Below are 115,343 nucleotides of genomic sequence, written 5' to 3' on the forward strand. Positions count from 1 at the left end.
ACGCCAAAGCGCGTTGACCCTCGTGATGCTTTTATTTCTAAAAACGGAGAATCGTTTAAAGACTTAGCAGAAGGCGCGATCTTAGGAACGAGTAGTTTGAGACGTAGTGCACAACTACTAGCTGCGAGACCAGATTTACAAGTGAAATGGATTCGCGGGAATATCGATACACGCTTACGTAAGTTAAAAGATGAAGATTACGATGCAATTATTTTAGCGACAGCTGGATTACAGAGAATGGGCTGGGACGGAGAAGTTATTACAGAACATTTAGATGAAACGTTATGTGTACCAGCCGTAGGACAAGGTGCATTAGCGATTGAATGTCGTGAGGATGATACGGATTTACTTCAGTTGTTAGCGCATATTAATGATGCAGTAACAGAAAGAACAGTGGCTGCTGAACGAGTATTTCTTCATAAACTTGAAGGTGGATGCCAAGTTCCAATCGCTGGATATGCAACTCTTAAAGAAAATGATGCAATCGAATTAACAGCGCTTGTCGGTTCTATGGACGGTTCTGTTTTATTGAAAGAGATAGTAGTAGGTAATGATCCGAAGCAAGTTGGATTAGAGGCTGCGGACCGTTTAATTAAACAAGGAGCAAAAGAGCTCATCCTTGCTGCAAATAAGGAGCAACAATAAATATGAACGCTCTCGCTGGCAAAACAGTATTGATTACACGTGCCCAGCACCAAGCGAAACAAATGAGTGTAGCAGTGAAAGAAAGGAGCGGAATTCCATTGGAAATTCCGCTTTTGCGTATGGAAGGTACGTCTCATAGGCAAATTCAACATATAGCAGGGCAGCTACATTCGTATGACTGGGTTATTTTCACGAGTAAAAATGGTGTAGCTTTTTTTCTAGATGGTTTAGAAACAAAAATACCATTAACTATTAAAATCGCTGCGGTAGGCGTGAAAACAAAATTAGAGTTAGAAAAAAGGGGCTATCAAGTTCATTTTGTTCCGACCTCGTTTGTTGCAGAAACATTTGCCGAAGAGTTTCTAAAAGAGTTAAGTGGAAACGAGCGTATTTTATTTCCGAAAGGGAATTTAGCAAGAGATGTAATCCCGGTTAAACTTAGGGAGTTTGGTGTTTTTCTAGATGAGTTAATTGTATATGGTACGAAGGTGAATGTAGAGAAAAAACAAGAACTTATAACAGCATTGAAATTAGGGGAAGTAAATATTATTACATTTACGAGCCCTTCAACTGTTGATAGTTTTGTTCGTTTACTTGAGGGTACAAACTGGAGAGAATGGACGAAAAAATGTACAATTGCTTGTATAGGGCCTATTACGGAAAAAGAGGCGAACCTCTATTTTTCACATGTTATTGTGCCAAAAGAGTACACTGTAGAAGCATTACTGCAATGCATTTGTGAATCTATAAAATAAAAGAATGGGGATAGAAATCTATGAATTCTTTACAATTTAATCGTCATCGTCGTTTAAGACAAAGCGGGGGCATGCGTGCGCTTGTACGTGAAACATTTTTACATACAGAAGATTTTATTTACCCTATTTTTGTATTAGAAGGAGAAAATACTCGTAATGAAGTTCCTTCTATGCCAGGCGTATATCAAATGTCTTTAGATTTATTGCAAGCTGAAATGCAAGAGGTCGTTGATTTAGGTATTCGTTCTGTTATTGTATTTGGTTTACCTGCTGAAAAGGACGAAGTTGGATCATCGGCATATTGTGAGCATGGAATTGTACAGCGTGCAATTAAGCAAATTAAAGATGAGTTCCCAGAGCTAGTAGTAGTTGCAGATACATGTTTATGTCAATTTACAAGCCATGGTCATTGCGGTGTTATTGAAGATGGCGTTATTTTAAATGATGAGTCTCTTGCAGCTCTTGCAAAAACAGCTGTAAGTCAAGCGAAAGCAGGGGCAGACATTATTGCACCATCTAACATGATGGACGGATTCGTAACAGCAATTCGCCATGCATTAGATGAAAATGGTTTCGCGCACGTACCAGTTATGTCGTACGCTGTGAAATATTCATCAGCATTTTACGGACCGTTCCGTGATGCAGCACATGGCGCACCGCAGTTTGGTGACCGTAAAACATATCAAATGGACCCAGCGAACCGTATGGAAGCATTCCGTGAAGCAGAATCAGATGTAATGGAAGGGGCCGACTTCTTAATTGTAAAGCCAGCTCTTTCTTATCTAGATATCGTTCGTGATGTGAAAAATAACTTTAACTTACCAGTCGTTGCTTATAACGTAAGTGGTGAATATTCGATGATTAAAGCAGCAGCACAAAATGGTTGGATTAATGAAAAAGAAGTTGTACTTGAGAAATTAATTAGCATGAAACGCGCAGGAGCAGACTTAATTATTACGTATCATGCAAAAGATGCAGCAAGATGGTTACAAGAAGGAGGCGCTAAATAATGAAAAAATTTGATAAATCGATTGCGGCGTTTGAAGAGGCTCAAAATTTAATGCCTGGAGGCGTAAACAGCCCTGTCCGTGCTTTTAAGTCTGTTGGTATGAATCCGCTGTTTATGGAGCGCGGAAAAGGCTCTAAAGTATATGATATCGATGGGAATGAATACATCGATTACGTATTATCGTGGGGACCTTTAATTCATGGTCATGCGAATGATCGTGTTGTTGAGGCTTTAAAAGCTGTTGCTGAAAAAGGAACAAGCTTTGGTGCACCAACAGAAATTGAAAATAAATTAGCGCAGCTTGTTATCGAGCGTGTACCATCAATTGAGATTGTGCGTATGGTTAACTCTGGAACAGAGGCGACAATGAGCGCGCTACGTTTAGCTCGTGGTTACACTGGACGTAACAAAATTTTGAAATTCATTGGTTGTTATCACGGTCATGGTGATTCTTTATTGATTAAAGCAGGTTCGGGTGTAGCAACGCTAGGTTTACCAGATAGCCCTGGTGTACCAGAAGGTGTAGCGAAAAATACGATTACAGTAGCGTATAACGATTTAGAAAGTGTAAAATATGCTTTCGAACAATTCGGTGATGACATCGCTTGTATAATTGTAGAACCAGTGGCAGGGAATATGGGTGTTGTTCCCCCTCAACCAGGGTTTTTAGAAGGACTTCGTGAAGTGACAGAGCAAAACGGTGCACTACTTATTTTTGATGAAGTAATGACAGGATTCCGTGTTGCTTATAATTGTGGACAAGGTTACTACGGTGTAACTCCTGACTTAACTTGTTTAGGTAAAGTAATCGGTGGTGGCTTGCCGGTAGGAGCATACGGTGGGAAGGCAGAGATTATGCGTCAAGTTGCACCAAGCGGACCGATTTACCAAGCTGGAACATTATCGGGTAATCCACTTGCAATGACAGCAGGTTATGAAACGTTAGTGCAGTTAACGCCAGAATCATATGTGGAATTTGAGCGTAAAGCAGAAATGTTAGAGGCTGGACTACGTAAGGCAGCTGAAAAGCATAATATCCCGCATCACATTAATCGTGCAGGTTCTATGATTGGTATTTTCTTTACAGATGAGCAAGTTATTAATTATGATGCAGCAAAATCTTCAAACTTAGAATTCTTTGCAGCTTACTATCGTGAAATGGTAGAACAAGGTGTATTTTTACCACCTTCTCAATTTGAAGGTTTATTCTTATCGACAGCACATAGTGATGCAGATATTGAGGCGACAATTGCGGCGGCCGAAATTGCAATGTCAAAATTAAAAGCATAATTTCTTAGAGAAAATCGCTTTCCATTAGGGGAGCGATTTTTTTTATTCATAAAGTAGCCTTAGGGAACATAAATCTGTAATGACATATAGTTTGGGAGGGGGAAAAGAAGTGGCAACAGATCATTCATTACGATTTTCATTAAAAGAATCTGTTTGGTTCCAGAAGGGACAGGAAGTCGAAGAACTTTTGTCAATTTCGTTAGATCCAGACGTTGAGATAGAGGAGCTCGATCATGAAGTTATCGTGAGGGGGCAATTAGATTTAACGGGAGAGTATGTTGCAAGGCAAGATGATTCAGCTTATTCATTAAGAGAGCTATCACCAGCAAAGGCAATTGATTATGTAGAAACAAGGGCAGACGGGGTTAATGAGCTTGTCCATTCCTTTCCGCTCGAAATATCAATTCCAAGAAATCGAGTGAAAGTAATTGAAGAATTATATGTATCAATCGAGGAATTTGATTATGAATTAAAGGAAAATGGTTGCTTACAACTATTAGCGGATATATCTATTACAGGTTTATGTGACGAAGAAAGAACCGAGGATGAAGAGGAAGAGACGGTGTATGCCGAGTTGGAAGCTGATTCAGCTGAAGAAGATGAAAGTAGACCTGCGCCGCACGAAGAGGTACCAGCCTATAAAGAATCAGATGGATGGGAAGATTATGCATTTGAGCCGTTTCAGTTAGAAGAAAGAAAAGAGCAAGAAATAGAAGAAGAGGAATTAGAAGAACATGAACTTGTGGAGCGTGAAGAGGAGCAAGAAAAGACGCCACAATTTGAATTGTTCGGGCGGAAAAATTTCAAGAAAGAAAAAGCGAAAAAGCAGGAAGAGCCAGAGGAAGAAGCATATTCACAGCGAGATGAAAATGCACTTTATTTAACGAAATTATTTACGAAAGAACCAGAAGAAGAATTTACGAAGTTAAGAATGTACTTCGTACAAGAAGGAGATACAATTGAATCGGTTGCAGAACGTTATGAAACGACTGTACAAAGCTTATATCGTGTAAATCAATCAGAAGATATATATTTAACTACAGGGCAAATTATATATATTCCTGTTTCAAAAGCAACAGTGAAATAAGTGAGTGAGTTTTTTCACTCACCTCTTTTCTTTTCCTAGAAGCTATGTTTTGAATAAGAAAGGGTTATTCGTATGGATATTGAATTACGAAATCGCTATGAACCCATTGTGAGGCAATATAGATTGGACACTCAGCATATGGAAGAGCACGGAAGTGTAATGAAAATTTATACGAATCAAGGTCCGTATGCGTTAAAGAAAATACAAGATAGAAAATTAGAGCGGAATAATTTTTTACACCATATTCAATATTTGAAGGAGAAAGGTTTTTCGAATTATGTACCTATCTATCACACGACGGACGGGAATTATGTTTTAAGTGATGGGGCTTATAGCTATTATTTAATGCCTTGGTTAGAACGTGCGGAAGGAAATGGCGAAGATAATGATCAATACCATAAGATGTTTCAAACGCTCGGGACGTTGCATCAAAAAACGGTGAAAGAGGAGACTTATACAGAAGAAGATTTAGAAAAACATTATACAAATATATCCGACCGTTGGGAAAATGATGGTGAGATATTAGAAGAGTTTCTTGTAGAATCAGAAGCGAAGTGGTATATGTCTCCATTTGAATTACAATATTGTACGTATTATCACCACGTTATGAGAGCACGTGAGTTCGCAACGAAACAATTAAGTGAATGGCATGATGCAATGAAAGAAAAGGAAAAAACACGTACTACTTTCGTTCATGGAAATGTATCGCTTAATCACTTTTTATTTGATTATGAACGAAACGGTTATTTTATTAGTTTAGAAAAGTCTCAGTTTGCTACACCGGTACAGGATATCGTCAGCTTTTATTCAAGGTCTTTGAACACATATCCAATTGCGCGGAGCGACCGCTTTGAATGGTATCAAATGTATCAAAAAAATTTTCCATTTACGAAAGAGGAGCAGCTTCTTATGTTTGCGTATATGACGTACCCGTCGCATTTTATTCGGCAAATTCAGTCGTATACGAAAAGAAGAAAGAGTCGTAATGAAGAAAATGAGCTTCGCGGGGTAAAAATTCTGCAGCAATCGCATTGGCTCATTAGTAATACAGAATATTTCCTTTCGCAATTACAAGCTGCCCAGCAAGGGAACGGATAAAGAAGATAAGTAGGGAGAACCCTGCTTATCTTTTTTTATTAGTTCCATAAAGAGATAAAAGCCGTAGTTTCAAATTTATCTTGACGAATAAGGTTTCGTTTTTTACACTATTGTATATAATAATTAACAATCACATAAATGCATTGAAGGGGAAGAGTATAACATGAAACGTCTTCAGAGAGGGGAACCATTGGCTGGGAGGTTCTCTAGATAGTTATGTTAGAAGGTAGCCCTGGAGCATCTTTTCTGAACGGAATGATTCTTATTAGGAAAAGACGGATTTGTCCGTTATCAAATTAAGAGTATAAGCAAATTCTGAATTTGTTTGTAAATAAAGGTGGTACCGCGATGTCCCTCGTCCTTTTTTGGATGAGGGGCATTTTTTATTTTAAGGAGGGAAAATAATGTCAAACACGGAAAATAATTTACCAACTAAATATGATCATATGTCCGTTGAAGAAGGCCTTTACAAGTGGTGGCTTGAAGGCAAATATTTCGAAGCAACAGGAGATGAGAAGAAACAACCATATACAATTGTAATTCCACCTCCGAACGTAACTGGTAAGTTACACTTAGGTCACGCTTGGGATACGACGCTTCAAGATATTTTAACTCGTACAAAGCGTATGCAAGGTTACGATGTATTATGGCTTCCAGGAATGGACCATGCTGGTATCGCAACGCAAGCGAAGGTAGAAGGAAAACTTCGTGAAGAAGGTATTTCACGTTACGATCTTGGTCGTGAGAAATTCCTTGAAAAAGCTTGGGAATGGAAAGAAGAATACGCTTCTCACATTCGTCAACAATGGGGAAAAGTTGGTTTAGGACTAGACTATTCTCGTGAACGCTTCACATTAGACGAAGGTTTATCTAACGCTGTTAATAAAGTATTCGTTCAATTATATGAAAAAGACTTAATTTATCGCGGTGAGTATATCATCAACTGGGATCCAGCAACACGCACAGCTCTTTCTGATATTGAAGTAATTCATAAAGAAGTTCAAGGTGCATTCTACCATATGAACTATCCGTTAACAGACGGTTCTGGTCACATTCGCCTTGCAACTACTCGTCCAGAAACAATGCTTGGTGATACAGCGGTAGCAGTTCATCCAGAAGATGATCGCTACAAACATTTAATCGGAAAAACAGTTACACTTCCAATCGTAGGCCGAGAGATTCCGATTATTGCTGATGAATACGTAGAAAAAGACTTCGGAACAGGCGTTGTGAAAATTACACCAGCTCATGACCCGAATGACTTTGAAGTAGGTAACCGTCATGACTTACCACGTATTTTAGTAATGAACGAAGATGGAACGATGAACGAAAAAGCTGGTAAGTATAACGGTATGGATCGTTTCGAATGCCGTAAAGAGTTAGTGAAAGACTTACAAGAAGCTGGCGTATTAGTAGAAATCGAGCCTCATATGCACTCAGTAGGTCATAGTGAGCGTAGCGGTGCAGTTGTTGAGCCTTATTTATCAACACAATGGTTCGTAAAAATGGCTCCACTTGCAGAAAAAGCGGTAGAACTTCAACAAAAAGAAGAAGAAAAAGTAACGTTCGTACCAGAGCGTTTTGAAAACACATACTTACGCTGGATGGAAAACATTCATGACTGGTGTATTTCTCGTCAATTATGGTGGGGACACCGCATTCCAGCTTGGTATCATAAAGAAACTGGTGAAGTATACGTAGGTACAGAAGCGCCAGCAGATCTTGAAAACTGGAATCAAGATAATGACGTGCTTGATACATGGTTCAGTTCAGCATTATGGCCATTCTCAACACTTGGCTGGCCGAATGAAGATGCAGCAGACTTTAAAAAGTTCTATTCAACAGATGCTTTAGTAACTGGTTATGATATCATCTTCTTCTGGGTATCTCGTATGATTTTCCAAGGTTTAGAGTTTACAGGAGAGCGTCCATTTAAAGATGTATTAATTCACGGTTTAGTTCGTGATGAGCAAGGACGTAAAATGAGTAAATCTCTTGGTAACGGTATTGATCCGATGGATGTTATCGAGAAGTACGGTGCAGATGCGATGCGTTACTTCTTATCAACAGGAAGTGCACCAGGTCAAGATTTACGTTTCAGCATGGAAAAAGTAGAATCTACTTGGAACTTCATTAATAAAATTTGGAACGCATCACGTTTCGTATTAATGAACATGGATGACATGAAGTATGAAGAAATCGATTTAACTGGTGAAAAATCAGTTGCAGATAAGTGGATTTTAACTCGCTTAAACGAAACAATCGAAAGTGTAACACGTAACATGGATAAATATGAGTTCGGTGAAGCTGGTCGTTCATTATACAACTTCATTTGGGATGATTTCTGTGACTGGTACATTGAGATGGCGAAACTTCCACTATACGGTGAAGATGAAGCAGCTAAGAAAACAACTCGTTCGATTTTAGCTTACGTATTAGACCAAACAATGCGTCTATTACATCCATTCATGCCATTTGTAACAGAGAAAATTTGGCAGCATTTACCGCATGAAGGCGAGTCTATTACAGTAGCAGCATGGCCAACAGTTCGCGAAGATTTACAAGATAAAGAAGCGGCAGCAGAAATGCACCTTCTAGTTGATATCATTCGCTCTGTTCGTAACATCCGTGCGGAAGTAAATACACCAATGAGCAAAAAAGTTCAAATGCAAATTAAAGCAAAAGACGAGGTAGTACTAGCTCAGCTTACGAAAAACAGTTCTTACATTGAGCGTTTCTGTAACCCAAGTGAACTAACAATTAAGATTGATTTACAAGCGCCAGAAAAAGCGATGACTGCAATCGTATCAGGTGCAGAGTTATTCTTACCGTTAGCTGATCTTATCAATCTTGATGAAGAGAAAGCGCGTCTTGAAAAAGAACTTGAGAAGTTCGATAAAGAAGTAGAACGTGTACAGAAGAAACTTTCAAACCAAGGATTCGTAGCGAAAGCTCCTGCAGAAGTTATTGACGGAGAGCGTGCGAAAGAGCAAGATTACCTAGAAAAACGCGAAGCGGTTCGTCAACGTCTAGCGGATCTTGAGAAATAAAAATGTTTTTCAGAGACTCACTATATTGGTGAGTCTCTTTTCTTTGCGTATAATAGAATTAAGAAGTTTGTCTTTTGAAAGGGGAATAGCAAACGTGATACATACATACGAAGAAGCGATAAACTGGATTCATAGCCGATTGAAATTTGGGATAAAACCAGGGCTAGAAAGAATGCAATGGATGTTAGAAGAACTCGGAAATCCAGAGCGTCATATAAAATGTGTTCATCTTGCCGGCACAAATGGAAAAGGTTCAACTTTAACATATATGCGCTACATGTTAGAAGGCGCGAAATATAAAGTAGGAACGTTTACATCGCCTTACATAGAAACATTCAATGAACGTATTAGTGTAAACGGAATACCGATTGCAGATGAAGAGATTGCGGAACTTGTAAATATGGTAAAGCCAGTCGTTGAAAAATTAGATGAGACGGACTTAGGAGAAGCGACTGAGTTTGAAATCATTACAGTAATGGCAATTTATTATTTCGGTAAAGTTAATTTCTGTGATGTTGTTTTATTTGAAACGGGGCTTGGGGGAAGATTTGATTCTACAAATGTTATTCATCCGGTTCTCACGATTATTACGAATATCGGCCACGATCATATGCATATTTTAGGCAATACACTAGGAGAAATTGCATATGAAAAGGCAGGGATTATTAAGTCTGGTGTTCCAGTTATTACTGGTGTGAAAAATGAAGAAGCATTGCAAGTAATTCAAAAGGTTGCTAAGGAAAATCATGCAAGCTTATATGAACTTGGAAAACAGTTTACAACACTACATAAACATTCTAATAAAGATGGGGAACACTTTGATTTTGATTGTCCATTTGCCTCGTTTGAAAATGTTCGGATTTCAATGAAAGGCATTCACCAAGTAGGCAATGCAGCACTAGCGCTTATGGCAGTAATGTATTTAAAAACATATTTATCATTTTTAATTAATGAAGAGGAGATGAAAGTTGGCTTACAAGAAGCATACTGGATTGGTCGATTTGAAAAGTTACAAAGTAATCCAGATATTATAATAGATGGTGCTCATAATCCAGAAGGTATTGAAAGTCTTGTAAAAACAGTAGAGGCACATTATAAAAAGAAGAATGTAATAGTTTTATTTACTGCTCTTGGTGACAAACAGTTACATAACATGGTAGGGCAATTAGAAAAAGTTGCTGATGAAATAATATTTACGACGTTTGCCTTTGATCGTGCCATTTCTGCTGACAAGCTTGCATCGTATTCACAACAAGAGTCAAAATTAGTTTTTGAAGATTGGAAAGAGGCAATTGATACAAAGGTTGACAGGATAGGAGAACATGATGTTTTTATCATAACAGGTTCTTTGTATTTCATTTCCGAAGTTAGAAAATATATTCGCGAGAAAAACTAGATAGTCTTTGCTATCTAGTTTTTTGTTCTACAAATGAAGTCAAATGCATACATATAAGATAATAATATAGGGTTATTTGACGAATTCCTCTGACAAATATCTCGTTTTTTTGTGGAATGAATATGATATGATGCGGACAATGACAAGAGGTGAGGTGTGAGTGTATGGACAAGCAATCACGAACGATCTCGGTGAAAGTAAATGGAACAGAAGCGAAGTATGAGGAAAAAAAGAAGGATGAGTTTGACTGGATGATAGCAGAAAGTGAGAGACCGAAAAATGTAGTTCCGTTTCAAAAAGCGAAATCAGTATCTATGGAAAAATATCGAAAGAAGTGGAGCAATACAATAATCGCAATCGTTGCAACTGCAATAATTATCGGTACTGCATTTGGGATGGGTATGATTCATTTATTAACTGGACAAGGGACGACAGGAGAAGGTAAGGTAACGGCTTCGAAGCAGACAGGTAATGAGGAACAAAAGGTGGGTGGAACGGCAGAACAAACACCAACACCGAAAGAGGAAAAACCAAAGGCACAGGTAGGAACGTCATTAGAACCAATGAAACTATTTTTCGTTCAAGGAGGGCTTTATTCCTCTGAAGAAAAAGGACAGGCTGCTATTGAAGAGTGGAAAAGTAATGGGGGCGTGGCTACTTTGAAACCGAGTGGTGATAAGTATGCGTTAGTTGTTGCTATTACGAGCGATGAACAGGCTGTTAATCAATTAATAGATCAGTATAAGCAAGATGGTGTTTCAGTTTTGAAAAAAAATTGGGATATTACAGATAAAGCATTGCTCAAAAATGATAAAGAAGTAGGAATGTTTTTAGCGAAAGTGCAGCCATTATATACTCATTTAGCAAAATATGTGTCCAGCGTACAAACTAGTGGAAAAAGTAATCCAAAAGATATAGAAGCGATTCAAAAAGAGTGGAAAGCTATGGAAAAGGAAGGGAAGAGTATGAAGCGTGAAGATGCAAAGAAGCTTTATACGTATACGTCAATAGCGGTGCAAACGATTAAGGAAGGGAAGAGCGATAAGGAATCTGTAGCTAAATTAAATCAAGTTATTATTGATGGTATACTTTCGTATGAAAAAATGGTTTCACAAAAAGTGAAATAATAGGATAATGAAATGACGAAGAAAGAAGTACATATACTTCTTTCTTTTCTTTTGAATTTAGAACAAAGTGCTTTCTGTATGGGCAGCATATAATCGTATTTAAAAAGAACTATTATTTTGTTTAGAGAAAATGATATTTCTAGAATTTGTGGGGAAACTATTCCTTTGATACGATTGATTTGAATTATTCTGCTTCATGTGAGAAGGGAAGGAGAAAATATGAGGGAAATTATTTTAGCTTCAGGGTCACCTAGGAGGAAGGAACTGCTTGAATTAGCAGATGTGCCATTTGAAATCGTTGTTAGTGAAGTAGAAGAGACGATTGGTGCATATTCATCACCTTCTGATATTGTTATGTCGCTTGCTTTGCAAAAAGCATCTGCTGTGGCAGAAAACCATAGTAATCACGTTGTACTAGGTGCAGATACAATTGTTACATATGATTCGCGTATTCTTGGAAAGCCGTCTAATGAGGCTGAGGCGAAAGAAATGTTACGATTATTATCGGGGAAAACACACGAAGTATACACAGGTGTTGCAATTATATCGAAAGAAAAAACGGTAACTTTTTATGAACGTACAGAAGTAACATTTTGGGGATTAACAGAAGAGGAAATAGACGTATACGTTGCATCGAAGGAACCACTTGATAAAGCAGGGAGCTATGGAATTCAAGGTAAAGGGTCTATTTTTGTTCAACATATTCAAGGGGACTACTACAGTGTAGTTGGCTTGCCAATTGCGCGTCTTGTCCGTGAATTAAAACAGTTTGATAGCGATGTAACCCATGCGTAAAATTGCATGGGGTTTTCTTTAGGAGAAATCGTAAAAAAAAGGGGTGGAGAGATGAACGGTATTCGTGATGTTGTGAGAGAAGAACAGCCACGGGAGCGTTTATTGTTAGAAGGAGCAGGAAGTTTATCGAATCGAGAACTTCTTGCAGTTTTACTCAGAACGGGTTCTAAAGAAGAAACGGTGTTAACGTTATCAGATAATATTCTCCATCATTTTGACGGCTTACGAATGTTAAAGGATGCAACGTTAGAAGAGATGATGAGCATTCATGGTGTTGGGATTGCAAAGGCGTCGCAGCTTATGGCTGCTTTTGAATTAGGTAGAAGAATGGTACGTTTAGAATATCAAAATAGATATAGTATTCGAAGTCCAGAAGATTGTGCGAGTTATATGATGGAAGAGATGCGTTTTTTGCAACAGGAGCATTTTGTTTGTTTATATTTGAATACGAAAAATCAAGTTATACATAGGCAAACTATTTTTATTGGAAGTTTAAATACGTCGATTGTGCACCCAAGGGAAGTTTTTAAAGAAGCGTTCCGTCGGGCAGCAGCCTCTATTATATGTCTTCATAACCATCCCTCAGGAGATCCGGCGCCGAGCCGTGAAGATATTGAAGTTACAAAACGATTAGTAGAATGTGGTCGAATTATCGGAATTGAAGTACTTGATCATATCATAATAGGTGACCATAAATTCGTGAGTTTAAAGGAAAAAGGTCATATTTAAGACTATTCTTTTTACTTATTTTGTTTTATAATGTGATTTATGAGTTTTTTGTAGAAAATTATCTACAAAAAGGATGCAGATATAAAAAAACGTACTGTTTTTATAAATATAAAGTAAGAAAAATGAGTCCGTGAAAATAAGAAGGGAAGATAAATGATATGTTTGGATTTGGTGGATTTACTCGCGATCTTGGAATAGACTTAGGAACAGCGAATACGCTTGTATATGTGAAAGGGAAAGGTGTAGTTTTACGTGAACCTTCAGTAGTAGCATTACAAACTGATACGAAACAAATCGTTGCGGTAGGTAGCGATGCAAAACAAATGATTGGTCGTACACCAGGAAACGTAGTGGCACTTCGCCCTATGAAAGATGGTGTAATTGCTGATTACGAAACAACAGCAATAATGATGAAATACTACATTCAACAAGCTCAAAAATCAAATGGATTCTTCTCACGTAAACCATACGTAATGGTATGTGTACCATCTGGTATTACAGCTGTAGAAAGACGTGCAGTAATCGATGCGACTCGTCAAGCTGGTGCTCGTGATGCTTATCCAATCGAAGAGCCATTTGCAGCAGCAATTGGTGCAAACTTACCTGTTTGGGAGCCGACTGGTAGTATGGTTGTTGATATCGGTGGTGGTACAACAGAAGTTGCAATTATTTCTTTAGGTGGTATTGTAACAAGTCAATCAGTTCGTGTTGCTGGTGATGATATGGACGATTCAATCATTCAGTACATTAAGAAAAGCTACAACTTAATGATTGGTGAAAGAACAGCAGAAGCACTAAAATTAGAAATCGGTTCTGCAGGCGAGCCAGAAGGTATTGAGCCTATGGAAATTCGCGGTCGTGATTTAGTAAGTGGTTTACCGAAAACAGTACTAATTCAACCAGAAGAAATTGCAGATGCATTAAAAGATACAGTAGATGCAATTGTAGAATCAGTTAAAAATACGTTAGAAAAAACTCCACCTGAATTAGCAGCGGATATTATGGACCGCGGTATCGTATTAACGGGTGGCGGGGCATTACTACGTAACTTAGATAAAGTTATTAGTGAAGAAACAAATATGCCAGTTCTTGTTGCAGAGGATCCATTAGATTGCGTAGCAATTGGAACGGGTAAAGCATTAGACAATATCGACCTTTTCAAAACTGCTGCTCGATAATATTGCAAAATAAAAATCAATGAAATTAAGAGGGTGTGAACGTGCCACAGTTTTTCTTAAACAAAAGATTAATTGTTTTGTTAGTTAGTATTATTCTTCTCGTGGCATTGATTGGAATCTCATTGAAAGAACGGAACAGTTTATCATGGCCAGAGCAGTTTATAAAAGATACTGTCGGTGTTGTAGAACGTGTATTCCAAAAGCCAGCGAATTATGTTGCCGGATTCTTCGAGAATGTAGAAGATGTAAAGCGCACGTATGAAGAGAATAAAAAGCTGAAAGCAAAATTAGATTCTACCGCAGATTTATCTGCCGTAGTGAAAAATTTAGACGATGAGAATAAAAAACTACGAGAATTAACTGGTAAAGAAAAGTCCCGTGGTGATTATACGGAAGTACAAGCTAGTGTGGTTTCTCGTAATCCCGATAAATGGTACGATTTAGTTGGAATTGATAAAGGAGCACAGCAAGGGATCAAAAAAGATATGGCTGTTGTAACTCCGAAAGGTTTAGTTGGACGCGTAAAAAGTGTATCTCAGTTTACATCGTCAGTAGAGTTGTTAAGTTCGATGAGCCGAACAAACCGTGTTTCTGCTATTGTACAAGGACAAGAAAATATCTTTGGATTAATTGAAGGTTACGATAAAGAAAAACAACTACTTCTTTTCACAAAGATTAGCTCTGATGCAGAGGTACAAAAAGATCAACTAGTTGTAACATCTGGACTTGGTGATATCTTCCCTAAAGGTCTTGCGATTGGGAAAATTGTTGATGTTCAGCCAGATCCATACGGTTTAACAAAAACGGCTTATGTAAAACCATCCGCTGATTTGAATGATGTAGAGCATATTATAGTTGCAAAACGTGATATGCCTACAGCGCCGTTAGAATAGGAGGGAGAGAAGAGATGATGACGATTTTAAAAAGAGCAGCTCTTCCTCTTTTGCTCCTTTTTGTTTTTTTATTTGAAAATATGTTCTCTACTGTTGTTCCAACAGACGTCTTTTGGAAAGGCAGTATAGCAGCACCGCATTTCTTTATAATTGTGTTATGTTTTATTACAGTGTACTATAGTCCGGTTCAAGGGATTTACTACGGACTATTATTTGGTTTCTTATTTGATACCGTATACACGGAACTTGTCGGTATATATATATTTGCTTATCCGATTTTAGCTTATTTAGTTTATAGTGTGATGAAAGTATTACAATTGAATTTATTTATTGTCGCTTCTATCGTACTGGCTGGCATTGCAGCATTAGAGTATTATGTGTATGGGTTTTTAACTTTGTTAGGACGTACTCACATGTCAGCATCTGTCTTTTTCACAGATCGTCTCCTTGCTACTTTATTGCTAAATGGAATTTTCTTATTAATAGTTTGTTTCCCACTGAGACGATATTTAGTGCGTCTTTCAAAAGCGATAGAAGAAAAAGAAAAAAGGATTTTCTAATTTTATGTCGAATTGAATCGGTGGGGTGAACTTTAGTGGAAGAAAAAAAGCAACAAAATGTAACGATAAAAGGGACAAAAGATGGAATAACACTTCATTTAGATGATTGCTGTTCATTCTCTGAGCTACTAAAAGAATTGGATGAAAAGCTTTCTACACATTACTATGAGAGTGACGGACGTTCTTTAATTGAAGTGCGTGTTAAAGTAGGAAATCGCTATTTAACAGAAGTACAACAAGAAGAGATTCGTACGTTAATTCGCAATAAGAAGAACCTTGTTGTAGAATCAATCGAAAGTGATGTTATAACAAAAGCAGAAGCAATAGCTTGGAAAGAAGAAACAGAAATTGTCCCTATTTCCAAAATTGTTCGCTCTGGACAAGTGTTACATGTAAAAGGCAATTTATTATTAATTGGAGATGTTAATCCAGGCGGAACGGTTATCGCTGGGGGGAATATTTTTGTCTTGGGATCATTAAGAGGAATTGCACATGCGGGGTATGATGGAGATTCAGAAGCTGTTATTGCTGCATCTATTATGAACCCTATGCAACTCCGAATTAGTGATGTGACAATGCGGGCTCCGGAAGAGAAAGAAGACGGAGCAGAGGCGGCAGAATGTGCGTACATTAATGAGAATAATCACATTGTTGTCGATCGCCTGCAACTTCTCACTCATCTTAGACCTAATTTAACAAAGTTAGAAAGGGGAATTGTATAGCTGTGGGAGAGGCAATAGTAATTACATCTGGAAAAGGCGGAGTAGGTAAAACTACAACGTCTGCGAACATTGGTACAGCCCTTGCGTTATCTGGAAAAAAAGTGTGTTTAATTGATACAGATATCGGTTTACGCAATTTAGACGTAGTAATGGGGCTAGAAAATCGTATTGTATTTGATCTTGTTGATGTCGTTGAAGGGCGTTGTCGTTTACCTCAGGCTCTTATTAAAGATAAGCGTTTTGATGATCTTTATTTATTACCTGCAGCACAAACGAGCGATAAATCGGCGGTAACACCTGAACAAATGGATGAATTAATACAAGTATTACGTCAAGATTATGATTACATATTAATTGATTGTCCTGCGGGGATTGAGCAGGGGTTTAAAAATGCAGTAGCAGGTGCGGATAAAGCAATCGTTGTAACAACACCAGAAGTATCCTCAATGCGTGATGCGGATCGTATTATCGGGCTTTTAGAGAAAGAGGATATTGAACCACCGAAACTTGTAATTAACCGTGTGCGTAGTCATATGCTTCATGAACAGGATATGTTAGACGTTGATGAAATTGTACGTACACTGTCAATCGAGCTTCTTGGAGTTGTCGAGGATGATGATGAAGTTATTCGTGCTACGAATACAGGTGAACCTGTAGCGCTGCAACCTAGCGGGAAAGCAGCAATAGCTTATCGTAATATTGCAAGACGCTTGTTAGGTGAGAATGTACCATTACAAGCATTTGAACAAGAAAAAGTATCGGTATTTACAAAGATGAAAAATTTCTTTGGAATCCGTTAAAAGCACTTCGCATAAATGCGGAGTGCTTTCTTTTTTCTTCGCATGAATATCTTCCTTCTATAACTCATACATATGTACAAACTGTATATAACTGTTTCTATTTGAATAAGGCTAACGAAAGAAAGGAGACAGTATGAAGAATAGACGTGTGGAAGAAATTAAAAAGCGGATTGCGAAAAGGAAAGCAGAGCAAGAATTGCTAGAAGAAGAGCAGTATTTTGCGGGAGGAGATTTTGATAGCGAAACGGTCTTTATTGAAGAGGGGGAGAAGGAAATTCATCCTCTATTTCGAAAAGAAGTTTTTCTCTTCAAAGTTTTGCTATCAGCAATATTAGTTCTTTCGGTTGCTATTTTATTTAAGAACGCACCTTCTTCTTTTGATGGTACTAGAGCTGTTACAGAAAAAGTTATGCAAGAAGAATTTCAATTTGCTACTATATCGAAATGGTATGAAAATCAGTTTGGAAAACCTCTCGTGTTCTTTTCTCCAAATGAGAAAAAAGAAGAGGCTATTCAGCAAAAGGATTATGCGATTCCTGCCTCTGGAAAGGTGATGCAAGGATTTCAAAAAAACGGCCAGGGTGTATTTGTTCAAACGGCTACAAATGCAACGGTGGAGTCAGTAAATGAAGGTATAGTTGTTTTTGCGGGCAAGAAAGAGGAACTTGGAAATACAGTTCAAATTCAGCACGCTGATGGTACGGAGTCATGGTATGCAAATTTAAATGATATGTCAGTAAAATTATATGATTACGTTTCAAAGAAACAAAAAATTGGAATAGTGAGTAATGATGAAAATAATAAAAATGGCAAATTTTATTTTGCAATAAAAAAGAATGAAAAATTTATTGATCCAATTCAGGTGATTTCATTTGATTAAATATAGGGATGTTTTCACGAAAATTTCTGTGCATCCGTTGTTTTGGGTTATTATTGTCATTGGTATTTTTACAGCACGTTTTAAAGAGTTACTATTACTATTTTGTATCGTTTTAGTTCATGAACTTGGGCATGCTTTTGCCGCAGCGTATTATAATTGGCGTATTAAACAAATTCAGCTTTTGCCGTTTGGTGGCGTAGTTGAGATGGAAGAACATGGGAATAAATCTTTAAAAGAAGAATTAATTGTCGTTATGGCGGGGCCAATTCAGCATATATGGATGATTGCGGTCGCTTACATTTTGTATAAAGCGGGCTGGGTAACTGACGATTTGTACCATTTCTTTGTATGGAATAATGTCATTATTTTAGGGTTTAATTTATTGCCTATTTGGCCACTTGATGGTGGAAAAGTATTATTTAATGTATTATCATATCGTTTTCCCTATTTACAAGCACATGAAAAGATGATGAAATTGTCATGTGTTTTTTTTAGTGTAATATTAGGATGGCAGTTACTTTGGAATAGTAATAACATTATGATGTGGGTATTACTCGTTTTTCTAGCGATTTCTTTATATCAAGAATGGAAACAAAGACGGTACGCATTTATGCGTTTTTTATTAGAGCGTTATTATGGGAATAAAAGAGATATTGAAAAAATAGCACCTATTGAGGTGAAAACGGAAGATCATTTATATACGATTTTCACAAAATTTCGCAGAGGATATAAACACTCTATTATCGTCCATGGAAAATATAAAGAGCATTACACATTGGACGAAAATGAATTGTTGTATGCGTATTTTGCTGAAAAACGAACAACCTCATCTGTTGAAGAATTAATTGGTTAGTGTTGACGACGACACTAACCTTTTATATTGTAAGGAAAAGAAATGAAAAGTGAGGAAAGAATTTTGAAGACGTTATATATTAACTACACTGGTTCGGAAAAGCGTGTTGCGATAGAAGAGAAACAAAAAATTGTAGAGCTTTTATGGAAACGGAATGAAGAGCAGGAGATTGTCGGACATATTTATGTTGGGCGTATCGTAAGAACAATTGCTGGAATGAACGCAGCCTTTGTAAATATCGGATTAGAAAAACATGCATATCTTTCATTTGATGATGTACCATCTTCATATCGCATACATGAAGGACAGGCGATACTTGTACAAGTTGTGAAAGAGGCAATTGATACGAAGGGGCCAAAATTAACGGCGAAGATAGAAGTTACCGGAAAATATGTCGTTTACATGCCCTATGATGACATGCGCGCTGTTTCTCGGAAAATAAAAAATAATAAAAGAAGACAACAGTTACTGGGAATTGAAGTAGAAGGAACAGGTGGATACATTTTCCGTTCTGCTTCTGAAAAAGGAACGATCGATGAAATACAAGCTGAAATGCAAGGGTTGCAGCAGTTATATGAAGAGTTAAAAAGAAAAGAAGATCAAGGGAAGGCGCCCTTACTACTTCATCAACCAGCGACGTTTTTAGATCGTGTATTTCAGGAGAACCCAATTGAAACAATTGAAAAAATAGTTGTAGATACGAGAAGTATAGTAAAAGAATTAGAAGAAAAAGTAGGGAAAGAAAGAGTATCCTTTTATAATGAAAAATCTTCGATGTTTAACCACTTTGGAATAGATCGTGAAATCGAGAAAGCACTTCAAAAAATTGTGTGGCTACCAAATGGTGCCTATCTAATTGTAGAACAAATGGAGACGATGACTGTAATTGATGTGAATACAGGTAAATTTACTGGAAAACAAAATTTACAAGATACCGTATTTCGCACAAATGAAATGGCTGCTGAAGAGATTGCTCGTCAATTAAGACTTCGTGATATTGGCGGGATGATATTAATTGATTTTATTAATATGAAAAGACGGGAAGATAAAGAGAAGGTAAGAGAGCGTTTAATGATAGCTTTACAAGATGATCGCACATATACAAGAGTGCTTGGGTTTACAGAGTTAGGTATTTTAGAGATGACGCGTAAGCGCAAGAAACATTCGTTACGTGACGTATTATTAGAAGAGTGTGCGCCTTGTAAAGCGACAGGTTACGTTATATCTAATGAAACAATTGCGTATGAGCTAGAGAGAGAGCTTATTACTTATGGTAATATAGAGGATGAAGCTGTATTGATTGGTGCTTCAAAAAAAGTACAAAAACATTTTTCACAAAAAGAATTACAAAAAAATATTCCATTTGAAATTTATTTCAAAGATGATATTATCGAAAAGTACGCTATTATCCGTTTTGGAAGTAAGAAAGAAATTGTAGAACGGAAAAAATAGTTAGCAGAACATTCATTGACAATAGTCAATGAGTCATGGTAATATTTTTATGTTATAGTTTATAGCACCTAAACTGCTATATGCTACAACCGCACAAGACAGGTTCCCTAAAGACATTTTATGTCTACCTCGTTTTTGGCGAGTCTTAGTAATTAAGAGGAGGTGCAAGTATGTACGCAATTATCGAAACAGGTGGAAAACAAATTAAAGTTGAAGCTGGTCAAGCAATCTACATTGAAAAATTAGATGTTGAAGCTGGTGAAACTGTTACTTTTGACAAAGTTCTTTTCGTTGGTGGCGAAAACGTGAAAGTTGGTAGCCCAGTTGTAGAGGGTGCAACAGTTACTGCGAAAGTTGAAAAACAAGGTCGCGCTAAGAAAATCATCGTTTTCAAATACAAAGCGAAAAAGAACAATCGTAAGAAACAAGGTCATCGTCAACCTTACACTAAGCTAGTAGTTGAAGCTATCAACGCTTAATTCTGGTTAAGATGATTAAGATTACGATAAGTCGCACGAAACTAGGAAGTATCCGATCATTTAAAATGACTGGACATGCCAATTATGCGCCACATGGACAAGATCTTGTCTGTGCTGGAACTACAGCGGTTGTGTTTGGTTCTATAAATGCAGTGGAAGAACTTTGTAATGTGCAGGCAACTATTGAACTCGGAAGTGATGGCGGATTCTTGACGTATGAATTGCCTAATGATTTAGACGTTCATACAGCAGAAAAAGCACAAATACTTTTAGAAGGATTGGTTGTTTCACTTAAGACGATTGAACTTGATTACGGAAAGTATATCCGTTTAATAGAAAAAGTGCAGGAGGTGTAACGTATGTTAAGATTAGATCTTCAGTTTTTCGCATCTAAGAAAGGTGTAGGTAGTACAAAGAACGGTCGTGACTCTCAGTCAAAACGTCTTGGTGCTAAACGCGCAGATGGTCAAACGGTTTCAGGTGGTTCAATTCTTTACCGTCAACGCGGTACAAAAATTTATCCAGGTGTTAACGTTGGTCGTGGTGGCGATGACACTTTATACGCGAAAGTTGACGGCGTAGTACGCTTTGAGCGTCTTGGTCGTGACCGCAAACAAGTGAGCGTATATCCTGTTGCTCAAGAAGCATAAGAACTCACGGAAAACTCTAACCTGAGTGCAGGTTAGAGTTTTTCTATATTAAGGGGTATCTAAATGAATGAAAAATGGACAATTATAGATGCGTTGAGCCACTCGAGACATGATTGGCTCAATCGTTTGCAGATGGTTAAAGGAAATCTTTCCCTTGGAAAAGTGGAAGAGATTCATAGGCTCATCGATCGTTTTGTCCAAGAAGCGAGACAAGAATCCAATCTGATGGGGCTATCAATGCCTTTATTTTCAGAGTGGATTTTAACATATAATTGGAAACAGCAACCGTGCTTATTGGAGTACGAAGTATTAGGGAAATTACATAACTTATCTCATCTAGATGAGACTGTATGTACATGGACGAATCAGTTTTTCTTAATGCTTCAGCATAGTTTAGACGTATATGTTGAAAATTATGTTTGTATCACAATTGAAAGTGACGCGGAGAATGCTCGTTTCTTTTTTGATTTTCGTGGAAAGCTAACGAATGTAGAAGAACTACAAACGTGGCTTGCGAACGAAAACAATAAATGGTATTCCATTTCTTATACAGTACGAGACGAAGAAGTCTCAGTTATATTACAACTAATCGAAAAAAGTGTGGTGAAATAATGTTTGTAGATCAGGTCAAGATATATGTAAAAGGCGGCGACGGTGGTAACGGAATGGTTGCGTATCGTCGTGAGAAGTATGTACCTAAAGGTGGCCCAGCAGGTGGCGACGGTGGTAAAGGTGCAGATGTTGTTTTTGTTGTTGAGGAAGGCTTACGTACATTAATGGACTTCCGCTACCAACGTCATTTCAAAGCTGATCGCGGTCAGCACGGAATGAGTAAAGGTCAGCACGGTCGTAAATCTGAAGATTTAATCGTAAAGGTTCCACCAGGAACAATAGTGAAAGATGAAAAAACAGGTGAAATTCTTGCCGATTTAGTAACGCATGAACAAACAGCTGTAATCGCAAGAGGTGGCCGTGGTGGCCGTGGTAATTCACGTTTCGCAACAGCGACGAACCCAGCGCCAGAAATCGCTGAGAACGGGGAACCAGGTCAAGAACGTGATGTCACGCTAGAACTTAAAGTGCTAGCAGATGTTGGACTTGTTGGATTCCCAAGTGTAGGTAAATCTACATTATTATCTGTTGTATCATCAGCACGTCCGAAAATTGCAGAATATCACTTTACAACAATCGTTCCGAATCTTGGTGTTGTTGAAACTGGTGATAACCGCAGCTTCGTTATGGCTGACCTTCCTGGACTAATTGAAGGCGCACACTCCGGCGTTGGACTTGGACACCAATTCTTACGTCATATCGAACGTACACGTGTAATTGTACACGTTATCGATATGTCTGGTTTAGAAGGACGTGAGCCATATGAAGATTATGTCACAATCAATAATGAACTAAAAGAATACAATATGCGTTTAACTGAGCGTCCACAAGTTGTTGTTGCAAACAAAATGGATATGCCAGATGCAGAAGAAAACTTACAAGCATTTAAAGAGAAATTGGGAGACGAAGTGAAAATTTTCCCAATCTCAGCTGTAACGAAACAAGGTGTTCGTGACTTACTATTTGAAGTAGCGAACTTATTAGAAACAACACCAGAATTCCCAATGTACGATGATGTAGAAGAATCTGAAGCAAGTGTAATGTACAAATTTGAATCTGAATCTAATTTTGAAATTACACGCGAAAGTGATGGCACATTTGTTATTTCTGGTTATGACATTGAGAAAACATTCAAGATGACAGACTTCTCACGTGATGAATCTGTACGCCGATTTGCTCGTCAAATGCGTGGAATGGGTATTGATGAAGCCCTTCGTGCACGTGGTGCAACAGACGGAGATATTGTGAAAATTCTTGAATATCAATTTGAATTTATCGATTAAGACTGCCGAAATATGGCGGTCTTTTTTTTTTTCGTTATTTGAGTCCAGTAAAAACCCAATTCATATAGGTGAACCATAAGTCGATATAGGAAAAAATCCCCATTGATTAAAGTTTCAATTTATAATAGAAAAAGGAGTGATTTTAGAAGAATATTTTATGGGGAGAAAAGGAATATGTATAAAATATTAATTGTAGAAGATGATGAAAAAATTGCAGAGATATTAGAGGAGCATTTAGAAAGGTATGGATATCAATCTTTCAGAGTGAGCGATTTACGGCATATAAAAGATGAGTTTGTAAAAGTAAGTCCTCATCTTGTGTTACTTGATATTAATTTACCATACTTTGATGGCTTCTACTGGTGCCGCCAAATCCGCACTGTATCGAATGCGCCGATTATTTTTGTTTCTGCAAGAACAGGGGAAATGGATCAAGTAATGGCGATTGAAAATGGCGGAGATGATTACATTACAAAGCCATTCCATTTAGATATTGTAATGGCAAAGGTGAAAAGTGCACTCCGCCGCGGGTATGGTGAGTATGCTTTGGCCGCGGAAAGTGACTGCTTAGGTGTTAATGGATTGTTATTATTCCCATCACAGCACACAGTAGAGTGGAAAGGTCAACAAACGGAACTTACAAAAAATGAGTTTTATTTATTAGAATGTTTAATGAAACAAGCAAATCAATACGTGACACGTGAAGAGCTGTTAGAGGCTTTATGGGATGAAGTAGCTTTTGTTGATGATAATACATTAACCGTGAATGTAAAGCGTGTAAGGAAGAAACTTGAGGAGTTAGGCATTAAAAATGCAATTGTCACAAAGCGTGGGTACGGTTATGCTCTTCTTACTGAGTGGGGCGAAGGGCATGAAGGTTAAAAATTACCTCATAGAACGTTTTTCCTTAATCCTTTCTTACATTATAAGCCTTTGTTTATTTGGACTCGTATTGCAGTTGCAAAGCCTTTTAGAAAAGCGTGCGCTGGACTGGAGTACATGGTTATACGGACTTTTATTAGGGACAGTTGTGTTTAGTGTATACCTTATTTACGATTACCGAAAACGAAGTGTGTTTTTAAAGAGGATAGAACAGTATATTGCCGGTGGACATACATTACATGACTCTTTACTTATCGATACTTCTTATACGTCAGAGCAAGAAATGGTTGTTGAAGCGTTTACGCTATTAAGGCAGCAATATATGAATGAAGTTCATAAGCAGCATGCAAAAGAGCAACAGCAAATGATTTTTATGAACCAGTGGATCCATCAAATGAAAACACCAGTATCCGTTATTGAATTATTGTTACAGAAATATGGTAAGGAGCACCGTGAAGCAAGGGGAACGATTGAAAGTATTCGTGAAGAAAATAACCGTATTTTAAATGGGTTAGATTTAGCGTTACATATGGCAAGGTTAGATCAATTTTCGAAAGACTATAAAGTAGAAGTAGTAAATGTTATAGAGGTCATTCGAGATATTATTAATGAAAATCGGAAGTCGTTCATTCAATCTTCTGTATTTCCGAAAATGATGTTTGAAGAAGAGACTTGTATGATTGCGTCTGATAGAAAGTGGCTTAGTATCGCGATGAGCCAAATTGTTGTGAATGCAATTAAGTATACAAAAATTTCAGAAGCAGAGAAAAAAGAAATTCAATTTCAAATTGAAGAGAAAGATCAAAAGGTGTTATTACATATTAAGGACAATGGAATTGGTATTCCTGAGCAAGATGTAAAGCGTATATTTGATCCGTTCTTTACGGGAATAAACGGCCGTAAAACAAGGGAAGCGACAGGTATGGGTTTATATATTACGAAGGAAATCTGCGGTAATTTACATCATGGAGTGTATGTACAATCAACTGAAGGGGAAGGAACAACAGTTACGTTCCAATTTGCAAAAGATGAAGAATATCATACATTAATGAGAAAAATGACAAAACTGTAAGATAACAAAACGTTTTGTAAGGGAAATCACTCGTTTCTTTTTCTTATTTTTCTTATAGTAAATGTAAGAAGAAAACACGTAGGGGGATTAGAAATGAGTGTTCTTGAAGTAAAAGGATTAACAAAGGTGTACCAATCAAAAGGTTCAGTAGCGACGACTGCTTTAAATGATATAAATTTTAAAATTGCAGAAGGCGAGTTTGTAGGGATTATGGGGCCTTCAGGAAGCGGAAAAACAACGCTTTTAAATTTATTAGCAACAATTGATAAGCAAACTTCAGGTCATGTGCTTGTAAATGGTGAAGAAATTAATCAAATGCGTGCTGCAAAATTGGCGGAATTTCGCCGTACACATCTAGGATTCATTTTCCAAGATTTCAACTTACTTGATACATTATCGATTAAAGAAAATATTATTTTGCCGCTTGTAATGGCGAAGAAATCTGTAAAAGAAATTGATGCGAAAGTACTTGAAATTGCGAGGTTTTTAAACATTGAAGAAATTTTAAATAAAAAAGTATACGAAGTATCAGGTGGACAACAACAACGTGCAGCAGCTGCAAGGGCGATTATTCATGAACCAGCATTAATTTTAGCGGATGAGCCAACAGGAAACCTAGATTCTAAGTCAGCGAAATCATTAATGAGCGCGTTGCAAGATTTGCATGAACAAAAGAAAGTGACAATTGCAATGGTAACGCATGATCCAGTAGCGGCGAGTTATTGCGAACGTATTCTTTTCATTCGCGACGGAGAAATTTTCTCAGAAATACATAAGGGAAGAACGAAACAAGCCTTTTTCCAAGAAATTCTGGATGTACTTGCGATGCTAGGAGGAGAATATCATGAACTTTCGCCAGCTCGCGCTTAATAACGTAAAAGGAAATTGGCGTAATTATAAAGCGTTTCTTATTAGTAGCTGTTTATCGATTGTCGTATTTTTCATGTATGCTTCCTTCATTTATCATCCAGATGTCGTAAGCGGTAATATTAGTATGAGGGATATGATCTCAAAAGGGCTAGAATCGATGAATTATATTGTAGTCATCTTCTCAGCACTCTTTATTTTATATGCAAATTCAACATTTTTACGAGCAAGAAAAAAAGAGTTTGGTCTATTAACATTAATAGGCGGAACAAAATCTCAACTTGGCCGAATGATTATATTAGAACAGCTTATGTTAGGTAGTATTGCAATTGTAGTAGGTATTGGGCTTGGCATGCTTTGTTCAAAATTATTTTTCCAAGCATTAAGCGTAATATTGAAAATAGATAAAACACTTCCACTCGTATGGAATAGTAAAGCAATTCTTATTACAGCTGGTGTATACTTTATTCTATTTTTAATCCTATCATTGTTTAGTGTTTGGACAGTAGGGCGCTTGCAAATTATTGATTTATTAAGAGAAGCAAGAAAACAAAAAGTAGAACCTTTTGCATTTACATCGTTATGTGTAGTTGGTATAGGATGTATTATTGTTGCATATGTACTTAGCTTCCAAGTGACATTTATGAATTTTATCATACTGTTTTTACCGATTGTAGGGCTGACGATAGGCGGAACGTATTTACTGTTTACACAAGGTAGTACAGTCGTATTAAAGGCATTGCAAAAACGAAAACAATCTTTTTATACGTATCCCAATATGTTTGTACTTAGCAATCTTATTTATAAAATGAAAGATAATGCTCGTTTTCTATTTGTTATTTCTATTATTACGGCGGTTGTTTCTTCAGCGGTTGGTACGCTTTATGTATATTTTGAAAATATGAGTGCGAAAACGATAGAGCTTACACCGCATGCTATTTCATATGAGGAAAAGGGACTAAATACGCATAGCCTGATTAATGAAGAAAAAGAACAAGAGATTGTAAAAAAACATGGGTTTGAAGATGCACGAAAAGTAACTTACGTAAAACTACCTGCAACACAGAAAATAATGTTGTTTAACAGTGAACGTGAAGTACCAATGACGATTATTTCAGAAAAAGAATATAACGCGGAAGTACGTGAACAAAAGAAAGAGCAAATTACAGAGGTTCATAATGCACCAGGTAGTGCGACGATGGTTATGGTTGATGCAGCAAATGAACTTATGAAGATAGATCGTACGAAACCGTATGAATTTACAATCAACGGACAAAAGCAGTCTGCTCAATTAAATGAGCCAACGTCATATTCTGTTTTTAATGATAGCGAATATCTCATTGTGAATGATCAAGATTTTGAGAAATACGAAAAGCTCGTACCAGATGAAGAAAAGACGAAATATTATGGTTATTATATTGAAGACTGGAAAAGTACGGAAGACCTTGTGCTAGATTTGAAAAAGGAAATTGCACCAGAAAAGCAAGGGGAATTGAGAAACGCAGTGTTCGCTTATAAAGATATAAGAGAAGGTGGAGCAATTACAATGTTCATCGGCTTCTTCGTAGCAGTACTGTTCTTCTTCTTTGCTTGTAGCATGACATACTTTAAATGGTTTAATGATAAAGAACAAGATCGTATTCAATTTAAGTCATTAAAAAGAATTGGTATGACAGATAAAGAAATTCGTAAAATTGCAATTCGACAAATGGGTGTTATCTTCTTTATCCCAATTTTAATCGGTACAATTCATAGTGGATTTGCTCTTCATACGTTAGGAAAAATGCTTTATATTGATTTGTGGAAATCAGGTGCGATAGTAATTGGAGCATATATTTTAGCTTCTACAATTTACTTTATGATTGCGCAAAGAGGATATTTAAAACACGTAAAAAGCTAGGGGAACCTCTAGCTTTTTACGTGTGTAGTAAGTTACAGGAGGACGATAGATGAACATTCGGCAACTAGCGCTGCAAAATATAAAGGGAAATTGGCGTAATTATAAAGTGTTTTTCTTAAGTAGTTGTTTTGCCATATTAGCTTCTTATGCATACATGTCTGTCATTGTACATCCGTATATGCAAGAGACGATGTGGTATCAAAATGTACGCTGGGGGCTTATCATATGTAACGTTATAATTATTTCTTTTTTCGTCATATTTATTTTGTATTCTACTTCTATTTTCATAGAAGCACGTAAGAAAGAATTAGGGTTATATATGTTAATGGGAGCAACGAAATCTAACGTAATAGGAGTGATTATGACCGAGCAAATATTGATTGGAATTTTCGCTAATATTTTCGGTATTGGGCTTGGCATGATTTCTTTAAAACTTTTTTTTATGGTATTTAGTATGTTACTTCATCTTCCGAAAGAACTCCCTGTCATATTTGACATGAGAGCGATTGGTGTAACGTTTGTTACATATATGCTTGTCTTTGTTCTGTTATCTTTTATAAGTGCTTTACGTATATGGAATATAAAAATCATACGGTTATTAAAAGAATTTCGAACAGATAAACGAGAGAGGAAAACATCAAAGTGGCTTTGTTTATTCGGTTTTGCTTGTTTAGGGACGGGATATGCGTTAGCGCTACAAGTGACGATGACAACGATAGCATTATACTTTTTTCCGGTTGTTATACTCATTTCTTTTGGGACGTATTTTTCATTTACACATGGCGCTACACAAATATTAGAAGTGATAAAAAGAAATAAAAGGATTATGTATACATATCCGTATTTATTTATAGTGAATCAATTGTCACATCGAATGAAGGAAAATAGTCGCTTTTTCTTTCTGTTGTCTATGGCAACAACGTTTGTCGTTACGGCGACAGGTACGGTGTTCTTATATTTTTCTAGCATGCAAGATATGTGGCGTGGCGGAGGAGTACACTCATTTTCATACATAGAAAAAGGCACTTCTGCTCATGAAGTTTTCGAGAAAGACAAGGTTGAAAACTTATTACATCAATATGGATATGATGATTTTCAATATATGAGTTTTGTTGGAGTGTATGCATCTTTTCAGTCCAATAAGGGAGAAACAGAGGTAGCGCCGCTTATAAAGGAAAGTGAATACAATCAAGAGGCGAGAAAACAAAAACAGAAAACGTATCATCCTAAAAAAGGAACAGTTACACTTGTTTATTATAATAAACGCAATCATCCGAATGTATATAATCAAAAAGAGATTCAATTACAAGTAATAAATCAAACATATCAATTTGCATTTAACGGTCAGAAAGAAGGGGTACAATTTAACTATCACCCTTCGCACATTAATGGTCTGTTTTTCGTCATGAATGATGAAGATTTTGAGATTATATCAAATACAATTACGGATTCTGAAAAAATGATATATAGAGGTTACACATTACCAAATATCGAAAATACGAAAGATTTGAATGCAGATTTACGGAAACATATGAAACAAGATACAAATGATGCATTTCGAAGTAATATGGAGTTATATGTGAATATGAAAGAGTTCGGTAATATTACTCTATTTGTAGGCTCATTCATTAGTATATTATTCTTCCTTACTTCATGCAGTATCGTATATTTTAAATGGTTTCATAATATTGCATCGGATCGTAAACAGTATGGTGCACTCTCTAAACTTGGGATGACAAAGGAAGAGGTGTGGAAGATTTCTCGTTGGCAATTATGTATGCTATTTTTTGCGCCTATTATAGTAGGGAGTATGCATAGTGCAGTTGCGTTATATACGTTTCATAATACGATCTTTATGGACGGTTCATTAAGAAAAGTAGGCTTGTTTATTTTATTTTACATTGCTGCATGCATTATGTATTTCTTCTTCGCTCAAAGAGAATATAGGAAACATTTAGACTAGCGAATGCTAGTCTTTTTTAAATATTCGAAATTTACATAGAAGAATATTTAAAATTGTGGTATAACAGTAAGAAAACGAAAAAGAGAGGGAAAGACGATGATTCGAGTAGGATATTTAGGACCAGAGGCAACATTTACAAATATGGCGGTGAGTCGTTTTTTTCCGGAAGCAGAGCATGTACCGTATCGAACGATTCCAGATTGTATTGATGCAGCTGCAAATGAAAATGTAGATTATGCGGTTGTACCGTTAGAGAACGCCATAGAAGGTTCAGTTAATATAACGGTTGATTATCTCGTACATGAGCAGCCACTTTCCATTGTAGGAGAAATTACAGTGCCAATTCAGCAACATTTACTCGTACACCCGCAGTACGAAGGAGTGTGGAAAGAAGTATACGCTGTACATTCTCATCCGCATGCCATTGCACAGTGCCATAAATTTTTAAATGAGGAATTAAAAGGGGTAACCGTTCGCGATATGACATCAACAAGCGCTGCTGCACAATATGTGAAAGAACATCCTGAAGAAAAAATTGCAGCTATTGCAAATGAAGCAGCGGCAGAAAAATACGGATTAACAATTGTAAGGCGTGATATTCATACGCATAAAAACAATCATACACGTTTCCTTGTTCTCCATAAGAAAAAGAAAGCAGTACTCCCAAATAACGGAGAAAACCGAGGAGAGAAAACGACGCTTATGATAACGTTACCTGCTGATTACGCAGGGGCACTATATCAAGTGTTATCAGCTTTCGCATGGAGAAAATTAAACTTATCCAAAATTGAATCGCGCCCGATGAAAACAGGCCTTGGAAATTACTTTTTCTTAATCGACGTCGACAAAGCATACGATGATGTATTATTGCCAGGCGTAACAATGGAACTTGAAGCACTCGGGTTTTCTGTTACTGTGCTGGGGAGTTATTCTTCTTATTGGTTGTAAGGGGAGTGTTTGTCGTATTTTGTAGTTAAGTCGATATAATTTCGGTCGCTAGTATACCGTATGATAGATAAATAGAGTCCCACCTATAAAAGGTGGGATTTATTATTTTAACTTCGAAAGACGATCCTCTAACTGGCCACGCCAAATCTCGGCTAGTTCTTGTACAGCAAGAACCTTCTCAATGCCATCTTTATCTTTCCTATTATGAAAATAAATTTCGTTAGAGAACAAAACAGATACATTGTTTGATGGACGCTCTAGTAATGTAATTTTAGAATCTTTACGCACAGTACCTTCTTGAAGAACGCGGCATAAGTAGCCAGTATATCCAGTTGCTACAATGCGTGGTAAAATGCCAGGAATACCGACACGTTTTGAAATTGTGCTACAAGGTACGCGAGCTTGTGTTACTTGAATGATTGCTTCGCCTAGTTGATATGTATCTCCGATGCAAACATCACGCTCTAACATATTTGTTACGGTAATGTTTTCGCCAAATGTGGAAGCTGGAAGTGTAGTTTGAAATTCCTCTTCCCATAGTGCGTAATGCTCGTGTGGGTACACACAAACTGCGCGATCAGGTCCCCCGTGGTGTTTTAAATCCGCTACATCATCACCACGGAATCCGTCTTTTGAGAGGAAGGCCTCTTCTGTAGGATCTTTACATATACCTGTTATCATTTCTTTATCTTCGCCATATTTCATTTGTTTCGGTTTACCGGTGCTAAAGTGAACGAGTTCAATTCCCATATTTGACCTCCTTTACAATTGATTTCAATATTATATCACTAAAAAAGCACAGAGAATGATAAAAAACTCTGTGCTTTACATTAATAAACGAGAAATCCAGCGCGGTCTAGTGCCTCACAGGCAGCATCTAATTTCTCTTTAGAATCTGCTTCGATTGTATGTAAGTGAATACCATCTGTCAGTTGCGAAAGATAGGAAGCGTTTGTGTTTTCGATTTTTTGTAAATATTGCTCTACATCGAAGCGATTACTTACCATAATCGATGCTGTTAAGTCGCCGTATACAGGATGCTCAACTTTTACGTCTTTAATTGTAACGCCGTGGTCAACTAACATAGTAAGTTCTTGACGTACTTCTGCCGGTTTATGTTGGCATACGATTACGCGTTCAAAAGCTTGTTGTCTTGTTTGTGGCTTTAAATATAAATACCCTTGTGCAGTCGCAATAATTGGTTCATTTCGTGCTTTTAGTAAGGAAATGTCTTGAACGATAACTTGCCTACTTACGTTTGTCTTTTTAGATAGTTCATTCCCTGATAACGGTTCATTTGCAGCAAGAAGCCACTCAAGGATGAGTTGTCGTCTTTCTTCGCCTAAAATCTTTTTTTGATCATTTTGTTTCATTATGATTTAACACCTCTATAAAATTGATTTCCAATTGTGTGTAGTGCATGAATAGTTGTATCAATTTGTTCTTTCGTTGTGTGATGTCCGAAAGAAAAGCGGACATATTGTTTTGCCTCTTCATACGTTTTTCCAATTGCAAGCATTGTTTTTGAAGGGTCTTGTTTACCGACTTGGCAAGCACTTCCAGTTGAAATGGCTATACCATGACGGTTACATTCTAACATTGTATACTGACCTTCTATTCCTTTTATTGTAACCCCAATAATATGTGGTAAACAAGAAGTAGAATGTCCTTTCACTTCAATTTCTAGAGGAAGTGTTTGTAATTGCTCTAAAAAATAAGATCGTAATTGTTTAAAACGAAAGCTCTCTTCCTTTTGATTCTTTAATATATGCTCTGCGGCTGTTAAAAAAGCAGCGATTCCAGGAACGTTCACTGTACCAGGGCGAAAGCCTTTTTCATGAGAAGTTCCCGGAAATACTTGTTCCCAGCGAACTTGCGGATTTATATAGCAAGCTCCAACTCCTTTTGGTCCGTATATTTTATGGGCTGAAACAGAAAGACTATCAATCTCCATCGCTTTAACGTCTATTGGAAGTTTACCAAACGTTTGAACACAATCCGAATGAAATAAAACATTATATTTTTTTAAAAGTGCTCCGATCTCTGCAATGTTTTGAACGGTCCCGATTTCAGAGTTTCCGTGCTGTATACTTGCTAGAGCAGTATCTTCTGTAATAGCTGTTTCTAAATCTACTAAATGAATTATCCCACTTTTATCAACAGGAATCTCAGTAATAGTATAACCTTGCGATTGTAAGGATTGAAAATAACTTCGAATCGATGCGTGTTCCATAGGTGTCGTAATAATGTGCTTTCCATTTCTAGCATTTAGAAGGGATTGAATCGCAAGGTAGTTAGATTCTGAACCGCCGCTTGTAAAGAATACACCTTGTTCCTTACCCCCAATCATTTCTGCAAATGTTTCTCTACAAACTTGCAATAAAGATGATGCGCTTCCGCCGATATCGTGTAAACTTTGTTCATTTCCGAAATATGTTTTTGCCGCTGCTATATATGTTTCTAAAGCTTCTTCGCTCATAGGTGTTGTCGCTGCATAATCTAGATATATCATCATGTAATTTCCTCTCTTCAGTAAGAGTGACATTTGTTTTCGTTTTTAGAATGGTAGTGAAAATAAGAATTGTAAAAAAACTCTTGTCATTATTTTAAAACTATGTAAATATAGGTGTCAAGACAGTTGAAAAGTGTAAAGTAGGAGGCAACAATTATGCCAAGTGCAGATGTCTTGATTATCGGAAGCGGCGTTGCAGCGCTTCGTGTTGCGAAAGAGCTTTGTCACGAAAAGAATGTGATAATCATCACAAAAAAAACAGGATGTAATAACAATACACATTTAGCTCAAGGAGGAATTGCAGCAGCTGTTGCTACATATGACGATCCGAGTGGGCATTTTGAAGATACATTAGTGGCAGGTTGCCATTATAACAACGAAGAAGCAGTTCGTTATTTAGTTGAAGAGGGACCGAAAGAAATAAGTAAGCTTATTACGAATGGAATGAAATTTGATGGGGATGAAAAAGGGATCCACCTTGGTAAAGAAGGGGCGCATCGAAAACGGCGCATTTTACATGCCGGAGGAGATGCAACTGGTAAAAATCTATTAGAGCATTTAATACAAGAAGTAGTTCCGAACGTTACTGCCGTTGAGCATGAAATGGTGCTCGATTTTATTATAGAAAATAATAAATGCATAGGAGCTTTAACGCGAAATAGTGAAGGGAAGCTGAAGCGTTACTATGCTGATAATACGGTGTTAGCATCAGGAGGGATAGGTGGTTTGTACGCCTTTACATCGAATGATGAGACAATTACAGGCGATGGACTTGCGATGATATATCGAGCTGGGGGGGAACTTGTTGATTTAGAATTTGTACAATTTCATCCGACGATGTTATACGTGGACGGGCGATGTTGTGGTCTCGTTTCTGAAGCAGTCCGTGGTGAAGGAGCTGTCCTTATAAATGGAAAAGGACAGCGTTTTATGATGGATATACATCCCGGGAAAGATCTCGCACCGCGTGATGTAGTGGCAAGGGCTATTCATGAACAACTTCTTGCAGGTGAAAAAGTGTACTTAAACATCGAAACCATTCAAAACTTTGAACAACGTTTTCCGACCGTCTCATCATTATGTAAAAAGAATGGTATTGATTTAAAAGAAAATTCTATTCCGGTCGTACCGGGCGCTCATTTTCATATGGGCGGCGTGAAGACGAATTGTGACGGAGAGACGTCCATTTCAAACTTATATGCGGTCGGTGAAGTGGCTTGTAATGGAGTTCATGGTGCGAATAGATTGGCGAGTAATTCATTATTAGAAGGTCTTGTGTTTGGAAGACGAATAGGAAAACACATTTTAGCTAAGCCAGCAGAGGAAAGAAAAAATGTGCCGGAAGAGAGAGGGAAAAGTTTTATAGCTCTTAATGATTTACCGTTGAAAGAAGAAATACAAGAATGCATGATGAAATATGTTGGGATTGTGCGAACTGAGAAAAATTTATCATATGCTCAGAGATGGTTTAGTAGGTACGGTGTGCGAAATATGATCTTACAATATGATGCACTTACAAATGAAGAGATAACGCTTATTAATATGTTAACAGTTTGTGAGCTTATAACAGTATCAGCTTTGCAAAGAGAAGACAGTATTGGTGGTCATTATCGCATTGATTATCCAGAAAGAAATAGCGTGAAAAAAGAGATTATCCGAGTGAGAAGAAAACTACAACTTGTTTAATAAGGGGAAGAGGGGTTTTATGAATACGTTAAAAGTTAAGGAAGCATTAAATCGATTTTTTCTAGAAGATATAGGAGAAAGAGATGTAACATCTCAGCTTATCTTTCCCGATAATGCACTTGCGAAAGGAACGTTTCTTGTAAAGGATACAGGGGTATTTGCAGGGTGCTTAGTAATTGAAGAAGGATTTAAATTAATTGATCAGAGAATTGGAGTTGAACTTCATAAAAAAGATGGGGATCTTGTAGAAAAAGGAGAAATAATTGCAACCGTGCAAGGCCCAATCGCATCATTATTAACGGCAGAGCGCGTTATATTAAACGTTATTCAGCGTATGAGCGGGATAGCGACGATGACACGTAAGGCGGTTTTTGCTTTAGATAGCAGTCATACACGCATTTGTGATACGAGAAAAACGATGCCAGGACTACGTATGTTTGATAAATATGCTGTAGTATGCGGGGGCGGATTTAACCACAGATTCGGTTTATATGATGGTGTCATGATTAAAGACAATCATATTGCTTTTGCTGGCTCGATTACAAAAGCTGTTACATCGGTGAAAGAAAGATTGGGACATATGGTGAAAGTAGAAGTCGAAACAGAGACAGAGGCGCAAGTAAGAGAAGCGATAGAGGCCGGCGCAGATGTTATTATGTTCGATAATCGTACGCCAGAAGAGATTCGTGAGTTTTCAAAAATTGTACCAAGTGCCATCGTCACGGAGGCTTCAGGTGGTATTACAATTGAAGATTTATCAAAATACGGAAAAACAGGGGTAGATTATATTTCACTTGGAGCGTTAACACATTCAGTGAAAGCACTTGATATTAGTTTTAATATTGAGGCCTAATGAGAGTGGTTTAGAGGGGGAGAATCATAAATGGGTATTTTAGAGAAAGTTCAGCCAATCGAAGTAATGTTACCAGAGCGTTATCAAACGATTTCTATATTAGAGATGGAAGAGCGTGTCCGTGAAATTAAAGAAAAAATGGGGGCATTACTATTTATTCCAGGACATCATTATCAAAAAGATGAAGTGGTGCAATTTTCAGATGCAGCAGGGGACTCACTTCAACTCGCGCAAGTTGCAGCGAATAATAAAGAGGCAAAATATATTGTGTTTTGTGGTGTGCACTTTATGGCAGAAACGGCAGATATGTTAACGACAGATGATCAAATTGTCATCTTACCAGATATGCGCGCCGGCTGTTCTATGGCAGATATGGCAGATATTGAACAAACAGAAAGAGCGTGGAAAGAGCTCGCGAAATTATTTGGGGATACGATGATTCCATTAACGTATGTAAATTCAACAGCTGCGATCAAAGCGTTTTGTGGTCGTAATGGAGGGGCAACAGTAACCTCTTCTAATGCAAAACAAATGGTGTCTTGGGCGTTTACACAAAAAGAGCGTCTCGTCTTTTTACCAGACCAACATTTAGGAAGAAATACAGCGTATGATTTAGGTATTCCGTTAGAAAAAATGGCAGTGTGGAACCCGCATACAGATTCATTAGAGTACGATGGAGATATAGAAGAAATTCAAGTGATTTTATGGAAAGGCCATTGTTCTGTTCATCAAAACTTCACTGTGAAAAATATTGAAAATGTGCGAAAAAATCATCCGGATATGAATATTATTGTTCACCCTGAATGTTGTTATGAAGTGGTTGCTGCTTCTGATTATGCAGGATCAACGAAATATATTATTGATATGATTGAAGCAGCTCCGGCGGGAAGTAAGTGGGCGATTGGTACAGAGATGAATTTAGTGAACCGAATTATTCAGCAACATCCAGATAAAGAAATTATTTCGCTAAATCCGTTTATGTGTCCTTGCTTAACGATGAACCGAATTGACTTACCTCACCTGTTATGGGTACTTGAGAACATAGAAAGAGGAGAACAAATTAACGTTATTCGTGTAGAGAAACAAGTAACAGAAGAGGCAGTTCTTGCATTAAATCGTATGTTAGAGCGCGTTTAAAGCAGCGGGATTTCCGTTGCTTTTTTTCGTACATATAATCATAACAAGGATGAAATAGGCATACATTGTGTTGAGGAAATCATTGCGGTTTTTCTATGCTTATTCCACTTCGAATCATATTGAAAATAGAAGAAGTGATAAAAGTAAAAGAAGTTAATGTTGTTTAGAAAGTGTTACTTCAAAGTGTTTTTACTTATAGATAAGTTATACAGGAGGGGGAAAATTTGAAAATTCATATCGTGCAAAAAGGGGAGACCCTTTGGAAAATTGCAAAAAAGTACGGAGTGGATTTTGAAACGCTAAAAAAAACAAATACACAGCTTAGCAATCCAGACCTAATTATGCCAGGGATGAAAATTAAAGTGCCATCGCATAGCGTTCATGTGAAACAACAAACTGGATCGGGTTCAGCGCCCCCGAAACAATATGTAAAAGAGGTGCAGCAAAAAGAGTTTGCATCAACACCAACGCCACTTGCAATAGAAGATGAAGATGAGATCACGTATCAATCAACACCTATTACACAACAACCAGCTATGCAACAAACGCAAAAAGAAATGCAGATAAAACCGCAAAAAGAAATACAGGTGAAGCCGCAAAAGGAAGTGCAAGTGAAGCCACAAAAAGAAGTGCAAAAAGAAATTCCGATTCAAAAAGAGAAGCCAGTTGAAAAGCCGCCTGTCATTCAAAAACCACCTGTTGTAGAGAAAGTAGAAAAACTAAAACCTACTACGAAAGAAAACACTAAATTTTCTATCAATGTATTACCGCAGCCGCCGCAACCACCAATTAAAGCGAAAAAAGAATATAAAATTTCAGACGTAATAAAAAAGGGAAGCGAGTTAATTGCTCCTCAAATTAATAAAATGAAACCTAACAATGTCATTTCTCCGCAAACGAAAAAAGACAATATAGGAAACATAGTGTCACCGCAAGTGAAAAAAGACAATATAGGGAATATAGTGTCACCGCAAGTGAAGAAAGAAAATATAGGGAATATAGTGTCGCCGCAAGTGAAGAAAGAGAATGTAGGGAATATAGTGTCGCCGCAAGTGAAGAAAGAAAATGTAGGGAATATAGTGTCGCCGCAAGTGAAAAAAGAAAATGTAGGGAATATAGTGTCGCCGCAAGTGAAAAAAGAAAATGTAGGAAGCATAGTCTCGCCACAAGTGAAGAAAGAAAATATAGGAAGCATAGTCTCACCAAACGTATCAAAAGAAAGTGTTATTATCCCGCAAGTAATACCGCCTAATATTCAAGTGCCGAATATAATGCCAATAATGGATAACAATCAACCACCAAATATAATGCCAATAATGGATAACAATCAACCACCAAATATAATGCCAATAATGGATAACAATCAACCACCAAATATAATGCCAATAATGGATAACAATCAACCACCAAATATAATGCCAATAATGGATAACAATCAACCACCAAATATGATGCCGATAATGGATAACAACCAAATGCCAAATATGATGCCGATAATGGATAACAACCAAATGCCAAATATGATGCCGATAATGGATAACAACCAAATGCCAAATATGATGCCGATAATGGATAACAACCAAATGCCAAATATGATGCCGATAATGGATAACAACCAAATGCCAAATATGATGCCGATAATGGATAACAACCAAATGCCAAATATGATGCCGATAATGGATAACAACCAAATGCCAAATATGATGCCGATAATGGATAACAACCAAATGCCAAATATGATGCCGATAATGGATAACAACCAAATGCCAAACATGATGCCAATAATGGATAACAATCAAATGCCGAACATGATGCCGATAATGGATAACAATCAAATGCCGAACATGATGCCAATAATGGATAACAATCAAATGCCAAACATGATGCCGATAATGGATAACAATCAAATGCCGAACATGATGCCATATCAACAGCCAATGATGCCGCCATATCCGCAGTATCAGCAACAAAATCCATACAATCAAATGCCGTATCAACAAATGGCACCGCAATATACTTCTATGCCAAATCCAAATATGATGCCAATGGATAATAATATGCCACCACTCGTACAAGGGGAAGAAGATTGTGGATGCGGAGGAGAGAGTAGGTTATATAGTCCGCAACCGGGTGGACCACAATACGCCAATCCTTTATATTATCAACCAACTCAGCCAGCATATGCACCACAGCCAGGAACGATGTATTATCAGCCGGACCCACCAAACGTATTTGGAGAACCAGTTTCAGAAGAAGAGGACGAAGAGGAAGTTTAAAAAAAGGTGGGGTTATTCCCACCTTTTTTGTATTCGTGATAGTCAGGAATATGGTGAATTTACATTAAGTGCTAGAAAATTCCTAGTGAAATATTAACAGTGTAAAAACCCTCTCTGTTACTCATCATAAGGGGGAGCTTTTCGAAAGAGAAGTTCATTCTAACAGAGGGGGTTTTTGTATTGAATACGAAAGTAAAAGTTATTGCTGCTTCTTTGTTAGTTACCAGTGCATTAGCTGCATGTGGTACACCAAAAGATAATAATGCGATGGATGGACGTAACTACAATTACGAGCGTACATCTTATAATGATACACACCAGTATCGTGATAATGTAGCGCGTAACGATCGTTCTACAGATTATGTAACATATAGAAACGGTCGTAACGATACAGGATATAATAATTATTACCGTGATGTAAATTACAATGGGCAAATTGCTAATCCACATCCAACTCGTAATATTACAATGAACAATTCATACATTAACAATGATGGTAAAACTGCGGAGAAAATTACGAATCGTGTGAAACGTATGAATAACGTAGACCGAGTTTCTACAGTTGTATATGGAAACGATGTAGCGATTGCGGTAAAACCACGTAATACAGCGACGAATGAAACAGCGATGGCGAACGAAATTCGTCAAGCTGTTGTGAATGAAGTTGGAAATAGAAACGTATATGTTTCTGTAAGAAATGACATGTTTACTCGTGTCGATGCAATGAGTACGCGTTTACGTAACGGCACAGCTACAAACGATTTTAATCGTGACATAACAAATATGTTCCGAGACATTCGTTACGGTCTGACTGGTACTATGCGATAACAAATCAAAGAGGAAGGGATAGCCCTTCCTCTTTATTCATCGTCGTCTTGTAAACGTCGTTTTTTTATAAAATAACTAACGGAGTAAGACGCTAAAAAGCATATGAAGAGAATACCACCTGTTAAAATAGCTTCAAATAGAGGTCTTTCTGGACTGAAAATGATATAAATAATAGCCATGATAATTCCTACAATAAGAGAGCGTAAAATAATTTTGTAATAAGGAGTTAACTTTATTTCATTTTCGCTTTCTTCTACATCGATAGAAACGCTTAACTGTAAATAACTAAGTACAATACTTGTAAGAATAAATAATAACCACAATGGAGATTTCGTAATTTGATTCATTCCTTCTGTGAATCCGATATAGCCTAAAATTCCGATTATACCAATTGATTGAAAAAGAAAGGCAATACGTATGTTTTTTAACATTTGAAGTATGAGGCGTTCATCTTTAATTTTTTTCAAGGCATTCATCCCCTGTTTATATTTATAGTATTAATTGTAACATATATATTACATTAATCAATTTATAATTTACATAAATTTCAATTGGTTGAAAGAGGAAGAAAAATATATTTAGAAATATATTGCGCTTCTACCTTGTTAATGTTATATTAGCAAAGCGATGAGCTAATTTACGTAAGTCGAGAGATATGCTTAAGTGCTAAACACGCGAATGTGGTCGCCTGGTCTTTCGCCGTAAACGCATCAGACGCCTGCTTTGCAGGCGTCTTTCATTTTATATAAAAGTAAATGATACATGCAGATGAGGATTAACCCTTATCTGCATTTTTTGTCCCGCATTAACGGGCAGTAAGACTCCCACCTCAAAATTCGGCGAATGCGAGGGAGTTAGGTGGGAGTCTTACTGCCCGTAAAAGCCCGATTGGTTCAACTAATAATCAGTGGGGGGATGAACAAAACCCCCCACTGATTAAAGTTTCACTTTATTTTCCTTAGAAATTTAATGCTATTGTTTATATGGATAAAACCCCCATTTCCGGAAAAGCTACAAATGAAAGTATGATTTTGCCTAGAAGAGGTGAACGGAAATGAAATGGATGCTAATTGCAGTGCAAGCTTTCGTTGTGATGTTTTGCTTAGCTTATGGATCCGATGTGAGGGCAGAAATAACAGAAAAAGTACCTGAAGTTACAATTTTATTAGAGCGTATGTATGTTGATGGAGAAGTAAGCGAGGAAATACTGACAGAAAAAGTAGCGGATTTAGAAAAGTTTTTGCAGCAATATAAAGAATGGCAACTTGTTGATCGTGATGATGTGCAAATCGTATTACAAAGGAAAGTTGATGATATTTCTCCTTTACTGAAAACGAGCGGTTATTTTGGTGTTTCAGAGGAAGGGATATTGCAAATTTTTAAAGGGGTACCGAAAAGTGATAACGCGATCCATTCCTTCTTTCAAATTGATATGAAAAAGCTTGAGAGTTATGAGCGAGCAAAACTAAAGCGTGGTATTCGTATTAAGTCAAAAGAAGGATTCGTGAAGACAATCGAAAAAATGAAGCAATACGCAGTGCAACATAATAAAAAAAGCAGCTCAGGGTGAGCTGCTTTTTTTATTTATTCTTAGCTAAAATCTCTTTTGCGATTTCATCAATTAGCATATCTTTTCCGATTGGATTGAATGCTTTCGTATTGAAGGCTTCATTCGATACTTCATATACGTGATTGTTTTTTACTGCTTTATTATCTTTCCAAACCGCACTGTTTTTATAGTCTTCGTACACTTTATCAGCTTCTCCGCCGAAGTTTACAATAAACATTTGATCAGGCTGGAATGCAACAAGACCTTCTAGTGATACTTGTGCCATCGTTTGTTTTAAATCTGTACCTTTTGTTGCTGGAAGCTTTAAGTCGTTAAAGATGATGTCACCGTATCCGAAGCTACCGTATACACGGAAGTTTTGTGGTGTAACTGCAACGAACATAAAGTTCTCATCTTTTGTTTTCTCTTTAATTTTTTTAGATAAAGAGTCTGCTTTTTTATCGTAATCTGCAATCCATTTGTCTGCTTTCTTTTCTTCGTCAAATAGTTTACCTACTTCTTTAAACTTACCGCGCCAGTCTTCTAGATTTGTTTCCAGAACAACTGTCGGTGCCACTTTTTCTAGTTGATCATAAATTTTCAATTGACGATTGTTTAAAATAATTAAGTCTGGTTTTAAAGCAGTAACAGCCTCTAAATCAACTTTAGGTGCCCAATACCAGCCAACTGCTTTTACTCCGTCTAACTTTTCAGTTAAATGATTTTGGATTTTATCTTTATATGTGTTTGCTGTGCCAACAGGTTTATGTCCAAGGATTAATAATTCCTCTGTTGATCCAGATAAATCAACAATTCTCTTTGGATTAGCTGGAATTGTTGCTTCCCCTTTAGCATGTTTTACAACTTTTGTTTTCGGTTGTTCTTTTGTTTTTTCTTCTTCTTTTTGAGAAGAACAGCCAACGATAGAAAGAACAACTAGCATGATAGTAAATAAAATAAATAGCTTTTGTTTCATCCTGATGTAACCCCTTTAATTAATATTGATAATCATTATTGACTCCTGTATAGTAATGTTCTTTTTGTATTTATGTCAATAGAAAAAAACGGAAATTGTAAACGGGGAACATTTGTTGGGGCAGTCTCGCTTTTCTATTGTTAAATATGTTAAAATGGAATACATGATTTGAGAGGGAGAGATCGTATTTTGTTTGAATATGTTACAGGTTACGTGGAGTATGTAGGACCGGAATATGTCGTAATTGACCATAATGGAATTGGTTATCAAATTTTCACACCAAATCCGTATGTATTTCAAAGAAGTAAGCAAGAAATCCGTGTCTATACATATCATTATGTGAGAGAAGATATTATGGCACTTTACGGTTTTAAAACACGTGAAGAGCGTTTATTATTTACAAAATTGTTAGGTGTATCGGGGATTGGACCAAAAGGTGCTCTTGCAATTTTAGCTTCTGGTCAAACCGGACAGGTCGTTCAAGCGATTGAACATGAAGATGAGAAGTTCTTAGTGAAGTTCCCAGGCGTCGGAAAGAAAACAGCGCGCCAAATGATTTTAGATTTAAAAGGAAAACTAGCAGATGTTGTACCAGATGCGTTTGTTGATTTGTTCTCAGATACTGAAAGTTTTGATACGAAGAAAGGTTCATCAGTTGAACTTGATGAAGCACTGGAAGCACTGCGTGCACTTGGCTATGCAGAACGAGAAGTCTCTCGCGTTGTACCAGAGTTATTAAAAGAATCACTAACGACGGATCAATATATTAAAAAGGCACTTAGTCTTTTACTAAATGGTAAGAGGTGAGTATAATGGACGAACGTCTCCTTTCAGGGGAATCTGGATACGAAGATGCGGATTTAGAGTATTCATTACGGCCACAGACGCTCCGTCAGTACATTGGCCAAGATAAAGCGAAACATAATTTAGAAGTGTTTATTGAAGCGGCGAAAATGCGTGAAGAAACGTTAGATCACGTACTTTTATATGGCCCACCTGGACTTGGTAAAACGACGCTTGCGAATATTATTGCCAATGAAATGGGTGTTAACATTCGAACGACGTCAGGTCCCGCAATTGAAAGACCAGGAGATTTAGCAGCTGTATTAACAGCGCTTCAGCCAGGAGATGTATTATTTATTGATGAAATTCATCGTTTGCATAGATCTATTGAAGAAGTGCTATACCCAGCGATGGAAGACTTTTGCCTTGATATCGTTATTGGGAAAGGACCATCAGCTCGCTCTGTACGCCTAGATTTACCTCCATTTACGCTAGTTGGGGCAACGACGCGTGCAGGTGCATTATCAGCACCACTTCGTGACCGTTTCGGTGTACTTTCACGATTAGAGTACTATACAGTAGATCAGCTTTCTGCGATTGTAGAACGCACAGCAGAAGTGTTTGAAGTTGAAATAGATTCGTTAGCTGCATTAGAAATTGCAAGACGTGCCCGTGGTACACCTCGTATTGCGAATCGTCTATTACGACGTGTACGTGACTTCGCACAAGTTCGCAGTGACGGAACGATTGCGATGGAAATTACACAAATGGCGTTAGAACTATTACAAGTAGATAAATTAGGACTTGATCATATCGACCATAAATTACTGCTTGGTATTATTGAAAAGTTCCGCGGTGGTCCAGTTGGATTAGAAACTGTTTCAGCAACGATTGGGGAAGAATCTCATACGATTGAAGATGTGTATGAGCCGTATTTATTACAAATTGGCTTTTTACAAAGAACGCCAAGAGGCCGGATCGTAACACCGCTCGCATATGAGCATTTCGGAATGGAGATGCCCAAAGTATGACGGAGATGCCAAAGCTGCTTATTACAGCTGGGATTTTGCTCATTGTTGTTGGATTAGCTTGGAAGTTCATAGGAAGGCTTCCAGGCGATATTTTTGTGAAAAAAGGTAACGTTACCTTTTATTTTCCTATCATTACATGTATTGTGTTAAGTATTGCATTATCTTTCATTATGTATATAATAAATCGATTCAAATAAGAAATAGGTGGATACAGTTATGGATATTAATCTGTTTGATTTTCATTTACCAGAAGAACTCATTGCACAAATTCCGCTTGAAGAGCGTGAAACATCAAGATTGATGGTGTTAGACCGTGAAACAGGAGATATTGAGCATAAACATTTTACAGACATTCTTTCTTACTTACAAGAGGGGGATTGCTTAGTTTTAAATGAAACGAAAGTGATGCCAGCTCGCTTGCACGGTGTGAAAGAAGATACAGGTGCACACATTGAAGTGCTTCTTTTGAAACAAGAGGAAGGCGATAAGTGGGAAACGCTTATAAAGCCAGCGAAGCGTGTAAAAGAAGGAACTGTCATCTCTTTTGGTGAAGGAAAGTTAAAAGCAACTTGCATTGGAACAGCAGATCAAGGTGGGCGTCAACTTGAGTTTTCATATGACGGCATCTTTTATGAAATTTTAGACGAGCTTGGAGAAATGCCACTTCCTCCATATATTAAAGAGACGCTAGAAGATCGCGATCGTTATCAAACGGTATATGCGAAGGAAATCGGTTCTGCAGCAGCACCGACGGCTGGCCTTCACTTTACAGAAGAGTTACTTGAGAAATTGAAGCAAAAAGGCGTCGGGTTAGCATTCATTACACTCCATGTAGGACTTGGAACTTTTAGACCAGTTTCTGCAGATACTATTGAAGAGCATCATATGCACGCAGAGTATTACCATATGTCTGAAGAGACTGCGGCGTTATTAAACCGCGTGAAAGAGAATGGCGGCCGTATTATTACTGTAGGTACGACATCAACTCGTACGTTAGAAACGATTGCGACAGATAATAGTGGTAAGCTTTGCGCAGCTTCTGGCTGGACAGATATTTTTATGTACCCAGGATATGAATTTAAAGCAATTGATGGTTTAATTACAAACTTCCATTTGCCGAAATCAACATTAATTATGCTTGTAAGTGCATTTTCAAATAGAGATAATGTACTTCATGCTTATAATGAAGCAGTAAAAGAAAAATATCGTTTCTTTAGTTTCGGTGATGCGATGTTCGTTGCATCTCACGCTAAAATGAGAAACAAATAAAAGGAGTAAATTATGACAGCAATTCGTTATGAATTTATTAAAACTTGTAAACAAACGGGTGCGCGTTTAGGTCGAGTGCACACGCCACACGGCTCATTTGATACACCGACATTTATGCCAGTTGGTACACTTGCAACAGTTAAAACAATGTCACCAGAAGAATTAAAAGCAATGGATTCTGGCATTATTTTAAGCAATACGTATCATTTATGGCTACGTCCAGGCCACGAAATTATTCGTGAAGCAGGTGGCTTGCATAAGTTTATGAACTGGGATCGTGCAATCTTAACGGATTCAGGTGGATTCCAAGTATTTAGCTTAAGTGATTTCCGACGTATTGAAGAGGAAGGTGTTCATTTCCGCAATCACTTAAATGGCGATAAATTATTCTTATCTCCAGAAAAAGCGATGGAAATCCAAAATGCATTAGGTTCAGATATCATGATGGCATTTGATGAGTGTCCACCGTTCCCAGCTACTTTTGAATACATGAAAAAGTCGGTAGAGCGTACAAGCCGCTGGGCAGAGCGTTGCCTAAAGGCGCATGAACGTCCACAAGATCAAGGTTTATTCGGTATTGTACAGGGCGGGGAGTTTGAAGAACTTCGTCGTCAAAGTGCGAAAGATCTTGTTTCAATGGACTTCCCTGGCTATGCTATCGGCGGTCTATCTGTTGGTGAACCGAAGGATATTATGAATCGTGTTCTTGAGTTTACAACACCACTTCTTCCTGATGATAAACCACGTTACTTAATGGGTGTAGGTTCTCCTGACTCGTTAATTGATGGTGCGATTCGCGGTGTTGATATGTTTGACTGTGTACTTCCAACTCGTATCGCTCGAAATGGTACATGTATGACAAGTGAAGGCCGCTTAGTTGTGAAAAATGCGAAATTCGCTAGAGACTTCGGGCCGCTTGATCCGAACTGTGATTGCTACACATGTAAAAACTATTCTCGTGCGTACATTCGTCACTTAATGAAATGTGATGAAACGTTCGGAATTCGTTTAACGTCTTATCACAACCTTCATTTTCTGTTAAACTTAATGGAGCAGGTGAGACAAGCTATTCGTGAAGACCGTCTTGGCGATTTCCGCGAAGAGTTCTTTGAACAGTATGGCTTTAATAAACCGAATGCTAAAAACTTCTAATACATAATTTAAAAGGAGGAACACAAGATGAATGCAGGTATGATGAATATCGTTATGATTGTTGCGATGTTTGCGATTTTCTATTTCTTATTAATTCGCCCGCAACAAAAGCGTCAAAAAGCAGTTGCACAAATGCAAAATGAAATCAAAAAAGGTGATGCTATCGTAACAATCGGTGGTTTACACGCTACAATCGAATCAGTGGATGAAACAAAAATTGTTGTTAAATCTGGTGGTGCACACTTAACTTTCGATCGCAATGCGATTCGTGAAGTTGTGAAAAACTAATGATGAAGGCCCTGCATGAAATGTGCAGGGCCTTTTTTTAACTATTTTGTTTTGACATATTTACACCGAAAATACCTCCGAGTGTACTCGCACCCATCAATGCTAATTGGTAGAGTAACTGTGAGTTCGATAAAGTTTGAGAGAAGCCTAAATAGTTAACGAGAAAGACGAGAATAGCGAATGTAAGGCCTGTTGTGAAACCTACTAGCCATCCTTTTCCTTGTGCCTTTTTACCAGCAATAAATCCAGACATAAGCATAGATAGAAGGGCTATTATAAAAATAATAATTACTAATGTCCCTTCATTAATATTCGTAAATTTTAATAAAAGAGCCATGATCATACTTGTAATAGATGCGAGGATTAATAGGGTAATAATACCGAAGCCGATTGCGCTCGATAATTTTTTCGTTCCATCCATTATGCATTCCCCCTTTTTAATACAAGCATATTTTCATTTTGTTTAAGTTAGACTAGTTTCTTTTTTGTAGGGGAGCCTATAAGTAAAAAAAGGGGATGTAGAAATGGAATGGGTATCAATAATCGGACGAACAATGCTTTTGTATATAATCATTTTAATTATTTTTCGTCTTATGGGTAAACGTGAAATTGGAGAATTAAGTGTATTAGATTTAGTTGTATTCATTATGCTCGGTGAAATGGCTGTAGTGGCAATCGAAAATACAGATAAATCACTTTGGCATCAATTAGTTCCAATGACTTTTCTTATGTGTATACAAATCATTTTGTCGGTCATTTCTTTAAAGTTTCAGCGTTTTCGGCATTTAATAGAAGGGGAGCCTGCGATTCTTGTGAATGCAGGTAAAATTGATGAAAAAAAGATGCGGAAGCAGCGATATAACATAGATGATTTATTGATGCAACTACGTGAGCAAGGAATCGGAGATGTGCGTGATGTAGAATACGCTATTTTAGAACCATCTGGAAAGTTATCTGTCTTTCAAAAACAAAAAAGTAAAAAGAGCAAAAATGATACACCAATTTTTACACTCCCACTAATTATTGATGGAGAAATTCAATACAATCATTTGCAAATGATCGAACATACAGATGGGTGGCTCGTTGAGAAACTGAATAACTTAGGTTATAAAGATGTGAAACGGATTTTATATTGTAGTTTTCAAAATGGACAGTTTTTCGTTGATTTGAAAGAAAATTAGAGGCTTACCATTTTGAATGGCAAGCCTGCTTACTTCAAAAATGAAAGTTTCCGAATGATAGGGAGACGACTTAATTCTTCTTTTCGAATGAGTTTGAAAACGAAGAGGAGAACGATATAAACGATTGTTGTTAAAGTGATTTCCCATAATGTTTGTATGCCAAGTGAATGAGAAAAAACGATATACTTATGAAGATAAAAACCGAAGGTACCAGCAATCCCGATAGCAATTCCGCCGAAAATATAGTCTTTTGCATAAATGGTAAATGCAATTTTCTTTAAAACAGTGGCGTAGTGAAGGAATGTTACGGTTACTATATTTGCTGCGATGGCGAGGGCAACCCCCATCATTTGGAACTCTGGGCGTGAAGCGAGTACAAAGATAACGATTAATTTTACGATAGCGCCAATAAATGTGTTCATCATAGCAGCGCGTGCTAAGTTTAAAGCTTGCAACACAGATGTAAGGGGGCTTTGAAAATAATGAAATAAAAAGCAAGGTGCAAGAAGCTGGATGAAAGCGGCCGCGTTGTCTGATCCGTACATGAGAGTTAAAACTGGAGAAGCAAATACATATAATATAACGACTGACCATCCGCCGGTTATTAAGGAAATTCGAAGTGCTTGTTGTAATCGGTGTTCTACTAATTTGTGTTGTCTCTTTGCCATTGCCTCGCTAATTGATGGGACGAGTGCTGTAGAAAGAGCATATGTAATAAAGGCTGGCAGTGATAGAAGTGGGAACGCATATCCGTTTAATATACCGTATTGCTGAGTTGCGACAGAAGCAGCAACGCCGGCGATCGCTAAGCTTTGCATAACGACGATAGGTTCAAAGAAATAAGAAACGGAACCAATTAAACGGCTTCCTGTAGTTGGTAAAGCAATGTCCATAAGGGAATAAAATGTATTTTTGCTCTCCTTTACAGTAGTGAAAAATCCAGAGCGTATAGATAAATGTTTTTCGCGTTGGAATAAAGTAAGTAAAAATAATAAAGATGCAACTTCACCTAGAACAGCTGATAGCATGGCACCGGCTGCAGCATATTCTACGCCGTAAGGTAAAAATAACCGAATGCATACAGCGATAATTGTAATGCGGACAACTTGTTCTATGACTTGAGCGTAAGCGCTCGGCTTCATGTTTTGTTTCCCTTGGAAATAACCACGTAAAACGGAAGAAACTGCAATAACGGGGACGACAGGTAAAATAGCCATTAATGGATAGTAAGTTCTTTCATCTGTTAATAATGTTTTTGCTAAAATAGGTGTGAGTAGCATAATCCCAATTGTTAAAATGATACTAATAATGGATGTAACGGCTAGCGAGACAGTTAATATTTTTTTAACTCTTTGTTTATCGTTCACTGCTTCCGCTTCTGCTACAAATTTTGCGATTGCAACAGGAAGGCCAATTTGTGTTAGTGTAATTGCTAAAATGAAGGTGGGGACAGCCATCATATAAAGGCCAACGCCTTCTTCGCCTAAAATACGTGCCATTACAATGCGGTTAATAAATCCAAGGATTTTTGTAATAAAGCCAGCTATCATTAAAATAAATGCACCTTTTAAAAAGCTTTGTCTCGTCATACTCTTCTCCTACCTTCTCAAAATCAATGGAATGATTTACAATAATTTATATGCACGTATGAGACAAGAATGACAAGCATTTAAGAGAGTGAAGTATGAATGGTACTCTTGAAAGAAGTTATTACTGTCCATTAGAGCGGGATTAAAAGCGACTTTTTGTGCTGAAATAAGAAGGAGATGTTATATATGTTGGATAATGAGGCTTTGGTAGAATCATACCGCGGACAGTTACAAGTCGTTTTAGAAAGTAAAGTAGAAGAGTTTCACATGTTTGGCTATGACCGAGTGACAGATAATGATATTTGGAAGTTTCTCAAGGTGAAAAAGTGGAAAAAGATAGACAGTGATGTTAGGTTGTATGCATTAGTAAATGATGTATTAAGAGTAAGTACTAATGAATATATGAATTATTTAACTGTTGAAGCATATCAGGCGCCACTTTGGTCGTTTGATGAATATGAAAATAAATAACCGACTGTAATTGGTTTGTTCTTCCTTTTGCAGTATAATGATAGGTATTGATAAAGAGGAATTAATTATGTCTAAGATTATATATAAAGGAGGTAGTGAAGAGAAAAAATAAATAATGGAAGTGTAGGTATTGTGAAAAGCTTACCGACACAGCTAGTGATGAACTAGCGGAAATACATGTATTTTATAGAAAGTAAGTCTACTAACTAGGCGTATGCACACGTACGAAAATGAATCGTAAGAGATTTATTGAAAGTGTTAGTAGCAGAAAGAGGGTACATATGGCAAAGCGTGGTACAAGAATTGCCGCCTTTTTCCTCATCGTTTTATTAATTGGTGGAGTAATTGGTGCGGCAGGAAAAGACATAGCAAAAGGAATTAGTCTAGGACTAGACCTTCGCGGTGGTTTTGAAATTCTGTATGAAGTAAAACCAGCCAAAAAAGGTGATAAAATCGATCGTGATGCACTTGTAAGTACAGTAGGTGCCCTTGAAAATCGTGTCAATGTTCTTGGTGTAAGTGAGCCGAACATTCAAATCGAAGGGGAAGATCGAATTCGTGTACAGCTTGCTGGTGTACAAGATCAGCAAAAAGCACGTGAAATGTTATCAACACAAGCGAAACTAACATTCCGTGATGTGGATGATAACCTGCTTATGGACGGAGCGGATTTAAAAGGCGGCGGAGCGAAGCAAACATTTGATGAGCAAGGCCGTGCGAGCGTAGGTCTTACACTAAAAAGCGCTGAAAAATTCCGTGAAGTAACTGAAAAGATTTCAAAAATGCCACCACCAACGAATTTAATGGTAATTTGGCTTGATTTTGAAGAAGGAAAAGATTCATATAAAGCAGAATCAGCAAAACCGAATCCGAAGTTTTTATCAGCAGCAACAGTAAGCCAAGTATTTAACCAAGCTGAAGTATCTATCGTAGGTGGAAACTTTACAGTTGAAAGTGCGAAAGAACTTTCATCTTTATTAAATGCAGGTGCACTTCCTGTTGATTTAAAAGAAATGTATTCAACATCTGTTGGAGCGAAATTTGGTCAACAAGCATTAGAGCAAACGATTTTCGCTAGTGCGATTGGTATTGCTATTATCTTCTTATTCATGCTTGTATTCTACCGTTTACCAGGACTTGTAGCGGTTATTATGTTAGGTTTATACATTTTCGTTACATTACTTGTCTTTAACTGGATGCATGCAGTTCTTACGTTACCGGGTATTGCGGCATTAGTGCTCGGGGTTGGTATCGCAGTTGATGCGAATATCATTACGTACGAGAGATTGAAGGAAGAGCTTAAAATTGGTAAGTCGATGATGTCAGCATTCCGTGCTGGTAACCATCGTTCATTATCGACAATTTTAGATGCGAACATTACAACAATTGCAGCAGCTGGTGTATTATTCGCTTACGGTAATAGCTCTGTAAAAGGATTCGCAACAAGTTTAATCGTAAGTATTTTAGTTGGTTTCATTACGAACGTATTCGGTACTCGTTTCTTACTAGGTTTACTTGTAAAGAGCCGTTACTTTGATAAGAAACTATCTTACTTTGGTGTTAAGGAAAAGGATATTATTCCATTAACAAAAGGTGCAGTACATCCACCGACGAGATTTGATCGTATTAATTTCGTAAATATCGGTCATAAATTTTTCTTATTCTCAATTGTAGTTGTAATTGCTGGGGCAATTATATTACCGATTTTCAAAATGAATCTTGGTATTGATTTTGCAAGTGGTACACGTATTGACTTGCAATCAAAACAAGCAACTACTGTTTCTAATATTCATAAAGATTTGAAAGAATTGAACATCGATGTGAAGGAAGAAGATATTGTACCGACCGGAGATGACAATAAAGGTTTCGCTGTTCGTACGTTAGGCGTTTTATCGAAAGATGAAATTGCGAAAACAAAAACATTCTTTAACGATAAATACGGTACAGAGCCAAACGTAAGTACAGTTTCGCCGACAATCGGTAAAGAGATTGCACGAAATGCATTCATCGCGGTTCTGATAGCTTCATTGGTTATCATCTTATACGTAAGTATTCGTTTCCGCTTCACATATGCATTATCTGCGGTAATCGCATTATTACATGATGCATTCGTTATGATTGTTATGTTTAGTCTTTTCCAGATAGAGGTAGACTTAACGTTTATCGCTGCGATATTAACGATTATTGGTTACTCTATCAATGACTCAATCGTTACGTTTGATAGAAACCGTGAGTTATACAAACAGAAAAAACGAGTTCGCGACATAAAAGACCTAGAAGAAATCGTAAACTCAAGTATTCGTCAAACAATTGGTCGTTCAATTAATACAGTGTTAACAGTGTTATTCCCAGTAATCGCACTACTTATTTTCGGTAGTGAATCACTGCGTAACTTCTCACTTGCATTATTAATTGGATTAGTTGTAGGTACGTACTCTTCTATTTTCGTGGCTTCTCAAATTTGGTTAATGCTTGAAAACCGTCGTTTGAAAAGGGGAAAAAACAAGAAGAAGGTTGAGAAAGAAGAACCTGAACCGCAAGTATAAAAAAGATGATGTCTCATTATGAGGCATCTCTTTTTTCGTTTGTGGATACAATAAGATAGCAACTTTTGAAAGAATGAAATGGAATAAAGTGGTGATGTTATCGCTGATTTTGTTAAAATAAAGTGAAACTTTAATAAGTGGGGGTTTTGTTCATCCCCACTTATTATTAGCCCTCACCAATCGGGCTTTTACGGGCAGTTGATCTCCCACCTAACTTCCTTGTATTTGCCGGATTTTGAGGTGGGGGGCTTACTGCCCGCAAATAGCGGGATAAAAAGATAGGTTAAGAAAAGAAGGGATTTCAATTATGGAAAAAGATGAACGTTTTAAACAGGCCGAGTTTGGTGCTATTGTCGGAATCGTTGGTAATATTATATTAGCGATTGTAAAAGCGGTAATTGGTTATATTGGAAACAGTAAGGCACTTTTAGCGGATGCAGTGCATTCTGGATCAGATGTAATTGGCTCGTTAGCTGTACTTTTTGGATTACGAGCGGCAAAGCAACCGCCTGATGAAGATCATCCGTATGGTCATGGTAAAGCGGAATCGATTTCAGCGATTATTGTTGCGGTATTATTATTTATTGTTGGAATAGAGATAGCGATTTCGTCTATAAAAGCTTTTTCACAAGATTTGGAACCACCAAAAGGAATTACGATTTTTGCAGTTATTCTTTCGATTGTAGTGAAAGAAGGGATGTTTCAGTATAAATATCGATTAGGGAAGAGGATAAATAGTGCTGCAATTATTGCAAATGCATATGAACATCGTTCGGATGTGTTTTCTTCAATTGCAGCTTTAATCGGCATTTGTGCAGCTATTATCGGCGGTAAGTTAGGTATAGATTGGCTTGTATATGCCGATCCAATTGCGGGATTATTTGTTTCAATTCTCGTTGCTAAGATGGCGTGGAGTATTGGAGCAGAAGCTATTCATGCAACGCTCGATCATGTTCTGCATGAAGAAGATGTTTTTCCGCTTAGGGAGGCAGTTTTTCAAGTGGAAGGTGTGAAAAAAATTGGCTCTTTATATGCAAGAGAACATGGCCACTATGTTATTGTCGATATTAAAGTATCTGTAGATCCATATATCACTGTAGAAGAAGGTCACCGCATCGGAAAACATGTAAAAGAAAAACTTATGAAACAAGATAACGTACAAAACGTTTTTGTACATATTAATCCGTATTCCCCAAATTAAACATAACGGATATTTAATTATATAGATATCGAATCGTAGTTTGCATTATATTGTCACCCCTTAATCTGTCTTGTATAATGGATAGGTTAAGGGGTGATTTCGTGTTACAACCGAAGACGCGTTGGAAAGAAAAAGAATATAATGAGGAACTAGTGAGTGAATTAGCAAATAAATTGCAACTATCACCTCTTGTGACTTCATTATTTCTTGGCAGAGGCTTAAATACAGAAGATAAGATTGTAGACTTTTTAAATACAGCAGATCAAGAATTTCATGATCCATTTTTACTTGAAGGAATGGATCGGACTGTAGAACGTGTGAAAAAAGCTATTGAAAATGGAGAACAAATATTAATATTTGGCGATTACGATGCGGACGGAGTAAGTAGTACGACTGTGTTATATCTTGCTCTCAAAGAATTAGGTGCAGAAGTAGAATTTTATATTCCAAATCGTTTTACTGAAGGCTATGGGCCAAATGAAGAAGCGTTTCGTTGGGCGCACAGTGCAGGGTTCTCACTAATTATTACTGTCGATACTGGTATCGCAGCGGTACATGAAGCGAAGGTAGCGAAGGAACTTGGAATAGATCTTATTATTACAGATCATCATGAGCCACCACCAGAATTACCAGAGGCACTTGCGATTATTCACCCGAAATTAGAAGGCGGTGTTTATCCGTTTCATTATTTAGCGGGTGTTGGTGTTGCATTTAAAGTTGCACATGCACTTTTGGGTCGTGTGCCAGAGCATTTGTTGGAAATTGCAGTAATCGGTACGGTAGCCGATTTAGTATCGCTTCACGGTGAAAATAGATTATTAGTACAGCGTGGACTGAAGCATATGCGAATGACTCGAAATATCGGTTTAAAGGCGTTATTTAAAGTCGCTAACGTTTCGCAAAGCGAAATTACAGAAGAAAGCATCGGGTTCGCACTCGCACCTCGTATTAATGCAGTTGGTCGTTTGGAAGATGCAACACCTGCTGTACATCTTTTATTATCAGAAGATCCAGAGGAAGCGAAAGAGCTAGCTGAAGAAATTGATGAGCTGAACAAACTTCGAAAAGATATTGTAAAGCAAATTACTGAAGAAGCTATCGCTGAAGTCGAAAATAATTTCCCGCCAGAAGAAAATAAAGTGTTAGTCCTTGCAAAAGAAGGTTGGAATCCAGGGGTAATTGGAATTGTCGCTTCTAAGTTAGTTGAACGTTTTTATCGTCCGACGATTGTATTAAGCATTGATCCTCATAAAGAAACAGCAAAGGGATCGGCTCGTAGTATTGCAGGATTTGATTTGTTTGCAAACCTTTCAGATTGCCGTGAATTGTTACCGCATTTCGGAGGTCATCCGATGGCAGCGGGAATGACACTTAATATGAATGATGTGGATGAATTAAGACGCAGGTTAAATGAGCAAGCAGATGTAATTTTAACAGCAGAAGATTTTATTCCGATTACAGCAGTGGATGCATTTTGTAAAGTAGAAGATGTAACGCTTGCCGCGATTGAGGATATGCAAAAGTTAGCGCCATTTGGCGTAGGAAATCCGAAACCGCGTATTGCGGTGAAAGATGCCGACTTAGAAAGTATCCGTGCAATTGGATCTGATGGTTCGCATTTAAAAATGGCTCTTCGTGATGGACAAGCAACACTGGACACGATTGGATTTGGATTTGGTACTTATGCGAAAGAAATCTCTCCAGTTGCGAAGGTTTCTGTAGTAGGAGAAGTGTCCATTAATGAATGGAATAACTTTAAAAAGCCGCAATTAATGGTGCAAGATATTGCTGTAGAGGCATGGCAATTATTTGACTGGCGTAGTATGCGTAATGTAGAAGCAAATTTAGCAGAACTTCCGAAAGAAAAAATAACAATGGTGTATTTTTCTGAAGAGGTATTGAATAAATTTTCTTTAGAAGGCTATAAAGAGCATATCGTGCATGCATCAGAGGTAGCTCATTTTGATGATCAATACATTGTGCTACTTGATTTGCCGAAAGGAGCAGATGAATTAGGTGATGTATTTAAGGCTGGATTCCCAGCTCGAATTTACACGCTATTTTATCAAGAGAATAATCATTTATTTAGTACGGTCCCAACGAGGGAGCATTTTAAATGGTACTATTCTTTCTTAAGCCAAAAAACACCATTTTCTTTAAGGCAATATGGGGAACAACTGTGTCGTCATAAAGGTTGGTCAAAAGATACAGTAAATTTCATGACACAGGTGTTTTTTGAGTTAGAATTTGTTACAATAAAAGACGGTGTCATTTTTATGGCAGATAAAAAACAAAAGCGTGATTTAATTGAATCGAACACATATCGTGAGAAAATGAACCACTTACAATTAGAGAAAGAATTGGTTTATAGCACATATCAGCAACTATATACATGGTTTGAAACGATTCGTGATCATAAATAAGTAGAACAGTTAGGGTAAAGGATTTGTATTTACAAACCTTTTATATCTGAGGAGGATTCAGAAATATGGATTTCAAGCAACATATCGCAATTGTACCAGATTATCCGAAAGAAGGTATTGTGTTTAAAGACATTACACCTTTAATGAACGACGGAAAAGCATATAAAGCAGCAACAGATGCAATCGTTGAGTATGCAAATAAAAGAGACATTGATGTTGTAGTAGGACCAGAAGCGCGTGGTTTTATTATTGGTTGCCCAGTTTCTTATGCATTAGAAGTAGGTTTCGCACCAGTTCGTAAATTAGGAAAATTACCACGTGAAGTAATTACAGTTGACTACGGTAAAGAATATGGAACGGATGTTTTAACAATCCATAAAGATGCAATTAAGCCCGGCCAACGTGTATTAATTACAGATGACTTATTAGCTACAGGTGGAACAATCGAAGCGACAATTAAACTAGTTGAAGAACTTGGTGGAGTTGTAGCAGGAATTGCATTTTTAGTAGAGCTTACTTACTTAGATGGTCGTAAAATGTTAGATGGTTACGATGTATTAGTATTAGAAAAATACTAATCATTATATAGGTGAAACTACGGTGATAAAAAAGTACCCGTGAATCTCTTGGAGAGGAGCGGGTACTTTTGTATAATTGCACAAAAAAACATGGTGAAATGTCAGTAAAATCTTTTCCTTTTCACAATTCACAATCATTGGGTTATAATGATAGAATATAATTTATTCTATTCAATAAAGATAAAGTCAATTTTCAATAAAAGGTGATTCGATGGCAAATGAGCAAGTACTAACAGCTGAACAGGTACTCGAGAAAGCAAGTCAATATTTAGCGGATGGAGATATTGAGCTAGTGGCACGTGCCTATGAATATGCGCGTGATGCACATAGCGAACAATATAGAAAATCGGGTGAACCATATATTATTCACCCAATTCAAGTTGCAGGTATTTTAGTTGATTTACACATGGATCCGGCTACAGTATCGGCAGGTTTCTTACATGATGTAGTGGAAGATACAGAAATTACATTAGAAGACATTGAACGGGAATTTAATAAAGAAATCGCTATGCTTGTCGATGGTGTTACAAAGCTTGGAAAGATTAAATACAAATCCCATGAGCAGCAACAAGCAGAAAACCATCGCAAAATGTTTATTGCAATGGCTCAAGATATTCGAGTTATTTTAATTAAACTAGCTGATCGTCTTCATAACATGCGTACATTGAAACATTTGCCTCAAGAGAAGCAGCGTCGCATTGCAAATGAAACGTTAGAAATCTTTGCACCTTTAGCACATAGACTCGGAATTAGCACTATTAAATGGGAGTTAGAGGATACGTCACTTCGCTATTTAAACCCGCAGCAATATTATCGTATTGTGAATTTAATGAAGCGTAAACGTGCAGAGCGTGAAGAATATTTAGATGAAGTAATGACTGGCATTCGCGAGAAATTAAAAGAGGTTTCAATTCAACCTGAGATTTCTGGAAGACCAAAACATATTTACAGTATTTATCGTAAAATGGCATTGCAAAATAAACAATTCAATGAAATTTACGATTTACTAGCTGTACGTGTCGTTGTGAATAGTATTAAAGATTGCTATGCGGTGCTTGGGATTATTCATACGTGCTGGAAACCAATGCCAGGTCGTTTTAAAGATTATATTGCAATGCCGAAAGCAAATTTATATCAATCTCTTCATACGACTGTAATTGGACCAAAAGGTGATCCGCTAGAAGTGCAAATTCGTACGAAAGAAATGCATGAGATTGCAGAATTCGGAATCGCGGCACATTGGGCGTATAAAGAAGGTAAAGCAGCAGAAACAACGGGTACATTAGAGAAGAAACTAACTTGGTTCCGTCAAATATTAGAATGGCAAAATGAAGCTTCTAATGCAGAAGAATTTATGGAGTCATTAAAAATTGATTTATTCTCTGACATGGTATTCGTCTTTACACCAAAAGGCGATGTAATGGAATTACCACTTGGCTCTGTTCCAATTGATTTTTCGTATCGTGTCCATTCGGAAATTGGAAACAAGACAATTGGTGCAAAAGTAAATGGGAAAATGGTGACGCTTGATTATAAGTTGAAAACTGGTGACATCATTGAAATTTTAACATCGAAACATTCGTATGGTCCAAGTCAAGATTGGGTAAAGCTTGCTCAAACATCTCATGCGAAAAATAAAATACGTCAATTCTTTAAGAAACAACGTAGAGATGAAAATATTGAAAAAGGCCGTGAACTTGTTGAAAAAGAAGTGCGTGGCTTAGAGTATGAGATGAAAGAAGTATTAGCGCTTGATAATTTAAAACGTGTCGCTGAGAAGTTTAACTTTGCAAATGAAGAAGATATGTTTGCAGCAGTTGGATATAACGGAATTACAGCAGCGCAAATTGTTACGCGACTAACGGACAAGTTCCGTAAACAACGTGAAGAAGAAGACATCGTTGAAGTTAAAGAAGTTCGTAAACCGATGAAAATTCGAAAATGGGATTCTGGTGTAAAGGTAAGTGGTGCAGATAATTTGTTAATTCGTTTATCAAAATGCTGTAACCCAGTTCCAGGCGATGATATCGTTGGGTATATTACGAAAGGTCGAGGCGTATCAATTCACCGTTGCGATTGCGTCAATGTGCATACAGAAGAAGCGGTGGAGCGTTTGCTAGAAGTAGATTGGGAAGGTAGTCCTGAAAAAGAAATTGAGTACAATGTTGATATTGAAATTTCAGGCTATGATCGTCGTGGTCTATTGAATGAAGTATTACAAGCTGTTACAGAAACGAAGACGTATATCTCAGCTGTTTCTGGTAGAAGTGATCGTAATAAGATGGCAACGATTAACATGTCGATTTCTATTCGAAACTTACAACACTTGAAAAAAGTAGTAGAGCGCATTAAACGTGTTCCAGAAATTTATGCCGTACGACGCATGATGCATTAATAGGGAGTGTAGAAAAGATGAGAGTTGTTTTACAACGATCAAAGGAAGCGTCTGTCACAGTAGATGGCGAGATTGTAGGACAAATTCCATTCGGTTTAACATTACTAGTTGGCATTACGCATGAAGATACAGAAAAAGATGCAACTTATATCGCAGAAAAAATTGCAAACCTACGTATTTTTGAAGATGAGAGCGGAAAGATGAACCACTCTGTACTTGATATGAAGGGACAAGTTCTATCTATTTCGCAATTTACATTATACGGAGATTGCCGCAAGGGAAGACGTCCAAACTTTATGGATGCTGCGAAACCTGATTATGCAGAACATTTATATGATTTCTTTAATGAAGAAGTTCGTAAACAAGGACTGCATGTGGAGACAGGACAGTTCGGAGCAATGATGGACGTTTCTTTAATCAATGATGGTCCGGTGACCTTAATTGTAGAAAGTAAATAGTGTTGCCGGGGAAGAGAGGATTATAGGTCCTCTCTTTTTTCATACATTGTGGTATGTTTTGTTTAGTTACAATAGGATTTAATTTGAAGAGGAATAAAAGGAAAAGAAGGTGTAGCATGCTTCAAGAATTCAATATAGCTTTACGTTTTATGCTGGAGTTATGCATTCTTGGGATTGTTGGATACTGGGGGTTCCGAATAGGAGAAATACCTGTTGTAAAAATTACACTGGCTACTAGTCTTCCGATTGTTGTTGCTGTCATATGGGGGTTATTTGGAGCTCCATACGCAGAGTGGGAAGTGCGTGGTATATTGCATGTATTGTTAGAAATTATCGTGTTTGGAGTAGGTGTTACAGCGTTGTATCATTTGAAGCACCCTTTACTTGCGAGTGGATTGGCTACCGTTATTATTGTTAATCGCATTCTTATGTTTATTTGGAATCAATAACTGTTTCGGCTATGTATAACTATCTCATCAATATGGAACAATAAAAAGTAAAACAACCATATTGAATGTGAGGGATATACGTATGCGTATGAATGAAAAAGGGCATTCTGTTACAAATGGTGCAAATCAACTGTTTAACGTAAATTTACATGATTTTATTTCAAAAGAACAAAACAATACTTCAATGGAGCTTGCTTCTGAGTTTGGAATTTCACTACAAGATGTAAAGCGCCTAAAGAAGCAAATTGAGCGCTCTTAGAGCACTTGACAATCCTACTCAACAAACGTATAGTAATTTTATATTTACATATGAATATAGCCGTTGATAGAGGAGAGTAAATGAGATACACATGGAAAGAGAAGAAATGTCCTAGGCTGAAAACATTTCTACATGATGACTGATTGAATGACACTCTGTAGGTTTCAACTTGAAAGGCTTATACGCTTAGTAGAGATGAACGCAAATTTAAGCGTTATTAAAAAAGTGGAAGCATACGTGCTTCAATTAGGGTGGCACCACGGGTATAATACTCTCGTCCCTACTGTTCAAACAGTAGAGGCGGGAGTTTTTTTATTTTTATTAAGATTAAAACAATTTGAGGAGGAACTGAATATGTCTATTCAAATCCCACGCGGAACGCAAGATATTCTTCCAGGTAGTGTTGAGTTATGGCAGTATATCGAAGGGCAAGCGCGCGACATTTGCCGTCGTTACAATTATAAAGAAATTCGTACACCAATTTTTGAGCACACAGAGCTATTTTTACGTGGTGTTGGTGATACGACAGATATCGTACAAAAAGAAATGTATTCATTCCAAGACCGTGGAGAGCGTAGTTTAACATTACGTCCAGAAGGTACTGCACCTGTTGTACGTTCTTACGTTGAAAACAAAATGTTCGGTGATGCAACACAACCAACAAAATTATACTATATTGGCCAAATGTTCCGTTATGAAAGACCACAAGCAGGTCGCTATCGTCAATTCGTACAATTCGGTATTGAAGCAATTGGTAGTAACGATCCAGCAATTGATGCAGAAGTAATTGCACTTGCTGTAGAGTTTTACCGCGGTATGGGCTTGAAAAATATTAAAGTTGTATTAAATAGCTTAGGTGATGCAGCGAGTCGTCAAGCGCACCGTGATGCGTTAATTGCTCACTTTGAGCCGCGCATCGGAGAATTCTGTTCTGATTGCCAATCTCGCTTAGAAAAAAATCCTCTTCGTATTTTAGACTGTAAGAAGGACCGTAATCATGAATTAATGAGCACGGCACCATCTATTACAGAATACTTAAACGAAGATTCAGCAGTATACTACGACAAAGTACAAGAACTACTAACGATGATGGATGTTCCATTTGAGAAAGATCCGAATTTAGTACGTGGTTTAGACTACTACCAACACACTGTTTTTGAAATTATGAGTGAGGCAGAAGGTTTCGGTGCTATCACAACATTAAGTGGCGGTGGCCGTTATAACGGACTTGTACAAGAAATCGGTGGACCGGAAATGCCAGGTATCGGTTTTGCGATGAGTATTGAGCGTTTAATTATGGCGCTGAAGGCTGAAAATATTGAGTTACCAATTGAACATAGTATTGATTGTTACGTTGTAGCACTTGGTGAAAAAGCGAAAGACCGTGCTGCAAAAGTTGCGTTCGATCTTCGTAAAGCTGGATTATCAGTTGAAAAAGATTATTTAGATCGCAAAATGAAAGCACAATTTAAATCTGCAGATCGTTTAAATGCGAAATACGTAGCTGTATTAGGGGAAGATGAGCTAGATAAAGGCATCATTAACTTAAAAGATATGGCAACAGGCGGACAAGAAGAAGTAGCGTTAGATGTATTTGCTTCATATGTAGCAGAGAAATTAATATAGGGGGAACTTAAAGTGGCTGAAAGAACACATGCATGCGGAAAAGTAACAGTAGAAGCGGTTGGACAAACAGTTCAATTAAAAGGTTGGGTACAAAAACGCCGTGATTTAGGCGGATTAATCTTTATCGACTTACGTGACCGTACAGGTATCGTACAAGTTGTATTTAATCCAGAAACATCAAAAGAAGCGTTAGAAGTAGCAGAAACGATTCGTAGCGAATACGTATTGCACGTAGAAGGTACAGTTGTTGAACGTGGTGAAGGCGCAATTAATGATAATATGGCAACTGGTCGTATTGAAGTACAAGCATCGAAAGTAAATGTATTAAACGCAGCGAAAACAACGCCAATCATTATTGCTGATGATACAGATGCATCAGAAGATGTGCGTTTAAAATATCGTTACTTAGACTTACGTCGTCCTGCAATGTTCAACACATTCAAAATGCGTCATGACGTAACGAAAACAATTCGTAACTTCTTAGATACAGAAGAGTTCTTAGAAGTTGAAACACCAATTTTAACGAAGAGCACGCCAGAAGGAGCTCGCGACTATTTAGTACCAAGCCGTGTGCATGATGGTGAATTTTATGCATTACCTCAATCTCCGCAGCTATTTAAACAGCTTCTTATGGTCGGTGGATTTGAGCGTTACTATCAAGTAGCACGTTGTTTCCGTGACGAAGATTTACGTGCGGACCGTCAACCGGAATTCACGCAAATTGATATCGAGGCATCATTCTTAACACAAGATGAAATTTTAGAAATGATGGAGCGTATGATGACGAAAGTCATGAAGGATGCAAAAGGTGTAGAAGTTAGTGCACCATTCCCTCGTATGAAATATGCTGATGCAATGGCTCGCTTTGGTTCTGATAAGCCGGATACACGCTTTGAAATGGAACTAAAAGACCTATCTGAATTTGCAGTAGGTTGTGGATTTAAAGTATTTACAAGTGCTGTAGAAAACGGCGGACAAGTAAAAGCGATTAACGCAAAAGGTGCAGCGAGCAAATACTCTCGTAAAGACATCGATGCATTAACTGAATTCGCCAAAGTATACGGTGCAAAAGGTCTAGCTTGGCTTAAAGTTGAAGAAGACGGCTTAAAAGGACCGATTGCGAAATTCTTCGGTGAAGAAGAGGCAAACGTGTTAATGAGTACATTAGAAGCGGATGCTGGTGACTTATTACTATTCGTAGCAGATAAGAAAAGTGTTGTTGCAGATAGCTTAGGTGCACTTCGTTTACGTCTAGGTAAAGAACTTGAGTTAATTGACGAAAGTAAATTTAACTTCCTATGGGTAACTGATTGGCCACTTCTTGAGTACGATGAAGATGCAGATCGTTACTTCGCAGCTCACCACCCATTCACAATGCCATTCCGTGAAGACGTTGAGTTAGTAGAAACAGCACCAGAAAAAGCACGTGCACAAGCATATGACCTTGTATTAAACGGTTATGAGCTTGGTGGTGGATCACTTCGTATTTACGAGCGTGACGTACAAGAAAAAATGTTCAAAGCACTTGGATTCTCACAAGAAGAAGCACAAGAACAATTCGGATTCTTATTAGAAGCATTCGAATACGGTACACCACCACACGGCGGAATCGCATTAGGTTTAGACCGTCTTGTTATGTTACTTGCAGGTCGTACGAACCTTCGTGATACAATTGCATTCCCGAAAACAGCAAGCGCAAGCTGCTTATTAACAGAAGCGCCAAGCCCAGTTGCAGAAGCTCAGCTTGAAGAGCTAAGCTTAAAATTGAGCTTGAAAGAAGAGAAGTAAGAATAGAGTCTAGATGGTTATACTATAGCCGTCTAGGCTTTTTTTGAGGGGAAGTTTAAAAAGTCCGGTTCAGATAACTGTCGCATCTCATTGTTACGTATGCTAGTCCGGTGCTCGAGTAGTACTCCTACACTGCGCTCCTCCTAGCATACGTGTCTCAATCTGCTAGGTTCTCTAAGTCCTCCTTTTTAAACGTATACGTAAGAAAAAAGTCCGGTTTTACATTATGTTTTCCTTGTTTGAAATACGTATTTTTAGGAATTATATAACTTTTTCTATACAAATAGTCGGAAAAACGCTAGAATACATGGTAGACCATTTTTGTAATAGGAGTGTAGAGCTGAATGTTACATCAATTTTCACGTAATGAATTAGCCTTTGGAAAAGAAGGCCTTGAAATATTAAAAAATAGTACAGTCGGTATTTTAGGTATTGGCGGCGTAGGATCATTTTCGGCAGAAGCGTTAGCACGTTCTGGCGTAGGACGTCTCGTATTAGTTGACAAAGATGTTGTAGATATTACAAACGTAAACCGTCAAATTCACGCGTTAGTATCTACTGTAGGACGTTCAAAAGTAGAATTAATGAAAGAGCGTATTGCAGATATTAATCCAGAGTGTGAAGTAATTGGACTAGAGATGTTTTATACAGATGAAACATATGAAGAGTTCTTTAAACACGGTTTAGATTTCGTAGTAGATGCATCTGATACGATTACGTTCAAAATTCATTTAATTAAACAATGTTTACGTCGTAAAATCAAAATTATCTCATGTATGGGTGCGGCAAATAAAATGGACCCAACTCGTTTCCGTATTGCGGACATTTCTAAAACACATACAGATCCAATTGCGAAAGTAATTCGTACGAAGCTTCGTAAAGATGGTATTAAAAAAGGTGTAAAAGTTGTCTTCTCTGACGAAAACCCAATCGTAATTCGTGAAGAAGTACGTAAAGAAATCGTACCAGACGAAAATGCAAAAATTCGTAAAGCGAAATTACCACCTTCTTCAAATGCGTTCGTACCATCTGTGGCTGGTTTAATTATGGCAAGTCACGTTGTACGTGAGCGTATTAAAAACGTAGAAGTCAAGCGTGTAGGGCAAGAATAAAAAGGAAGCATATATCGTTTAGGATATATGCTTTTTGTATGTTTTAAAGAAATATCGATGTCGAATCGTTAATATAATTTCATTTACTGTGGTGCTTTTTCACTAAGAGAAAATAAACAGGGATGTCACTTAGTTGAAAAAGTGGCATCCCTGTTTTTAGTTTTCTGCAGAATATATAATATCTAAATTTCCATTTTGATCGGTTTTGAAAATCGGAGCAATTTGCTCTTCTTGTTCTTCGACCGAAACAAGTTTTCGAGCACGATCCATAATTCTAACAAGCATTGCATAATCTTCTTCGATTGCTTGTTGTTTTTTTGTGAGAACAGCTAATTTTGCTTCAAGTTCATTATTCATTTTTTGCAGGGAAGTGAGCTGATCTTGTAATACGTCATTTTCAGTTTGTAACTTTGCAAGTGATGGGTTATTGTGCTCCAAGTTTTGCAAAAATGAGATGACATTTTGCATTGTAAGATCTTGTTTATTTGGGACAATATCTTCTGAAAACTCGGCATCGATTACGAGCTGCCGAGTTTGTGTGAACTGCTCTTTTTCTATTTTAGCTTCCGAACGCTTTAATTCTTTACGTTGTTTTTTTGCGATTTGCACCGCATCTTCATAATATGGTCTTACTTCAGCATTCCATCTAAAGCCACAAGCTGCTGAAGTTCGGTTTAATGTATCACCAACTTCATCGAATGCTTTTATTTGTGTACTTCCGCTGCGAATATGTCGTAAAACAGTTTCTGCTAAAAGGAGATCGTCTTCTTTTGTCCATGCATCTTGACGTGTTTTCATAAGCGAACCCTCCGTAATGGTGACGTTTTCGCTTATATTACCCTTTATTCTTCGTTTTATGCGAACTTTGTAATCTTTCATAAACAGTAGAAAGTGCTTGTTCAAATTTTCCTGACGTTTTCGGTTTATAATATTGCTTGTTTTTAATTTTATCAGGTAAGTATTGTTGTTGTACCCAGCCATTTGGGTGATCGTGTGGATATAAGTATCCGATGCCTCTTCCTAACGATTCGGCTCCTTTATAATGACTATCTTTTAAATGACTTGGAATATCGCCTGTTTGGCCATTACGTAAATCGTGTAGTGCAGCATCGAGTGCTTTATAGGCCGAGTTTGATTTCGGTGATAGACAAAGTTCAATAACAGCATTTGCAAGTGGTATGCGTGCCTCTGGGAAGCCGACCCGTTCAGCGGATTCAATCGCTGCAAGTGTACGTTGTCCAGCTTGTGGGCTAGCAAGTCCGATATCTTCATATGCCATAATAAGCAGACGTCTACCGATGCTTTGTAAGTCACCAGCTTCAATAAGACGTGCTAAATAATGAAGTGCGGCGTTCACATCACTTCCGCGTACTGATTTTTGAAAAGCAGATAAAACGTCATAGTGAGCATCGCCACCTTTGTCGTGAACGAAACTCTTTTTCTGTAAGCATTCTTCTGCGATTTCAAGTGTAATTTCCGCGGCTTTGTCGTCAGTTGTAAAGCTAGATAAAACAGCTAGTTCAAGTGCATTATAAGCTGAGCGCATATCTCCGCCTGATGCATTTGCAAAGTGATGTAATGCTTCATCCGTAACAGTTACATCATATTCCCCAAGCCCTTTTTCTTTATCTTCAAGCGCTCGTTTTAAGCCAATTAAAATATCATCTTCTGTTAATGCGTGTAATTCGAAGATTTGACAACGACTTCGAATAGCAGAATTAATAGCATGGAACGGATTGCTTGTCGTTGCACCAATTAAAGTAAGAAGTCCGCTTTCTAAATGGGGTAATAGAAAGTCTTGCTTCGCTTTATCTAGCCTATGAACTTCATCCAAAATTAAAACGAGGTGCCGATGCATCTTCGCTTCTTGTACGACAACTTCCATATCTTTTTTATTATGAGTAACAGCGTTTAAGAGGCGAAACAGGGTTCCAGTACTTCCTGCAATTGCGCTGGCGATTGATGTTTTTCCTGTGCCTGGAGGACCGTATAAAATCATTGATTGAAAATGATTTGCTTGGACCATTCGCCATAAAATCTTGCCTTCACCAACTAAATGCTGTTGTCCGATAATTTCTTGAATATTTGTAGGGCGCATTCGATGTGCGAGTGGTTGTTTCATTTGACCCTCTCCCTTAATGTATAATCTCATTCTATCGTATCATTTTTTTTGATGAAATTTGAAATAGGATGCTGTTTTGTGGGGAAGATGAATATGAATATTCCTATTTTTCTTTCAATTGTAATAATTTCCGAGTTTTTCAATGTGATTTTATGTTATCATTTTGATACACAAGTTGAAATTTCTTATAATACTATATTATGCTATAATTTCATAGGATTTTAAATTGTGTTCTTTTATAAAGTGAAACTTTAATCAGTGGGGGTTTTGTTCATCCCCCACCTAACTTCTTTGCTCCAGCCGAATTTTGAGGTGGGAGTTTTACTGCCCGCAAATAGCGGGATAAATAAGATATAACCAATAGAAGTGAAAATTTGAAATGAGGTGCAAATAGATGAAGATCTCAACGAAAGGCCGCTACGGCTTAACAATTATGATCGACCTTGCAAAAAAGTTTGGTGAAGGCCCAATTTCATTAAAATCAATTGCGCAGGCGCATGACCTATCTGAGCATTACTTAGAGCAATTAATTTCACCACTTCGTAACGCTCGTCTTGTAAAGAGTACGCGCGGGGCATATGGTGGATATGTATTATCTGATCAGCCAGTCAACATTACAGCTGGAGATGTAATCCGTGTACTAGAGGGTCCAATTAGTGTTGTAGAAATGATAGAAGAAGAAGAACCAGCACAACGCCAATTATGGATGCGTGTTCGTGATGCGGTGCAAGAAGTATTAGATAGTACAACTTTAGAAGATTTAGTACGTTATGAGGAAGAAAATCACGGGGGCTATATGTTTTACATTTAATTCCTTGTGAAACGATTTGGAAAGAAGGAGATTTAATGGAACGCATTTACTTAGATCATGCTGCGACATCTCCGACTCACCCAGAAGTGGTCGAAAAGATGATTCCATATATGACAGAAACATTTGGAAACCCGTCTAGTATTCATTTTTATGGGCGTCAAACGCGCCATGCGGTAGATGAGGCGAGACGTGTGTGTGCACGTAGCATTCACGCGAGTCCAAATGAAATTATATTCACGAGCGGTGGTACAGAAGCTGATAATTTAGCACTTATAGGTGTAGCGCGCGCGAATCGTCATAAAGGTAACCATATTATTACAACGCAAATTGAACATCATGCGATTTTGCATACGTGTGAATTGTTAGAGCGTGAAGGATTTGAAGTGACGTATTTACCTGTTGATGAAACAGGGCGTGTTCAAGTTTCTGACATACAAAAGGCATTAACGGAAGAGACGATTCTTGTATCTATTATGTTCGGGAATAATGAAGTAGGGACAATACAACCAATTGTGGAAATAGGTAAGTTGTTAAAAGAGCATCAAGCTTATTTCCACACAGATGCTGTACAAGCTTACGGTTTAATAGAAATAGATGTGAAAGAGTTTGGTATTGATTTATTATCGATTTCCGCTCACAAAATTAACGGCCCAAAAGGTGTAGGGTTCCTATATGCTGGTGCAAATGTGAAATTTGAACCGTTATTAATAGGCGGAGAGCAAGAAAGAAAACGTCGTGCTGGTACTGAAAATATACCTAGTATTGTTGGACTTCAACATGCAGTTTCGCTAGCTGAAAAAACTCGTGAGCAAAAAAATGCCCAATATGAAGAGTTTAAAGATATAATGGTATCTGTCTTCAAAAATGAGGACATTCATTTCGAGGTAAACGGAGACTTGGAATATCGCTTACCACATGTGTTTAATATAAGTTTTACAGGAATGAATATTGAACCGTTTCTTGTAAACCTAGACTTAGCTGGTATTGCAGTATCAAGTGGTTCTGCTTGTACAGCTGGTTCGATTGATCCATCACATGTATTAGTGGCGATGTTCGGAAAAGACTCCGATCAAATACGTTCATCCGTACGCTTTAGTTTCGGACTTGGAAATACGAAAGAGCAAATTGAAAAAGCGGCGTACGAAACAGTGAAAATCGTGAAGCGATTAACACAAAATTAGCATGGGAGGTGACATGATGAACAAACTACCTCAAGAAACACGCGTTGTCATCGGGATGTCCGGTGGCGTCGATTCATCTGTAGCAGCTCTTTTATTAAAAGAGCAGGGGTATGATGTAATCGGAATTTTTATGAAAAACTGGGATGATACAGATGCAAATGGTGTCTGCACAGCAACAGAAGATTACAATGATGTAATTGAAGTGTGTAACCAAATCGGCATTCCGTATTATGCAGTAAACTTTGAAAAACAATACTGGGATAAAGTATTTACGTACTTTTTAGATGAGTACCGAGCTGGTCGTACACCAAACCCAGATGTAATGTGTAACAAAGAAATTAAATTTAAAGCATTTTTAGAGCATGCAATTGCACTTGGTGCTGATTATGTAGCAACAGGTCATTATGCACGCGTTGCTTATATGGACGGCGAATATAAAATGCTTCGCGGCGTTGATGACAATAAAGATCAAACATATTTCTTAAATCAATTAAGCCAAGAGCAACTATCAAAAACAATGTTCCCATTAGGTGAATTAAAGAAACCACAAATTCGCGAAATGGCGACAGAAGCTGGTTTAGCGACAGCGGCGAAGAAAGATAGTACTGGTATTTGCTTCATCGGTGAGCGTAACTTTAAAGATTTCTTAAGTAACTATTTACCGGCGCAACCAGGTGTGATGCAAACATTATCTGGTGAAGTGAAAGGGAAACATGATGGTTTAATGTATTATACAATTGGACAACGTCATGGCCTTGGTATTGGTGGTAATGGTGATCCGTGGTTTGCTGTTGGAAAAAACTTGAAAGAAAACATTTTATATGTTGATCAAGGATTCCATAACGAACTTCTATATGGTGATGAAGTTATTGCTACGAATGTAGGCTGGGTAAGTAATAAAGCGAAGGAAAAAGAATTTACGTGTACAGCGAAATTCCGTTATCGTCAAGCAGACAATAAAGTAACGGTTCAAATCGTTGATGAAAATACAGTTCGTATTCTTTGTGATGAGCCAATTCGTGCGATTACGCCAGGCCAAGCAGTTGTTTTCTATGATGGAGATGAGTGCTTAGGCGGCGCTACAATTGATGAAGTATATCATAGTGGTAAGAAATTAGATTATTTAGGATAACACGAGAAGCCTCTGCCGATTAGCGGTTAGAGGTTTCTTTTACATAAAGCGAATTTTCGTTCGCTTGGAAAATACATTCTTTGTTATAATTTGTTGTAGAGGTGAAGGATATGTCAAACAAACTTGAAACAGGTATTAAATATATGCAAGAAGGAAACTGGGAAGAAGCAGCTAAAAATTTCACAGAAGCAATCGAAGAAAATCCGAAAGATGCGCTTGGATACATTAACTTTGCGAATTTATTAGATGTATTAGGTGATAGTGAGCGAGCAATTGTATTTTATAAACGTGCATTAGAATTAGATGGTAAATCTGCTGCTGCTTATTATGGCTTAGGAAATGTATATTACGGTCAAGAGCAATTTGCAGAGGCGAAGGCTGTATTTGAACAAGCGATGCAAGTGGGATTACAATCAGCTGACGTAACATTTATGTTAGGTATCACACATGTGCAACTTGGAAATGATCGTCTTGCACTTCCATTTTTACAAAGAGCAACGGAATTAGATGAAGGCGATGTAGAAGCTGTTTTCCAATGCGGACTTTGCTTCGCACGACTAGAACATATTCAAGAGGCAAAACCTTATTTTGAAAAGGTGTTAGAAATGGATGAAGAGCATGCAGATGCGTATTATAATTTAGGTGTTGCGTACGTATTCGAGGAGAATAACGAGAAAGCTCTTACTTTATTTAAGAAAGCGACTGAAATTCAAGCAGACCACTTTTTAGCTGGTAATGGTATTCGTTTATTAGAGCAAGAAGCTGAATAAAGTGAAATTATAGTTTAATGCGCAGTTACCCCTCATCTAAAGATTGTGAAAGAGGTGGGGGATGTACTGCTCATTAAAGTGAAAAGAACTCGGAAAGGAGAGGAAATATGGGAAATCAACATGCAATGGATTTGTTTGAGGAAGAAAAAAGATTTATAAAAGCGCAAGTTCTTCATACCATTTTCCACAACGAAGAAAACCTCTATTCCGTTGTCAGTATGAAAGTCATTGAAACGAATGAAACATACGACGAAAAAAAAGTAATGATAAACGGTCATTTTCCCCGTATGCATGAAGATGAAGTGTTTACATTAACAGGTCATTTTAAAGACCACCCAAAGTATGGAAAACAATATTTAGTTGAAACGTTTAAAAAAGAACTGCCACAAACAAAAGCAGGTATGGTGCAATATTTAGCGAGCGATTTATTTAAAGGGATTGGAAAGCGTACAGCTGAAAAAATCGTGGACCATCTTGGTGAGCATGCGATTTCTAAAATTATGGATGATCCGGATGCGTTAAGTGGTGTTGTAAACAAGCAAAAAGCGCAGGAAATATATGAGACGATTATTGAGCATCAAGGGCTCGAGAAAGTGATGAGTTTTTTAAATGGTTACGGTTTTGGAACAAAACTTTCTATTAAAATTTATCAGCAATATAAAGAGATGACATTAGAAGTGATTCGTAATAATCCGTATAAACTTATTGAAGAAGTGGACGGAATTGGATTTGGAAGAGCAGATGATATAGGGCGTGCAATCGGAATAACGGGCAATCACGACGACCGTGTACGTGCAGGGTGTTTTTATACGTTAGAGAATATTTCATTACAACTCGGTCACGTGTATATGGAAAAAGGTCAGCTTGTAAGAGAAACGATGTCACTTTTAAATAATCAAGAAGGTAGAGTGACTGAGGAAGATATTGTAGGCTGCGTTGAAATGATGCAAAGCGAAGGGAAAGTCATTATAGAAGAAGAGCGAGTGTATTTAGCTTCTTTATTCTATTCTGAGAAAGGCGTTGTAAAGTCAATTCGTCGTCTTATGAATCAAGAAGAAACCCCTGCATTCCCTGAAGCAGAAGTGTTAAAAACGTTAGGAGAAATTGAAGAACAGCTAAAGGTACAGTATGCGCCGCTTCAGCAAGAAGCAGTTCAAACTGCACTTCATAAGCCGATGATGTTGTTAACAGGTGGACCAGGGACGGGGAAAACAACAGTTATTAAAGGAATTGTTGAAATGTATGCGTCACTTCACGGAGTATCATTAAATCCGAATGAATATAGTGATGATAATCCATTTCCAATATTATTAACGGCCCCAACTGGAAGAGCGGCGAAGCGCATGAGTGAATCGACAGGACTTCCAGCTTGCACAATTCATCGTCTGCTTGGATGGACGCCAGAAGGATCTTTTCAGCGCAATGAAACAGACCCTGTACAAGGGAAGCTCCTTATTATTGATGAGTTTTCGATGGTAGATATTTGGCTTGCAAATCAGCTATTCAAGTCACTTCCGACAAATATTCAAGTTATCGTTGTAGGTGATGAAGATCAGTTGCCATCTGTAGGACCTGGACAAGTGTTAAAAGATTTATTGAATGCAGGTGCGGTTCCAACGGTCAAGCTTACAGAAATTTATCGTCAAGCGGAAGGGTCATCTGTTATTCAACTTGCCCATGCGATAAAGGACGGAACACTTCCACCAGATTTAGCGCAAAATAAAAAAGATCGTTCATTTATCAGCTGTGCAGGTGCTCAAATTGTTGAAGTTGTAAAAAAAGTATGTGAAAACGCGAAGACGAAAGGGTTTAGCGCAAGAGATGTACAAGTGTTGGCACCTATGTACCGCGGACCGGCAGGTATTAATGTGTTAAATGAAGCTCTTCAAGAAGTGTTCAATCCGAAAAAAGAAAAAAGTAAAGAAATTGCCTACGGTGACGTTGTATACCGCAGAGGTGATAAAGTACTTCAATTAGTCAATCAGCCGGAAAGCCAAGTATTTAATGGTGATATCGGAGAAATCGTTTCGGTGTTTTATGCGAAAGAAAACGTTGAGCAACAAGATATGATTATCGTTTCATTTGATGGGATTGAAGTAACGTATACAAAGCCAGATTTAAATCAAATTACACATGCATATTGCTGCTCGATTCATAAATCACAAGGTAGTGAATTTCCGATTGTTATTATGCCGATTGTAAAAAGCTATAACCGTATGTTACGTCGTAATTTAATTTACACGGGTATTACAAGGAGTAAGAAATTCCTTATTATTTGCGGGGAGGAAGCAGCGTTTCAATCCGGTGTAAATCGCCTTGATGATGCAATGCGTCAAACGACTTTAGCTGGCCGATTGCAAGAATCACAAGGAGAAGTGCAGATGGTGACAGTTAATGGTGAAGAAATGGACGTGGAAAACATTTCACCGTATGATTTCATGTAACAAGGTGAAATTATATAGTGAACCTTTCAAACGTATAACGTTGAAAGGTTCTAGCAATGTATAAATGAATGCAGTTTGGACATAATGGCGAATAGAATCTGGGAGACTGTAAGGAGATGAAAGCCATATGTTCAGTTGTCCAAATTGCAAAGGGAAAGACATCGGAAAAATAGGTGTCAACCAATTTTATTGCTGGAATTGTTATATCGAATTATCGGTTTCAAAGGGGAAAATCCATACACATCAAGTAGAGGAAGATGGTTCATTAAGCTCTCTTGATGATTTATTTGATGATAATGAAAGAACGATCGGATAACGAAAAGGGGGATTTACTTTGAATCTACGCAATTCATTAATCGCATTAGGTGTTGGAGCTGCAGCGTATCAATATGCTCGCAAACAAGATGTATTCTCAAAACGCAATGTGAAAAAAGCACGTAAGATGATTAAGTCTTATTTATAAGGCGTAAAAAACTCCCTTTATGATAAGGGAGTTTTTTTATGCGCTTGTATGCAAATATAAAAGTCCGATTTCAGAGAAGAGATAAGATAAACCGTAGCATCCAACGCCAAGCATTCCATAATGCCATAAGTGCTTAGCTCTTTCCTTTCGTGAGGAACGAATAAAGAAGCCTTTCCAAATACCAAACCCGATACAAATCCATTCAAGAAGCATAAAAAGTGCGGATAATGCAAGCATAAATAAGATCATTATGAGCCCTCCTGATTATATTTTGACATTTTGTATTTTCAAGGGGTGGTTGTCCTTATTATGTTAAATATATGTACGTCTTTAAAAAACAGTATGGTCTGTATAAAAAGATTTTAAAACTTTTGCACATAACCTAACCTATTTATTTTCAAAATAAAGATGGAGGAGGTTTTTCGTGTGAAGAATCTTAAAATCATTTGGATATATCGTTTAGGATTATTGTTACTCGTTTTTCTTTGTTTGCTCGTCTTTTTAAAAATCAAGCCACTATGGGCACCGATTATTTTTGTATTTAAAGTGGCGATCACACCGTTCTTTATTGCTTGTTTTATTGCTTATTTATTACACCCTTTAATTGAAAAAATCCATAAGGAAGGAATGCCACGCACACTTGCTATTTTGCTCATTTATATTCTTTTCTTTGGCGGAATTGGCTATGGAATTTATAAAGGAACGCCAGTTGTTATTAAACAGTTACAAGAAATTAATGAACAATTTCCGCAGTTTACAAAAATGTACGATTCTTGGATGGATGGAGTTACAGAACAAACAGCGAATTTCCCATCATTTATTCATGAAAAGGTGAAACAAATTTTTGGTGGTGTAGAAACGAAGATTCAAGCGCTTTTAAATAAAGTCATGAGCACAGCTCGTGGTGTACTGGATTCGTTACTCATTATTTTCTTAATTCCGTTCATTGTATTTTACATATTAAAAGATTACGGTGAGTTTTATCATATATTTTGGAAATTAGTCCCGAGTAAGTGGCGTAGTACGGGGCAAATGCTTGCGAAAGAAATTGATAAATCACTCGGAAGTTATATTCGAGGGCAGTTATTTGTTTGCTTAGTATTAGGGGGAGTATCTGTTCTTTCTTTTTGGTTTATCGGTATGAAATATCCATTGCTGCTCGGCATTATTATTGGGGTAACGGATATAATCCCGTACTTTGGTCCTATTTTAGGGGCGATTCCGACGTTGATGATTGCGGCAACGGTATCAACGAGTTTACTCATTAAGGCGGGGATTACAATTGCTATTTTGCAATTTTTGGAAAGTAACATTTTATCGCCTTACATCGTTGGTAAGTCGCTTCGTATGCATCCTGTGATCATTATGTTTGCATTACTAGTAGGGGGAGAAGTTGCGGGGATTGTAGGATTACTAATATCGGTTCCTATTTTAGCGGTCATTCGGACAGTGGTCGTTCATGTGAGACCTCTTTGGAAAAAAGAAGATGTGTAATATGATAGCCCTCTACTTATAAAAGTAGAGGGCTATCATTATTTAGAGAGTTGCTCGTGTATTTGTTGAACGAGAGAGCTTACATCATTTGTTTGAATATGTTTTATTTTTTTCCATTCATTATCGTACATAAATATAATTTGATTGCTGAAAAGACGCTTTTGCTCTTGTAGATTAGAAATGTTTGCAAAAGAGTACTCTTCAAATATTGGGTTCTTACTTACATCTGGTCCATAAAAGAAGAGCCGTTTGTTCGTTAAAATTAACAGTCCTGGTCTTGCGACGGAACGATATATAAATATATTTAATGAGCATGCTGCATAAAAAAGGATTTTTTCATCAGTTGTTAACATTTCTTTAGCTTGATTCAATAAGGTTGTCATTGTAATCGCTCCTTTATTGTTAATAATTTAATTATAACAAATAATGTAATATTTAGAAATTTGCATAAAGTATTTTTTGAGAGAAGATTCCTATTTAGTAATAAATGCATAATATATTTAAAGGCTGTTAAGAATGAATAGTAGAATAACTATGATTAATAAGCAATTGATACAATATAAATGATTATCTACATTGACAAACTTAAGAGAATTCTATTATATTTAGTCATATAATACATTAAATCAATGACGGAACAAGTACGTTACAGTCCATTTATAGAGAGAAGCTTCCAATGGCTGAAAGAAGCTTTAAATGAAGGGTAACAGAAAGCTAATCCTGAGAGCAGCTAACCACTGCCGTCTTGCCACGTTACGGCACCATGAGGTGATGAATTGATTGTTATAATAATCAATTCATAATTAGGGTGGTATCGCGAGTTAACTCTCGTCCCTTTTATTAGGGGCGGGAGTTTTTTATATTTAAGGAGGAAAATACAATGAAACAACTAACAGGCGCACAAATTCGTCAAATGTTTTTAGACTTTTTCCAAGAAAAAGGACATGCAGTAGAACCAAGTGCATCACTAGTTCCTCATGAAGATCCATCTCTGTTATGGATTAATAGTGGTGTAGCGACATTAAAGAAATATTTTGATGGTCGTGTAATCCCACAAAATCCACGTATTACAAATGCACAAAAATCAATTCGTACAAACGATATTGAAAACGTTGGGAAAACGGCTCGTCACCATACATTCTTTGAAATGTTAGGGAACTTCTCAATCGGTGATTACTTCAAAGAAGAAGCAATTACTTGGGCTTGGGAATTTCTAACGAGCGACAAATGGATCGGATTCGATAAAGAATTACTATCTGTTACAATTCATCCGGAAGATGAAGAAGCATTCACAATTTGGAATGAGAAAATGGGTGTTCCAAAAGAACGCATCATCCGTTTAGAAGAAAACTTCTGGGATATCGGTGAAGGACCAAGTGGACCGAATACAGAAATTTTCTATGACCGCGGTGAATCTTACGGTAATGACTTTAGTGACCCAGAATTATATCCGGGCGGAGAAAACGAGCGTTACTTAGAGGTATGGAACCTTGTATTCTCTCAATTTAACCATAATCCAGACGGTTCATATACGCCACTTCCTAAGAAAAACATCGATACAGGAATGGGTCTAGAGCGTATGACATCTATCGTTCAAGATGTACCTACAAACTTTGATACAGACCTATTCATGCCGATGATTGGTGCAACAGAATCAATTTCTGGTGAGAAATATCGTAATGGTGATTTAGAAAAAGATATGGCGTTTAAAGTAATTGCTGACCATATCCGTACAGTAACATTCGCTGTTGGTGACGGTGCTCTTCCATCTAACGAAGGCCGTGGTTATGTATTACGTCGTTTATTACGCCGTGCTGTTCGTTATTCTAAGAAATTAAACATCAACCGTCCGTTCATGTTTGAATTAGTACCGGTTGTTGGAGAAGTAATGAAAGACTTCTATCCAGAAGTACTTGAAAAGAAAGATTTCATCGCAAAAGTTGTGAAGAATGAAGAAGAGCGTTTCCATGAAACACTTCATGATGGTGAATCAATTTTAGCTGAAGTAATTGCAAAAGCGAAAGAAGAAAAAACAACTGTTATTTCTGGCGTAGATGCGTTCCGCCTATACGACACGTACGGTTTCCCAATTGAATTAACAGAAGAATATGCAGAAGAAGCTGGTATGACAGTTGATCAAGCGGGCTTTGAAAATGAAATGGAGAAACAACGTGAGCGTGCACGTGCTGCTCGTCAAGACGTTGATTCTATGCAAGTTCAAGGCGGTGTACTTGGTGAAGTTAAAGTAGCGAGCGAATTCGTTGGTTACGGTACAGTTGCAACAGAAAGTAACGTTGTTGCACTTGTGAAAAATGGTGAGTATACAGATAGCTTACAAGCAGGTGAAGAAGGACAATTAATGCTTGATGTAACGCCATTCTACGCTGAGAGCGGTGGGCAAATTGCAGACCGTGGTTATCTTCTTGCTGACGGCGTGAAAGTTGTTGTAAAAGACGTACAAAAAGCACCAAATGGTCAAAACTTACACAAAGTTGTTGTTGAAGAGGGTACATTAACGAAAGAAGCGGCTGTAAAAGCTCTTATCGATACGAAAAACCGTAGTAGCGTTGTGAAAAACCATACAGCAACTCACTTACTACACCAAGCATTAAAAGATATACTTGGAACGCATGTTAACCAAGCGGGTTCTCTTGTAACATCTGAACGTTTACGTTTTGACTTCTCTCACTTCGGTCAAGTACAAGCTGATGAATTAGAAAAAATTGAGCGTATCGTAAACGAAAAAATTTGGGAAAGTATTGATGTTGCGATTTCTCAAAAAGCAATCGAAGAAGCGAAAGAAATGGGCGCAATGGCATTATTCGGTGAAAAATACGGTGATGTTGTACGCGTTGTACAAGTAGGCGATTACAGCTTAGAGCTTTGCGGTGGTTGTCACGTTGATAACACAGCGTCTATCGGTATTTTCAAAATCGTTGCTGAGTCTGGTATCGGTGCAGGAACTCGTCGTATTGAGGCGGTAACTGGTAAGTCTGCATACGAATTAATGAACGATCAAGTAGGTTTATTAAAAGAAGCAGCAGGAAAAATGAAAACAAATCCGAAAGATATTTTAACAAGAGTTGATGGTTTATTTGCTGAAGTAAAACAACTTCAAAAAGAAAACGAATCTCTTGCTGCGAAATTAAGCAATATCGAAGCTGGAAACTTAACTGATTCAGTAATGACAGTTGATGGCGTGAACGTATTAGCGGCAAAAGTAAATGTTGCAGATATGAACAACTTACGTACAATGATGGATGACCTTAAAAATAAATTAGAGTCTGCAGTTGTTGTATTAGCGTCTGTAAATGACGATAAAGTAAATATTTTAGCTGGCGTAACGAAAGATTTAATTAGTCAAGGTTACCATGCGGGTAAACTTGTGAAAGAAGTAGCTTCTCGTTGTGGAGGCGGCGGTGGTGGCCGTCCTGATATGGCACAAGCAGGCGGTAAAAACCCAGCGCAAGTAGAGGAAGCTTTAGCGTTTGTACAAGAGTACGTTAAATCTGTTTCAAAATAAAGAGATAGTAGTGTACAATGGTAGGGAGAGGAGAAGTTCTTCTCCCTATACTTACTACTTACAAGTGAGGTGCTTGAAATGGACGGTTTTGATAAGACAATGAAGTTTAGCATTCAAGATGAAAAACAGAGTGTCCATGTAAATGATGTACTTTTAACTGTGTATGATGCACTTCAAGAAAAAGGTTATAATCCGATTAACCAAATCGTCGGTTATTTATTAAGTGGAGATCCAGCATACATACCTCGCCATAAAGATGCACGAAGCATCGTTCGCAAGCTTGAACGTGATGAGATAATTGAAGAGCTTGTGAAGTCTTACTTGAAACATCATCGTGAGGAGTAGTTTATGCGGATATTAGGTCTAGATGTTGGTACTAAAACAGTCGGTGTTGCAATGAGCGATGAGATGGGCTGGACAGCACAAGGGCTGGAAACAATAAGGATTAACGAAGAACGAGGCCACTTTGGTTTTGACCGTATTTCTGAGTTGGTAAAACAGTACAATGTGGACAAAATAGTAGTAGGTTTACCTAAAAATATGAATGGTACAATCGGCCCTCGTGGTGAAGCGTGCCAGCAATTTGCAGAAAACCTGCGGAATCTGTTACAATTAGAAGTTGTAATGTGGGACGAGCGTTTGTCGACGATGGCAGCGGAACGTCTGCTCATTTCAGCTGATGTGAGCCGTAAGAAGCGAAAACAGGTAATCGATAAGATGGCTGCAGTCGTGATCTTACAAGGATTTTTAGATAGTAAATAAGAGGTGACCAAAATGGAAGAAAATCAAATTACAATTGTAGACGAAAAAGGAAACGAACATTTATGTGAAATTATTTTCACTTTTGATGCTGAAAAATTCGGCAAAAAATCTTACGTAGTCTTCTCTCCAATCGGTGAAGTAGACGAAGATGGAGACCAAATCTTCGATGCAATGGCATACGAGCAAAGCGAAGAAGAGGGCGGAACATTACTTTCAATTGAATCTGAAGAAGAGTGGGAAATGGTACAAGAAATGTTTAACACTCTTGCTGATGAGCAAGAAGAAGAATAGTAATGGATAAAAAGGCGAACTGTGTACACAGTTCGCCTTTTTTGTATTCATATGCAAAATGACAGATTTTTTGTCGAAACTACTTAATTGTTTATAGTATAATAAGACGGGTTGTATGAAAAAGGCTTTAAATAAGTAGCTGTCACCGATTATTTAGAAATGATTGGTTTTGCTTTATGTTTGTAGGGCATTGTATAGAGGAAGTGTATACGGTCTACAATTAAATAAGGAGGAAGAATTTTGGTAGAGAATCAAGTGAAGAAGAAGCGTAGACGCATTTTTTTAATTTCGATTATCGCACTGCTTTTAGTTTGTGGATCAGTCTATGCGTATATTTCATCTGCATTAGGGCCAGTTGATAGTGGAAATAAAAAAGAGATTGAGGTAGAGATTCCAAAGGGGTCATCTACAAGTAAAATCGGTGAGATTTTAGAAGGAAAAGGTGCTGTGAAAAGCAGTACAGTTTTTAGTTTTTATACGAAATTTAAGTCGAAAAGCTTACAAGCAGGTACATATTTATTAAATCCTTCGATGAGTGCTAACGATGTCATTGAACAAATGTCATCTGGCAACGTACATCGTCCGGCTCTTTATAAAGTGACGATTAAAGAAGGGGCGCAAGTAACTGAAATTGCTGAAGTGATTGCGGCAGAATTAAAGTGGAATAAAGATGATGTTGTGCGTCAATTAAACGATAAAGCATTTATTCAAAAAATGCAGCAAAAGTATCCGAAGCTATTAACGGATAAAATTTTTGATAGCAACATTAAATATCCACTAGAAGGATACTTATATCCAGCAACGTATTCTTTCTATAAAAAGGATACGAAATTAGAAGAAATTGTAATCCCGATGCTTGAGAAAACAAATGCAATTATTGTTCAAAATGAGGCGAAAATGAAAGCGAAGAACTGGGATGTTCATCAACTTCTCACGTTGTCTTCACTTATTGAAGAAGAGGCTACTGGCTTTACTGATCGCCAAAAAATCTCTAGTGTTTTCTATAATCGTTTAGCGAAAGGCATGCCGCTTCAAACGGATCCGACGGTATTATACGCGCTTGGAAAGCATAAACAACGTGTATTATACGAAGACTTGAAAATAAACTCACCGTACAATACGTATGTTGTGAAAGGGTTGCCAGTTGGACCGATTGCAAACTCTGGTAAACATTCAGTGGAAGCAGCGTTAGATCCTGCGCAAACAGATTATTATTATTTCTTAGCTGCACCAAGTGGTGAAGTGTATTATGCGAAAACATTAGAAGAACATAATGCATTAAAGCAAAAATACATTACGAAAAAACAGTGAAATGGGGAGGGATAGCGAAAAGGGTCGCATATCCCTCTTTTTTGTGGTAAAATATATCGGGTTAAAAACTGGCAGAAGAATCGTTTTTAATATCAAAACGGGACGTACAAGCTAAGGGTGAAACTGGCTTGTATTTTTATTGCATTCTATGTGTGAAAAGACAAAGGTTGACGCGTCATAGAGGCACTTCTCCATGTAAATAAGGAGGACCAATTATGGAGGATGCAGTTAACGAGTACCTATTATCATTTATTGATCCAAAAGATAAATTAATTCTTGAAATGGAAGAGTATGCAACTGAAAACCATGTGCCGATTATGGATCGACTTGGAATGGAATTTATGCTGCAATTTTTACGTTTAGTTGGACCGGAAAGTATTTTAGAACTTGGAACAGCAATCGGTTATTCTAGTATTCGTATGATGCAAGCTATTCCGAACTCTCGCATTGTGACAGTAGAGCGCAATCGTGAACGATATGAAAAGGCACTTGAATATATAGAATGTTCCTCGGTAACAGACCGTATTTCTGTTATTTACGGTGATGCTTTAGAAACGGGCGAACAAGTGAAAGAACATGGAACATTTGATGTTATTTTTATTGATGCAGCGAAAGGGCAGTATCGTCGCTTTTTTGACTTATACGAACCGTTATTAAATCCTGGTGGCGTTATTATTTCAGATAACGTTATGTACCATGGTCTTGTGACGACAAAAGAGAAAATTGAAAATAGACGTACCCGTGGTTTGATTCGTCGTATTAAGACGTACAATGAATGGCTTATGAATCATGAAGGATATGATACAACGATTTTCCCAATTGGCGATGGAGTGGCTGTAAGTAAAAAGAGAGGGTGACAAAAGTATGAAGAAACCTGAATTGTTAGTAACGCCTAGAGCGGTGGCGGATATTGAACCTCTTGCGAAAGCAGGGGCAGATGCAGTAATGGTTGGTGAACAAAAGTTTGGTTTACGTTTGGCAGGAGAGTTTTCACGTGAAGATGTGAAACAAGCTGTAAACATTGCACATGAAAATGGTGTGAAAGTATACGTTGCAATGAATGCGATGTTCCACAATGATAAAGTAGAAGAATTAACGGACTATGTTGCCTTTTTAAATGAGGTAAATGTAGATGCGATTGTTTTCGGAGATCCAGCGGTATTAATGGCTGTTCGTGAAGTTGCACCAAATATGCAACTTCACTGGAATACAGAAACGACAGCAACAAACTGGTTTACTTGTAACTATTGGGGGCAAAGAGGAGCGAAACGCGCTGTATTAGCTCGTGAGCTTAGCTTAGATGAAATTGCTGAATTAAAAGAAAATGCTGAAGTGGAACTTGAAGTGCAAATTCACGGTATGACTTGTATGTTCCAATCGAAGCGTTCACTAGTAGGAAACTACTTTGAGTATCAAGGGCGTAATCTCGACATCGAAAAGAAAAAGTATGAAGAGAATATGTTCTTATACGACCCAGAACGTAATAACAAATATCCAATTTATGAAGATGAAAATGGTACTCACATTATGAGTCCGAATGATATTTGTTTCATCGATGAGTTAGAGGAACTAATCGATGCTGAAGTCGATAGCTTAAAAATTGATGGTGTCCTAAAAAGTTCTGAGTACATTATTGAGGTGACGAAGAAATATCGTAAGGCGATTGATTTATGTGTAGAAGATCGTGATGCGTATTATGACGTGAAAGATGATTTATTTAAAGAGATAGAAGAAATACAACCGGTAAATCGTCCGTTAGATACAGGATTCTTCTTTAAAGAAACGGTTTACTAAACGAGGAGGGTGTAGGAAATGACTGTACAAGAAATTTCACGAGTGATCGATGGCAAACGCGTTATTGTGAAAAAACCTGAACTGTTAATCCCTGCGGGTAACTTAGAAAAATTAAAAGTAGCTATCCATTATGGGGCAGATGCTGTATATTTAGGTGGACAAGAATTTGGTCTTCGTTCTAATGCAGGTAACTTTACGCTGGAAGACATGGCAGAAGGCGTTGAATTTGCAAAGAAATATGGAGCAAAAATATACGTGACAACAAATATTTTTGCACATAATGAAAATATGGATGGGCTAGAGGAATATTTAAAAGGGATTGAAAAAGCTGGCGTAACGGGAATTATCGTTGCCGATCCGCTTATTATTGAGACATGTAAACGTGTAGCTCCTTCTGTTGAGGTGCATTTAAGTACACAACAATCACTATCCAACTGGAAAGCAGCACAGTATTGGAAAGAAGAAGGTTTACATCGTCTTGTATTAGCTCGTGAAGCAAGCTATGAAGAAATGAAAGAAATTAAAGAAAAAGTTGATGTTGAAATTGAAGCATTCGTCCATGGTGCAATGTGTATCGCGTATTCAGGGAGATGTACATTAAGTAACCATATGACAGCGCGTGACTCTAACCGTGGTGGTTGTTGTCAATCTTGCCGCTGGGATTATGATTTAGTTCAAACGGTATCACAACATAAAGATGCAAAAGAGCTTCCTCTATTCCAAGAAGAAGATGCTCACTTTGCGATGAGCCCAAAAGATTTAAATTTAATCTTATCAATTCCGAAAATGATTGAAATTGGAATTGATAGCTTAAAAGTTGAAGGACGTATGAAATCTATCCATTACGTAGCGACTGTAGCAACTGTATATCGTAAAGTAATTGATGCGTATTGTGCGGATCCGGATAACTTTGAGTTTAAACAAGAATGGTTAGATGAACTTGATAAATGTGCAAATCGTGATACAGCTCCTGCATTCTTTGAAGGGGTTCCAGGACATCAAGAGCAAATGTTTGGAAATCATAGTAAGAAAACAACGTATGATTTTGCTGGTTTAGTGTTAGATTATAATGAAGAAACGGGCATCGTAACGCTTGAGCAACGTAATCACTTCAAACCAGGACATGAAGTGGAGTTCTTTGGGCCAGAAATAGAAAACTTTACGCAGACGGTGGAGAAAATTTGGGATGAGGATGGAAACGAATTAGATGCAGCGAGACATCCGTTGCAAATCGTGAAATTCAAAGTGGATCAACCAGTGTATGTGAATAATATGATGCGCAAAAACATACTTCAATAAGAAAGAGTGGTAGTCGAATGGGGACGAATAAGCCTGTTGTAATTGGAATCGCTGGTGGTTCAGGATCAGGAAAAACAAGTGTAACGAAAGCGATTTTTGACCATTTTAAAGGTCATTCCATTTTAATCTTGGAGCAAGATTATTATTACAAAGATCAAAGCCATTTACCAATGGAAGAACGTTTAAAAACAAATTACGATCATCCGTTAGCGTTTGATAATGATTTGTTAATTGACCATTTGCAGCAGTTGCTTGCATATGAGCAAGTGGAAAAGCCTATATATGACTATACATTGCATACGCGTTCAGAAAAAATTATTCCAGTTGAGCCGAAAGATGTAATCATTTTAGAAGGAATTCTTATTTTAGAAGACCCACGTCTTTGTGAGTTAATGGATATTAAGGTGTTCGTTGATACAGATGCAGACCTTCGTATTTTACGCCGCATGCAGCGCGATATTGAAGAGCGCGGTCGTACAATGGATTCAGTTATCGACCAATACGTAAACGTTGTACGTCCAATGCATAATCAATTTATTGAGCCTTCTAAGAAATTCGCGGATATTATTATCCCTGAAGGTGGACAAAACCATGTTGCAATTGATATTATGGTTACAAAAATTGCAACAATTCTTGAACAAAAAGTAAATTTGTAATAGCATAGTAAAAGATATACGATAGGAAGGGATTTTTTCCCTTCTTATCGAATACAATGAAACATGAAACCTCACCTACCAATAGGTGAGGGCATATTTATATCAACTTTCCATACATACCTTCTTTATATAAGGAAGAATTGGAGAATAAGGGGTTGTATGTGACAACTCCACTAGTGCTACGTGTGCTAGAAACCTCCGCTATATAAGCGGAGGAGTTTTCATATGGAACTCCTCTTTTTTTCGGGGGATTGGTATATAAAAGGAGTGGAAAACATGGCAACAGAAAAAACATACCCTATGACGCAAGAGGGTAAGCAAAAACTAGAGAACGAAGTTGAACAATTAAAAACAGTAAGACGTAAAGAAGTTGTAGAGCGTATTAAGATCGCACGTAGCTTCGGAGATCTTTCAGAGAACTCTGAGTACGATGCAGCGAAAGATGAGCAAGCATTCGTAGAAGGACGTATTACACAACTTGAAAACATGATTCGTAATGCGGTTATCATTGAAGACAATGGTGAAGAGTCTACAGTTGTAACATTAGGTAAAACAGTAATATTTAAAGAGTTACCAGGTGGAGACGAAGAAGCGTACATAATCGTAGGTAGCGCAGAAGCCGATCCATTTGAAGGAAGAATTTCTAACGATTCTCCAATCGCAAAAAGCTTATTAGGTAAGCAAATTGGTGAGAAGGTAGCAATCCAAACACCAGGTGGAGAAATGCAAGTAGAGATTATCTCTGTAAAATAACGTAAAAAATCACTCGTGTAAAAACGAGTGATTTTTTATTTGTATAAAAGGTGAAACACCTCGTCTAAACTACAATAGACGAGGTGTTTTTTATGAAAATGAAACGGAGAATTATAATTGTTTTAATTTGTTTTATGGGTGTGATTTTTTTATTACTTTGTCGTTTAATCCAAATACAGATTATAGATACGGAATCATTTACTGACCGAAATATCAATCTGATTGAAAAAAGTGTTACGCAACGAACACAATCACTTACAGTAGATAATGGAAGAGGGCATTTTACAGATCGAAATGGTAAGGAAATTGGTGAAGAGAAATATCCAGTCTTAATTATTTTTCCATTTTTACAAATAAAAAATGACATGTTAGAGAAAATTGCGCATATCATTGGTGTGTCGAGACAAGAGATAAGACTGCAAATGAAAAATAAGAATCAAGCATTTATATTACGAAAGGAGAATACCCCATTTCAATTAACGCTCGAGCAGATGAAGAAGGTAAATCAATTAGATATTTTAGGTATTGTAGCAGCAGAAGTTCGACTGAAGCAAATGGGGGAGGCAAATCATTTAATTGGTGATGTGGGAGAGAATGAACAGGAATTTCAAAAGCGTTATGGAGAAATGAAAAAAACTTCGAAACAAACGCCAATTGGTATTTCTGGATTGCAACAATCATTTGATGAATTTTTACTGACTGATGGAGAAGCGAAAGTACTATATCAAGTGGATCGACAAGGAGAACCGATTTTTGGGAAGCAGGCGAAATACACTTCACCAGGAAATCCATTTTATCCAGTTACTATTCAAACAACAATACATAAAACGTTGCAACGACGAGCAGAGAAGATTATAGATGAAAACGGAATAAAAAAAGGTGGGTTAGTATTACTAGACATAAAGAATAGTGAAGTTTTAGCAATGGTAAGTAGGCCTTCTTTACAGATGAATGATAGGAGGATATATAAATCTACACTTGAAAATCAAATGTTAACTCCTCATTTTCCGGGGTCTGTTTTTAAAACAGTAGTTGCAGCAGCAGTAATTGATGAGAATCTGGTGCGGTTTAATCGTACATTTAACTGTAATACGGATTTATACGGTGAAAATCTTCCACAAGTTATGATGGGGTCATTAAACTTTAAGGAAAGCTTTGCTAGAAGCTGTAATCGAACGTTTGCCGTATTAGGTGATGAACTAATGCAAAAGGATAGGGAAGTATTAGAAACGTATTTAGAGGCCTTAGGAGCAAGTGAGAAGGTAGGTTGGAAAGGTTCAGTGTTTCATACACCAGAATTTGAGCAATTGCCAGAAGAAAAGAGTGCTATTATTTGGGGAAGCGAAGAAAATAAAGATAGTAGAAAAGCGATTGCTCAAACGATGGTCGGACAAAAAGATGTACGTGTGTCACCTCTAGCTATAGCGAATATGATGGCGACAATTGCTAGAGGTGGAGAGAAGATGGAAGTGAAAGCTGTGAAAAAAATAGTGTATAAAAATGGAACCGACTTTTTTGCATTTGAAAATCATAAATTAAATGGGAAACAGCTTTCTTATGAAACGATGAAAAAATTACAACAGTTGTTAAGAGCCGTTGTAACGATGGAGAAAGGAACGGGAACCGCATTCCGTTCGTTGCCACTAACTGTCGCTGGAAAATCTGGGACGGCACAAACAGGAAAAGGAGAGAGGGTGAATCGCTGGTTTGCAGGTTATTTTCCATATGAAAACCCAAGATATGCTTTAGTTGTAGTTGATATAGAAACAGATAGTAATGAAAATGTAGTCACACCAGTTTTTGCAGAAATGGTAGAGGCAATTCATCAATTAGAAATTGAAAAGTAATCTTGCAATTATTTATGAAATGTTTTCATTTCGTGAAAATATTATTGTAAATGTTCAACCTTTCTAGATTTAATGTTACAATAGCAAGTATGAAAAACTGCATGGAGGTTTGAAGAATGGCAGGAGGATCTAGATTCCAACAGAAACAACAAAAACGTCGTCAAAACGGTGTTTTAAATATTGCAATCGCTATTGTATTAGTAGCAGTAGCTATTGTAGCATATCAATTGTTTGTTCCTGACACAAAAGAGCAAGCGTCTTCTAATGATAAAAAGGTAGCTCAGCAAACAACAAAAGAGAATAAAGCTGAGAAAGCTAAAGGTAAAGAAGAGCCGAAGAAGAATGAGCAAGATAAGACAGAGGCTAAGAAGAAGGAAGAAGAAGAGAAGCAAAAGGCTGAGGAAGAAAAGAAAAAAGCTGAAGAAGAAGCGAAAGCTAACGAGAAAGCACCAGCTGAAAAAACACAGTCACAGGCAACAGATGCTTATACGAAATCTTCTTGGAAGCCAGTAGGTACAGAGCAAGGTGCAGCACCTGCGATGACGTTTAAAAAAGGTACAGCAGATTGGAATGAGATGAATCAAGCGATTTCAGCTGCAATTGACGTTCCAGTAAATCAATTAGTTATCCATAGAATTGGAAATAACGGTAAGAATAAAGCTTACGGTAACGTACAAGATAAACAATCAGGTAAAAAATATTATGTGAATATTGATTGGGTAGACAATGAGGGCTGGAAACCAGTACTTGTTCAAACTCTAAACTGAAAAAGAGAGGCTCATTAGGAGCTTCTCTTTTTTAGTTAGCGTAATTTCTTTAATTTAAAATGAACAACCGCGCTATAATATGGTCTTTTGCTTTCAGGATCCATAATCATTTGGTGAGAAATATGATGAACTTCGAGCATAAGTGCTTTATTATTATCAATTTGTTCGTTAATTTTTTTTTCTAGAGAAACTAAGTTTGCAGCCTCGAAAAATTCTACTTTATCTTCTAACATTTCAAAGGTAAATGACACGAAGATGCCCCCTCTCCTATGATAATCACCTATAGTGTAACAAAGAAAAGAAGGAAATACTACGTACATTTCAATTGACATTTTTAGAAAGAGAGAATATCATACTGATAAAACCGATAAGAAAAAGGGGAATTTTTATGGGAACAGAATTTAATGGTTTATTTGATGAATGGGCTCATACGTACGACTCATTTGTACAAGGCGAAGATATACAATATAAAGAAGTTTTCGCCCATTATGAGGACATTTTAGAGGATGTAGTTAACAAGTCATTTGGCAACGTATTAGAATTCGGTGTTGGTACTGGCAATTTAACAAATAAATTATTACTTGCTGGTCGCACAGTTTACGGTATAGAACCGTCACGCGAAATGCGTACTATTGCAAAAGAGAAATTACCAAAAGAGTTTTCAATTACAGAGGGTGATTTTCTTTCATTTGAAGTCCCAAATTCAATCGATACTATTGTGAGCACTTACGCATTTCATCATTTAATAGATGAAGAAAAAGACGTAGCAATTGCGAAGTATAGTCAATTGCTAAACAAAGGTGGTAAAATAGTGTTTGCTGATACGATATTTGCAGATCAAGATGCATATGATAAAACTGTCGAAGTAGCAAAACAAAGAGGTTTTCATCAGTTAGCAAACGATTTGCAAACAGAATACTATACACGTATTCCGATCATGCAATCTATTTTTGAAAACAATGGCTTCCACGTAACGTTTACGAGATTAAATCATTTCGTTTGGGTAATGGAGGCAACTAAGCAATAGAAAGAGGGATTAGATTGAGAATTGCTGTAATTGGAGCAATGGAAGAAGAAGTACGTATTTTACGTGACAAACTAGAACAAGCAGAAACAGAAACTGTTGCAGGTTGTGAATTTACGAAAGGGCTATTGGCAGGACATGAAGTAATCTTGCTAAAGTCTGGTATTGGTAAAGTAAATGCAGCGATGTCAACGACAATTTTATTAGAAAAATATAAGCCTGAAAAAGTAATTAATACTGGTTCAGCTGGTGGATTCCATCACTCTCTAAATGTTGGTGATGTAGTTATTTCAACAGAAGTTCGTCACCATGACGTAGATGTAACAGCATTTAACTACGAATATGGTCAAGTGCCAGGAATGCCACCTGGATTTAAAGCTGATGAGGCATTAGTTGCATTAGCTGAGAAATGTATGCAGGCAGAAGAAAATATTCAAGTTGTAAAAGGTATGATTGCAACAGGTGATTCATTTATGAGTGATCCGAACCGCGTTGCAGCAATTCGTGATAAATTTGAAGATCTTTATGCAGTAGAAATGGAAGCAGCAGCTGTTGCGCAAGTATGCCACCAATATGAAGTTCCGTTTGTTATTATTCGTGCACTTTCTGATATTGCTGGTAAAGAATCAAATGTTTCATTTGATCAATTTTTAGATCAAGCAGCTCTTCATTCTACAAACTTTATCGTAAAAGTACTAGAAGAGTTAAAGTAATGTAACAAAAAGGCAACTGTCTCATATAAAGAAAATACATACAGTTGCCTTTTCTTTATTGGCAAATAAGGGGGAGAACACGATGAATGTATATCGTGGAGTTCATGAGTTGATTGGTCATACACCAATCGTGGAAATTACTCGTTTTTCACTTCCGAAAGGAGTCCGTTTATTTGCAAAGCTTGAATTTTACAACCCAGGCGGAAGCGTTAAGGATCGTTTAGGAAGAGAATTAATCGAAGATGCACTAGAAAAAGGGCTTGTTGCAGAGGGCGGAACAATTATTGAACCGACGGCTGGGAATACTGGCATTGGACTGGCACTTGCAGCGTTAGAACATGATTTACGCGTCATTGTTTGTGTACCAGAGAAATTTAGTATTGAAAAACAAGAATTAATGAAAGCGCTAGGTGCAACGGTCGTGCATACACCGACTGAGCAAGGAATGACCGGCGCAATTGCAAAGGCAAAAGAATTAGTAAAGGAAATACCGAATTCATACTCTCCAAGTCAGTTTGCTAATGAAGCAAACCCTCGTGCTTATTTCAAAACACTAGGTCCTGAACTTTGGGATGCGCTGAATGGAGAGATTAATATATTTGTTGCAGGGGCAGGAACTGGCGGTACGTTTATGGGAACTGCGTCTTATTTAAAAGAAAAAAATATTGATATTAAAACGGTTATTGTAGAACCAGAAGGATCTATTTTAAATGGCGGTAAAGCTGGTTCACATGAAACAGAAGGTATTGGTCTTGAATTCATTCCACCATTTTTAAAAACATCTTATTTTGATGAAATTCATACGATTTCTGATCGAAATGCATTTTTACGCGTAAAAGAATTGGCGCAAAAGGAAGGCCTTCTCGTTGGAAGCTCTTCAGGAGCGGCATTTCATGCAAGCTTACTTGAGGCAGAAAACGCAGCACCAGGTACAAATATTGTAACGATTTTTCCGGATAGCAGTGAGCGCTATTTAAGTAAAGACATATACAAAGGATGGGAATAAAAAATGAGAGCAAAGACAAAGTTAATTCATGGTATTCGCATAGGAGAACCTTCAACTGGATCTGTAAACGTGCCGATATATCAAACGAGTACGTACAAACAAGAAGCAGTTGGTAAGCATCAAGGATATGAATATTCACGAACAGGTAATCCAACTCGTTCAGCTTTAGAAGAAATGATTGCAGTGTTAGAAAATGGTCATGCTGGATTTGCATTTGGTTCAGGGATGGCAGCTATTACAGCAACTATTATGCTATTCTCAAAAGGAGATCACGTCATTTTAACAGATGATGTTTATGGCGGTACGTATCGCGTTATTACAAAAGTACTAAACCGTTTCGGCATTGAGCATACATTTGTAGATACAACAAACCTAGAGGAAGTTGTAGAAGCAATTCGCCCAAATACGAAAGCGATTTATGTGGAAACACCAACGAATCCATTACTGAAAATTACTGATATTAAGAAAATATCCGCTCTTGCTAAAGAGAACGATTTATTAACAATTATTGATAACACATTCATGACGCCATATTGGCAGTCGCCAATTTCTTTAGGAGCAGACATTGTACTTCATAGTGCAACGAAATATTTAGGTGGGCATAGTGATGTAGTTGCAGGCCTAGTAGCTGTAAATAGCCCGCAACTAGCAGAAGACCTTCATTTCGTACAAAACTCAACAGGAGGTATTCTTGGACCACAAGACAGCTTCTTACTACTTCGTGGTTTAAAAACATTAGGAATTCGTATGGAGGAGCATGAAATAAATTCACGCGCAATTGCTGAGTTTTTAAATAACCATCCGAAAGTAAATAAAGTATATTATCCAGGTCTTGAATCACATCAAAATCATGAATTAGCAAAAGAACAGGCGAACGGATTTGGTGCAATCATCTCATTCGATGTAGATAGTGAAGAAACATTAAATAGAGTACTTGAGAAGTTACAGTACTTTACACTTGCTGAAAGCTTAGGAGCAGTAGAAAGTTTAATTTCCATTCCATCACAAATGACACATGCATCAATCCCAGCAGATCGCCGTAAAGAATTAGGAATTACAGATACATTAATTCGAATCTCTGTTGGTATTGAAGATGGAGAAGATTTAATTGAAGATTTGGCACAAGCACTAGCATAGTAAAAATGCACTGCTAATATAGAGCAGTGCATTTTTATTATATTAATTTGTGAAATGTTTCACAAATTAGACATACACAAATGAAATGATTTCATGTATATTAAATTCATGAAATATTATTCACGAACAAACTTGTGAAATGTTTCACAAACAATGAGATTCATGTAGGAAGGTAACTCTATTTTTTTACGCTAATCGGGACTTTTTATGACCTGTAGGGACTTATGAAGTCCAAGATAGCAGAATAGGAGGAAATTTACATGGTAGTCAAAGAGAAAGTTGTAAATGAAATGCAAGAGGTAAAAGAGATGATTGATACGTTAGTAGATAACGGTCAAAAAGCTTTACAAGCATTAGAAAGTTTTACACAAGAGCAAATTGACAACATTGTTCATGAAATGGCGCTTGCGGGTGTCGATCAACATATGCCGCTTGCGAAGTTGGCTGTTGAAGAAACGGGCCGTGGCGTATATGAAGATAAATGCATTAAAAATATTTTTGCCACTGAATATATTTGGCATAGTATAAAGAAAGATAAAACGGTAGGAATTATTCATGAAGATCCTCATGAAGAAATAATAGAAATCGCAGAACCTGTCGGTGTAGTAGCTGGGGTAACGCCAGTAACGAACCCAACATCGACAACAATGTTTAAAGCATTAATCGCGATAAAAACGAGAAATCCAATTATTTTCGCATTTCATCCTTCTGCACAAAACTGTTCCGTTGCAGCGGCAAAAACAGTATATGATGCAGCAGTGAAAGCTGGTGCACCAAAGCATTGTATTCAATGGATTGAAAGACCTTCTGTGGAAGCAACGAAACAATTAATGAACCATGATGGTGTCGCACTCGTTCTAGCAACTGGAGGGGCTGGTATGGTGAAATCGGCTTATTCTACTGGTAAACCCGCGCTAGGTGTAGGGCCAGGTAATGTACCATGTTATATAGAGAAATCGGCACATGTAAAACGTGCTGTTAATGATTTGATTTTATCGAAAACATTTGATAACGGTATGATTTGTGCGTCAGAACAAGCCATCATTGTAGATAAGGAAATCTATAATGATGTTAAAGCAGAAATGATTGCAAATAATTGTTATTTTGTAACAGAGGAAGAGAGAAAGAAATTAGAAAAGCTTGTTATTAATGAAAATACATGTGCAGTAAATAGTGATATTGTTGGGAAATCAGCACAGTATATTGCTGAATTAGTAGGAATTACTGTACCTGAACATACAAAAATGCTTGTAGCTGAAATTAAAGGCATCGGAGCAGCGTATCCACTATCTCGTGAGAAACTGAGCCCAGTGTTAGCTTGTGTAAAAGCAAATTCATTAGAAGAAGGATTTACATATTGCGAAGAAATGTTAGAGCTTGGTGGCCTAGGGCATTCAGCGGTTATCCATTCTACAAATAAAGAAGTACAAAAACAATTTGGGTTACGTATGAAAGCCTGCCGTCTCATTGTAAATGCACCTTCATCACAAGGTGGAATTGGTGATATATATAATGGATTTATTCCATCACTTACGCTTGGTTGTGGCTCCTACGGGAAAAACTCAGTTTCCCAAAACGTAACGGCGACTCATTTATTAAATATAAAAAGGTTGGCAAATAGAAAAAAGAATATGCAGTGGTTCAAATTACCACCCAAAATTTATTTTGAAAAACATGCGACAGCATATTTAGCAAACATGCCTAACATTTCCCGCGCATTTATTGTAACGGATCCAGGGATGGTTGAGCACGGTTATGTAGATACAGTTACGCACTATTTACGTAAGCATGCAAATGATGTGAAAGTTGAAGTTTTCTTTGAAGTTGAGCCAGATCCATCAGATGAAACTGTATTTAAAGGTGCGGACATGATGAAAAGCTTTAAACCAGATGTAATTATCGCGCTTGGTGGCGGTTCAGCTATGGATGCAGCAAAAGGGATGTGGTTATTCTATGAGCACCCAGAAACGACATTCTATGGAATAAAACAGAAGTTTTTGGATATAAGAAAACGTACATGTAAGTATCCGAACTTGGGAAATAAAGCACAATTTGTTGCCATTCCAACAACATCAGGGACGGGATCAGAAGTGACGCCATTTGCGGTTATTACAGATAAGAAAAATAATATTAAATACCCGCTTGCGGATTATGAATTAACACCAGATGTAGCGATTGTTGATCCGCAATTTGTAATGACAGTACCACCTCATGTGACGGCAGATACTGGTATGGACGTATTAACACATGCAATTGAAGCGTATGTGTCTGTTCTGGCAAATGACTATACGGATGGTTTAGCATTAAAAGCAATTGATCTCGTATTTAAATATTTACCGAGAGCATATAAAAATGGAAATGATGAAGAAGCACGAGAAAAAATGCATAATGCTTCCGCAATCGCAGGGATGGCATTTGCAAATGCTTTCCTAGGTATTAATCATAGTTTAGCACATAAAATTGGACCGGAATTCCATATTCCGCATGGACGTGCGAATGCAATTCTTATGCCGCACGTAGTTCGCTACAATGCTATTAAGCCAAGAAAACACGCATTGTTCCCAAAATATGAGCACTTTGTGGCTGATGAACGCTATGCACATATTGCGAGAATGCTCGGGCTTCCAGCAAGCTCAACAGCGGAAGGTGTGGAATCACTCGTCCAAGCAATTATTGAGCTTGGAAAAAGCTTAAATATAAATATGAGTATTGCAGGACAAGGAGTTGCTAAAGACCAATTTGAAGGGGTTGTTGGATTATTAGCAGAAAGAGCTTTTGAAGATCAATGTACAACAGCTAATCCAAAATTACCGCTCATTTCAGAGCTGAAAGAAATCTATATGGAAGCATATAAAGGCGTATAATAGATAAAAAAGAGCCGCGAGTAAGCGGCTCTTTTTTACTTTGGAAAACATCTCCCAGATTGGTTCTATTTACTTGTCTTTAAGCTTGATAGAATGTGATAAAGTGAGGATGGGAGTGATAAGCAGATGAAAGAATTACAAGAAAAAATAGCAGATTATACCCGGTTTGCACAAGTACTTTTAGCTATAAGTACATTTTTAATGATCGGTTTATTAATTCCAAGTGGAATAAAAAGTATGGTACAGTCTTTTGTTATGATGGGGAGTATTATTGTATTTTTAGTTCTTGCTTTTTTCTTCTTTAAGCGTGTTAGAACGATGCGTGATCAATTAGAGGAGAGCGAATATGAAGAAAATTGTTAAATAGGGCGCTACGAAAAGAAGAAATCTTTTTGTAGCGTTTTTTCATTTTTGTAGAAAATGTATGCGTTTCATATTGACAATGATAATCCTTATCAATTAAAGTAGAATAGTAGTTAATGATTATTATTATCAATTAGAGGTGAAAGAATGAACAAATCTATTACGCTGTTCACAGCGATCTTATCTATTTTTTTCTTATTAATAGGTTGCAGTGCAAAAGAAAACGAAAAAGCATCCGCAACAAAAACAGACAAAGGAACAGACAAAATCGAAATTACCGATCTCTCAGACAGAAAGATAACATTCAATAAAGTTCCTGAAAGTTTTGCTACGTTGAGTATGGGAGACATGGATATTATTCATGCTTTAGGTGGAAAAATAGTAGGTCGTCCTGATACAAAATTAACTCTCCCAGAGGAATTAAAGAAAGCACAAGTAATCGGGAATGCACATCAACCGAATTTTGAGCAAATTGCTAGTTTAAAACCGGATGTACTTGTTGCTAACAATGGATTCCAAAAGAACATTCCAACGGTCGAAGGACAAGGAACAAAAGTAATCATTTCTTCAGCCAACTCTGTAAAAGATATTCAAAAGGGTATTGAAATGTATGGAACAGTAATGAAGAAAGAAGATAAAGCAAAAGAGCTTAACCAAAAAATTAATGATCAAATGAAAAAATATGAGAAAAAGAGTGATGTTAAAGCGTTGCTAGTTTATGGAGCACCAGGCACTTATTTAGCAGCATTACCAACATCTCTATCAGGGGATATTTTAGAAAAAACAGGCGGGAAAAATATCGCAGCTAGTTTTCCAGAAATGAAAGAGTATCCGCAATATGCACAGCTAAGTGTAGAACGTATTATTAAAGCAAATCCAGATGTGATTTATTTAATTACACATGGAGATCCCAATAGTGTGAAAAAAGCATTTGAAGGCGAAATGATGAAAAATGAAGCATGGAAAAATTTAGATGCAGTAAAACAAAATCGTGTAGTTATTTTACCACCAGATTTATTTGGATCAAATCCTGGGACGAAAGTTACAGAAGCGATGGACTTTATGTATAAAAGTATACAAGATGTAAGGAAATGATAAGTATGGAGAGTAGTGAAATAGTAAGAGAAAAGGAACATCCTTTTGCGAGAAAAAGGTGGATAATAACAGTTACTTTAGTCGTATTAACTGTTCTAGGTCTTTTTTATGGCCTTTTTGCAGGGAGCTTATCTTTTTCTTTACGAGACATTATAGAAGGTATACAAGATGAAGGTTCGACAGTTCATCGAATTGTATGGGATCTTCGTATACCGAGAGTGCTCGTTGGTTTTATAGTAGGAACGTGTTTAGCTGCATCAGGAGCATTATTGCAAGGGGTTATGAGAAATCCTCTTGCAGATCCTGGAATTATCGGAGTTTCATCAGGAGCAGGTCTTGTAGCAATTATAATCATGATTTTATTTCCTCAACATATGGCATTCTTACCACTAGGAGCGTTTTTAGGAGCTTTTATTACAGCAATGGTCATTTACGCACTATCATGGCAAAAGGGGGCGCCACCTTCACGAATTGTATTAGTAGGTGTTTCAATAAACGCCTTAATTGGTGCAGCGACTTCAGCGCTAATGTTATTACATAGCGACAAAGTACAATCAGTTTTACCGTGGTTAGCTGGTGGTATTGGTGGTGTTAGTTGGGCACATTTAAATATGATTATTTACTATGCGATATTCGCTATTATATTAGCTTTCTTCGGTATTAAACATATTCGAGTATTAATGCTTGGGGATGAAATGGCAAAATTATTAGGATATAACGTGGAAAGAAGTCGGTTTTATTTAATAGTAGTAAGTACAATGTTAGCTGGAATAGCAGTTAGTGTTTCTGGTCTTATTGGATTTGTCGGTCTTGTTGTACCGCATATGTTACGTTTATTAGTTGGAAATGACTATAAATATTTACTGCCATTATCATGCCTTGGCGGTGGGATATTACTTGTTTTTGCGGATGCGATAGCTCGAAGTTGGTTCGATCCAATCGAATTGCCTGTTGGTATTTTATTGTCCTTCTTAGGTGGTCCGTTCTTCTTATATTTAATCCATAGAGGAGGAAAACAACGTGATTTCCGTTAACAAAGTGTTTTACGCACATTCTGAAAGATTTCAAATGCAAAATATGAATGTACATATTAAAGCTGGAGAAATCGTTAGTTTAATCGGTCCGAATGGATCGGGGAAATCTACTTTGCTTCGTTTAATAGCACGGCTACTTAAACAAAGCGAAGGAGACATCATTTTAGATGGGGAAAATATTTATACGATGAAGAGTGCAGATGTAGCGAAGCAATTAGCGATGTTACCACAAATGCACGATCATCAATTAGATTTAACAGTGAAAGAACTAATAGAGTTCGGAAGAGGTCCTCATAAATCATGGAGTAGTCGCTTAAATAAAGAAGATGAAGAAATTGTTGATTGGGCATTGTCTGTTACAAAGCTTGAAGGGTATGAATATCGTCTTTTACAATCCTTATCAGGAGGAGAAAGGCAACGTGCTTGGATTGCAATGACGCTTGCACAACGCACAAATGTCTTACTATTAGATGAACCAACAACCTTTTTAGATATCGTCCATCAGTTAGAAGTAATGGAACTTGTTAAACGATTAAACGAAGAGTTTGGTATGACGATTGTAATGGTTTTACATGATATTAATCAAGCGGCTCAATATAGCGATCGTTTACTCGTATTAAAACAAGGGAAGATTCAGTATGATGGCGTACCAGAAGAAGTACTATGTCATCAAATGTTTCAGCGTGTATTTGGAATTGAAGTTGATATATTCCAAGGGAGTGACAAGCCATTTTTTACACCGAAACGAATTTGTGAAAAGGGAGAAGAGAGATGCAAACAGACGAGCGTATTACCACTGAGTTAGTAAGGGAATTTGTTATGGCAGCTCACGGAGATCTAGAAAGAGTACAGGAGCTTTTGGCCGAATCACCAAGCTTACTTCATGCTTCTTATAATTGGGGTGGCTCAGATTGGGAAAGTGCCTTAGGAGCAGCGGCCCATGTAGGCCGTAAAGATATTGCTCTTTATTTACTGGAAAAGGGAGCTCGGATGGATATTTTTGCAGCAGCTATGCTGGGTGAACTTGAAGTCGTACAAGCCATTTTAGTAGCACAACCAGAGGCATTACGTGCATCTGGCCCACATGGCATCTCTCTTCTTCAACATGCACGAATGGGTGGAGAAAAAGCTCAGCGTGTATTTGAGTACTTAACAGTGCTTTCTTAATGACCGCAAAGTTCTTATGTGCGGTAAACTTTCCACTCAAAGGATTGGAAGGTTTACCGCCCGTTAGAACGGGATAAGTATCTAGTATATTTGAAAATCCTACACCCCCTCAATTGTAGCTTTCTTTATACTAGTTATGATATGGATGCAGTAGACACTCTTTTGTCTACTGCTTTTTTTTGATATAATACACTTTTATAAGATTGAATTTTCTTTCTTTTTGGTAACTTTCTTGATATGAATTATTCAACACTTACGTAGTTTGAAATATGTTGTTATGTAATGAGGTTCAAAATGATGGGAGTGAATAAAAGAGTGTTCCATACAGATCGCTTACAATTTCGCAAATATACAATGGATGATTTACCATTTTATGCTTCTTTATGGGGGGATGAGAAGGTAATGCGCTATATTGGAAATGGAACGTTAAAAACATTTATGCAATGTAAAAAAAGTTTGGAGGAGAGGGTACTTCCAAATTATAAAAATGGTCTCGGTTTATTTGTAATGATTGAAAAGGAAACAGGGATAAGAATTGGTCATGCAGGACTTGTCAAGCAGAAGGTAGATGGAAAAGAGGAAATTGAGATTGGCTATTGGCTACTTCCTAAGTATTGGGGGAAAGGGTATGCGAAAGAGGCTGCGGCGGCATTTCGAGACTATGGTTTTCAAGCATTACAAATGAATAAATTAATTTCACTTATTAATCCGAACCACCCAGCTTCAATATTTGTTGCTAGAAAAACAGGGCTTAGTTATGAGAAAACAACTTCATTTCATGAGATGGATGTTCTCGTTTATTCCATTAAGCGGGTTGGATGAAAAAAGGTGAATTGCATTTTTTGGAGAATGGTATATAAAAAATAAAGGGAGGGATTACATGTATATTTATCATAATGGACTAATTATTCGTGAAGGAACGAATGGAGTGCCAGCATATGCGATTAAGACATTATTTGAAGATGCTGGCTGGAGTAATGATAATATCCCTTCTTGGCAAATTGAAAAGTTTACGATTGCATTTGAAAATTCAACATGGGCTTTCACAATTTGGGATGAAGAAGAAATGGTCGCGATGGTTAGAGTTATTTCTGATCAAATCATGGTTGCTAACATAGTAAATTTAGTTGTGAAGTGTGAGTATAGGGGGAAAGGGTTAGGTAAGAAACTTGTAGCTCTTTGTTTACAAAAGCTTCCGCATGGCGATTGGTTTGCGCATACGTCCGCTAACAATTTTGATTTTTATAGAAGTTGTGATTTTGAAGTAAGAGAGTTATCAAGAAATGGAACATGTGCGTACTATGGGTATCAAGTGGCAAAAAAGGAAGGGCATCGATAACTTATAAGGTAATAAAGAAAAAGGATTGCTATTTTAATAATATAAACTGAACTGAGACTCATTTTGTGATAAAATAAAAGAAAATTCAGTTTATTAAACGGGGGATAAAAATGAATGTAAAAGTTGGGGATATATTTAAATACGAAAGAAGATTTACCGAGGAAGAAGTTTTTGAATTTGCAAATATTACAGGCGATAAAGGTAGACATCATATGGAATATGATGAGAATGGACGATTAATGGTCCATGGTTTATTGACTGCTAGCATTGGGACGAAAGTAGGCGAAGAGTTACATTACATAGCGAGGGAATTAGTAAGTGAGTTTATTAGACCAGTTTTTACAGGAGATACGGTTACTTGTGAATTAACTTTAACAAATATTGAGCAAATGGAAGGATATAAAAAAGTTTCAATTGAGTCAGTTTATCGCAATCAACATGAAAAGACCGTACTAGTTGGGACGAGTTATGGAATTATAAGGGAATAAAAAAGAAGCCTGTTACGAAACAGGCTTCTTTTTTATCGTTTAGTAAACACGTTTTCGATTTTCCGCATGACTAGAGATAAGTAATAATGCAGATTCTTCACCTATATTGCGAACAATATGAGGAACGCATGCATTCCAAGAGAAAGAATCACCTTCTTCTACAATCGCAATATCTTCTCCATGTTGAACTTCTAGTTTTCCGCGTAATACAAGATGACACTCTTCACCTTCATGAGCATTTGGTGAGTTTTCTTTCGGGAATCCGGCAGAAATTTCTACTAGAGATAGGCGGAGACCACCTTGCTCCGCAACATGCTCAATTCTTTGTTCATCTTTTCCATACACACTGTATTTACGCTCTTCTTTTTTTACAATTTTTAAACGATCTTTTTGTTCTAACAATAAATATGGAAGGGGAACATTTAAAAAATTAGCGATCATTTCTAAAGTTGAGATAGATGGTGATGTTTTATTGTTTTCAACCTGACTCATAAAGCCTTTAGAAAGACCTGTTCCTTCACAAATTTGGGCAATCGTAATTCCTCTACGTTGACGAATTTCACGAATCGCAGAACCGATATTCATAAAATCATGCTCCTTTTTGTAAACAACTATTTGTATCATAGCAAAAAAAAAATATTTTTTCTCATGAAAAATGAATTGACGAATAAAAATAATTAGTGTATGTTTTGTAATGTAAATAAAAGTTTTGTATAACAAAACTACAAAGGAGAGAAAGAAATGAATCAACATATTGGTAACTTAATTATTCGTATCGTGTTAGGGGTAACGTTCTTTATGCACGGTTTAACAAAATTCCAATCAGGAATTGACAATATTGCAGGGTGGTTTACAAGCATTGGTTTACCAGGAGGACTTGCATACGGTGTAGCAACAGTTGAATTAGTTGGAGGTCTATTGTTAATTCTAGGTTTAGGCGTAAGGTATATTGGCTTATTATTTGCACTTGTTATGGTTGGAGCGATTGTGAAAGTAAAATGGTCAGCTGGTTTGTTAGGAGACGGGAAAAATCCTGGATTTGAGTTAGAACTTGCATTATTAGCGATGGGTGCTTACTTATTTGTTGCGAAAGCTAATGGTTTTGTAGATAATTTCTTAAAAGAGAAAATGTTAAAGAAGAATTAATTAAAATGGGGGTATAACAAAATGGGCTTTCCACTTCATCCCGAAACAACACTTGGGGTTGTTCATTTATATGTATCAAATTTAAAGAAATCGCTAGAGTTTTATACAGAAGTATTGCGTATGAAGGTACTGGAAGAAAAAAGTACAATCGTTACGTTTGGTAATGAGGACAATGAGCCACTTCTCATAATAGAAGAAAAGGAAGACGCTCTTCCGAAGCAAAGAGGTCGAACTGGTTTATATCACTATGCAATTTTATTACCAAACAGACAAGACTTAGCAAATATTCTTCGTCATTTTGTTGAGAGAGTACACCCATTACATGGTGGGGCTGACCATTACTTTAGTGAAGCTCTTTATTTAGCTGATCCAGATGGAAACGGGATTGAAATTTATCATGATCGCCAAAAAGAAGTTTGGCATGATGAAAATGGAGAGTTACCATTTGTTAGTAACCCGTTAGACGGCGAAGGATTATTACAACAAGGAAATACATGGAATGGGTTCCCGGCTGGTACTGTGATGGGGCACATTCATTTACATGTAGCTGACTTAGAAGAAGCGAAACGTTTCTATGTTGATGGCCTTGGTTTTGATGTAACGATTCCAGCTCGTAATGGAGCGTTGTTCGTATCAGCAGGTGGTTATCATCACCATATCGGTTTAAATACATGGCAGGGTGAAGGTATACCACCACAAATGCCAAATTCCGTTGGTTTGAAATATTTCACAATTGTACTAGCAGATGAAAAACAAAAAGAGCAAGTGTGTGAAAGTTTAAAATATATTGGCGTAGTTGCTACGTATAAAGATGGAATATTACAGGCCAAGGATCCGTTTGGACATTGTATACATTTTAAAGTGAAAAGAGAAGCCTAAAAAGGCTTCTCTTTTTTCACTTTCTTATAATAGCTTTTTCATTTTGTAAAAATAGGTCATCAAATTGCTTTGCAAGGTCAAAATCTAGTTTCGTTAAACCTTTTGCATTCCATGATGACAAAGTAATAATGACTGCTTTATACTGGATAAGGATAAATGGGTGGTGATTATGTTCTTCTGATAGTTTGGCGGCTTCAGAGACAAATTCGACTCCTTTTAAGTAGTCGGAAAACATATATTTTCTTTCAATCCATTTTTCATCTTTCACTGTCCATTTATCCAGCTTTGTTAATTCCTCTTGTACTTCTTCATTAGTTAATCGTAGCATCATTTTTCACATCCTTTACCTGCAGTAACGCAAGACCATTGTTAATAAGACGTGTTACAGATTCTTCAGTTGTGAAAGTAGAAAGTTGTTGTAATAATGCTGCTGATGCTTCGTGACCTTTGTTATGTTCTAAAAGCAATTCTAAAATTTCAAGACGAAGCAACCATTCTTTCGGATAAAATTTATTTAATACTTCTTGAATAGCTATTAATTGATCAGTATGAGTATCGTGTAAAATACTATCGTTACGTATATCTCGAACTGTTTGATACATACGTTCAAGCTTATTCAGTACAAGTGGATCAGGCGTTTCTTGTACTTCTTCATTCATCGGGAAAAATGCAGCCGCATCTGCCGCTCCTGGGAATACAGAAGTGATTTGTGAGCCGACAGCCATATCAAATGCTCCCCATGAAGGATCAAATAATAAGCGATCTTTATGAGTAACTGCACAATTTATAAAGGAGATAAGAGCAATTTTTTTATCATTCTTTACAATGTCTGTTACTGTTCCTTTTACATGAATGCCACTTGCAAAAGTAAACTCTGCACTGCTTCCAATTGTAATGCCTAATGATTGTAATTGTTCTTCTGTACAATTTTCTAATGCAATATCTCCATCTAGTAATCCGATTGGTGTCCCGAATCCATCGCTGTGCACAGATGTAGAATGATTTGCTAGTTGTTTATTATGAATTGCTAATGCAGTTGGTGAGCTTGTTCGTGTGTAAATAACTTCACCAGTATCATTTTTAATTGTCTCTGTAAATGTACCCGTAATTTGTAATCCACTACTTAGCTCAGTTGTAGCATGATTTTCGGAGCGGATTGCTTTTTCTAATCCTTCTGTTCCACCTGTTTTAAATGCCATCGTTGTAGAGAACTGCTCAAGGGCCTCAGTCAATTCTTCAAATGATTCACAAACAAATAGCTGTGGTTGCATTTTTGTTACATCATAAGTTGTCCCGGTGCAAGCTTCAATTGAGAATGGGACTTTCTTTACAGCGTTTGTTAAGCACTGCTTACTTTCACCGACAGAGGAAAGGAGACCAGCACCGTAAATTTTCGGATCATTTATATTGCCGATTAAGCCGTATTCCACTGTCCACCAGAATAAACGTGAAATTTGTTCTGCTTCTGATAAACCAGAAACTAAGTTTTGTTTTTCGATTACAGCATTTTCAGCAACTGCAACTTCTTCAGGTGTAGAAGTAGGGCTTTCTTTTACGATCGTTAATGTACGAACGGCTTCAAAAGCATCATGTTCTTCTTTTGTGGAGAAAGCTTTCGCTCCAATTTGTCCAAAGCGTTTCACATATTTTGCATATGTAGAATCAAGCAAAATCGGTGCGTGGCCTGCAGCTTCATGAACGATATCAGGAGCGGGTGTATACTCGATATTTTCTACTTTACGAATATCTGTTGCGATTGGTAGTAATCCATGACCTTGAAAATCGAAGAATGCGACGCCGGGAATAAGTCCGTCAATCGTTACGGCACCCCAGCCGCTTGGTGCTAAACAGTCATTCATTTCTTCTACTTTTGGAATTGCATCTATATTAATACCAGATGATTGTAGTCCGTTAACATAGGATGGATGAGCAACATCTTTTAAGAAGCTATGGTTTTGTCTCATAATGTAACGCCAAACAGCGTGATTCACCGGTGTGTATTGATCATAATGCTGTGTGGATACGAATGGTTTTAAATGTGATGGAATTTCTTTTTTCTTTGTCATTTAGACGTCCTCCTTTTTCTCTATAAAAATGAATACCAGTTTTGTATAGCTTGTACCACCTCCTTTCAGAATTGTAAGCGCTTATAAAATTTTATCATAACATTCGAAATTCTTTAACAACTGTTTGCGTGAGAAATAGAAAAATCCCCTATCGGAAAATCCGATAGGGGCGAAAAAATCGCGGTACCACCCTATTTGTAAGTGAAAATATACTTACATCTCAACTAATGATAACGGAAAAATTCCGTCTTTTCCTTCATGCATAAAAGCACTACGAAAAAGAAGCTCCAGAATTGTAATTCGTACTTATATATGTGCTAATTTCCACCGATCATTAGCTCTCTGAAACAGGGATACAAGATACTACTGCGATTCTTTCAACGCGTATATATGAAGTTATTTAAAAGGGAAGGACGCAAAAAAGCCCCTATCGGAAAATCCGATAGGGACGATAAAAATCGCGGTACCACCCTATTTGTAAACAATTAATTGTTTACCACTTACTTTAAGATAACGGAAAGATCCGTCTTTCTCTTCATGCATAAAAAGCATTACGGGAAAGAAGCTCCAGAATTGTAATTCACGCTTGTATATGTACTGATTCGCACCAACCATCAGTTCTCTGAGACAGGGATATAAGTCGCTACTAGTATTCCTTCAAAGCCGATATATAATTCGTTCAACTAAACTATGTTTTGTATTATAAAACTATATTTAAAAGCTTGTCAACAATAATTTTATTATCTCACTTCTAAATCGACGTTTAAATTAGACTTATTTCCAGCTGCATCGGTTGCTACAATATGAATTATATTTTTTCCTTGTTGTAATTGGTTACGATCGAAGTAAATGTCGTAACTTTTCTCCCAAGGGTTCAGGAACGCACTTTCCCACACGCCATTTCCGTTAATTTCATATTGTATCGTTACTGGATGTCCTGGAGCAACCCATCCAGATTCTGTCATCCAATCTAAAAGTATATCATCTACTTTCCCTCTAATTACGAGGTTTTCTTGATCTACTTCAGACGATAACTTCGGTGCAGTACGATCGACAAATACAGCTCCTGTTTGCTTTGTTTCTCCACCAGAGTTAGAAGCAACAGCTTCGATTTGGTATAAGCCATCAGGTAGAGGAGATCCGTCAGTTTTCGTACCATTCCATTTGAAAGATTTATAACCAGGTGTTTCATTTTTCCCTTGATGTATCATGCCTTGATATGCTACACGGTCTTTCGTAATTAAATTAGCGTGAAATGTTACATCCTCAACTGGTGTAACTAAATAGTAATTGATCAGGTTGTCATCTAGTATTTTGTCATTATTTGGACTGAAAGTAGAATTAACGATTTCAAGGCCATCAATACGCTTGTATTCTTTCGGATCGATGCTAAATGTAAATGGAATACGCATTTCTTCAGTCTTCCCTTGCTCTTTTACATATAGATTTCCTGTATATACACCTTGTGGTAAGGAGCTATCTACAGTAATAGTAAAAGGCTTTTCGATGTTACTATTAGGTTTCATACTAATAGAAGAAGAGAAAGAAGTCTGGACTTTTGTTTTTGTATCTAGTAATTCAATACGAGTTGAAAAGTTTTTCTTTTTGTTAGAAAGATTTTGTAACGTAACATTTTGTGTTAACTTCACTTTACCGCTATTAGGTTTAATAAGACCGAAACTTACATTGTTAGGTTTCACTAATGCATCTGTTTGAGCGGCTTTTGGAATGTTAATTAAACCAGAGCCTTGTGCCATAACAGGATATGTATTTTCATTGACATCCTTTAATGTTTTTGCAGTATTGGCAAGAGCTGCTTTCAATTGTTCTGTCGTCCAATCAGGGTGCATTTGACGGAGTAGGGCAACAGCTCCTGTTACTTGCGGCGCAGCCATACTTGTCCCGTTGTGAGATTCATAGCCACCTCCCGGCACTGTACTAGTAATTTTCACTCCAGGTGCAACAATATCAGGTTTTATAAGCCAACTACCTTGAGAGGGTCCTCTTGAACTAAAGTTACCAATAAGTTCTGTTTGCTTTGGTTGTCCAATTTTTATATTTTTCTTTCGTTTTGTAATTAAAGTTTTTAACTCTTCGCCATTTGTATTTGATAGTTGCATAACTGGAAGAGCTACATCTTCACGTGCAAAATATTCGGGCATAAGATTAATTTCTTTTTCGTTAGAAATTAGTAGCACGCCGAGAGCGCCAGCTTGTTTCGCTTGTTCTGCTTTTACTAACGTGCTTGAAGTTCCTTGTAAAACAAGGGCGAACTTACCTTTCACATCTTGTTTAGCGTAATCGCTTGAATTACCGTAGCCAACATAGACAAGCTGAGCATCGTTTCCTACTTGGAAGTCTGCTTTTGATAACGGTAATCCTTGGTAAAATTTATTGGAACCAGCTACTTGGAATGTTGGAAATGGAATAGATACAGTAGATGCACCAACAGAGATGACACTACTTGCGTTACCAGGAGCGTCAACAGACCAAGGTTTTGGTCCATCATTTCCATTTGAGACGACTGCAGTAACACCAAGTTTTGCTGCGCGTTCTAACGTCATTGTTACAGGTTGATCAGGTACATTCAAATCTTGACCAAGAGATAGATTTAAAACATCCGCACCATCTTGAATAGCGCGCTCAATACCTTGAATAATATCTTCGGTCGTACCAGTACCACCATCATTCATGACACGGTAAGCAAGTATAGAAGCATTCGGAGCAATCCCCTTTATTTTTCCGTTACCAGCAATAATTCCTGCAACATGGGTACCGTGAACGTTTCCATCCATCGGATCATTATCCTCATCGACTGTATCATAGCCACCGATATAATTTGCTTGTAAATCAGGATGGGTATAGTCGACACCTGAATCGATAATAGCGACTTTCATCCCTTTTCCATCAAGGGATTTGCCAGTCGGGTCTTTTAAATTCCAAGCTTCAGGTGCACCAACTGTAGGGCCTCCAACGTTTGGTGTTTCTTGATCTGCTAGGCTTTTTGACGTTTCATGTAATTTATATGTTAAGTTCGGATAAATTGCTTTTACTTCAGGTAAAGAAGCTAGAGCGGCAATTTGATCCCCTGGGATAGAAATAGAAAATCCAGAAAATAACGTACTATACGTTTCTTTTATGGTTGCTTTCGGTGCTTTTTCTTTTATTTTCTTTGTTGTATCCTCTTGTGCTTTTTTTAGTTGTGCATGGTATGATTGCACATTGCTATTTTGTAGGTCCGGAGCATGTTGAATGTTACTTTGTGAAGCGAGTGGAGCATGTTGCAATTCTACAATAACTGAAATTTCTTTGGATGTTTTTGTTTCAACATTTTGCGCGATTTTGTTTTCTCCCCATTGTTCAATATTTGCTTTTAACTGTGGGCTAAATTGCTTCTCTTTTTGCAGTGATTCAGCATGGGCGCTTAATGCTCCAAAGCTCGAAAAGACGAGCGCCATACTTAATAGTGTTGATGTAGTTTTCTTCATTGAAACTCCCTCTAATAAAAAGTGCCAATTTTTTGAAAATAAATATTGCATTTTTATCGTTAATTATAGGAACGGATGTTGGCTAAACTATACATTCGACATAATTCATACCAAACCTCTTTGAATTGAAAATTTCTTGGGAAATTTTTTGGAATTATGTCGAATGGATAATATTTGCATATAGTAAGCGGAATATGAGGAATGCTAAAGGGGGAAATGGGGGTGCTATATGAAAAGGTTTATAGTAAGTGGAATCGTGATTTTGTTCCTTTTTTTCTGTTCAAGTTCTATTACTAGCGCAGAAAACAATGGAGTAAAAGTTGCCTTTATTCGTAATCATAATCTATGGATTAAAGTCGGTGAAAAAGAAAAACAAATTACAAAAGGAGAGTACATAACAGGACCGAAATGGTCACACAATGGAGAATGGCTTGCATATGCAAAAGGAAAGAAGCGAAATCACTTTGAACTGTATCGGCTGAAAGATGGAAAGAAAGTTACGCCATCTCAATCAGAAGCATCGAATTATCAATGGTCACCAACAGAGAATATAATTGCATTTGTATTTGCACGCACATTAAATACATTTGATGCTGAAAAAAAGAAAGCAGATTTTGAAAACGTAGCTAATGGTGTAGGTGACTATGCATGGTATCCTGATGGTAAGAAGTTTCTTGTATCATCAGAAGCGTACTTGCTTCCAACAGGATGGACAGGTGCTCAGTTATATGAAATACAAAAGGATGCAAATATGAATCCTCATAAGATGAAACATTTATATGCACTACCGAATGAGCATGATGATTTTTTAGCATTAGTTGGAAGTGGATTTAAGTGGTCGCCAGATCAAAAATGGATTTCGTTTTTGGCAGTACCAACAGCTTCTTTGTCAGCTGATAGTAATACCCTTTGCTTAATTCGATCAGACGGCAGTCGTTTTGAAACAGTAGATCAAATGTTATTAAACACACAATGGTTCAAATGGGCGCCATCAAAAAATATAGTAGCCTATATTGAAGGAAGCGGGAGAGTTGCTTTAGAGAATAAGCATTTAAAAATAAAAGAATTGCCGGTTCTCCAGCAAAATACATTTACTCCAAAAGGCTATGTTGATTGGGACTTCACATGGAAGAACGAGAATGTAATTATCGTTTCAAGGGCAAAGGAAGCAGAGCTATCGGTCCCTCTAGAAAAAAGACCACTACCATCTTTATATGAAATAAATAGTACAACAGATGAACAACATCAAATTACAAAGCCATCCAATAGCAAAGGCGATTATAACCCTATTTTTAGTAAGAAAAGCAACCAATTAATGTGGCTCCGTTCAAATCGTAAGAAAGCTGATGTATGGCTTGCTCATAACGATGGAAAACATGAGAAGAAGTGGATTGAAAATATAGATGTACCAGAGTGGTATTATGAGAAATGGAATTGGGAAGATGTCGTTTCGGTTACAGACGAGTAAAAAAACCTGCCTGAAATATAATTTTCAGGCAGGTTTTTCAATGTTATTTATGTGTTTTATTTGGCTTTTTTTTGCGGGGTTCCCGTTTCCTTGGCGCTTTCTATTTTGTTCATCTTTTGCTTGTTTTTCATGTAATGTATCTAAAAAATCATTTGAGTTACTCATTTTTATATCTCTCCTTTTTTCATTGCGTCCTAGTTACTATAACCATTTAGGAGGAAAATCATGAGATAAAAGTTAAGCGCTTAGTTTTCTTCGGTAGTATACGTAAAATATGCCATATGTAATGAATAACATAAGTAAAACTTGTAACTCTACATTTTCTTTTAAAATAGTTGCGACAGAAGATGGTAAGTAAGGTGATGTATTGCTCGTTCCTAAACCTAACCATTTGTTTAAGAGGTTCATGATACAAAATATGAAAACACCAGACCAGCTGGCGATAATTGCTTTTTGTTTAATTTTTGTTTCACGCTCATCATCTGTAATCCAAGGATTAGCAGTTTTATCACTATTAAAAAAGCCATTTATGTATCCCCATATGACCATTCCCATAAAGACGATAATCCATTTCATATTTGTAATCCTCCTCTTCTTGTAAAAAGTGTTTTACATATATAATTGTAATATTTTTCAAACGTTAGTGTCAAACACTTTTTACATTCTACTTTTTAAAATAGCAGGAGTAAAGAAAAAAATAGGGAAGAAATATGTGAGACTATTTCCTAGTGAGAGGAAGAGGAGAATGAAGCTTATTTTTGTTCGGCATGGTGAAGGTGAACATACGAAAGATTTACCATTAAGTTTACAAGCAGTGAATCCGCCATTGACGGGCGTGGGAAAGAAGCAGGCTGAATTGCTTCAGTGCGATGTACCATTACAAGAAAAGGATATATTAATCGCTAGTCCTACACTTCGAACTTTACAAACTGCGACAATATGGAGTGCGGAAGTTGCTTGTCAAAAAATTGTTCACCCATATATATCCCCACGTATTTTTCCTTATCGGGAATCCGCCAAAACATTACCGTGCGATCAATTATTAGATCGAAAGATAATACAAAATTTATTTCCACATTTTTCATTAGAAGAAAGTAGAAATGAATTGTTATGGAATGAGGGAGTCAATATCATCTCGGAGATGGAATTTCAGCAAATAGTAGATGAATTTCTGCACTGGTGCTATCAGTTAAAAGCAGAAAAAATTTGTATCGTTGCACACGATGGAACAATTACAGCGTATAGGCAATATTTACATAAAGTCGCTTTAACTAGAGCTGATTTTTTGAAAGAAACGGGTATATATGAAATGGACTTATAGGAGAGGAAATTTGTAATGGAAGAGTTAGGAGAAGATGTGTACGACTTAAATGAGCCGAGAGTATACTTTAGCGTAGCGGAAATTAAGTAATATGCAAAATTGCATATTACACATATTGTAAATGGTTGGTATAAGTTTGGGGAGTTGAAACTAACTAGTAGAATCCTTTTTACATAGTGGTGTAAAATCATATGTTGGATTGATAGATTATGTAGATGGAAATGTAGCACTTATGTTTACAATACGCCTATTTTACGGGTTTATTAACCATGACAAAACGTTAGAAGAAGTTGTTCGAGAAGCGAGATTAACCGATGAGGAGACATGTACATTTCGAGTATATAAACAATATGAAACGGATTTATTCTATATTCGAATGAATGCGTTTCACATTTAACTCACAGTTTTTTTACATTTTCTTCAATGAAAATGATTATCACCTGTGGTATGATATGTTCAAGTTTTTACAGGTAATAAAAGTTACTATATAAACGTTAGTATTTAATATTTTTTATGTATGTCACAAATTATTCACGATTAATGTTTTAAAAGTAAGTAACTAATGTTATTATATTATCTGTAACTGACTTAATTACAACTTTAGGAGGAAGATATGATTATTCAATTTTTAAGAGAAAACAAAGCAGTCTCTTTTGTATTAGCGATAATTCGAGTGTATCTTGGTTACACATGGGTAATGGCTGGAATCGGTAAATTACAAGGGAAAGGCTTCGATGCAACTGGTTATTTACAAGGTGCAATTGAAAAATCTAAAGGAGCACAACCAGCTGTTCAATCTTGGTGGGCATCATTTTTACAAGATTTTGCAATTCCAAACGTTGATTTATTTAATACACTTGTGACGTGGGGAGAAATTTTAGTCGGAATTGGTTTAATTGTAGGCTGTTTAACAAAAACAGCGGTCTTTTTCGGTCTTGTAATGAACTTTTCCTATATGTTTAGTGGGTCAATTGGTGTAAACCCTGAAATGGTTATCTTATCCATGTTCGTTCTTGTTTCTGGTATAAATGCTGGAAAACTTGGAATTGATGGTTTAGTTATTCCAAAAGTACTAGGATCAAAAATTCAAAAACGCCAAAAGCAAGCTGCTTAATATATGAAACGGGTATCTCAAAATGAGATACCCGTTTATTTTTCAGCACTTATAGGATTTTTCTCGAAGAAATCTTTTACATACCCTACAAATTCTTGTGGCTCTTGACGAAATGGGGCATGATAACCTTTTTCAATAATATGGAAAGTGCTATTTTTTAAGAATTGATGATAAGTTTCTCCTTCTTTCCAAGAAACGCTATTATCATTTCTTCCCCATATAATTAAAGTTGGTTGCTTGATTTCAGTTGCATTGATTTGAAGACGCCTAGGCCATAATTTCATTTTATTATAATGCTCTTCATCATTACGCTTGAATTTAACTTTGCTCTCATCATAATCTGCAATAGAAGAAACGGCACTTAAATCAGTCGACAACTTTGGTTTTGGTGAACCTTGTTTATTAACGAACGTATGAGGGCCGCCTGTAGCATCAGTTAAAATAAGGTGGGTAACCGCTTCGGGGTATAAATATGTTAAATTAAGAGAAATTTCTCCGCCCATAGAATGTCCCAGTATTGCGAATGAGTCGTACCCTAATTTTTTCATTAACTTATAATACAAATTTGCATGAGTTGGGAAAGAATAATAAAAATCCATCGGTTTAGAGGAACGTCCGAATCCTAAAGCATCAACAGAAATAATCGTATGATCTTTTGCTAAATCTGAGTAAACCTTTTGAAAACCATCGGATGATCCTCCAAATCCATGGATCATAAGTAAAGGTGGTTTTTCATCACCAATCTTTTTAAAGTAAATCGTTTGACCATCTATCTCTACCATTTTTTCCTCGGTAGCTAGTTTCGCTGTAATTGTATTTTTAACTTGTTTTACTTGTTCTACTGGCTTTTCTGCTGCACTACATCCTACTAATAGTGTAAGAGTAAGACAACCTACCATAAAATAGCTAAATCGCTTCAATTAGGTGTCCCCTTTCTAACATAACGCTGCATCTATCATAGCAAATAGTATATTACGATTTCCAGGAAGTTGATTACCGTTCTTTATCATAAGAGGTGAAAGGAGCGTTTCCTGGAAATTTTCTGTTTGAAGAAATTGACGGAAAATGAATTGTGAGTGCGGAACATCAATGCGTATCGTCCCATTCCACGAGTTGCAAATTATTTCTAATAACTGAATAGCGTCTTTTTCTTTTTTTGAAATAAGTGGAGTGATACATAGTACATCTCCTTTTTGTATGCATAAAGCAAAAGCATCTATTTGATTATCCCGCTCTATTTTAAAGGAGTAAGTTGCTCTCGATAGTAGTGATAAATAAAGCTTAGAACGATCTGCACCAGTCGCAGTTTGATCAAGAAAAATGAGAGATTGAAGATCGGCTTGCTGAATTTGTTTTATGGGAAAAGAATTTGTACTTATATGAGCCGCTTGTTTTTCGAAACGATGAATTGTTGTTATTGATTGAAATCCATAAGATTCATATAAGGATTCACCAGCTTTTGTTGCAATGAGCGTAATAGGGAGCGATGGATAAGTTACTTTTAAGCTATTGTTTAACAAAATACGGCCAATTCCTTTTCTTTGAAAATCAGGATGCACGATTAACATACCGATAGAAGAAAATCCAGGGGCAAACGAAAAGACCCCGCCCGCTGCAATAAGTTTATTCTCATGTACATAGCCAAAAATTGTGCCAATGGAAAGGTACATATGGAATTGCTCTTTCATAAAACTCTCATGCTGTAACCACCCGACTGATTTGCAAAGAGAGAGTAAATCTGGAATGGAAGATGCGTCTAGTTTTACTGTTTTCATAAAGTTCACCATATTTCTATTTAAATTAGAAAAAATAAGAATAATATTACGAAATGTAAAATAATAGGTTCGTATTAAAAGAAATCCAACATGTTTATATTTATCTTTGTAAAGGGGAGTATGCTTGATATGAAAAGACAAACTTATACAAATTATAACTTAAATTTACATAAGTTAACAAAAAATTTACATATAACTCATTTTCTCTTAACAGTCTTCTATTAAATTTGATAGTGGGAAATGAATAACCTAATTAGGGGGACAAGACAGTGAAAAAGTTTGTGAAAAAAGCATGGCCATTTGCAGTTGTGGCGTCGTTAGCAGTTACTTCGGTAGCAACATGGAATTTTACGCGTTCTAGTGAGGTTAATGCAGATGAGAACGGAAACAATGCAAAAATTAAAAATGTCATTGTATTAATTGGGGACGGTATGGGGCCTTCATATATGACAGCTCATCGTTATATGAAAGATAATCCAAAAATATTTGAGATGGAATCTACAGAATTTGATAAGCATCTTGTAGGAACACAAAAAACATATCCAGAAGATGAACATGAAAATATTACAGACTCTGCATCGGCAGCTACTGCGATGTCAGCAGGTATAAAAACATATAACGCAGCTATTGCAGTAGATAATGATAAAGCTGAAGTGAAAACAGTATTGGAGCAAGCGAAAGAAAAAGGGAAGTCAACGGGACTCGTTGCAACTTCTGAAATTACGCATGCAACACCAGCTGCATTCGGTGCACATGATATTAGTCGTAAAAATATGGACGCAATTGCAAATGATTACTTTGATGAAAAAATTAAAGGTAAGCATAAAATAGATGTTATGCTTGGCGGGGGCGTAAAGAACTTTATTAGAAAAGACCGCAATCTTACAGAAGAATTTAAGAAGTCTGGTTATAGTTATGTAACAGATCGTAATCAATTATTAAATGATAAAAGTGATCAAGTTCTTGGCTTATTTGCACCAGGTGGTTTAGACAAAATGATTGACCGTACTGACAAAACACCTTCATTAGAAGAGATGACAAATGC

The 115,343-nt window shown here is 37.1% G+C and carries 112 protein-coding genes, 3 pseudogenes and 6 other annotated features (2 of these 121 cut by a window edge); of the genes and pseudogenes, 95 read left to right on the forward strand and 20 right to left on the reverse strand.

Annotation, left to right across the window (positions count from 1 at the left end; all coding sequences use genetic code 11):
- The 30 genes from hemC to pheA all read left to right on the forward strand — a co-directional run.
- Window positions 1-645, forward strand: partial view of a hydroxymethylbilane synthase gene (gene hemC / locus JFU54_RS09465; RefSeq protein ID WP_002034194.1) — the 3' portion only. 285 nt of this gene lie to the left of the window's left edge; 645 of the gene's 930 nt are visible here — the last part of the coding sequence; its start codon lies off the left edge, out of view; its stop codon occupies window positions 643-645.
- Window positions 646-647: 2 nt separating this feature from the next.
- On the forward strand, window positions 648-1,400 hold the full coding sequence (hemD, locus tag JFU54_RS09470) for a uroporphyrinogen-III synthase (protein ID WP_002129270.1): 753 nt from the start codon (window positions 648-650) through the stop codon (window positions 1,398-1,400).
- A gap of 20 nt (window positions 1,401-1,420) precedes the next feature.
- Window positions 1,421-2,410: a porphobilinogen synthase gene (gene hemB, locus JFU54_RS09475; protein ID WP_002015358.1), complete on the forward strand. Its 990-nt coding sequence runs from the start codon at window positions 1,421-1,423 to the stop codon at window positions 2,408-2,410.
- The gene (gene hemL, locus JFU54_RS09480) at window positions 2,410-3,699 is read left to right on the forward strand and encodes a glutamate-1-semialdehyde 2,1-aminomutase (RefSeq protein ID WP_002034163.1); all 1,290 of its coding nucleotides are present in this window, start codon (window positions 2,410-2,412) and stop codon (window positions 3,697-3,699) included. The genes hemB and hemL overlap by 1 nt, the downstream gene beginning before the upstream one ends.
- Window positions 3,700-3,778: 79 nt before the next feature.
- Window positions 3,779-4,786: a stage VI sporulation protein D gene (spoVID, locus tag JFU54_RS09485; RefSeq protein ID WP_002015360.1), complete on the forward strand. Its 1,008-nt coding sequence runs from the start codon at window positions 3,779-3,781 to the stop codon at window positions 4,784-4,786.
- A 72-nt stretch (window positions 4,787-4,858) separates the two neighbouring features.
- On the forward strand, window positions 4,859-5,884 hold the full coding sequence (gene ysxE / locus JFU54_RS09490) for a spore coat protein YsxE (RefSeq protein ID WP_002165030.1): 1,026 nt from the start codon (window positions 4,859-4,861) through the stop codon (window positions 5,882-5,884).
- A 134-nt stretch (window positions 5,885-6,018) separates the two neighbouring features.
- Window positions 6,019-6,250, forward strand: a binding site (T-box leader).
- A 38-nt stretch (window positions 6,251-6,288) separates the two neighbouring features.
- A complete protein-coding gene (locus JFU54_RS09495; protein WP_002129263.1) occupies window positions 6,289-8,934 on the forward strand; it encodes a valine--tRNA ligase in 2,646 nt (881 codons plus the stop codon).
- Window positions 8,935-9,028: 94 nt separating this feature from the next.
- Window positions 9,029-10,330: a bifunctional folylpolyglutamate synthase/dihydrofolate synthase gene (locus tag JFU54_RS09500; RefSeq protein ID WP_002129261.1), complete on the forward strand. Its 1,302-nt coding sequence runs from the start codon at window positions 9,029-9,031 to the stop codon at window positions 10,328-10,330.
- Between the two features lie 164 nt (window positions 10,331-10,494).
- Window positions 10,495-11,457, forward strand: a complete 963-nt coding sequence (locus JFU54_RS09505; RefSeq protein ID WP_002129259.1) for a hypothetical protein — start codon at window positions 10,495-10,497, stop codon at window positions 11,455-11,457.
- Between the two features lie 219 nt (window positions 11,458-11,676).
- Window positions 11,677-12,252 (forward strand): Maf family protein, encoded by a 576-nt coding sequence (locus JFU54_RS09510; protein ID WP_078213503.1) that lies wholly within the window; start codon window positions 11,677-11,679, stop codon window positions 12,250-12,252.
- A 51-nt stretch (window positions 12,253-12,303) separates the two neighbouring features.
- On the forward strand, window positions 12,304-12,981 hold the full coding sequence (gene radC, locus JFU54_RS09515) for a DNA repair protein RadC (RefSeq protein WP_002015368.1): 678 nt from the start codon (window positions 12,304-12,306) through the stop codon (window positions 12,979-12,981).
- Window positions 12,982-13,139: 158 nt separating this feature from the next.
- Window positions 13,140-14,159, forward strand: coding sequence for a cell shape-determining protein MreB (gene mreB / locus JFU54_RS09520; protein WP_002015369.1), 1,020 nt, complete (start codon window positions 13,140-13,142; stop codon window positions 14,157-14,159).
- 41 nt (window positions 14,160-14,200) lie between these two features.
- Window positions 14,201-15,052, forward strand: a complete 852-nt coding sequence (mreC, locus tag JFU54_RS09525) for a rod shape-determining protein MreC (protein WP_002129256.1) — start codon at window positions 14,201-14,203, stop codon at window positions 15,050-15,052.
- Between the two features lie 14 nt (window positions 15,053-15,066).
- A complete protein-coding gene (gene mreD, locus JFU54_RS09530) occupies window positions 15,067-15,612 on the forward strand; it encodes a rod shape-determining protein MreD (RefSeq protein ID WP_002015371.1) in 546 nt (181 codons plus the stop codon).
- Window positions 15,613-15,647: 35 nt separating this feature from the next.
- A complete protein-coding gene (minC, locus tag JFU54_RS09535) occupies window positions 15,648-16,334 on the forward strand; it encodes a septum site-determining protein MinC (protein ID WP_002015372.1) in 687 nt (228 codons plus the stop codon).
- A 2-nt stretch (window positions 16,335-16,336) separates the two neighbouring features.
- Window positions 16,337-17,134 carry a septum site-determining protein MinD gene (minD, locus tag JFU54_RS09540; protein WP_000503308.1) on the forward strand — a complete coding sequence of 266 codons (798 nt, stop codon included), beginning with the start codon at window positions 16,337-16,339 and terminating at the stop codon, window positions 17,132-17,134.
- A gap of 133 nt (window positions 17,135-17,267) precedes the next feature.
- Window positions 17,268-18,014: a M23 family metallopeptidase gene (locus JFU54_RS09545; protein ID WP_002034147.1), complete on the forward strand. Its 747-nt coding sequence runs from the start codon at window positions 17,268-17,270 to the stop codon at window positions 18,012-18,014.
- Window positions 18,007-18,867, forward strand: a complete 861-nt coding sequence (locus JFU54_RS09550) for a M50 family metallopeptidase (protein WP_002088816.1) — start codon at window positions 18,007-18,009, stop codon at window positions 18,865-18,867. The genes JFU54_RS09545 and JFU54_RS09550 overlap by 8 nt, the downstream gene beginning before the upstream one ends.
- A 42-nt stretch (window positions 18,868-18,909) precedes the next feature.
- Complete coding sequence (locus JFU54_RS09555; protein WP_002015376.1) at window positions 18,910-20,319, forward strand: Rne/Rng family ribonuclease; 1,410 nt, start codon at window positions 18,910-18,912, stop codon at window positions 20,317-20,319.
- 77 nt (window positions 20,320-20,396) lie between these two features.
- Window positions 20,397-20,475: a sequence feature (ribosomal protein L21 leader region), on the forward strand.
- Between the two features lie 14 nt (window positions 20,476-20,489).
- Window positions 20,490-20,798 carry a 50S ribosomal protein L21 gene (gene rplU, locus JFU54_RS09560; protein WP_000270907.1) on the forward strand — a complete coding sequence of 103 codons (309 nt, stop codon included), beginning with the start codon at window positions 20,490-20,492 and terminating at the stop codon, window positions 20,796-20,798.
- An 11-nt stretch (window positions 20,799-20,809) separates the two neighbouring features.
- The gene (locus tag JFU54_RS09565; protein WP_002138477.1) at window positions 20,810-21,154 is read left to right on the forward strand and encodes a ribosomal-processing cysteine protease Prp; all 345 of its coding nucleotides are present in this window, start codon (window positions 20,810-20,812) and stop codon (window positions 21,152-21,154) included.
- Between the two features lie 3 nt (window positions 21,155-21,157).
- Window positions 21,158-21,448 (forward strand): 50S ribosomal protein L27, encoded by a 291-nt coding sequence (rpmA, locus tag JFU54_RS09570; RefSeq protein WP_000944957.1) that lies wholly within the window; start codon window positions 21,158-21,160, stop codon window positions 21,446-21,448.
- Window positions 21,449-21,511: 63 nt separating this feature from the next.
- Window positions 21,512-22,060 (forward strand): sporulation initiation phosphotransferase B, encoded by a 549-nt coding sequence (locus tag JFU54_RS09575; RefSeq protein ID WP_002015377.1) that lies wholly within the window; start codon window positions 21,512-21,514, stop codon window positions 22,058-22,060.
- On the forward strand, window positions 22,060-23,343 hold the full coding sequence (gene obgE, locus JFU54_RS09580; protein WP_002015378.1) for a GTPase ObgE: 1,284 nt from the start codon (window positions 22,060-22,062) through the stop codon (window positions 23,341-23,343). Before JFU54_RS09575 ends, obgE begins: the two co-directional genes overlap by 1 nt.
- Window positions 23,344-23,517: 174 nt before the next feature.
- A complete protein-coding gene (locus tag JFU54_RS09585; RefSeq protein WP_002034150.1) occupies window positions 23,518-24,225 on the forward strand; it encodes a response regulator transcription factor in 708 nt (235 codons plus the stop codon).
- On the forward strand, window positions 24,215-25,297 hold the full coding sequence (locus JFU54_RS09590) for a HAMP domain-containing histidine kinase (RefSeq protein ID WP_033707976.1): 1,083 nt from the start codon (window positions 24,215-24,217) through the stop codon (window positions 25,295-25,297). Before JFU54_RS09585 ends, JFU54_RS09590 begins: the two co-directional genes overlap by 11 nt.
- A gap of 93 nt (window positions 25,298-25,390) precedes the next feature.
- Window positions 25,391-26,167, forward strand: a complete 777-nt coding sequence (locus tag JFU54_RS09595; RefSeq protein ID WP_201064327.1) for an ABC transporter ATP-binding protein — start codon at window positions 25,391-25,393, stop codon at window positions 26,165-26,167.
- A complete protein-coding gene (locus JFU54_RS09600) occupies window positions 26,142-28,064 on the forward strand; it encodes an ABC transporter permease (protein ID WP_201064329.1) in 1,923 nt (640 codons plus the stop codon). The genes JFU54_RS09595 and JFU54_RS09600 overlap by 26 nt, the downstream gene beginning before the upstream one ends.
- Window positions 28,065-28,113: 49 nt before the next feature.
- Entirely contained in the window at window positions 28,114-30,027 is a 1,914-nt protein-coding gene (locus JFU54_RS09605) for an ABC transporter permease (protein WP_033731352.1), read from the forward strand.
- A gap of 96 nt (window positions 30,028-30,123) precedes the next feature.
- Window positions 30,124-30,975 (forward strand): prephenate dehydratase, encoded by an 852-nt coding sequence (pheA, locus tag JFU54_RS09610; protein WP_002167625.1) that lies wholly within the window; start codon window positions 30,124-30,126, stop codon window positions 30,973-30,975.
- Window positions 30,976-31,077: 102 nt separating this feature from the next.
- On the opposite strand, the gene JFU54_RS09615 is transcribed toward pheA, so the two are convergent.
- The 3 genes from JFU54_RS09615 to JFU54_RS09625 all read right to left on the reverse strand — a co-directional run bounded on the left by JFU54_RS09615 (window position 31,078) and on the right by JFU54_RS09625 (window position 33,490).
- Window positions 31,078-31,725 carry an MOSC domain-containing protein gene (locus tag JFU54_RS09615; protein WP_002129246.1) on the reverse strand — a complete coding sequence of 216 codons (648 nt, stop codon included), beginning with the start codon at window positions 31,723-31,725 and terminating at the stop codon, window positions 31,078-31,080.
- Window positions 31,726-31,805: 80 nt separating this feature from the next.
- A complete protein-coding gene (locus JFU54_RS09620) occupies window positions 31,806-32,348 on the reverse strand; it encodes a transcription repressor NadR (RefSeq protein ID WP_002034157.1) in 543 nt (180 codons plus the stop codon).
- Window positions 32,348-33,490 (reverse strand): IscS subfamily cysteine desulfurase, encoded by a 1,143-nt coding sequence (locus tag JFU54_RS09625; RefSeq protein ID WP_002167626.1) that lies wholly within the window; start codon window positions 33,488-33,490, stop codon window positions 32,348-32,350. Before JFU54_RS09625 ends, JFU54_RS09620 begins: the two co-directional genes overlap by 1 nt.
- A gap of 153 nt (window positions 33,491-33,643) precedes the next feature.
- On the opposite strand from JFU54_RS09625, the gene nadB reads away from it, so the two are divergent.
- The 5 genes and pseudogenes from nadB to JFU54_RS09650 all read left to right on the forward strand — a co-directional run bounded on the left by nadB (window position 33,644) and on the right by JFU54_RS09650 (window position 40,267).
- Window positions 33,644-35,173 (forward strand): L-aspartate oxidase, encoded by a 1,530-nt coding sequence (gene nadB, locus JFU54_RS09630; protein ID WP_201064331.1) that lies wholly within the window; start codon window positions 33,644-33,646, stop codon window positions 35,171-35,173.
- A 19-nt stretch (window positions 35,174-35,192) separates the two neighbouring features.
- Complete coding sequence (gene nadC, locus JFU54_RS09635; protein ID WP_201064333.1) at window positions 35,193-36,026, forward strand: carboxylating nicotinate-nucleotide diphosphorylase; 834 nt, start codon at window positions 35,193-35,195, stop codon at window positions 36,024-36,026.
- A gap of 30 nt (window positions 36,027-36,056) precedes the next feature.
- Complete coding sequence (gene nadA / locus JFU54_RS09640; RefSeq protein WP_201064335.1) at window positions 36,057-37,163, forward strand: quinolinate synthase NadA; 1,107 nt, start codon at window positions 36,057-36,059, stop codon at window positions 37,161-37,163.
- A gap of 224 nt (window positions 37,164-37,387) precedes the next feature.
- Window positions 37,388-37,544, forward strand: a pseudogene (gene safA, locus JFU54_RS30370) (SafA/ExsA family spore coat assembly protein); the annotation flags it as partial.
- Window positions 37,545-39,619: 2,075 nt separating this feature from the next.
- Window positions 39,620-40,267 (forward strand): YhcN/YlaJ family sporulation lipoprotein, encoded by a 648-nt coding sequence (locus JFU54_RS09650; RefSeq protein ID WP_002034140.1) that lies wholly within the window; start codon window positions 39,620-39,622, stop codon window positions 40,265-40,267.
- Between the two features lie 32 nt (window positions 40,268-40,299).
- On the opposite strand, the gene JFU54_RS09655 is transcribed toward JFU54_RS09650, so the two are convergent.
- A complete protein-coding gene (locus tag JFU54_RS09655; RefSeq protein ID WP_201064337.1) occupies window positions 40,300-40,734 on the reverse strand; it encodes a branched-chain amino acid ABC transporter substrate-binding protein in 435 nt (144 codons plus the stop codon).
- A 587-nt stretch (window positions 40,735-41,321) separates the two neighbouring features.
- Between JFU54_RS09655 and JFU54_RS09660 the strand changes: the two genes are divergently transcribed.
- Window positions 41,322-41,837, forward strand: coding sequence for a BofC C-terminal domain-containing protein (locus JFU54_RS09660; protein WP_199626524.1), 516 nt, complete (start codon window positions 41,322-41,324; stop codon window positions 41,835-41,837).
- 10 nt (window positions 41,838-41,847) lie between these two features.
- Here the strand turns inward: JFU54_RS09660 and JFU54_RS09665 are convergent, their stop codons facing one another.
- Window positions 41,848-42,792: an iron-hydroxamate ABC transporter substrate-binding protein gene (locus JFU54_RS09665; protein WP_002167632.1), complete on the reverse strand. Its 945-nt coding sequence runs from the start codon at window positions 42,790-42,792 to the stop codon at window positions 41,848-41,850.
- Window positions 42,793-42,981: 189 nt separating this feature from the next.
- Here JFU54_RS09665 and ruvA point away from each other — a divergent pair, with 189 nt between their 5' ends.
- The 6 genes from ruvA to yajC are packed head-to-tail and all read left to right on the forward strand — an operon-like array spanning window position 42,982 to window position 47,315.
- Entirely contained in the window at window positions 42,982-43,599 is a 618-nt protein-coding gene (gene ruvA, locus JFU54_RS09670; protein WP_002088786.1) for a Holliday junction DNA helicase RuvA, read from the forward strand.
- A 5-nt stretch (window positions 43,600-43,604) separates the two neighbouring features.
- Entirely contained in the window at window positions 43,605-44,606 is a 1,002-nt protein-coding gene (ruvB, locus tag JFU54_RS09675) for a Holliday junction branch migration DNA helicase RuvB (protein ID WP_000344470.1), read from the forward strand.
- On the forward strand, window positions 44,603-44,803 hold the full coding sequence (locus tag JFU54_RS09680; protein ID WP_000138161.1) for a DUF2905 domain-containing protein: 201 nt from the start codon (window positions 44,603-44,605) through the stop codon (window positions 44,801-44,803). Before ruvB ends, JFU54_RS09680 begins: the two co-directional genes overlap by 4 nt.
- Before the next feature lie 19 nt (window positions 44,804-44,822).
- Window positions 44,823-45,875 (forward strand): tRNA preQ1(34) S-adenosylmethionine ribosyltransferase-isomerase QueA, encoded by a 1,053-nt coding sequence (gene queA, locus JFU54_RS09685; RefSeq protein WP_002167633.1) that lies wholly within the window; start codon window positions 44,823-44,825, stop codon window positions 45,873-45,875.
- Between the two features lie 12 nt (window positions 45,876-45,887).
- Window positions 45,888-47,027, forward strand: coding sequence for a tRNA guanosine(34) transglycosylase Tgt (gene tgt, locus JFU54_RS09690; RefSeq protein WP_002015319.1), 1,140 nt, complete (start codon window positions 45,888-45,890; stop codon window positions 47,025-47,027).
- Window positions 47,028-47,054: 27 nt separating this feature from the next.
- Window positions 47,055-47,315, forward strand: a complete 261-nt coding sequence (yajC, locus tag JFU54_RS09695) for a preprotein translocase subunit YajC (protein ID WP_002015317.1) — start codon at window positions 47,055-47,057, stop codon at window positions 47,313-47,315.
- 37 nt (window positions 47,316-47,352) lie between these two features.
- Here yajC and JFU54_RS09700 read toward each other — a convergent pair whose 3' ends face one another.
- Window positions 47,353-47,736 carry a TIGR04086 family membrane protein gene (locus JFU54_RS09700; RefSeq protein ID WP_002015315.1) on the reverse strand — a complete coding sequence of 128 codons (384 nt, stop codon included), beginning with the start codon at window positions 47,734-47,736 and terminating at the stop codon, window positions 47,353-47,355.
- A 103-nt stretch (window positions 47,737-47,839) separates the two neighbouring features.
- On the opposite strand from JFU54_RS09700, the gene JFU54_RS09705 reads away from it, so the two are divergent.
- Window positions 47,840-48,496, forward strand: a complete 657-nt coding sequence (locus tag JFU54_RS09705; protein WP_002143230.1) for a DUF421 domain-containing protein — start codon at window positions 47,840-47,842, stop codon at window positions 48,494-48,496.
- A 29-nt stretch (window positions 48,497-48,525) separates the two neighbouring features.
- Here the strand turns inward: JFU54_RS09705 and spoVB are convergent, their stop codons facing one another.
- Window positions 48,526-50,085: a stage V sporulation protein B gene (gene spoVB, locus JFU54_RS09710; RefSeq protein WP_002015313.1), complete on the reverse strand. Its 1,560-nt coding sequence runs from the start codon at window positions 50,083-50,085 to the stop codon at window positions 48,526-48,528.
- Between the two features lie 186 nt (window positions 50,086-50,271).
- On the opposite strand from spoVB, the gene JFU54_RS09715 reads away from it, so the two are divergent.
- The 12 genes from JFU54_RS09715 (at window position 50,272) to JFU54_RS09770 (ending at window position 65,391) form a co-directional block, all read left to right on the forward strand.
- Window positions 50,272-50,556 (forward strand): post-transcriptional regulator, encoded by a 285-nt coding sequence (locus JFU54_RS09715; RefSeq protein WP_002143227.1) that lies wholly within the window; start codon window positions 50,272-50,274, stop codon window positions 50,554-50,556.
- A gap of 281 nt (window positions 50,557-50,837) precedes the next feature.
- Window positions 50,838-53,102, forward strand: coding sequence for a protein translocase subunit SecDF (gene secDF, locus JFU54_RS09720; RefSeq protein ID WP_088040184.1), 2,265 nt, complete (start codon window positions 50,838-50,840; stop codon window positions 53,100-53,102).
- 307 nt (window positions 53,103-53,409) lie between these two features.
- Window positions 53,410-54,303: a cation diffusion facilitator family transporter gene (locus JFU54_RS09725; protein WP_088034188.1), complete on the forward strand. Its 894-nt coding sequence runs from the start codon at window positions 53,410-53,412 to the stop codon at window positions 54,301-54,303.
- Window positions 54,304-54,404: 101 nt separating this feature from the next.
- Window positions 54,405-56,726, forward strand: a complete 2,322-nt coding sequence (gene recJ / locus JFU54_RS09730) for a single-stranded-DNA-specific exonuclease RecJ (protein WP_002129228.1) — start codon at window positions 54,405-54,407, stop codon at window positions 56,724-56,726.
- Between the two features lie 65 nt (window positions 56,727-56,791).
- A complete protein-coding gene (locus tag JFU54_RS09735) occupies window positions 56,792-57,304 on the forward strand; it encodes an adenine phosphoribosyltransferase (RefSeq protein WP_002015305.1) in 513 nt (170 codons plus the stop codon).
- 211 nt (window positions 57,305-57,515) lie between these two features.
- Window positions 57,516-59,699, forward strand: coding sequence for a GTP diphosphokinase (gene relA / locus JFU54_RS09740; protein WP_002015304.1), 2,184 nt, complete (start codon window positions 57,516-57,518; stop codon window positions 59,697-59,699).
- 17 nt (window positions 59,700-59,716) lie between these two features.
- A complete protein-coding gene (locus tag JFU54_RS09745; RefSeq protein WP_002015302.1) occupies window positions 59,717-60,157 on the forward strand; it encodes a D-tyrosyl-tRNA(Tyr) deacylase in 441 nt (146 codons plus the stop codon).
- A gap of 116 nt (window positions 60,158-60,273) precedes the next feature.
- Window positions 60,274-60,606, forward strand: coding sequence for a YrdB family protein (locus JFU54_RS09750; RefSeq protein WP_201064338.1), 333 nt, complete (start codon window positions 60,274-60,276; stop codon window positions 60,604-60,606).
- Between the two features lie 82 nt (window positions 60,607-60,688).
- Entirely contained in the window at window positions 60,689-60,865 is a 177-nt protein-coding gene (locus JFU54_RS09755) for a hypothetical protein (RefSeq protein ID WP_002015300.1), read from the forward strand.
- A gap of 54 nt (window positions 60,866-60,919) precedes the next feature.
- Window positions 60,920-61,150: a binding site (T-box leader), on the forward strand.
- 69 nt (window positions 61,151-61,219) lie between these two features.
- Complete coding sequence (hisS, locus tag JFU54_RS09760) at window positions 61,220-62,491, forward strand: histidine--tRNA ligase (protein WP_012261743.1); 1,272 nt, start codon at window positions 61,220-61,222, stop codon at window positions 62,489-62,491.
- Window positions 62,492-62,503: 12 nt separating this feature from the next.
- Window positions 62,504-64,279 (forward strand): aspartate--tRNA ligase, encoded by a 1,776-nt coding sequence (gene aspS, locus JFU54_RS09765; protein WP_201064341.1) that lies wholly within the window; start codon window positions 62,504-62,506, stop codon window positions 64,277-64,279.
- A gap of 344 nt (window positions 64,280-64,623) precedes the next feature.
- Window positions 64,624-65,391, forward strand: coding sequence for a tRNA threonylcarbamoyladenosine dehydratase (locus tag JFU54_RS09770; RefSeq protein WP_000903181.1), 768 nt, complete (start codon window positions 64,624-64,626; stop codon window positions 65,389-65,391).
- A gap of 156 nt (window positions 65,392-65,547) precedes the next feature.
- On the opposite strand, the gene JFU54_RS09775 is transcribed toward JFU54_RS09770, so the two are convergent.
- Both JFU54_RS09775 and JFU54_RS09780 read right to left on the reverse strand, forming a co-directional pair.
- Complete coding sequence (locus JFU54_RS09775; RefSeq protein WP_002034101.1) at window positions 65,548-66,189, reverse strand: RsfA family transcriptional regulator; 642 nt, start codon at window positions 66,187-66,189, stop codon at window positions 65,548-65,550.
- 37 nt (window positions 66,190-66,226) lie between these two features.
- The gene (locus JFU54_RS09780) at window positions 66,227-67,513 is read right to left on the reverse strand and encodes a replication-associated recombination protein A (RefSeq protein WP_201064343.1); all 1,287 of its coding nucleotides are present in this window, start codon (window positions 67,511-67,513) and stop codon (window positions 66,227-66,229) included.
- A 394-nt stretch (window positions 67,514-67,907) separates the two neighbouring features.
- On the opposite strand from JFU54_RS09780, the gene cymR reads away from it, so the two are divergent.
- The 7 genes from cymR to JFU54_RS09815 all read left to right on the forward strand — a co-directional run bounded on the left by cymR (window position 67,908) and on the right by JFU54_RS09815 (window position 74,314).
- Complete coding sequence (cymR, locus tag JFU54_RS09785) at window positions 67,908-68,324, forward strand: cysteine metabolism transcriptional regulator CymR (RefSeq protein WP_000704117.1); 417 nt, start codon at window positions 67,908-67,910, stop codon at window positions 68,322-68,324.
- A gap of 35 nt (window positions 68,325-68,359) precedes the next feature.
- The gene (locus JFU54_RS09790; RefSeq protein ID WP_002143221.1) at window positions 68,360-69,505 is read left to right on the forward strand and encodes a cysteine desulfurase family protein; all 1,146 of its coding nucleotides are present in this window, start codon (window positions 68,360-68,362) and stop codon (window positions 69,503-69,505) included.
- Between the two features lie 16 nt (window positions 69,506-69,521).
- On the forward strand, window positions 69,522-70,637 hold the full coding sequence (mnmA, locus tag JFU54_RS09795) for a tRNA 2-thiouridine(34) synthase MnmA (protein ID WP_002088752.1): 1,116 nt from the start codon (window positions 69,522-69,524) through the stop codon (window positions 70,635-70,637).
- 110 nt (window positions 70,638-70,747) lie between these two features.
- Entirely contained in the window at window positions 70,748-71,407 is a 660-nt protein-coding gene (locus tag JFU54_RS09800; protein ID WP_002143220.1) for a tetratricopeptide repeat protein, read from the forward strand.
- A gap of 107 nt (window positions 71,408-71,514) precedes the next feature.
- On the forward strand, window positions 71,515-73,851 hold the full coding sequence (recD2, locus tag JFU54_RS09805; protein ID WP_201064345.1) for an SF1B family DNA helicase RecD2: 2,337 nt from the start codon (window positions 71,515-71,517) through the stop codon (window positions 73,849-73,851).
- A gap of 127 nt (window positions 73,852-73,978) precedes the next feature.
- The gene (locus JFU54_RS09810) at window positions 73,979-74,167 is read left to right on the forward strand and encodes a hypothetical protein (RefSeq protein ID WP_002015288.1); all 189 of its coding nucleotides are present in this window, start codon (window positions 73,979-73,981) and stop codon (window positions 74,165-74,167) included.
- A gap of 18 nt (window positions 74,168-74,185) precedes the next feature.
- Complete coding sequence (locus tag JFU54_RS09815; RefSeq protein WP_002015286.1) at window positions 74,186-74,314, forward strand: YrzQ family protein; 129 nt, start codon at window positions 74,186-74,188, stop codon at window positions 74,312-74,314.
- Window positions 74,315-74,350: 36 nt separating this feature from the next.
- Here the strand turns inward: JFU54_RS09815 and JFU54_RS09820 are convergent, their stop codons facing one another.
- Window positions 74,351-74,563 (reverse strand): hypothetical protein, encoded by a 213-nt coding sequence (locus JFU54_RS09820; protein ID WP_002015285.1) that lies wholly within the window; start codon window positions 74,561-74,563, stop codon window positions 74,351-74,353.
- A gap of 177 nt (window positions 74,564-74,740) precedes the next feature.
- On the opposite strand from JFU54_RS09820, the gene JFU54_RS09825 reads away from it, so the two are divergent.
- Entirely contained in the window at window positions 74,741-75,808 is a 1,068-nt protein-coding gene (locus JFU54_RS09825; RefSeq protein WP_002129216.1) for an AI-2E family transporter, read from the forward strand.
- A 38-nt stretch (window positions 75,809-75,846) separates the two neighbouring features.
- Here JFU54_RS09825 and JFU54_RS09830 read toward each other — a convergent pair whose 3' ends face one another.
- Window positions 75,847-76,191 (reverse strand): PH domain-containing protein, encoded by a 345-nt coding sequence (locus JFU54_RS09830; RefSeq protein WP_002034108.1) that lies wholly within the window; start codon window positions 76,189-76,191, stop codon window positions 75,847-75,849.
- 237 nt (window positions 76,192-76,428) lie between these two features.
- Window positions 76,429-76,647 (forward strand) — a binding site (T-box leader).
- 41 nt (window positions 76,648-76,688) lie between these two features.
- Between JFU54_RS09830 and alaS the strand changes: the two genes are divergently transcribed.
- The 12 genes from alaS to JFU54_RS09890 all read left to right on the forward strand — a co-directional run bounded on the left by alaS (window position 76,689) and on the right by JFU54_RS09890 (window position 88,811).
- Complete coding sequence (gene alaS / locus JFU54_RS09835) at window positions 76,689-79,331, forward strand: alanine--tRNA ligase (protein ID WP_016100592.1); 2,643 nt, start codon at window positions 76,689-76,691, stop codon at window positions 79,329-79,331.
- A 78-nt stretch (window positions 79,332-79,409) separates the two neighbouring features.
- Window positions 79,410-79,676, forward strand: a complete 267-nt coding sequence (locus JFU54_RS09840; RefSeq protein ID WP_000348591.1) for an IreB family regulatory phosphoprotein — start codon at window positions 79,410-79,412, stop codon at window positions 79,674-79,676.
- Window positions 79,677-79,679: 3 nt separating this feature from the next.
- Window positions 79,680-80,093 (forward strand): Holliday junction resolvase RuvX, encoded by a 414-nt coding sequence (gene ruvX, locus JFU54_RS09845; RefSeq protein ID WP_001221204.1) that lies wholly within the window; start codon window positions 79,680-79,682, stop codon window positions 80,091-80,093.
- Window positions 80,094-80,105: 12 nt separating this feature from the next.
- Entirely contained in the window at window positions 80,106-80,384 is a 279-nt protein-coding gene (locus JFU54_RS09850; protein ID WP_002034112.1) for a DUF1292 domain-containing protein, read from the forward strand.
- A gap of 240 nt (window positions 80,385-80,624) precedes the next feature.
- Window positions 80,625-81,695 (forward strand): endolytic transglycosylase MltG, encoded by a 1,071-nt coding sequence (mltG, locus tag JFU54_RS09855; RefSeq protein WP_201064347.1) that lies wholly within the window; start codon window positions 80,625-80,627, stop codon window positions 81,693-81,695.
- A 215-nt stretch (window positions 81,696-81,910) separates the two neighbouring features.
- Window positions 81,911-82,552, forward strand: coding sequence for an O-methyltransferase (locus tag JFU54_RS09860; protein WP_012261742.1), 642 nt, complete (start codon window positions 81,911-81,913; stop codon window positions 82,550-82,552).
- Between the two features lie 7 nt (window positions 82,553-82,559).
- Window positions 82,560-83,489 (forward strand): peptidase U32 family protein, encoded by a 930-nt coding sequence (locus JFU54_RS09865; RefSeq protein WP_002015276.1) that lies wholly within the window; start codon window positions 82,560-82,562, stop codon window positions 83,487-83,489.
- A gap of 18 nt (window positions 83,490-83,507) precedes the next feature.
- Window positions 83,508-84,788: a peptidase U32 family protein gene (locus tag JFU54_RS09870; protein WP_002015275.1), complete on the forward strand. Its 1,281-nt coding sequence runs from the start codon at window positions 83,508-83,510 to the stop codon at window positions 84,786-84,788.
- A gap of 17 nt (window positions 84,789-84,805) precedes the next feature.
- Entirely contained in the window at window positions 84,806-85,444 is a 639-nt protein-coding gene (udk, locus tag JFU54_RS09875; RefSeq protein WP_002015274.1) for a uridine kinase, read from the forward strand.
- 276 nt (window positions 85,445-85,720) lie between these two features.
- Complete coding sequence (gene greA, locus JFU54_RS09880) at window positions 85,721-86,197, forward strand: transcription elongation factor GreA (RefSeq protein ID WP_078213491.1); 477 nt, start codon at window positions 85,721-85,723, stop codon at window positions 86,195-86,197.
- Window positions 86,198-86,289: 92 nt separating this feature from the next.
- Window positions 86,290-88,044 carry a peptidoglycan D,D-transpeptidase FtsI family protein gene (locus tag JFU54_RS09885; RefSeq protein WP_201064349.1) on the forward strand — a complete coding sequence of 585 codons (1,755 nt, stop codon included), beginning with the start codon at window positions 86,290-86,292 and terminating at the stop codon, window positions 88,042-88,044.
- A 116-nt stretch (window positions 88,045-88,160) separates the two neighbouring features.
- Window positions 88,161-88,811 (forward strand): YrrS family protein, encoded by a 651-nt coding sequence (locus JFU54_RS09890; RefSeq protein WP_201064350.1) that lies wholly within the window; start codon window positions 88,161-88,163, stop codon window positions 88,809-88,811.
- 35 nt (window positions 88,812-88,846) lie between these two features.
- On the opposite strand, the gene JFU54_RS09895 is transcribed toward JFU54_RS09890, so the two are convergent.
- Entirely contained in the window at window positions 88,847-89,062 is a 216-nt protein-coding gene (locus JFU54_RS09895; RefSeq protein ID WP_002015268.1) for a YrzA family protein, read from the reverse strand.
- 137 nt (window positions 89,063-89,199) lie between these two features.
- Between JFU54_RS09895 and JFU54_RS09900 the strand changes: the two genes are divergently transcribed.
- From JFU54_RS09900 to JFU54_RS09960, 13 genes are all read left to right on the forward strand, one after another.
- Complete coding sequence (locus JFU54_RS09900; protein WP_002015267.1) at window positions 89,200-89,838, forward strand: class I SAM-dependent DNA methyltransferase; 639 nt, start codon at window positions 89,200-89,202, stop codon at window positions 89,836-89,838.
- A gap of 14 nt (window positions 89,839-89,852) precedes the next feature.
- The gene (gene mtnN, locus JFU54_RS09905) at window positions 89,853-90,548 is read left to right on the forward strand and encodes a 5'-methylthioadenosine/S-adenosylhomocysteine nucleosidase (protein ID WP_002015266.1); all 696 of its coding nucleotides are present in this window, start codon (window positions 89,853-89,855) and stop codon (window positions 90,546-90,548) included.
- 82 nt (window positions 90,549-90,630) lie between these two features.
- Window positions 90,631-91,554 carry an O-acetylserine dependent cystathionine beta-synthase gene (locus tag JFU54_RS09910; RefSeq protein ID WP_002034120.1) on the forward strand — a complete coding sequence of 308 codons (924 nt, stop codon included), beginning with the start codon at window positions 90,631-90,633 and terminating at the stop codon, window positions 91,552-91,554.
- Window positions 91,555-91,557: 3 nt separating this feature from the next.
- A complete protein-coding gene (locus tag JFU54_RS09915) occupies window positions 91,558-92,691 on the forward strand; it encodes a bifunctional cystathionine gamma-lyase/homocysteine desulfhydrase (protein WP_002034121.1) in 1,134 nt (377 codons plus the stop codon).
- 260 nt (window positions 92,692-92,951) lie between these two features.
- Window positions 92,952-95,555, forward strand: a complete 2,604-nt coding sequence (gene adhE / locus JFU54_RS09920; protein WP_002034122.1) for a bifunctional acetaldehyde-CoA/alcohol dehydrogenase — start codon at window positions 92,952-92,954, stop codon at window positions 95,553-95,555.
- A 126-nt stretch (window positions 95,556-95,681) separates the two neighbouring features.
- Window positions 95,682-95,918 carry a YrhC family protein gene (locus tag JFU54_RS09925; RefSeq protein WP_002034123.1) on the forward strand — a complete coding sequence of 79 codons (237 nt, stop codon included), beginning with the start codon at window positions 95,682-95,684 and terminating at the stop codon, window positions 95,916-95,918.
- Window positions 95,919-96,065: 147 nt separating this feature from the next.
- Complete coding sequence (locus JFU54_RS09930; protein WP_201064351.1) at window positions 96,066-97,013, forward strand: helical backbone metal receptor; 948 nt, start codon at window positions 96,066-96,068, stop codon at window positions 97,011-97,013.
- Between the two features lie 5 nt (window positions 97,014-97,018).
- On the forward strand, window positions 97,019-98,047 hold the full coding sequence (locus tag JFU54_RS09935; protein ID WP_002015259.1) for a FecCD family ABC transporter permease: 1,029 nt from the start codon (window positions 97,019-97,021) through the stop codon (window positions 98,045-98,047).
- On the forward strand, window positions 98,034-98,852 hold the full coding sequence (locus JFU54_RS09940) for an ABC transporter ATP-binding protein (protein ID WP_002129193.1): 819 nt from the start codon (window positions 98,034-98,036) through the stop codon (window positions 98,850-98,852). Before JFU54_RS09935 ends, JFU54_RS09940 begins: the two co-directional genes overlap by 14 nt.
- Window positions 98,819-99,214 (forward strand): ankyrin repeat domain-containing protein, encoded by a 396-nt coding sequence (locus JFU54_RS09945; RefSeq protein ID WP_002129192.1) that lies wholly within the window; start codon window positions 98,819-98,821, stop codon window positions 99,212-99,214. Before JFU54_RS09940 ends, JFU54_RS09945 begins: the two co-directional genes overlap by 34 nt.
- Window positions 99,215-99,508: 294 nt before the next feature.
- Window positions 99,509-100,036, forward strand: a complete 528-nt coding sequence (locus tag JFU54_RS09950; RefSeq protein WP_002015253.1) for a GNAT family N-acetyltransferase — start codon at window positions 99,509-99,511, stop codon at window positions 100,034-100,036.
- A gap of 58 nt (window positions 100,037-100,094) precedes the next feature.
- A complete protein-coding gene (locus JFU54_RS09955) occupies window positions 100,095-100,553 on the forward strand; it encodes a GNAT family N-acetyltransferase (protein WP_002015252.1) in 459 nt (152 codons plus the stop codon).
- Between the two features lie 110 nt (window positions 100,554-100,663).
- Entirely contained in the window at window positions 100,664-101,041 is a 378-nt protein-coding gene (locus tag JFU54_RS09960; RefSeq protein WP_002015250.1) for a hotdog family protein, read from the forward strand.
- Window positions 101,042-101,080: 39 nt separating this feature from the next.
- Here JFU54_RS09960 and JFU54_RS09965 read toward each other — a convergent pair whose 3' ends face one another.
- Window positions 101,081-101,626, reverse strand: coding sequence for a helix-turn-helix domain-containing protein (locus tag JFU54_RS09965; protein ID WP_002015249.1), 546 nt, complete (start codon window positions 101,624-101,626; stop codon window positions 101,081-101,083).
- 156 nt (window positions 101,627-101,782) lie between these two features.
- Here JFU54_RS09965 and JFU54_RS09970 point away from each other — a divergent pair, with 156 nt between their 5' ends.
- Window positions 101,783-102,187, forward strand: coding sequence for a DoxX family protein (locus JFU54_RS09970; protein ID WP_002015248.1), 405 nt, complete (start codon window positions 101,783-101,785; stop codon window positions 102,185-102,187).
- A gap of 21 nt (window positions 102,188-102,208) precedes the next feature.
- On the forward strand, window positions 102,209-103,066 hold the full coding sequence (locus JFU54_RS09975) for a VOC family protein (protein ID WP_098635923.1): 858 nt from the start codon (window positions 102,209-102,211) through the stop codon (window positions 103,064-103,066).
- Window positions 103,067-103,082: 16 nt separating this feature from the next.
- Here the strand turns inward: JFU54_RS09975 and JFU54_RS09980 are convergent, their stop codons facing one another.
- The 3 genes from JFU54_RS09980 to JFU54_RS09990 form a co-directional block, all read right to left on the reverse strand.
- Window positions 103,083-103,397 (reverse strand): 4a-hydroxytetrahydrobiopterin dehydratase, encoded by a 315-nt coding sequence (locus tag JFU54_RS09980; RefSeq protein WP_002143198.1) that lies wholly within the window; start codon window positions 103,395-103,397, stop codon window positions 103,083-103,085.
- Entirely contained in the window at window positions 103,378-105,132 is a 1,755-nt protein-coding gene (locus JFU54_RS09985; RefSeq protein ID WP_098635924.1) for an aromatic amino acid hydroxylase, read from the reverse strand. The genes JFU54_RS09980 and JFU54_RS09985 overlap by 20 nt, the downstream gene beginning before the upstream one ends.
- A 162-nt stretch (window positions 105,133-105,294) precedes the next feature.
- Window positions 105,295-105,522 (reverse strand) — a binding site (T-box leader).
- A 51-nt stretch (window positions 105,523-105,573) separates the two neighbouring features.
- Window positions 105,574-105,802, reverse strand: a binding site (T-box leader).
- 70 nt (window positions 105,803-105,872) lie between these two features.
- Window positions 105,873-108,620 (reverse strand): S8 family peptidase, encoded by a 2,748-nt coding sequence (locus JFU54_RS09990; RefSeq protein WP_078184451.1) that lies wholly within the window; start codon window positions 108,618-108,620, stop codon window positions 105,873-105,875.
- Window positions 108,621-108,849: 229 nt separating this feature from the next.
- Between JFU54_RS09990 and JFU54_RS09995 the strand changes: the two genes are divergently transcribed.
- Window positions 108,850-110,088 carry a TolB family protein gene (locus JFU54_RS09995; RefSeq protein WP_201064352.1) on the forward strand — a complete coding sequence of 413 codons (1,239 nt, stop codon included), beginning with the start codon at window positions 108,850-108,852 and terminating at the stop codon, window positions 110,086-110,088.
- Between the two features lie 43 nt (window positions 110,089-110,131).
- Here the strand turns inward: JFU54_RS09995 and JFU54_RS10000 are convergent.
- Window positions 110,132-110,253: pseudogene (locus tag JFU54_RS10000) on the reverse strand (DUF4023 domain-containing protein).
- A 72-nt stretch (window positions 110,254-110,325) separates the two neighbouring features.
- A complete protein-coding gene (locus JFU54_RS10005) occupies window positions 110,326-110,664 on the reverse strand; it encodes a hypothetical protein (protein WP_002143190.1) in 339 nt (112 codons plus the stop codon).
- A 169-nt stretch (window positions 110,665-110,833) separates the two neighbouring features.
- On the opposite strand from JFU54_RS10005, the gene JFU54_RS10010 reads away from it, so the two are divergent.
- The 3 genes and pseudogenes from JFU54_RS10010 to JFU54_RS10020 all read left to right on the forward strand — a co-directional run bounded on the left by JFU54_RS10010 (window position 110,834) and on the right by JFU54_RS10020 (window position 112,523).
- Window positions 110,834-111,409 carry a histidine phosphatase family protein gene (locus JFU54_RS10010; protein ID WP_002143189.1) on the forward strand — a complete coding sequence of 192 codons (576 nt, stop codon included), beginning with the start codon at window positions 110,834-110,836 and terminating at the stop codon, window positions 111,407-111,409.
- Window positions 111,410-111,806, forward strand: a pseudogene (locus tag JFU54_RS10015) (hypothetical protein); the annotation flags it as partial.
- Between the two features lie 216 nt (window positions 111,807-112,022).
- Entirely contained in the window at window positions 112,023-112,523 is a 501-nt protein-coding gene (locus JFU54_RS10020) for a DoxX family protein (RefSeq protein ID WP_044442499.1), read from the forward strand.
- A 35-nt stretch (window positions 112,524-112,558) separates the two neighbouring features.
- On the opposite strand, the gene JFU54_RS10025 is transcribed toward JFU54_RS10020, so the two are convergent.
- Entirely contained in the window at window positions 112,559-113,443 is an 885-nt protein-coding gene (locus JFU54_RS10025) for an alpha/beta fold hydrolase (RefSeq protein WP_078184449.1), read from the reverse strand.
- 15 nt (window positions 113,444-113,458) lie between these two features.
- The gene (locus tag JFU54_RS10030; protein ID WP_078184448.1) at window positions 113,459-114,298 is read right to left on the reverse strand and encodes a GNAT family N-acetyltransferase; all 840 of its coding nucleotides are present in this window, start codon (window positions 114,296-114,298) and stop codon (window positions 113,459-113,461) included.
- Between the two features lie 269 nt (window positions 114,299-114,567).
- On the opposite strand from JFU54_RS10030, the gene JFU54_RS10035 reads away from it, so the two are divergent.
- Window positions 114,568-115,343, forward strand: the 5' portion of a protein-coding gene (locus JFU54_RS10035; RefSeq protein WP_201064353.1) for an alkaline phosphatase. It continues 610 nt past the right edge of the window; 776 of the gene's 1,386 nt are visible here — the first part of the coding sequence; the start codon lies at window positions 114,568-114,570; its stop codon lies beyond the right edge, outside the window.

The organism is Bacillus sp. TH19, from assembly GCF_016651075.1.
In the GTDB taxonomy this organism is placed as follows: domain Bacteria; phylum Bacillota; class Bacilli; order Bacillales; family Bacillaceae_G; genus Bacillus_A; species Bacillus_A mycoides.

Bases quoted from the DNA above. Each gene is read 5' to 3' on its own strand.
- udk (WP_002015274.1), top strand. From the start codon at position 84,806: ATGGGGACGAATAAGCCTGTTGTAATTGGAATCGCTGGTGGTTCAGGA.
- mreB (WP_002015369.1), top strand. From the start codon at position 13,140: ATGTTTGGATTTGGTGGATTTACTCGCGATCTTGGAATAGACTTAGGA.
- JFU54_RS09625 (WP_002167626.1), bottom strand. From the start codon at position 33,490: ATGATGATATATCTAGATTATGCAGCGACAACACCTATGAGCGAAGAA.
- hemL (WP_002034163.1), top strand. From the start codon at position 2,410: ATGAAAAAATTTGATAAATCGATTGCGGCGTTTGAAGAGGCTCAAAAT.
- JFU54_RS09545 (WP_002034147.1), top strand. From the start codon at position 17,268: ATGAAGAATAGACGTGTGGAAGAAATTAAAAAGCGGATTGCGAAAAGG.
- ysxE (WP_002165030.1), top strand. From the start codon at position 4,859: ATGGATATTGAATTACGAAATCGCTATGAACCCATTGTGAGGCAATAT.
- JFU54_RS10030 (WP_078184448.1), bottom strand. From the start codon at position 114,298: ATGAAAACAGTAAAACTAGACGCATCTTCCATTCCAGATTTACTCTCT.
- JFU54_RS09830 (WP_002034108.1), bottom strand. From the start codon at position 76,191: ATGACAACCTTATTGAATCAAGCTAAAGAAATGTTAACAACTGATGAA.
- mnmA (WP_002088752.1), top strand. From the start codon at position 69,522: ATGAACAAACTACCTCAAGAAACACGCGTTGTCATCGGGATGTCCGGT.
- adhE (WP_002034122.1), top strand. From the start codon at position 92,952: ATGGTAGTCAAAGAGAAAGTTGTAAATGAAATGCAAGAGGTAAAAGAG.
- JFU54_RS09555 (WP_002015376.1), top strand. From the start codon at position 18,910: ATGAAAAGTGAGGAAAGAATTTTGAAGACGTTATATATTAACTACACT.
- JFU54_RS09900 (WP_002015267.1), top strand. From the start codon at position 89,200: ATGGGAACAGAATTTAATGGTTTATTTGATGAATGGGCTCATACGTAC.
- JFU54_RS09595 (WP_201064327.1), top strand. From the start codon at position 25,391: ATGAGTGTTCTTGAAGTAAAAGGATTAACAAAGGTGTACCAATCAAAA.
- JFU54_RS09735 (WP_002015305.1), top strand. From the start codon at position 56,792: ATGGATTTCAAGCAACATATCGCAATTGTACCAGATTATCCGAAAGAA.
- JFU54_RS09870 (WP_002015275.1), top strand. From the start codon at position 83,508: ATGACTGTACAAGAAATTTCACGAGTGATCGATGGCAAACGCGTTATT.
- nadB (WP_201064331.1), top strand. From the start codon at position 33,644: ATGCCAAGTGCAGATGTCTTGATTATCGGAAGCGGCGTTGCAGCGCTT.
- JFU54_RS09885 (WP_201064349.1), top strand. From the start codon at position 86,290: ATGAAAATGAAACGGAGAATTATAATTGTTTTAATTTGTTTTATGGGT.
- alaS (WP_016100592.1), top strand. From the start codon at position 76,689: ATGAAACAACTAACAGGCGCACAAATTCGTCAAATGTTTTTAGACTTT.
- JFU54_RS09960 (WP_002015250.1), top strand. From the start codon at position 100,664: ATGAATGTAAAAGTTGGGGATATATTTAAATACGAAAGAAGATTTACC.
- spoVB (WP_002015313.1), bottom strand. From the start codon at position 50,085: ATGACGAGACAAAGCTTTTTAAAAGGTGCATTTATTTTAATGATAGCT.
- rplU (WP_000270907.1), top strand. From the start codon at position 20,490: ATGTACGCAATTATCGAAACAGGTGGAAAACAAATTAAAGTTGAAGCT.
- JFU54_RS09915 (WP_002034121.1), top strand. From the start codon at position 91,558: ATGAGAGCAAAGACAAAGTTAATTCATGGTATTCGCATAGGAGAACCT.
- JFU54_RS10010 (WP_002143189.1), top strand. From the start codon at position 110,834: ATGAAGCTTATTTTTGTTCGGCATGGTGAAGGTGAACATACGAAAGAT.
- JFU54_RS09865 (WP_002015276.1), top strand. From the start codon at position 82,560: ATGAAGAAACCTGAATTGTTAGTAACGCCTAGAGCGGTGGCGGATATT.
- queA (WP_002167633.1), top strand. From the start codon at position 44,823: ATGGATATTAATCTGTTTGATTTTCATTTACCAGAAGAACTCATTGCA.
- JFU54_RS09925 (WP_002034123.1), top strand. From the start codon at position 95,682: ATGAAAGAATTACAAGAAAAAATAGCAGATTATACCCGGTTTGCACAA.
- JFU54_RS09910 (WP_002034120.1), top strand. From the start codon at position 90,631: ATGAATGTATATCGTGGAGTTCATGAGTTGATTGGTCATACACCAATC.
- JFU54_RS09935 (WP_002015259.1), top strand. From the start codon at position 97,019: ATGGAGAGTAGTGAAATAGTAAGAGAAAAGGAACATCCTTTTGCGAGA.
- JFU54_RS09840 (WP_000348591.1), top strand. From the start codon at position 79,410: ATGGACGGTTTTGATAAGACAATGAAGTTTAGCATTCAAGATGAAAAA.
- JFU54_RS09660 (WP_199626524.1), top strand. From the start codon at position 41,322: ATGAAATGGATGCTAATTGCAGTGCAAGCTTTCGTTGTGATGTTTTGC.
- recD2 (WP_201064345.1), top strand. From the start codon at position 71,515: ATGGGAAATCAACATGCAATGGATTTGTTTGAGGAAGAAAAAAGATTT.
- JFU54_RS09600 (WP_201064329.1), top strand. From the start codon at position 26,142: ATGAACTTTCGCCAGCTCGCGCTTAATAACGTAAAAGGAAATTGGCGT.
- JFU54_RS09745 (WP_002015302.1), top strand. From the start codon at position 59,717: ATGAGAGTTGTTTTACAACGATCAAAGGAAGCGTCTGTCACAGTAGAT.
- JFU54_RS10020 (WP_044442499.1), top strand. From the start codon at position 112,023: ATGATTATTCAATTTTTAAGAGAAAACAAAGCAGTCTCTTTTGTATTA.
- JFU54_RS09700 (WP_002015315.1), bottom strand. From the start codon at position 47,736: ATGGATGGAACGAAAAAATTATCGAGCGCAATCGGCTTCGGTATTATT.
- JFU54_RS09790 (WP_002143221.1), top strand. From the start codon at position 68,360: ATGGAACGCATTTACTTAGATCATGCTGCGACATCTCCGACTCACCCA.
- JFU54_RS09800 (WP_002143220.1), top strand. From the start codon at position 70,748: ATGTCAAACAAACTTGAAACAGGTATTAAATATATGCAAGAAGGAAAC.
- JFU54_RS09705 (WP_002143230.1), top strand. From the start codon at position 47,840: ATGGAATGGGTATCAATAATCGGACGAACAATGCTTTTGTATATAATC.
- JFU54_RS09955 (WP_002015252.1), top strand. From the start codon at position 100,095: ATGTATATTTATCATAATGGACTAATTATTCGTGAAGGAACGAATGGA.
- JFU54_RS09780 (WP_201064343.1), bottom strand. From the start codon at position 67,513: ATGAAACAACCACTCGCACATCGAATGCGCCCTACAAATATTCAAGAA.
- JFU54_RS09590 (WP_033707976.1), top strand. From the start codon at position 24,215: ATGAAGGTTAAAAATTACCTCATAGAACGTTTTTCCTTAATCCTTTCT.
- JFU54_RS09755 (WP_002015300.1), top strand. From the start codon at position 60,689: ATGCGTATGAATGAAAAAGGGCATTCTGTTACAAATGGTGCAAATCAA.
- JFU54_RS09575 (WP_002015377.1), top strand. From the start codon at position 21,512: ATGAATGAAAAATGGACAATTATAGATGCGTTGAGCCACTCGAGACAT.
- JFU54_RS09860 (WP_012261742.1), top strand. From the start codon at position 81,911: ATGGAGGATGCAGTTAACGAGTACCTATTATCATTTATTGATCCAAAA.
- JFU54_RS09725 (WP_088034188.1), top strand. From the start codon at position 53,410: ATGGAAAAAGATGAACGTTTTAAACAGGCCGAGTTTGGTGCTATTGTC.
- JFU54_RS09975 (WP_098635923.1), top strand. From the start codon at position 102,209: ATGGGCTTTCCACTTCATCCCGAAACAACACTTGGGGTTGTTCATTTA.
- cymR (WP_000704117.1), top strand. From the start codon at position 67,908: ATGAAGATCTCAACGAAAGGCCGCTACGGCTTAACAATTATGATCGAC.
- JFU54_RS09620 (WP_002034157.1), bottom strand. From the start codon at position 32,348: ATGAAACAAAATGATCAAAAAAAGATTTTAGGCGAAGAAAGACGACAA.
- obgE (WP_002015378.1), top strand. From the start codon at position 22,060: ATGTTTGTAGATCAGGTCAAGATATATGTAAAAGGCGGCGACGGTGGT.
- JFU54_RS09890 (WP_201064350.1), top strand. From the start codon at position 88,161: ATGGCAGGAGGATCTAGATTCCAACAGAAACAACAAAAACGTCGTCAA.
- JFU54_RS09820 (WP_002015285.1), bottom strand. From the start codon at position 74,563: ATGATCTTATTTATGCTTGCATTATCCGCACTTTTTATGCTTCTTGAA.
- JFU54_RS09585 (WP_002034150.1), top strand. From the start codon at position 23,518: ATGTATAAAATATTAATTGTAGAAGATGATGAAAAAATTGCAGAGATA.
- hemD (WP_002129270.1), top strand. From the start codon at position 648: ATGAACGCTCTCGCTGGCAAAACAGTATTGATTACACGTGCCCAGCAC.
- relA (WP_002015304.1), top strand. From the start codon at position 57,516: ATGGCAAATGAGCAAGTACTAACAGCTGAACAGGTACTCGAGAAAGCA.
- mreD (WP_002015371.1), top strand. From the start codon at position 15,067: ATGATGACGATTTTAAAAAGAGCAGCTCTTCCTCTTTTGCTCCTTTTT.
- JFU54_RS09770 (WP_000903181.1), top strand. From the start codon at position 64,624: ATGTTACATCAATTTTCACGTAATGAATTAGCCTTTGGAAAAGAAGGC.
- JFU54_RS09715 (WP_002143227.1), top strand. From the start codon at position 50,272: ATGTTGGATAATGAGGCTTTGGTAGAATCATACCGCGGACAGTTACAA.
- JFU54_RS09680 (WP_000138161.1), top strand. From the start codon at position 44,603: ATGACGGAGATGCCAAAGCTGCTTATTACAGCTGGGATTTTGCTCATT.
- rpmA (WP_000944957.1), top strand. From the start codon at position 21,158: ATGTTAAGATTAGATCTTCAGTTTTTCGCATCTAAGAAAGGTGTAGGT.
- radC (WP_002015368.1), top strand. From the start codon at position 12,304: ATGAACGGTATTCGTGATGTTGTGAGAGAAGAACAGCCACGGGAGCGT.
- JFU54_RS09985 (WP_098635924.1), bottom strand. From the start codon at position 105,132: ATGACAAAGAAAAAAGAAATTCCATCACATTTAAAACCATTCGTATCC.
- JFU54_RS09810 (WP_002015288.1), top strand. From the start codon at position 73,979: ATGTTCAGTTGTCCAAATTGCAAAGGGAAAGACATCGGAAAAATAGGT.
- ruvB (WP_000344470.1), top strand. From the start codon at position 43,605: ATGGACGAACGTCTCCTTTCAGGGGAATCTGGATACGAAGATGCGGAT.
- secDF (WP_088040184.1), top strand. From the start codon at position 50,838: ATGGCAAAGCGTGGTACAAGAATTGCCGCCTTTTTCCTCATCGTTTTA.
- JFU54_RS09850 (WP_002034112.1), top strand. From the start codon at position 80,106: ATGGAAGAAAATCAAATTACAATTGTAGACGAAAAAGGAAACGAACAT.
- JFU54_RS09965 (WP_002015249.1), bottom strand. From the start codon at position 101,626: ATGAATATCGGTTCTGCGATTCGTGAAATTCGTCAACGTAGAGGAATT.
- JFU54_RS09950 (WP_002015253.1), top strand. From the start codon at position 99,509: ATGATGGGAGTGAATAAAAGAGTGTTCCATACAGATCGCTTACAATTT.
- JFU54_RS09750 (WP_201064338.1), top strand. From the start codon at position 60,274: ATGCTTCAAGAATTCAATATAGCTTTACGTTTTATGCTGGAGTTATGC.
- yajC (WP_002015317.1), top strand. From the start codon at position 47,055: ATGAATGCAGGTATGATGAATATCGTTATGATTGTTGCGATGTTTGCG.
- JFU54_RS09945 (WP_002129192.1), top strand. From the start codon at position 98,819: ATGCAAACAGACGAGCGTATTACCACTGAGTTAGTAAGGGAATTTGTT.
- JFU54_RS09495 (WP_002129263.1), top strand. From the start codon at position 6,289: ATGTCAAACACGGAAAATAATTTACCAACTAAATATGATCATATGTCC.
- nadA (WP_201064335.1), top strand. From the start codon at position 36,057: ATGGGTATTTTAGAGAAAGTTCAGCCAATCGAAGTAATGTTACCAGAG.
- ruvX (WP_001221204.1), top strand. From the start codon at position 79,680: ATGCGGATATTAGGTCTAGATGTTGGTACTAAAACAGTCGGTGTTGCA.
- tgt (WP_002015319.1), top strand. From the start codon at position 45,888: ATGACAGCAATTCGTTATGAATTTATTAAAACTTGTAAACAAACGGGT.
- pheA (WP_002167625.1), top strand. From the start codon at position 30,124: ATGATTCGAGTAGGATATTTAGGACCAGAGGCAACATTTACAAATATG.
- JFU54_RS10005 (WP_002143190.1), bottom strand. From the start codon at position 110,664: ATGAAATGGATTATCGTCTTTATGGGAATGGTCATATGGGGATACATA.
- JFU54_RS09995 (WP_201064352.1), top strand. From the start codon at position 108,850: ATGAAAAGGTTTATAGTAAGTGGAATCGTGATTTTGTTCCTTTTTTTC.
- greA (WP_078213491.1), top strand. From the start codon at position 85,721: ATGGCAACAGAAAAAACATACCCTATGACGCAAGAGGGTAAGCAAAAA.
- JFU54_RS09775 (WP_002034101.1), bottom strand. From the start codon at position 66,189: ATGAAAACACGTCAAGATGCATGGACAAAAGAAGACGATCTCCTTTTA.
- JFU54_RS09510 (WP_078213503.1), top strand. From the start codon at position 11,677: ATGAGGGAAATTATTTTAGCTTCAGGGTCACCTAGGAGGAAGGAACTG.
- JFU54_RS09980 (WP_002143198.1), bottom strand. From the start codon at position 103,397: ATGATGCTACGATTAACTAATGAAGAAGTACAAGAGGAATTAACAAAG.
- JFU54_RS09665 (WP_002167632.1), bottom strand. From the start codon at position 42,792: ATGAAACAAAAGCTATTTATTTTATTTACTATCATGCTAGTTGTTCTT.
- hemB (WP_002015358.1), top strand. From the start codon at position 1,421: ATGAATTCTTTACAATTTAATCGTCATCGTCGTTTAAGACAAAGCGGG.
- JFU54_RS09970 (WP_002015248.1), top strand. From the start codon at position 101,783: ATGAATCAACATATTGGTAACTTAATTATTCGTATCGTGTTAGGGGTA.
- hisS (WP_012261743.1), top strand. From the start codon at position 61,220: ATGTCTATTCAAATCCCACGCGGAACGCAAGATATTCTTCCAGGTAGT.
- JFU54_RS09505 (WP_002129259.1), top strand. From the start codon at position 10,495: ATGGACAAGCAATCACGAACGATCTCGGTGAAAGTAAATGGAACAGAA.
- spoVID (WP_002015360.1), top strand. From the start codon at position 3,779: ATGACATATAGTTTGGGAGGGGGAAAAGAAGTGGCAACAGATCATTCA.
- JFU54_RS09605 (WP_033731352.1), top strand. From the start codon at position 28,114: ATGAACATTCGGCAACTAGCGCTGCAAAATATAAAGGGAAATTGGCGT.
- JFU54_RS09990 (WP_078184451.1), bottom strand. From the start codon at position 108,620: ATGAAGAAAACTACATCAACACTATTAAGTATGGCGCTCGTCTTTTCG.
- JFU54_RS09615 (WP_002129246.1), bottom strand. From the start codon at position 31,725: ATGGGAATTGAACTCGTTCACTTTAGCACCGGTAAACCGAAACAAATG.
- nadC (WP_201064333.1), top strand. From the start codon at position 35,193: ATGAATACGTTAAAAGTTAAGGAAGCATTAAATCGATTTTTTCTAGAA.
- JFU54_RS09930 (WP_201064351.1), top strand. From the start codon at position 96,066: ATGAACAAATCTATTACGCTGTTCACAGCGATCTTATCTATTTTTTTC.
- JFU54_RS09565 (WP_002138477.1), top strand. From the start codon at position 20,810: ATGATTAAGATTACGATAAGTCGCACGAAACTAGGAAGTATCCGATCA.